The sequence below is a fragment of the uncultured Microbacterium sp. genome, from assembly GCF_964244775.1.
In the GTDB taxonomy this organism is placed as follows: Bacteria; Actinomycetota; Actinomycetes; order Actinomycetales; family Microbacteriaceae; genus Microbacterium.
Window position 1 is genome coordinate 151477 of the sequence record NZ_CAXTJR010000004.1, and the last position, 112155, is coordinate 263631.

The 112155-nt window shown below is 68.9% G+C and carries 109 protein-coding genes (2 of these 109 cut by a window edge); 52 read left to right on the forward strand and 57 right to left on the reverse strand.

Annotated features, from left to right (window positions below; all coding sequences use genetic code 11):
* From ACFE6Z_RS09310 to ACFE6Z_RS09340, 7 genes are all read left to right on the forward strand, one after another.
* A protein-coding gene (locus ACFE6Z_RS09310) for a flavin-containing monooxygenase (protein WP_375385457.1) crosses the window boundary here: on the forward strand, positions 1–1042 show its 3' portion. 380 nt of this gene lie to the left of the window's left edge; only the last 1042 of its 1422 coding nucleotides appear in the window; its start codon lies beyond the left edge, outside the window; it ends in the stop codon at positions 1040–1042.
* Positions 1043–1076: 34 nt separating this feature from the next.
* On the forward strand, positions 1077–2270 hold the full coding sequence (locus tag ACFE6Z_RS09315) for an ABC transporter substrate-binding protein (RefSeq protein ID WP_375385458.1): 1194 nt from the start codon (positions 1077–1079) through the stop codon (positions 2268–2270).
* Positions 2271–2344: 74 nt separating this feature from the next.
* Positions 2345–3202, forward strand: a complete 858-nt coding sequence (locus ACFE6Z_RS09320) for a branched-chain amino acid ABC transporter permease (RefSeq protein ID WP_375385459.1) — start codon at positions 2345–2347, stop codon at positions 3200–3202.
* The gene (locus tag ACFE6Z_RS09325) at positions 3189–4949 is read left to right on the forward strand and encodes an ATP-binding cassette domain-containing protein (RefSeq protein ID WP_375385460.1); all 1761 of its coding nucleotides are present in this window, start codon (positions 3189–3191) and stop codon (positions 4947–4949) included. Before ACFE6Z_RS09320 ends, ACFE6Z_RS09325 begins: the two co-directional genes overlap by 14 nt.
* The gene (locus ACFE6Z_RS09330) at positions 4949–5659 is read left to right on the forward strand and encodes an ABC transporter ATP-binding protein (RefSeq protein WP_375385461.1); all 711 of its coding nucleotides are present in this window, start codon (positions 4949–4951) and stop codon (positions 5657–5659) included. Before ACFE6Z_RS09325 ends, ACFE6Z_RS09330 begins: the two co-directional genes overlap by 1 nt.
* Positions 5660–5682: 23 nt before the next feature.
* Entirely contained in the window at positions 5683–6126 is a 444-nt protein-coding gene (locus tag ACFE6Z_RS09335) for a nuclear transport factor 2 family protein (protein WP_375385462.1), read from the forward strand.
* Positions 6119–7003 (forward strand): alpha/beta fold hydrolase, encoded by an 885-nt coding sequence (locus ACFE6Z_RS09340; RefSeq protein ID WP_375385463.1) that lies wholly within the window; start codon positions 6119–6121, stop codon positions 7001–7003. The genes ACFE6Z_RS09335 and ACFE6Z_RS09340 overlap by 8 nt, the downstream gene beginning before the upstream one ends.
* A 2-nt stretch (positions 7004–7005) precedes the next feature.
* Here the strand turns inward: ACFE6Z_RS09340 and ACFE6Z_RS09345 are convergent, their stop codons facing one another.
* Positions 7006–7956, reverse strand: a complete 951-nt coding sequence (locus tag ACFE6Z_RS09345) for a GlxA family transcriptional regulator (RefSeq protein ID WP_375385464.1) — start codon at positions 7954–7956, stop codon at positions 7006–7008.
* Between the two features lie 129 nt (positions 7957–8085).
* On the opposite strand from ACFE6Z_RS09345, the gene ACFE6Z_RS09350 reads away from it, so the two are divergent.
* The 4 genes from ACFE6Z_RS09350 to ACFE6Z_RS09365 all read left to right on the forward strand — a co-directional run bounded on the left by ACFE6Z_RS09350 (position 8086) and on the right by ACFE6Z_RS09365 (position 11297).
* Positions 8086–8742, forward strand: coding sequence for a DJ-1/PfpI family protein (locus ACFE6Z_RS09350; protein WP_375385465.1), 657 nt, complete (start codon positions 8086–8088; stop codon positions 8740–8742).
* A gap of 64 nt (positions 8743–8806) precedes the next feature.
* Complete coding sequence (locus ACFE6Z_RS09355) at positions 8807–9088, forward strand: hypothetical protein (protein ID WP_375385466.1); 282 nt, start codon at positions 8807–8809, stop codon at positions 9086–9088.
* A complete protein-coding gene (locus ACFE6Z_RS09360; protein WP_375385467.1) occupies positions 9085–9855 on the forward strand; it encodes a DJ-1/PfpI family protein in 771 nt (256 codons plus the stop codon). The genes ACFE6Z_RS09355 and ACFE6Z_RS09360 overlap by 4 nt, the downstream gene beginning before the upstream one ends.
* A complete protein-coding gene (locus tag ACFE6Z_RS09365) occupies positions 9852–11297 on the forward strand; it encodes an amidase (protein WP_375385468.1) in 1446 nt (481 codons plus the stop codon). The genes ACFE6Z_RS09360 and ACFE6Z_RS09365 overlap by 4 nt, the downstream gene beginning before the upstream one ends.
* 54 nt (positions 11298–11351) lie before the next feature.
* Here the strand turns inward: ACFE6Z_RS09365 and ACFE6Z_RS09370 are convergent, their stop codons facing one another.
* On the reverse strand, positions 11352–13646 hold the full coding sequence (locus ACFE6Z_RS09370) for a heavy metal translocating P-type ATPase (protein ID WP_375385469.1): 2295 nt from the start codon (positions 13644–13646) through the stop codon (positions 11352–11354).
* On the reverse strand, positions 13643–15700 hold the full coding sequence (locus ACFE6Z_RS09375) for a cytochrome c oxidase assembly protein (protein WP_375385470.1): 2058 nt from the start codon (positions 15698–15700) through the stop codon (positions 13643–13645). Before ACFE6Z_RS09375 ends, ACFE6Z_RS09370 begins: the two co-directional genes overlap by 4 nt.
* Before the next feature lie 158 nt (positions 15701–15858).
* Between ACFE6Z_RS09375 and ACFE6Z_RS09380 the strand changes: the two genes are divergently transcribed.
* Together ACFE6Z_RS09380 and ACFE6Z_RS09385 are read left to right on the forward strand one after the other, a co-directional pair.
* Positions 15859–16236, forward strand: a complete 378-nt coding sequence (locus ACFE6Z_RS09380; RefSeq protein WP_375385471.1) for a BlaI/MecI/CopY family transcriptional regulator — start codon at positions 15859–15861, stop codon at positions 16234–16236.
* A complete protein-coding gene (locus ACFE6Z_RS09385) occupies positions 16233–17045 on the forward strand; it encodes a M56 family metallopeptidase (protein ID WP_375385472.1) in 813 nt (270 codons plus the stop codon). Before ACFE6Z_RS09380 ends, ACFE6Z_RS09385 begins: the two co-directional genes overlap by 4 nt.
* A gap of 6 nt (positions 17046–17051) precedes the next feature.
* Here the strand turns inward: ACFE6Z_RS09385 and ACFE6Z_RS09390 are convergent, their stop codons facing one another.
* A complete protein-coding gene (locus ACFE6Z_RS09390; protein WP_375385473.1) occupies positions 17052–18410 on the reverse strand; it encodes a hypothetical protein in 1359 nt (452 codons plus the stop codon).
* Between the two features lie 138 nt (positions 18411–18548).
* Between ACFE6Z_RS09390 and ACFE6Z_RS09395 the strand changes: the two genes are divergently transcribed.
* Together ACFE6Z_RS09395 and ACFE6Z_RS09400 are read left to right on the forward strand one after the other, a co-directional pair.
* Positions 18549–19865, forward strand: coding sequence for a molybdopterin-dependent oxidoreductase (locus ACFE6Z_RS09395; protein ID WP_375385474.1), 1317 nt, complete (start codon positions 18549–18551; stop codon positions 19863–19865).
* Positions 19866–19900: 35 nt separating this feature from the next.
* Positions 19901–20353, forward strand: coding sequence for a hypothetical protein (locus ACFE6Z_RS09400; RefSeq protein ID WP_375385475.1), 453 nt, complete (start codon positions 19901–19903; stop codon positions 20351–20353).
* Here the strand turns inward: ACFE6Z_RS09400 and ACFE6Z_RS09405 are convergent.
* Genes ACFE6Z_RS09405 through ACFE6Z_RS09415 form a run of 3 tightly spaced genes read right to left on the reverse strand, consistent with a single transcriptional unit; the run spans position 20343 to position 22326 of the window.
* Entirely contained in the window at positions 20343–21029 is a 687-nt protein-coding gene (locus ACFE6Z_RS09405; RefSeq protein WP_375385476.1) for a methyltransferase domain-containing protein, read from the reverse strand. The genes ACFE6Z_RS09400 and ACFE6Z_RS09405 overlap by 11 nt on opposite strands.
* A complete protein-coding gene (locus ACFE6Z_RS09410; protein WP_375385477.1) occupies positions 21026–21670 on the reverse strand; it encodes a DUF2064 domain-containing protein in 645 nt (214 codons plus the stop codon). Before ACFE6Z_RS09410 ends, ACFE6Z_RS09405 begins: the two co-directional genes overlap by 4 nt.
* Complete coding sequence (locus ACFE6Z_RS09415; protein ID WP_375385478.1) at positions 21667–22326, reverse strand: glycosyltransferase family 2 protein; 660 nt, start codon at positions 22324–22326, stop codon at positions 21667–21669. The genes ACFE6Z_RS09410 and ACFE6Z_RS09415 overlap by 4 nt, the downstream gene beginning before the upstream one ends.
* Positions 22327–22438: 112 nt before the next feature.
* Between ACFE6Z_RS09415 and ACFE6Z_RS09420 the strand changes: the two genes are divergently transcribed.
* Complete coding sequence (locus tag ACFE6Z_RS09420) at positions 22439–23179, forward strand: response regulator transcription factor (RefSeq protein WP_375385479.1); 741 nt, start codon at positions 22439–22441, stop codon at positions 23177–23179.
* Complete coding sequence (locus ACFE6Z_RS09425) at positions 23166–24338, forward strand: sensor histidine kinase (RefSeq protein WP_375385480.1); 1173 nt, start codon at positions 23166–23168, stop codon at positions 24336–24338. Before ACFE6Z_RS09420 ends, ACFE6Z_RS09425 begins: the two co-directional genes overlap by 14 nt.
* Before the next feature lie 2 nt (positions 24339–24340).
* On the opposite strand, the gene ACFE6Z_RS09430 is transcribed toward ACFE6Z_RS09425, so the two are convergent.
* The 4 genes from ACFE6Z_RS09430 to ACFE6Z_RS09445 form a co-directional block, all read right to left on the reverse strand.
* The gene (locus ACFE6Z_RS09430) at positions 24341–25405 is read right to left on the reverse strand and encodes an NAD-dependent epimerase/dehydratase family protein (RefSeq protein ID WP_375385481.1); all 1065 of its coding nucleotides are present in this window, start codon (positions 25403–25405) and stop codon (positions 24341–24343) included.
* The gene (locus tag ACFE6Z_RS09435) at positions 25402–26217 is read right to left on the reverse strand and encodes an MTAP family purine nucleoside phosphorylase (protein ID WP_375385482.1); all 816 of its coding nucleotides are present in this window, start codon (positions 26215–26217) and stop codon (positions 25402–25404) included. Before ACFE6Z_RS09435 ends, ACFE6Z_RS09430 begins: the two co-directional genes overlap by 4 nt.
* A gap of 68 nt (positions 26218–26285) precedes the next feature.
* Positions 26286–26447, reverse strand: a complete 162-nt coding sequence (locus tag ACFE6Z_RS09440; protein ID WP_375385562.1) for a VIT1/CCC1 transporter family protein — start codon at positions 26445–26447, stop codon at positions 26286–26288.
* A 9-nt stretch (positions 26448–26456) separates the two neighbouring features.
* Positions 26457–27125, reverse strand: a complete 669-nt coding sequence (locus ACFE6Z_RS09445) for a DNA-binding response regulator (protein WP_375385483.1) — start codon at positions 27123–27125, stop codon at positions 26457–26459.
* A gap of 134 nt (positions 27126–27259) precedes the next feature.
* Here ACFE6Z_RS09445 and ACFE6Z_RS09450 point away from each other — a divergent pair, with 134 nt between their 5' ends.
* The 3 genes from ACFE6Z_RS09450 to ACFE6Z_RS09460 all read left to right on the forward strand — a co-directional run bounded on the left by ACFE6Z_RS09450 (position 27260) and on the right by ACFE6Z_RS09460 (position 28585).
* Entirely contained in the window at positions 27260–27547 is a 288-nt protein-coding gene (locus ACFE6Z_RS09450) for a GlsB/YeaQ/YmgE family stress response membrane protein (RefSeq protein ID WP_375385484.1), read from the forward strand.
* 126 nt (positions 27548–27673) lie between these two features.
* Positions 27674–28141 carry a MarR family winged helix-turn-helix transcriptional regulator gene (locus tag ACFE6Z_RS09455; protein ID WP_375385485.1) on the forward strand — a complete coding sequence of 156 codons (468 nt, stop codon included), beginning with the start codon at positions 27674–27676 and terminating at the stop codon, positions 28139–28141.
* Positions 28142–28162: 21 nt separating this feature from the next.
* Complete coding sequence (locus tag ACFE6Z_RS09460; RefSeq protein WP_375385486.1) at positions 28163–28585, forward strand: organic hydroperoxide resistance protein; 423 nt, start codon at positions 28163–28165, stop codon at positions 28583–28585.
* A 55-nt stretch (positions 28586–28640) separates the two neighbouring features.
* On the opposite strand, the gene ACFE6Z_RS09465 is transcribed toward ACFE6Z_RS09460, so the two are convergent.
* Positions 28641–29591 (reverse strand): manganese catalase family protein, encoded by a 951-nt coding sequence (locus ACFE6Z_RS09465; protein ID WP_375385487.1) that lies wholly within the window; start codon positions 29589–29591, stop codon positions 28641–28643.
* Between the two features lie 189 nt (positions 29592–29780).
* Here ACFE6Z_RS09465 and ACFE6Z_RS09470 point away from each other — a divergent pair, with 189 nt between their 5' ends.
* The 4 genes from ACFE6Z_RS09470 (at position 29781) to ACFE6Z_RS09485 (ending at position 34517) form a co-directional block, all read left to right on the forward strand.
* Positions 29781–29987 carry a three-helix bundle dimerization domain-containing protein gene (locus ACFE6Z_RS09470; protein ID WP_375385488.1) on the forward strand — a complete coding sequence of 69 codons (207 nt, stop codon included), beginning with the start codon at positions 29781–29783 and terminating at the stop codon, positions 29985–29987.
* A gap of 76 nt (positions 29988–30063) precedes the next feature.
* Positions 30064–31974, forward strand: a complete 1911-nt coding sequence (locus ACFE6Z_RS09475; protein WP_375385489.1) for a potassium transporter Kup — start codon at positions 30064–30066, stop codon at positions 31972–31974.
* Positions 31975–32068: 94 nt separating this feature from the next.
* Complete coding sequence (locus ACFE6Z_RS09480; protein ID WP_375385490.1) at positions 32069–33601, forward strand: DUF222 domain-containing protein; 1533 nt, start codon at positions 32069–32071, stop codon at positions 33599–33601.
* Positions 33602–33635: 34 nt separating this feature from the next.
* The gene (locus ACFE6Z_RS09485) at positions 33636–34517 is read left to right on the forward strand and encodes an LLM class flavin-dependent oxidoreductase (RefSeq protein WP_375385491.1); all 882 of its coding nucleotides are present in this window, start codon (positions 33636–33638) and stop codon (positions 34515–34517) included.
* 76 nt (positions 34518–34593) lie between these two features.
* On the opposite strand, the gene ACFE6Z_RS09490 is transcribed toward ACFE6Z_RS09485, so the two are convergent.
* Positions 34594–35301, reverse strand: a complete 708-nt coding sequence (locus ACFE6Z_RS09490; protein WP_375385492.1) for a YoaK family protein — start codon at positions 35299–35301, stop codon at positions 34594–34596.
* 186 nt (positions 35302–35487) lie between these two features.
* On the opposite strand from ACFE6Z_RS09490, the gene ACFE6Z_RS09495 reads away from it, so the two are divergent.
* Together ACFE6Z_RS09495 and ACFE6Z_RS09500 are read left to right on the forward strand one after the other, a co-directional pair.
* Positions 35488–36342 carry an SDR family oxidoreductase gene (locus tag ACFE6Z_RS09495; RefSeq protein WP_375385493.1) on the forward strand — a complete coding sequence of 285 codons (855 nt, stop codon included), beginning with the start codon at positions 35488–35490 and terminating at the stop codon, positions 36340–36342.
* Positions 36343–36350: 8 nt separating this feature from the next.
* Positions 36351–37262, forward strand: a complete 912-nt coding sequence (locus ACFE6Z_RS09500) for an arginase family protein (protein ID WP_375385494.1) — start codon at positions 36351–36353, stop codon at positions 37260–37262.
* Here the strand turns inward: ACFE6Z_RS09500 and ACFE6Z_RS09505 are convergent.
* On the reverse strand, positions 37257–38108 hold the full coding sequence (locus ACFE6Z_RS09505; RefSeq protein ID WP_375385495.1) for a sulfurtransferase: 852 nt from the start codon (positions 38106–38108) through the stop codon (positions 37257–37259). The two genes, ACFE6Z_RS09500 and ACFE6Z_RS09505, sit on opposite strands and share 6 nt — an antisense overlap.
* A 217-nt stretch (positions 38109–38325) precedes the next feature.
* Between ACFE6Z_RS09505 and ACFE6Z_RS09510 the strand changes: the two genes are divergently transcribed.
* Entirely contained in the window at positions 38326–38898 is a 573-nt protein-coding gene (locus ACFE6Z_RS09510; RefSeq protein ID WP_375385496.1) for a flavin reductase family protein, read from the forward strand.
* 61 nt (positions 38899–38959) lie between these two features.
* Here the strand turns inward: ACFE6Z_RS09510 and ACFE6Z_RS09515 are convergent, their stop codons facing one another.
* On the reverse strand, positions 38960–40240 hold the full coding sequence (locus ACFE6Z_RS09515; RefSeq protein ID WP_375385497.1) for an O-acetylhomoserine aminocarboxypropyltransferase/cysteine synthase family protein: 1281 nt from the start codon (positions 40238–40240) through the stop codon (positions 38960–38962).
* 140 nt (positions 40241–40380) lie between these two features.
* On the opposite strand from ACFE6Z_RS09515, the gene ACFE6Z_RS09520 reads away from it, so the two are divergent.
* Positions 40381–40734 carry a carboxymuconolactone decarboxylase family protein gene (locus tag ACFE6Z_RS09520; RefSeq protein WP_375385498.1) on the forward strand — a complete coding sequence of 118 codons (354 nt, stop codon included), beginning with the start codon at positions 40381–40383 and terminating at the stop codon, positions 40732–40734.
* A gap of 10 nt (positions 40735–40744) precedes the next feature.
* Complete coding sequence (locus ACFE6Z_RS09525; protein ID WP_375385499.1) at positions 40745–42061, forward strand: M20/M25/M40 family metallo-hydrolase; 1317 nt, start codon at positions 40745–40747, stop codon at positions 42059–42061.
* A 34-nt stretch (positions 42062–42095) separates the two neighbouring features.
* On the opposite strand, the gene ACFE6Z_RS09530 is transcribed toward ACFE6Z_RS09525, so the two are convergent.
* Both ACFE6Z_RS09530 and ACFE6Z_RS09535 read right to left on the reverse strand, forming a co-directional pair.
* Entirely contained in the window at positions 42096–42638 is a 543-nt protein-coding gene (locus tag ACFE6Z_RS09530) for a DUF4395 domain-containing protein (RefSeq protein ID WP_375385500.1), read from the reverse strand.
* The gene (locus tag ACFE6Z_RS09535) at positions 42625–43065 is read right to left on the reverse strand and encodes a TlpA family protein disulfide reductase (RefSeq protein ID WP_375385501.1); all 441 of its coding nucleotides are present in this window, start codon (positions 43063–43065) and stop codon (positions 42625–42627) included. Before ACFE6Z_RS09535 ends, ACFE6Z_RS09530 begins: the two co-directional genes overlap by 14 nt.
* A gap of 227 nt (positions 43066–43292) precedes the next feature.
* On the opposite strand from ACFE6Z_RS09535, the gene ACFE6Z_RS09540 reads away from it, so the two are divergent.
* The 5 genes from ACFE6Z_RS09540 to ACFE6Z_RS09560 all read left to right on the forward strand — a co-directional run bounded on the left by ACFE6Z_RS09540 (position 43293) and on the right by ACFE6Z_RS09560 (position 48080).
* Entirely contained in the window at positions 43293–44414 is a 1122-nt protein-coding gene (locus ACFE6Z_RS09540; protein ID WP_375385502.1) for an amino acid ABC transporter permease, read from the forward strand.
* Positions 44414–45202, forward strand: a complete 789-nt coding sequence (locus tag ACFE6Z_RS09545; protein WP_375385503.1) for an amino acid ABC transporter ATP-binding protein — start codon at positions 44414–44416, stop codon at positions 45200–45202. The genes ACFE6Z_RS09540 and ACFE6Z_RS09545 overlap by 1 nt, the downstream gene beginning before the upstream one ends.
* A 58-nt stretch (positions 45203–45260) precedes the next feature.
* A complete protein-coding gene (locus tag ACFE6Z_RS09550) occupies positions 45261–46259 on the forward strand; it encodes an ABC transporter substrate-binding protein (RefSeq protein ID WP_375385504.1) in 999 nt (332 codons plus the stop codon).
* 82 nt (positions 46260–46341) lie between these two features.
* Positions 46342–47499, forward strand: coding sequence for an LLM class flavin-dependent oxidoreductase (locus ACFE6Z_RS09555; protein WP_375385505.1), 1158 nt, complete (start codon positions 46342–46344; stop codon positions 47497–47499).
* Positions 47496–48080 (forward strand): GNAT family N-acetyltransferase, encoded by a 585-nt coding sequence (locus tag ACFE6Z_RS09560; protein ID WP_375385506.1) that lies wholly within the window; start codon positions 47496–47498, stop codon positions 48078–48080. The genes ACFE6Z_RS09555 and ACFE6Z_RS09560 overlap by 4 nt, the downstream gene beginning before the upstream one ends.
* 1 nt (position 48081) lies before the next feature.
* Here ACFE6Z_RS09560 and ACFE6Z_RS09565 read toward each other — a convergent pair whose 3' ends face one another.
* The 12 genes from ACFE6Z_RS09565 to ACFE6Z_RS09620 form a co-directional block, all read right to left on the reverse strand.
* Complete coding sequence (locus ACFE6Z_RS09565) at positions 48082–49179, reverse strand: FAD-dependent oxidoreductase (protein WP_375385507.1); 1098 nt, start codon at positions 49177–49179, stop codon at positions 48082–48084.
* Positions 49176–49682: a GNAT family N-acetyltransferase gene (locus ACFE6Z_RS09570; RefSeq protein ID WP_375385508.1), complete on the reverse strand. Its 507-nt coding sequence runs from the start codon at positions 49680–49682 to the stop codon at positions 49176–49178. Before ACFE6Z_RS09570 ends, ACFE6Z_RS09565 begins: the two co-directional genes overlap by 4 nt.
* Positions 49683–49706: 24 nt before the next feature.
* Positions 49707–51161 carry an MFS transporter gene (locus ACFE6Z_RS09575; protein WP_375385509.1) on the reverse strand — a complete coding sequence of 485 codons (1455 nt, stop codon included), beginning with the start codon at positions 51159–51161 and terminating at the stop codon, positions 49707–49709.
* A 1-nt stretch (position 51162) separates the two neighbouring features.
* Complete coding sequence (locus ACFE6Z_RS09580; protein WP_375385510.1) at positions 51163–52302, reverse strand: LLM class flavin-dependent oxidoreductase; 1140 nt, start codon at positions 52300–52302, stop codon at positions 51163–51165.
* Positions 52299–53186, reverse strand: a complete 888-nt coding sequence (locus tag ACFE6Z_RS09585) for a DUF1684 domain-containing protein (RefSeq protein WP_375385511.1) — start codon at positions 53184–53186, stop codon at positions 52299–52301. The genes ACFE6Z_RS09580 and ACFE6Z_RS09585 overlap by 4 nt, the downstream gene beginning before the upstream one ends.
* A 40-nt stretch (positions 53187–53226) precedes the next feature.
* Positions 53227–54603 (reverse strand): NtaA/DmoA family FMN-dependent monooxygenase, encoded by a 1377-nt coding sequence (locus tag ACFE6Z_RS09590; RefSeq protein WP_375385512.1) that lies wholly within the window; start codon positions 54601–54603, stop codon positions 53227–53229.
* Positions 54604–54621: 18 nt separating this feature from the next.
* The gene (locus tag ACFE6Z_RS09595; protein WP_375385513.1) at positions 54622–55830 is read right to left on the reverse strand and encodes an LLM class flavin-dependent oxidoreductase; all 1209 of its coding nucleotides are present in this window, start codon (positions 55828–55830) and stop codon (positions 54622–54624) included.
* A 143-nt stretch (positions 55831–55973) separates the two neighbouring features.
* Positions 55974–57029 (reverse strand): LLM class flavin-dependent oxidoreductase, encoded by a 1056-nt coding sequence (locus ACFE6Z_RS09600; RefSeq protein ID WP_375385514.1) that lies wholly within the window; start codon positions 57027–57029, stop codon positions 55974–55976.
* Between the two features lie 88 nt (positions 57030–57117).
* Positions 57118–58737 carry an ABC transporter substrate-binding protein gene (locus ACFE6Z_RS09605; protein WP_375385515.1) on the reverse strand — a complete coding sequence of 540 codons (1620 nt, stop codon included), beginning with the start codon at positions 58735–58737 and terminating at the stop codon, positions 57118–57120.
* A 49-nt stretch (positions 58738–58786) separates the two neighbouring features.
* Positions 58787–60523 carry a dipeptide ABC transporter ATP-binding protein gene (locus ACFE6Z_RS09610; RefSeq protein ID WP_375385516.1) on the reverse strand — a complete coding sequence of 579 codons (1737 nt, stop codon included), beginning with the start codon at positions 60521–60523 and terminating at the stop codon, positions 58787–58789.
* Positions 60520–61470 (reverse strand): ABC transporter permease, encoded by a 951-nt coding sequence (locus ACFE6Z_RS09615; RefSeq protein ID WP_375385517.1) that lies wholly within the window; start codon positions 61468–61470, stop codon positions 60520–60522. The genes ACFE6Z_RS09610 and ACFE6Z_RS09615 overlap by 4 nt, the downstream gene beginning before the upstream one ends.
* A complete protein-coding gene (locus tag ACFE6Z_RS09620; protein ID WP_375385518.1) occupies positions 61470–62540 on the reverse strand; it encodes an ABC transporter permease in 1071 nt (356 codons plus the stop codon). The genes ACFE6Z_RS09615 and ACFE6Z_RS09620 overlap by 1 nt, the downstream gene beginning before the upstream one ends.
* Before the next feature lie 271 nt (positions 62541–62811).
* Here ACFE6Z_RS09620 and ACFE6Z_RS09625 point away from each other — a divergent pair, with 271 nt between their 5' ends.
* Together ACFE6Z_RS09625 and ACFE6Z_RS09630 are read left to right on the forward strand one after the other, a co-directional pair.
* Entirely contained in the window at positions 62812–63543 is a 732-nt protein-coding gene (locus ACFE6Z_RS09625) for a GNAT family N-acetyltransferase (RefSeq protein WP_375385519.1), read from the forward strand.
* A 5-nt stretch (positions 63544–63548) separates the two neighbouring features.
* Positions 63549–65447, forward strand: coding sequence for an FAD/NAD(P)-binding protein (locus tag ACFE6Z_RS09630; protein ID WP_375385520.1), 1899 nt, complete (start codon positions 63549–63551; stop codon positions 65445–65447).
* A gap of 48 nt (positions 65448–65495) precedes the next feature.
* Here ACFE6Z_RS09630 and ACFE6Z_RS09635 read toward each other — a convergent pair whose 3' ends face one another.
* From ACFE6Z_RS09635 to ACFE6Z_RS09645, 3 genes are all read right to left on the reverse strand, one after another.
* A complete protein-coding gene (locus ACFE6Z_RS09635; RefSeq protein ID WP_375385521.1) occupies positions 65496–66155 on the reverse strand; it encodes a methionine ABC transporter permease in 660 nt (219 codons plus the stop codon).
* A complete protein-coding gene (locus tag ACFE6Z_RS09640) occupies positions 66148–67185 on the reverse strand; it encodes a methionine ABC transporter ATP-binding protein (protein ID WP_375385522.1) in 1038 nt (345 codons plus the stop codon). Before ACFE6Z_RS09640 ends, ACFE6Z_RS09635 begins: the two co-directional genes overlap by 8 nt.
* A gap of 69 nt (positions 67186–67254) precedes the next feature.
* Positions 67255–68148, reverse strand: coding sequence for a MetQ/NlpA family ABC transporter substrate-binding protein (locus ACFE6Z_RS09645; RefSeq protein ID WP_375385523.1), 894 nt, complete (start codon positions 68146–68148; stop codon positions 67255–67257).
* A 247-nt stretch (positions 68149–68395) separates the two neighbouring features.
* Here ACFE6Z_RS09645 and ACFE6Z_RS09650 point away from each other — a divergent pair, with 247 nt between their 5' ends.
* Entirely contained in the window at positions 68396–68908 is a 513-nt protein-coding gene (locus ACFE6Z_RS09650) for a hypothetical protein (RefSeq protein WP_375385524.1), read from the forward strand.
* On the opposite strand, the gene ACFE6Z_RS09655 is transcribed toward ACFE6Z_RS09650, so the two are convergent.
* The 5 genes from ACFE6Z_RS09655 to ACFE6Z_RS09675 form a co-directional block, all read right to left on the reverse strand.
* Complete coding sequence (locus tag ACFE6Z_RS09655) at positions 68889–69911, reverse strand: alpha/beta hydrolase (RefSeq protein ID WP_375385525.1); 1023 nt, start codon at positions 69909–69911, stop codon at positions 68889–68891. The genes ACFE6Z_RS09650 and ACFE6Z_RS09655 overlap by 20 nt on opposite strands.
* 105 nt (positions 69912–70016) lie before the next feature.
* Complete coding sequence (locus ACFE6Z_RS09660) at positions 70017–71390, reverse strand: FAD-dependent oxidoreductase (RefSeq protein ID WP_375385526.1); 1374 nt, start codon at positions 71388–71390, stop codon at positions 70017–70019.
* Positions 71391–71448: 58 nt separating this feature from the next.
* Positions 71449–72513 (reverse strand): polyprenyl synthetase family protein, encoded by a 1065-nt coding sequence (locus ACFE6Z_RS09665; RefSeq protein WP_375385527.1) that lies wholly within the window; start codon positions 72511–72513, stop codon positions 71449–71451.
* Position 72514: 1 nt separating this feature from the next.
* The gene (gene ubiE / locus ACFE6Z_RS09670; RefSeq protein ID WP_375385528.1) at positions 72515–73255 is read right to left on the reverse strand and encodes a bifunctional demethylmenaquinone methyltransferase/2-methoxy-6-polyprenyl-1,4-benzoquinol methylase UbiE; all 741 of its coding nucleotides are present in this window, start codon (positions 73253–73255) and stop codon (positions 72515–72517) included.
* A gap of 158 nt (positions 73256–73413) precedes the next feature.
* Positions 73414–73674: a hypothetical protein gene (locus ACFE6Z_RS09675; RefSeq protein WP_375385529.1), complete on the reverse strand. Its 261-nt coding sequence runs from the start codon at positions 73672–73674 to the stop codon at positions 73414–73416.
* A 23-nt stretch (positions 73675–73697) separates the two neighbouring features.
* Here ACFE6Z_RS09675 and ACFE6Z_RS09680 point away from each other — a divergent pair, with 23 nt between their 5' ends.
* Positions 73698–74993: an isochorismate synthase MenF gene (locus ACFE6Z_RS09680; RefSeq protein ID WP_375385530.1), complete on the forward strand. Its 1296-nt coding sequence runs from the start codon at positions 73698–73700 to the stop codon at positions 74991–74993.
* On the opposite strand, the gene ACFE6Z_RS09685 is transcribed toward ACFE6Z_RS09680, so the two are convergent.
* The 6 genes from ACFE6Z_RS09685 to ACFE6Z_RS09710 form a co-directional block, all read right to left on the reverse strand.
* The gene (locus ACFE6Z_RS09685; RefSeq protein ID WP_375385531.1) at positions 74959–75114 is read right to left on the reverse strand and encodes a hypothetical protein; all 156 of its coding nucleotides are present in this window, start codon (positions 75112–75114) and stop codon (positions 74959–74961) included. The two genes, ACFE6Z_RS09680 and ACFE6Z_RS09685, sit on opposite strands and share 35 nt — an antisense overlap.
* Positions 75115–75172: 58 nt before the next feature.
* Positions 75173–76081, reverse strand: a complete 909-nt coding sequence (locus ACFE6Z_RS09690) for a permease prefix domain 1-containing protein (protein ID WP_375385532.1) — start codon at positions 76079–76081, stop codon at positions 75173–75175.
* Entirely contained in the window at positions 76078–76449 is a 372-nt protein-coding gene (locus ACFE6Z_RS09695) for a PadR family transcriptional regulator (RefSeq protein WP_375385533.1), read from the reverse strand. The genes ACFE6Z_RS09690 and ACFE6Z_RS09695 overlap by 4 nt, the downstream gene beginning before the upstream one ends.
* A gap of 105 nt (positions 76450–76554) precedes the next feature.
* The gene (locus tag ACFE6Z_RS09700; protein WP_375385534.1) at positions 76555–77418 is read right to left on the reverse strand and encodes a polyphosphate kinase 2 family protein; all 864 of its coding nucleotides are present in this window, start codon (positions 77416–77418) and stop codon (positions 76555–76557) included.
* 26 nt (positions 77419–77444) lie between these two features.
* Positions 77445–79253, reverse strand: a complete 1809-nt coding sequence (gene menD / locus ACFE6Z_RS09705; RefSeq protein WP_375385563.1) for a 2-succinyl-5-enolpyruvyl-6-hydroxy-3-cyclohexene-1-carboxylic-acid synthase — start codon at positions 79251–79253, stop codon at positions 77445–77447.
* Between the two features lie 84 nt (positions 79254–79337).
* Positions 79338–79796, reverse strand: a complete 459-nt coding sequence (locus ACFE6Z_RS09710; RefSeq protein ID WP_375385535.1) for a PLDc N-terminal domain-containing protein — start codon at positions 79794–79796, stop codon at positions 79338–79340.
* A gap of 104 nt (positions 79797–79900) precedes the next feature.
* On the opposite strand from ACFE6Z_RS09710, the gene ACFE6Z_RS09715 reads away from it, so the two are divergent.
* Entirely contained in the window at positions 79901–80224 is a 324-nt protein-coding gene (locus ACFE6Z_RS09715) for a DUF4229 domain-containing protein (RefSeq protein WP_375385536.1), read from the forward strand.
* A 124-nt stretch (positions 80225–80348) separates the two neighbouring features.
* Here ACFE6Z_RS09715 and ACFE6Z_RS09720 read toward each other — a convergent pair whose 3' ends face one another.
* From ACFE6Z_RS09720 to ACFE6Z_RS09740, 5 genes are all read right to left on the reverse strand, one after another.
* Positions 80349–81332 carry a 1,4-dihydroxy-2-naphthoate polyprenyltransferase gene (locus tag ACFE6Z_RS09720; RefSeq protein WP_375385537.1) on the reverse strand — a complete coding sequence of 328 codons (984 nt, stop codon included), beginning with the start codon at positions 81330–81332 and terminating at the stop codon, positions 80349–80351.
* A gap of 82 nt (positions 81333–81414) precedes the next feature.
* Positions 81415–82569 (reverse strand): AMP-binding protein, encoded by a 1155-nt coding sequence (locus ACFE6Z_RS09725; RefSeq protein ID WP_375385538.1) that lies wholly within the window; start codon positions 82567–82569, stop codon positions 81415–81417.
* Positions 82570–82585: 16 nt separating this feature from the next.
* Positions 82586–83503 carry a 1,4-dihydroxy-2-naphthoyl-CoA synthase gene (locus tag ACFE6Z_RS09730; RefSeq protein ID WP_375385539.1) on the reverse strand — a complete coding sequence of 306 codons (918 nt, stop codon included), beginning with the start codon at positions 83501–83503 and terminating at the stop codon, positions 82586–82588.
* Between the two features lie 46 nt (positions 83504–83549).
* Complete coding sequence (locus ACFE6Z_RS09735) at positions 83550–84350, reverse strand: LLM class F420-dependent oxidoreductase (RefSeq protein WP_375385540.1); 801 nt, start codon at positions 84348–84350, stop codon at positions 83550–83552.
* Between the two features lie 28 nt (positions 84351–84378).
* Entirely contained in the window at positions 84379–85638 is a 1260-nt protein-coding gene (locus ACFE6Z_RS09740) for an MFS transporter (RefSeq protein ID WP_375385541.1), read from the reverse strand.
* A 65-nt stretch (positions 85639–85703) separates the two neighbouring features.
* Between ACFE6Z_RS09740 and ACFE6Z_RS09745 the strand changes: the two genes are divergently transcribed.
* Positions 85704–86279, forward strand: a complete 576-nt coding sequence (locus ACFE6Z_RS09745; RefSeq protein ID WP_375385542.1) for a TetR/AcrR family transcriptional regulator — start codon at positions 85704–85706, stop codon at positions 86277–86279.
* On the opposite strand, the gene ACFE6Z_RS09750 is transcribed toward ACFE6Z_RS09745, so the two are convergent.
* Entirely contained in the window at positions 86265–88745 is a 2481-nt protein-coding gene (locus ACFE6Z_RS09750; RefSeq protein WP_375385543.1) for a beta-glucosidase, read from the reverse strand. The two genes, ACFE6Z_RS09745 and ACFE6Z_RS09750, sit on opposite strands and share 15 nt — an antisense overlap.
* Positions 88746–88966: 221 nt before the next feature.
* Here ACFE6Z_RS09750 and ACFE6Z_RS09755 point away from each other — a divergent pair, with 221 nt between their 5' ends.
* Positions 88967–89980: a zinc-binding dehydrogenase gene (locus tag ACFE6Z_RS09755; RefSeq protein ID WP_375385544.1), complete on the forward strand. Its 1014-nt coding sequence runs from the start codon at positions 88967–88969 to the stop codon at positions 89978–89980.
* Positions 89977–90759 carry a FadR/GntR family transcriptional regulator gene (locus ACFE6Z_RS09760; protein WP_375385545.1) on the forward strand — a complete coding sequence of 261 codons (783 nt, stop codon included), beginning with the start codon at positions 89977–89979 and terminating at the stop codon, positions 90757–90759. The genes ACFE6Z_RS09755 and ACFE6Z_RS09760 overlap by 4 nt, the downstream gene beginning before the upstream one ends.
* A gap of 18 nt (positions 90760–90777) precedes the next feature.
* Here ACFE6Z_RS09760 and ACFE6Z_RS09765 read toward each other — a convergent pair whose 3' ends face one another.
* Entirely contained in the window at positions 90778–91956 is a 1179-nt protein-coding gene (locus ACFE6Z_RS09765) for a mandelate racemase/muconate lactonizing enzyme family protein (protein WP_375385546.1), read from the reverse strand.
* A gap of 131 nt (positions 91957–92087) precedes the next feature.
* Here ACFE6Z_RS09765 and ACFE6Z_RS09770 point away from each other — a divergent pair, with 131 nt between their 5' ends.
* The 7 genes from ACFE6Z_RS09770 (at position 92088) to ACFE6Z_RS09800 (ending at position 99313) form a co-directional block, all read left to right on the forward strand.
* On the forward strand, positions 92088–93362 hold the full coding sequence (locus ACFE6Z_RS09770; protein ID WP_375385547.1) for an ABC transporter substrate-binding protein: 1275 nt from the start codon (positions 92088–92090) through the stop codon (positions 93360–93362).
* 133 nt (positions 93363–93495) lie between these two features.
* Positions 93496–94371, forward strand: coding sequence for an alpha/beta fold hydrolase (locus tag ACFE6Z_RS09775; RefSeq protein ID WP_375385548.1), 876 nt, complete (start codon positions 93496–93498; stop codon positions 94369–94371).
* A gap of 197 nt (positions 94372–94568) precedes the next feature.
* A complete protein-coding gene (locus ACFE6Z_RS09780) occupies positions 94569–95540 on the forward strand; it encodes a carbohydrate ABC transporter permease (protein WP_375385549.1) in 972 nt (323 codons plus the stop codon).
* Positions 95540–96457 carry a carbohydrate ABC transporter permease gene (locus ACFE6Z_RS09785; RefSeq protein WP_375385550.1) on the forward strand — a complete coding sequence of 306 codons (918 nt, stop codon included), beginning with the start codon at positions 95540–95542 and terminating at the stop codon, positions 96455–96457. Before ACFE6Z_RS09780 ends, ACFE6Z_RS09785 begins: the two co-directional genes overlap by 1 nt.
* A 65-nt stretch (positions 96458–96522) precedes the next feature.
* On the forward strand, positions 96523–97707 hold the full coding sequence (locus ACFE6Z_RS09790) for a cellulase-like family protein (RefSeq protein WP_375385551.1): 1185 nt from the start codon (positions 96523–96525) through the stop codon (positions 97705–97707).
* Positions 97704–98366 (forward strand): bifunctional 4-hydroxy-2-oxoglutarate aldolase/2-dehydro-3-deoxy-phosphogluconate aldolase, encoded by a 663-nt coding sequence (locus ACFE6Z_RS09795; protein ID WP_375385552.1) that lies wholly within the window; start codon positions 97704–97706, stop codon positions 98364–98366. Before ACFE6Z_RS09790 ends, ACFE6Z_RS09795 begins: the two co-directional genes overlap by 4 nt.
* Positions 98363–99313 (forward strand): sugar kinase, encoded by a 951-nt coding sequence (locus ACFE6Z_RS09800; protein ID WP_375385553.1) that lies wholly within the window; start codon positions 98363–98365, stop codon positions 99311–99313. Before ACFE6Z_RS09795 ends, ACFE6Z_RS09800 begins: the two co-directional genes overlap by 4 nt.
* 2 nt (positions 99314–99315) lie before the next feature.
* Here ACFE6Z_RS09800 and ACFE6Z_RS09805 read toward each other — a convergent pair whose 3' ends face one another.
* The gene (locus ACFE6Z_RS09805; protein ID WP_375385554.1) at positions 99316–100305 is read right to left on the reverse strand and encodes a permease prefix domain 1-containing protein; all 990 of its coding nucleotides are present in this window, start codon (positions 100303–100305) and stop codon (positions 99316–99318) included.
* On the reverse strand, positions 100302–100640 hold the full coding sequence (locus ACFE6Z_RS09810) for a PadR family transcriptional regulator (protein WP_375385555.1): 339 nt from the start codon (positions 100638–100640) through the stop codon (positions 100302–100304). The genes ACFE6Z_RS09805 and ACFE6Z_RS09810 overlap by 4 nt, the downstream gene beginning before the upstream one ends.
* Positions 100641–100736: 96 nt before the next feature.
* Between ACFE6Z_RS09810 and ACFE6Z_RS09815 the strand changes: the two genes are divergently transcribed.
* Positions 100737–101744, forward strand: coding sequence for an o-succinylbenzoate synthase (locus tag ACFE6Z_RS09815; RefSeq protein ID WP_375385556.1), 1008 nt, complete (start codon positions 100737–100739; stop codon positions 101742–101744).
* A 13-nt stretch (positions 101745–101757) separates the two neighbouring features.
* On the opposite strand, the gene ACFE6Z_RS09820 is transcribed toward ACFE6Z_RS09815, so the two are convergent.
* A complete protein-coding gene (locus ACFE6Z_RS09820; RefSeq protein ID WP_375385557.1) occupies positions 101758–102378 on the reverse strand; it encodes a TetR/AcrR family transcriptional regulator in 621 nt (206 codons plus the stop codon).
* A 125-nt stretch (positions 102379–102503) separates the two neighbouring features.
* On the opposite strand from ACFE6Z_RS09820, the gene ACFE6Z_RS09825 reads away from it, so the two are divergent.
* Both ACFE6Z_RS09825 and ACFE6Z_RS09830 read left to right on the forward strand, forming a co-directional pair.
* The gene (locus ACFE6Z_RS09825; RefSeq protein ID WP_375385558.1) at positions 102504–105365 is read left to right on the forward strand and encodes an MMPL family transporter; all 2862 of its coding nucleotides are present in this window, start codon (positions 102504–102506) and stop codon (positions 105363–105365) included.
* Positions 105362–107368, forward strand: a complete 2007-nt coding sequence (locus tag ACFE6Z_RS09830) for a YhgE/Pip domain-containing protein (protein WP_375385559.1) — start codon at positions 105362–105364, stop codon at positions 107366–107368. The genes ACFE6Z_RS09825 and ACFE6Z_RS09830 overlap by 4 nt, the downstream gene beginning before the upstream one ends.
* Positions 107369–107556: 188 nt before the next feature.
* Here ACFE6Z_RS09830 and ccsB read toward each other — a convergent pair whose 3' ends face one another.
* The 4 genes from ccsB to ACFE6Z_RS09850 form a co-directional block, all read right to left on the reverse strand.
* Positions 107557–108654, reverse strand: a complete 1098-nt coding sequence (gene ccsB, locus ACFE6Z_RS09835) for a c-type cytochrome biogenesis protein CcsB (RefSeq protein ID WP_375385560.1) — start codon at positions 108652–108654, stop codon at positions 107557–107559.
* A gap of 312 nt (positions 108655–108966) precedes the next feature.
* Positions 108967–110706, reverse strand: coding sequence for a cytochrome c biogenesis protein ResB (locus ACFE6Z_RS09840; protein ID WP_375385012.1), 1740 nt, complete (start codon positions 110704–110706; stop codon positions 108967–108969).
* A complete protein-coding gene (locus ACFE6Z_RS09845; protein WP_375385013.1) occupies positions 110687–111529 on the reverse strand; it encodes a cytochrome c biogenesis CcdA family protein in 843 nt (280 codons plus the stop codon). Before ACFE6Z_RS09845 ends, ACFE6Z_RS09840 begins: the two co-directional genes overlap by 20 nt.
* A gap of 25 nt (positions 111530–111554) precedes the next feature.
* Positions 111555–112155 carry the 3' portion of a TlpA family protein disulfide reductase gene (locus ACFE6Z_RS09850; protein WP_375385014.1) on the reverse strand. The gene runs 17 nt beyond the window's last position, so the window shows 601 of its 618 coding nt (coding positions 18–618); its start codon lies beyond the right edge, outside the window — the gene reads right to left on this strand; its stop codon occupies positions 111555–111557.

Here is a 112155-nt window from a genome sequence, read left to right on the forward strand (position 1 = left end):
CGGCACATTCTGGCGCGTGACCCTGCGATCCGGAGAAGTGCGGGACTACCGCGGCGTGATCTACGCCGGCGGCCACGAGTGGTCGGCATTCGTGCCCGAGATCGCCGGCCTCGAGACCTTCACCGGTCGCGCCATCCACTCGCGCGACTACCGGTCGCTCGACGAGTTCCACGGCAAGCGCGTGCTCATCGTGGGAGCCGGCAACTCCGGAGTCGACATCGCCTCCGATGCCGCCGTTGCTGCCGACAAGGCGTTCCTGTCGACGCGGCGCGGCTACTGGGTGCTGCCGAAGAACTTCTTCGGCGTGCCGACGCCCGACTACATCGACGGCACCGAGCCGCTTCCCGACGTGTTCCCTTTCAACCAGGTGCACTCCGAGGATGACCGCATCGCGCTGCTGCTCACCCTGATCGGTGACATCACCCGGTACGGCCTGCCCGCGCCCGACCACGCCCTGACCGCGACGCATCCGATCGTCAGCAACACGGTGCTGCACTTCCTCGCGCACAACCGGCTCGCCTGGAAGCCCGACGTCGAATCGATCTCTGGAAACCAGGTCACCTTCCGCGACGGGTCGGTTGAGGAGATCGACGTGATCGTGCTCGCAACGGGCTACGACATCGAGATCCCGTTCCTCGCGGATGGTCTGGTCACGTACCACAACGGTCGCCCGCGCACCCACCTGTCGACGTTCCTGCCGGAGCTCGAGAACTTCTACACCGTCGGGATCATGCACACCACCGACAACGGCTACCAGAACTTCGACGAGTTCACCCAGCTGATCGTCGCCGACATCCGCGCCACCCTCTACGGCGAGAACGCGGAAGCCGTCGAGCGCCTCAAGCACGACTACCACCCGGATCTGGTGGGCGATCTGAAGCTCGTGAACACCCGCCGCAACGAGAACCAGTGGAACGCCGCCGAGATGCGCCGCGTGCTGCTGGAGATCGAGCGCGACTTCGGCATCCCGATCCCCCGGTGGACCGATCAGGAGTTCTACCGCGACCTGCGGGTCGCAGCATCATCCCCGACCCGGGGCTGATCCGCACCATCCCCTCACAGTCAAGGAGAGCACCATGCGCACGCACCACATGACACGCATCATCGCGGCAGCGGCCGCGGCAGCATCCCTCACGCTCCTGGTCGCGGGCTGCTCCGCTTCAGGCACGTCGGGCAGCGGAGATTCCACGGCGCCCATCGTCGTGTCGTCGTTGAACAGCCTGAGCGGACCCGTCGTCGTCGAAGACTCCGAGCTGGCCGCCAAGGCGTACTTCGACGAGTACAACGCCGCCGGCGGCTTCAACGGACGGACGATCGATTTCCAGGTCGTCGACGACAAGACCGACCCCGCAACCGCGTCGTCCGCGGCGCGAGACGCGGTGGAGAATCAGGGCGCGGTCGCCATCGTCGGAGGTTTCAGCAACGTCGACTGCGCGGTGAACGGCGCCTACTACGCCCAGTCCGGAATCGTGAACATTCCCGGGGCGGGAGCCGACGAGGTCTGCTTCACGAGCTCGCACATCGCGCCCACCAACCCCGGTCCCTTCAAGGGCGCGCGCCTGACCCTCGACCTCGCTGACGAGCTCGGACTGAAAAGCATCTGCGGCGTCCTCGGCGTCGGCGGCGGCGCCCAGGCTGCGTTCGAGAAGACGTTCGCGCAGTGGACAGCCGACACCGGTCACACGTTCACGAGCCTCGACTTCATCCCCTACGGCGCGCCCGACTTCACGCCGTACGTGATCAAGGCGAAAGAAGCGGGATGCGACACCTTCTTCTTCAACGGCCAGACACCCCTCGCGGTTTCCATCATGAACGCCGCGAAGGCGCAGAACGTCGACTTCACCTACCTGCTGTTCACCTCCTCCTACACGGATGACTTCGCCGCCGCGGCTCCCGACACCGGAAACGGCGTCTACATCGTCGCCGAGTACGCGCCCTACATCGACGTCGATGGCGACCGCACCGCCGAGTGGAAAAGGGTGATGACCACGCACAACGTTCCGCTGACGGGGTTCGCTCAGGCCGGCTACGTCGCAGCGCACTACTTCACCGAGATGCTCAAGACGATCGACGGCGACATCACCAAGGAGAGCGTCGCCAAGGCCTTCCTCGAGCAGAAGGACGGTATCGAGGACTCCATGGTGGGTTCGCCGTTCATCTTCGGCCCCGGTGACGCGCACAACTCGAACGACTCGGGGTGGGCTGTGAAGCTCGAGCCCGGCTCGCCCACATGGACCAACGTCTCCGAGGACTGGCTCCACCTCAAGTGAGCACACGACCGGGGGCGTATCCCGCCCCCGGTCGCCCGCTCCGCCACCACGCCCATCGAGCAGAGAGGAACGCGATGCTACAAGGAGCACTGGCCGGGCTCGCCATCGGCGGCGTCTACGCCGTGATCGCCGTGTGCCTGACTCTGATGGCTCGGCTGGTGCGAGTCATCAACTTCGCTCAGGCCGTCGTCGGAATGTTCGGCGCCTTCCTCGCGGCCGGGCTGGCTCGTCTGGGCATGCCCGACGTACCCGCCATCATCATCGGAATCGCCGTCGGCACCGCGCTTTCCGGGGTCATCGGCCTGGTCATCTCGACCTGGCTGCCCGAAGCGACCACGAGCGCCCGGTCGGCCGTGACGGTGGCTGCGCTCCTCACGTTGCTGACGCTGTCGTACATCATCTTCGGAACCGATCCCCTCTCGTTCACCGTGTTGGTGTCAGGACCCGCGTGCGAAGTCGGTGGGGTGATCATCGGCAACATCACGATCGTCATGATCGTGATGGCGGTGGGTGTGGCGGTGGCAGCCAAGCTGATTCTGGACCGGACCCGCATCGGCATTCGCCTGCGCGCCGTGGCCGATCGCCCCGTCACGGCCGAACTCGTCGGCATCCGCGTCGGACTGGTCACGCAGTCGGTGTGGCTGCTCAGCGGCCTCGTCGTGTCGATCGCCATCATGATCGTCGCTCCCGCGCAGACCAGCGACGCCTTCTCGCTCTCGATGCTCGTCATCAATGCCGCGGCTGCGGCGCTCCTGGGCGGATTCCGCCGGTTGGACGTCGCCCTTGCGAGTGGGCTGCTGCTCGGCATGCTGCAGGGCGCGATCGCCCAGTACGCCGATCTGTTCCTCCTGGGCGAATGGCTCCCGCTCGTGGTCATCGTGCTCCTCCTGCTGTGGAACCAGAGAAAGGTGGTGTGGGATGCTGCACGCTGAACCTCGGCGCCGTCCCCGGGCTCTGTCCGGCATTGCGATCGTGCTGATCGCCATCGCCGCGGGCTGGATCGTGAGCCTCGTGCTGCCGAACTACTTCGTGTTCCTCGGGATCACGGCAATCGTGAGCGCGATATCCCTGCTGGGCCTCGGAATCGTCACGGGCAGTGCGGGCATGATCGCGCTGTGCCAGCTGTCGTTCGCCGCAATGGGCGCATGGACCGTCACCGCACTCAACTCGATCGGCGCTCCCGGCGGCCTGTTCCTCTGGCTGGTGGCCGGCACGGTCGTAGCGGGTGCAGGTGGGCTGCTCATCGGCCTGCCCGCGCTTCGCCTCCGAGGAGTCAACCTGGCAGTCGTGACGCTGGGGTTCGCTGCGGCGGTCGACGTCACGATCGTCAAGTTCCAGTTTCCCGGGTCGAGCACGATGCTGCAGGTGCAGAGGCCGTCGCTCGTCCTGACCGATCGCAACTATCTGTTCTTCTGCCTGGTGGTCTTCCTCGTCCTCGCTGCCGTGATGCACGTACTCCAACGCGGAAAGACCGGAACCGGATGGCGCACGGTCGCCTTCTCCGAGCGCGCCGTCGCCGCTGCCGGCGCGAGCGTGGCGGGGCTCAAGCTGCTCGCCTTCGCCCTCAGCGCCGCCATCGGGGGGCTCAGCGGCGGGCTGCTCGTCGGTCAGATCGGCGGAGCGTACCCGGCGAGCTTCAGCACCATGCAGTCGCTCGCCTTCTATCTCCTCTCGATCATCGTCGGCACCCAGTTCGGCGAGATGGCGCTGTTGGCGGGCATCGTGATGGTCGCGATCCCCGAGCTTCTCAAGCGATTCGGGATCTCGCAGGACTGGGGGCTGGTCATCTTTGGTATCACCGGCATCCAGGCGCTCGCGACCAACTCGACGCTCGGCCAGCAGATCCGCGACGGAATCGCTCGACGTCGTCGTCGGCGATCCCTCACCCGGACTTCGGCCGCTGATCCGCAGCGCCCGGCACCCGCCGTCGATCCCGCGCCGCCCGCACAGCACAGCGATGTCGCGCTCGACGAACCGCTGCTCGAGGTGCGCGGGCTCACCGTCACCTACGGCACCGTCACGGCTCTCGATCATGTCGACCTCGATGTGCCTTCGGGACGGATCGTCGGACTGATCGGTCCGAACGGTGCGGGCAAGTCGACGCTCGTCGATGCCGTGTCGGGGTTCCTCGCGAACCACGAGGGGACGGTGCAGCTGGCCGGTCGATCCCTGGACGGAACCCCGCCGAACCGCCGAGCGCGCGGGGGACTGCGGCGCACCTTCCAGCAGGCGCGCGTGCCGTCGGACATGACGGTCGGAGGCTATGTCGCCTTCGTCGCCCGGTCGGGCAGCACGAGCGCCGAGATCGCCGATCTGCTGCGTGAGTTCGACTGCCCGCCGCCCGAGTCGCGGCTCGCCGATTCGGATGTGGGCACACGCCGCCTGATCGAGGTCGTCGCACACATCTCGTCGAAACCGCGCGTGCTCATGCTCGACGAACCGGCCGCCGGCTTCTCGCACGAAGAGCACGTGCGTTTCGGCGAGCGGCTGCGCCGCATCCCCGCTCGCTTCGGAGTGTCGATCCTCCTGATCGAACACGATCTCGACCTCGTGCGCTCGGTGTGCGACACGATCGTGGTGCTCGACTTCGGACGAGTGATCGCAGCCGGAGACCCCGAGAGCGTCCTCCGCAGCCAAGAGGTCCTCGAGGCGTACATGGGAGAGGTCCAGTCGCTGTGATGAACACTGTGACCAACGTCGGGACGGATCTCGTCCTCGCCGACATCCAGGTCGACCGTGGCATGGGACCAGTTGTCTCGGGAGTGTCGCTCTCCGTCACGGCCGGCTCGGTCACGGCGCTCGTCGGGCCCAACGGTGCGGGAAAGACGAGCCTGCTGGAGGCCGTCTCGGGAGTGGTGCCGGTTCATTCCGGATCGATCGTGCTGGACGGAGTCGACATCACCAAGATGTCGCGCCGCCGACGCGCCGCAGCCGGGCTCGTGCACGTCGAGCAGGGCCGAGCGGTGTTCCCCACCCTGACCGTGCGCGAGAACGTGGGGATCGCCGCGCGCTCCGCCGCCGACGTCGACAGCGCGCTCGCATCCTTCCCCGAACTGGCCAAGCGACTCAGCGTCCAGGCGGGCGTGCTGTCGGGCGGCGAACAGCAGATGGTGGTGCTCGCGCGAGCCCTCGCCGCCCGGCCCCGCGTGCTGCTGATCGACGAGATGTCACTGGGGCTCGCTCCCGTCGTGTTCCTGCGCCTGCTCCCGATCGTGCAGCAGGTCGCGCGCTCGGGCGTCGGGGTTCTCCTCGTCGAGCAGTTCGCCCAGCACGCCCTGGCCATATCCGACGACGCCGTCGTGATCTCCGGCGGCCAAGTCGGCTATCAAGGTGCCGCCGCCGCACTGCTCGATGACCCCGACCTGCTCGTGAAGGTCTACCTCGGCTGATCGCCCAACCCAAGGAGGAAAGAATGCCCCGAATCATCCCGCTGCCTGCGGGCTCCCTAGAGAACCGCAACTGGTCCAGCGAAGACCGCGCGACCGTCCAGGTCGTACTCGACGGCTACGACGCGCTCATCGGCGGTGCCGACGAATCGGAAGTCACCGCGCTGTACGCAGCCGACTACCGTGACCACGCCACCACCGTGCCGGGCGGAGATCTCGGTTCGCTGATCGCGATGGTCCAGCAGTCCACCGTCAACTCCCCCGGCACCGAGATCGAACTGCACCAGGTGCTGGTGGACGGCGATCGGGTCGTGGTCTACAGCTCGGGTCGCCGGGCGAGCACCGACGGATGGGACGGGATCATGGAGATCTTCCGCGTCGACAACGGTCTCATCGCCGAGCACTGGGAGACCATCGAGCCGGCCGGATTCTTCGATGCCCCCGCAGAAGGCGCACACACCGATGACTGACGAACGAGCGACCGACGAGCGAGCCACCGACGAGCGAGCCACCGTCCTCGCTGAGGACGGCACCCCGATCGTCGTGCACATCACAGGACCGGATGCCGGTGTGCCGGTCGTCCTGCTGCACGGGGTCGGCTCCAGCAGCGTCACCTACGACTGGTTGCTGCCCGACCTCGAGGGCCGCCGGGTGTACCGGGTCGACCACCGCGGACACGGAGACTCCGGACGCAAGGACGGCACCTACACGCTCCCCTTCTACTTCGATGATGCCGTGCGCGTTCTGGAGGAGCTGGTGGGTCGCCCGGCGGTGCTCGCCGGATTCTCGCTGGGCGGAATGGTCGCCTGGCGGATCGCGCAGCGGCGCCCGGATCTGGTCCGCGGGGTCTTCTTGGAGGATCCCATCGTCTTCATCGAGAAGACCTACCAAGGACCGCTGCCCGAGATTCTGCGCGGCACGATCGAGCAGGAGAAGAGCTGGGCGGCGCGTGGACTCACCCTCGACGAGGCCACCGAAGAACTCGGCCGCAATCCGGCCGGGCCAGACCTCACGATGGCAGACGTCCTTCAGCCTGACGGCCTTCGAGGTCTCGCCCTGTCGACGATCAAGCGCGACCGGGGAACGATGGAAGCTGCGATCGACTCGTCGATGTCGCAGGGAATCGACACGACGTCCCCTCTACTCGTGCCCGCCCTGGTGCTCGCCGCGGGAGACGAGGGGGGCGCTGCGTTCCCCACCGAGGATGCCGCCGTGATCGCCCGAAGCCACCCGGATATCGAATTGCACAAGGTCTACGATGCGGGCCACCAGGTGCACAACTCTTTCGCGGGTCGCGAGATCTATCACGACCTGCTGCTCGAGTTCATCCGCCGATTCGACGACTGAGATCAGGCCGCGGCATGCGTCCGGAAAGAGCGACGATACGTCTGCGGCGTCACACCGGTGGCGCGCTTGAACTGGATGCGGAAGTAGGCCGTCGAAGGAAACCCGGACTGACGGGCTACCCGATCGATCGGGTAGCCCGTCGTCTCGAGCAGCTCCTGCGCCCGACGCACCCGGGTCTCGGTCAGCCACCTCATCGGCGTCGTGCCGAAGTAGTCGTGGAACCGGCGGTTGAGCGTCCGCACGCTCACGGCCGCCCGATCGGCGATCTGGTCGAGAGTGATGTCGGTATGCGCGTTCTCTTCCATCCACGACACCAACTCGGACAGCGGTGTGGAGCTCTCGGCGACGGGTCGCGCCAGGATGTACTGCGCCTGGCCACCCTCGCGCTGCAGAGCGACCACTGCGGAGCGCGCCGCATCCGCCGCCACCGCGGCGCCGAAGTCCGACCGCACCATGTGCAGGCAGAGATCGATTCCTGCGCTGGCCCCGGCGGAGGTGAGGATCTGCCCGTTGTCGACGAAGAGGACGCTCGGATCGAGGTCGACCGCCGGGTAGCGGCGGCGGAAGATGTCGGTCGCGATCCAGTGGGTCGTCGCGCGCTGCCCGTCGAGAAGGCCGGCAGCGGCGAGAGTGAACGCCCCCACGCAGATCGACGCGATGCGGGTGCCGCTGGCCGCAGCATCCCGCAACGCAGTGAGCAGCCCCTCGGGAACGGGCGCTTCGGGGTCGGCCACGCCCGGCACGATGATCGTGTCGGCGAACGCCAGGTGATCGAGGCCCTTCGGCACGGTCAGCTGGATGCCGGCGGCCCCGATCGCGCCAGGGGTTCCGACCACGTCGACGCGATACGCCGGTCGACCATCGGGCAACCTCACCCGGCCGAAGATCTCCAGCGGGGTGGCAAGATCGAACAACAGCAAACCGGGGTAAGCAACGACAGCGACGTTGTGCATGCCTGAATACTAGGCCCTTTCAGCGTTTGGCAAAAATAGATCTTAGATCGTCTTTATTGCCACTTGTGTCAGCATCGCTGCAGGATGATGCTGAGGTTGACTCGTCAGTTATCGCCAATGGAGGCCCGCGTGAGGTACGCACAGATCGTTCTGTTCGATGGATTCGACCCGCTGGATGTCATTGCGCCGTTCGAGGTGCTGGCGGCGGCCGCGGATGAGGTCGGTTCAGATCTCGTCGTCGAACTGGTGTGCGCCGGCGAACCCCGCTCGTTCGTGAGCGGCGTGCGCGGCATCCCGCTTCCCGCCACATCCACCCTCGACCCGAACAAGCCGGGGTATGTCATCATCCCCGGAGCCGCCGGCCCCGTCGACGGTGACCCCGACGAGGTCGACACGATTCCGGTGGTGCTCGCCCGGGCGTCCGAAAGTGCCATCATCCCGCTCGTGCAGCAGGCACTCGACAACCCCGAGGTGGTCGTCGCCACCGTCTGCGGCGGGTCGCTCGTGCTCGGCATGGCCGGCATCATCGAAGGTCGCACGGCCGTGACCCACACCCTCGGCAATGACGTACTCGAAGCGGCCGGCGTCAACGTCGTACGCGGACGAGTCGTCGATGACGGAGACTTCGTCTCCGGCGGCGGAGTGACCTCGGGCCTGGACCTCGGTCTGCACCTGGCGACCCGAGAATTCGGCCCGAACGCGGCCTACGCCGTCGAGAAGCTCTTCGAGTACGAGCGTCGGGGCACCGCCTGGTACACCGACCGCCAGCTCGCCACCGCAGTCTGATCCCGTCCCTGACTCTGAGACCCCGAGGAGAATGATGTCTGTCATCGGAAACTGGAATACCCGAATGAAAACACCGATCGGCGGCGTCGATGCCGTCTTCACTTTCACCGAAGCGGATGGCGGCCTGCACGGCACCGCCGCGAGCAAGGGCGATGTCGCCGAGATGCGCGATCTCGTCGCCGCGGAGCAACCGGACGGCAGCGTCGTTCTCACCTGGACCCAGTCGGTCACCAAGCCGATGCGGCTCAACCTCGACTTCGAAGTCACCGTGGCAGGCGACTCGTTCAGCGGTTTCTCGAAGGCGGGCAAGCTTCCCAAGTCCGTCGTCACCGGGACACGCGCATGACCGGGGTGGATGGCGCCGGCACGGCGCCCGACGCCGGCACGGCGTCCGAAGAGATCAGCCTGGACATCGCCGGAGATTTCCCCCGCCTGAAGATCGCCATGATCGCCTATCCTGACCTGACCGTGCTCGACCTCGTCGGGCCGCAGGCGGTGTTCTCCACGACATCCGACACGTACATCGTGGCGCGCACGCTGGATCCGATCCTGGGCGAATCGGGTCTCTCGATCCTGCCCACGACCACCTACGACGAGGTGCCCGACGACCTGGACGTGCTCTTCGTGCCGGGCGGCCGCGGCGCATTGGAGGCCATGGAAGATCCCGAGTTGCTGCAGTTCCTGCGCGATAAGGCCGAGACCGCGAAGTGGGTCACGGCGGTCTGCTCCGGCTCTCTCGTGCTCGGCGCGGCAGGCCTGCTCAACGGCTACCGCGCGACCACCCACTGGGCCTCGCACGAAGCTCTCGCCCTGTTCGAGGGTGTGACTCCGGTGCAGGAGCGCGTGGTCGTCGACGGCAACCGCTTCTCGGGTGGCGGCGTGACCGCGGGCATCGATTTCGGGCTGACGCTCCTCGCGGCGCTGCGCGGGGCGGAGATCGCTCAGCTCAACCAGCTGCTCATGGAATACGACCCCCAGCCGCCATACAACGCAGGGTCGGCGAAGACCGCTCCCCCGGAGATCACGGCCCTCGCTCGGCAGCTGTTCGGCACCTACAACGCTGCCGTCGAAGCCGCCGCGCGCCGGTCGGCGGGCGCGTCGATCGCTGCATGAGACTCGACGAGTACTCCTCCTTCGACGCGGTGGGGCTCGCGGCCGCTATCAGATCGGGCGAGGTCGGCGACGAAGAGGTGCTGGATGCTGCGCTCGACGCCCTCGACGCGGTCCATCCCCTCCTCAACGTCGTCGCCCACGACCTCCGCGACACAGCGCGGGACGAGCTCAGATACCGCAACCCGGATGCGCCCTTCTCGGGAGTTCCGTTTCTGGTCAAAGACCTGAGCCTGGAGATGGCGGGCGCGCCCAATGAAGCCGGCAGCCGGCTGATGGTCGGAAACGTCTCGAAGCGCGACCACAACCTGATGAGTCGGTTCCGAACGAGCGGATTCCTGACCGTAGCGCGCACGACGACGGCGGAATTCGGTGCTCAGCTCAACTGCGAATCGGCGCTCACCGGCGTCACCCGCAATCCGTGGAGCCTCGACCACACGCCCGGAGGATCCAGCGGTGGATCGGCGGCGTCCGTGGCGGCGGGCGTCGTTGCGGTGGCGCACGCGAACGATGGCATCGGCTCCATCCGTGTGCCGGCGTCGAACTGCGGTCTTTTCGGTCTCAAACTCACGCGCCAACGCACCCCATCGGGGCCGGACGCGGGCGAGACCCAAGGCGGCCGGGGCAGCGAATTCGTCGTGTCGCGCACGGTGCGCGACTCGGCCGCGATCCTCGACAGCGTGCACGGACCCGATGTGGGCGCCCCGAACTGGGCTCCGCCGCCCCGACGCCCCTATGTCGACGAGTTGTCGAACCCGGTGAAGAAGCTGCGGATCGCCGTGATGACCCATACCTACAGCGGCGCAGAGGTGCACCCGGATTGTGTGGCGGCTGTGCGGGCGACGGCCGCCCTGTGCGCCGACCTCGGCCACGTGGTCGACGAGGCGGCGCCGGTCTTCGATTGGGACGCGTACCGTCGCGCGATCCGGATCGAGGCGTTCTCGAACTTCAGCGCGGGCATGCGCTATTTCGCAGGGGTCACGGGACGCGATCTCTCCTCCTCGCTCGAGCCGCTCAACGTTCTTGCGGTGCAGGAAGGGGCATCCCGAACCCTCGATGAGTATTTGTGGAGCATCGCGGCGTACGGCACGACGCAGCGCGCCATCGGAGCGTTCTTCGAAGACTGGGACGTGCTGCTGACGCCCGTGCTCAGCAGGCCCACCGCGAGGATCGGCGGCCTCGGCGTCGATCCGACCGACCTCGAGCAGTACTGGGACGAGTTCTCCGGCGACGCCTACTCGCCGTTCACCGGCGTCTTCAACATCACGGGCCACCCGGCGGCATCCCTGCCGCTGTACATCAACGATGAGGGACTGCCCATCGGCTCGCAGTTGGTCGGCCGGTTCGGCGACGAGAGCACACTGCTCAACCTCTCCGCGCAGCTGGAGCGCGCGCAACCCTGGATCGGCCTGCGGCCACCGGTGCACGTCGCGACACTGGGCTGAATCGCTACCCCGCAACCAGCGGCACAGGCAAGGACCCTGCCCGTCGTTCTCGCTTCAGCCGCCGGTCTGCTCCTGGTTGTCGTCGAGCTCTGAGCCCTCAGAAGACATGCGCGCGAAGTTGCGCAGGCGGAGACTGTTCCAGACGACGAATACCGATGACAGCGACATCGCAGCCGCCGCGATCAGGGGGTTGAGCAGACCAGCAGCGGCAAGCGGGATGGCGGCGATGTTGTAGCCGAAGGCCCAGATCAGGTTTCCACGGATGGTGCCCAATGTTCTCCGGGAGAGTCCGATGGCGTCGGGCACGACGGTGAGGTCGTCGCGGACGAGGATGATGTCGGCGGATTTGAGTGCAACATCGGTGCCGCTGACGATGGCCATCCCGAGGTCGGCACTGGCGAGGGCTGCGGCGTCGTTGATGCCGTCGCCGACCATCGCGACCCGATGGCCTGCCGCCTGAAGCTCGGTGATGACGTGCGCCTTTTCGACGGGGGTCACTTGTGAGCGCACTTCGTCGAGACCGACAGCGGCGGCAACGCGTTGTGCTTCTGTGTCGTCGTCGCCGGTGAGAAGGATGGTGCGCATGCCGAGACGCTTCAGGGCTGTGATCGCCCTGGCGGCGCTCGGGCGGACACGATCCTCGACGGCGAACACCGCGACGACCCTTCCGGTGTGGATGAGCACGATCGGTGACGCTCCCGTAGCCCGAGCCCTGTCGACCGCGGCCTGAAGATACGGGGAGGTGTCGACCGCGAGGTGGGTCGCAAGCCGTGGACCGCCGATGGCGACCTTCGCGCCCGCGATCACTCCTTCGACGCCGAGCCCCGGCAGCACCCGGAAGTCCCTCACCTCAGGGAGGTCGTGAACGACAGTCCGCACGTGCTCGACGATCGCGGTGGCGATGGGGTGGGGCGAGCCCGATTCGAGTGCACCGGAGGCGCGGAGGGCGTCGTGCAGATCGATGGCGTCTTCGATGGTCTGCTCGACGACGCGCATCGCTCCGTAGGTGAGGGTGCCGGTCTTGTCCAGCACGACGGTGTCGATGCGCCCGGACGCCTCCAATGCACCTTGGCCTTTGATGAGGATGCCGAGCTGCGCGCCGCGGCCGACACCGACCATGAGCGCGGTGGGTGTGGCCAGGCCCAGCGCACACGGGCAGGCGATGATGAGGACCGCGACCCCGATCGAGATCGCATGCGAAGGTGAAGCTCCGGCCACGAGCCACCCGGCCGTCACGGCGATGGCGAGCACGACGATGCTGGGAACGAACCACTGCACGACGCGGTCGACGAGCGACTGGATGCGTGCTTTGGATTCCTGTGCGCGCTCGGCGAGGGCTGCGAGCTGCGCCAGCTGGGTTCGGGTACCGGCCGCTGAGACGAGGATCACGAGGCGACCGTTCGTGCTGACGGTGCCGGCCATCACTGGCTTGCCGGGCCCGGTCTCACGCGGCACCGGCTCGCCGGTCATCGCGCTCGTGTCTACCGCTGCCCAGCCGTCGGTGACCTCGCCATCCACCGGCAGCGTCTCGCCGGGGAGGACGACGACGGTGTCTCCGATTCGCACTTCTTCGATGGGAACGACAACGTCGGCGGCTTCTCGCCGAACGCGGGCTGTCGAGGGTGCGAGAGCGGCGAGCGCGTCCAGGACGTCGCCTGCTTTGCGGCGGGAGCGGGCCTCGAAGTACCTGCCGGCGAGCTGGAAGGTGGTCATGCCTGCGGCGACGTCGAGGTAGATGGCGTTGGCGCCCGGAGGCGTCGGCCCATATCCGATCCAGTAGCCGGCGGCATCCGATCCGACGAGGACCGTCACCACCGCCCACCCGAAGGAGGCTGCGATGCCGAGGGAGACGAGGGTGTCCATGCTGACTGCGCCATAGCGGAGGTTGCGGATCGTGGCGCGGTGGAAAGGCCACGCGCACCACGTGACGATCGGCAGGGCCAGCGCAATGCAGAGAAGCTCCCAGTGCGGGAACCGCCAACCCGGGACGAGGGCGAGGATCAGCGTGATATCCATCAGCGGGATGGTGAGGAGTGCGGCGACGATCAGTCTGCGGCGGAGACTGGTGATGCGCGTCTCGTTGCTTCGCTTGGTCCATTCGTCGGCGGCGTCCACCCGCACTTCGGCGCCGTACCCGGCGCGACTCACGGCCTCGACTGCCTCGACTTCGCGTGATGGCTCGAGCCCTCTCACGACGGCGCGTTCGGTGGCGTAGTTCACGACCGCCTCCACCCCGTCGATTCGGTTCAGGGCGCGCTCCACCCGGCCGGCGCACGCCGCGCAGCTCATACCTGAGATGTTGAGCTCGATCGAGGGGGTCGAGGTCTGGGGTGGCGCGGTGGTGCTCATGGCGTGTCCTTCGAGGGTCCTGGGGTGAGGACGGGGCCGTTGCCGCGGGCTGATCGGTCGGCCAGGTCTTCCAGCATCCGGTTGTAGGCGTCGAACTCGTCGTCGACGCCGGAGTCGAGGTGGCGGTCTTTGCGTGTGGCTTCGCGCTGATCCTGTCGGGCCCATTGCACGCCGAGCGCGGTGACGACGATGAGAAGGGGCAGTTCGCCGCCCGCCCATGCGACACCTCCGCCGAGATACTGCTGGATCAACAGGTCGCCCATCCATGGGAAGTCGAGGGTGCGATAGAAGTTGTCGGCGATGGGCACGGTGGCGGTCATCAGGATGATGCCGAAGAACGCGTGGAAAGGCATCGCGGCGAGTACGAACCCGAGCTTGCCGATCGCCGGGAGCGGGCGAGGCGGGCGGTCGACGCCGATGACGAGACCATAGAAGAGGTATCCGATGACGAGGAAGTGGATGTTCATCGCCTGGTGCGCCCAGTGATACCGCATGATCGTCTCGAACAGCGGAGACAGGTACAAGGCGTAGTACGAGCCGATGTAGAGGATGAACACCAGGATCGGGTTGTAGATGAAGCGGGTCCCGGGCCACTGCAGCGCGGCGGTGATCCACTCGTGGGGCCCAGCCGCTTCCGCAAGCGAGTGCGGTCTCGTAGCCCGGAGCAGCAGGGTGATGACCCCACCGAGAACGAGCAGGACCGGGGCGAGCATGTTGAGGCTCATATGGACGATCATGTGCGTGCCGAATTGGGCGCCCGCGTACTGTCCGAGCGCCGAGCTGGTGGCGATGACGACCACCACCCACCCCAGCACCCATGCGACCGTTCGCCCCATCGGCCACGCATCGCCGCGCCGGCGCAGCCGGATCACCGCCGCCAGATAGACGCCCACGCCGAGTACCGACAGCACGAGGAAGAAGATGTTGGGCCGAAAGTGCGTGAGCATGGTCACCAGGGTGGGCGGGATGTTCGTGATGTCGTAGCCGAAGAAGACCTGCGAAATGCTCGTGTCGACGAAGTACTGCGGCGGCGGCACCCGGGTCATGGCCACGGAGAGACCGAGATACGCGGCCCCGAGCACACTCAGCACGCCGAAGGTCGCGACGATGCGGCGGTCTGTCCACGTGCGTCGCCGCATCCAGAACGCCGCGATCACGACGCCGCTCACGACGATCACTCCGCTCCGGGCCACGACGAGGGGAATGGTGGGGTTTCCTTCCACAGGCCCGGCAAGTTTGAACGCGGTGAGGATGACGTCGGATGCTGCGATCACCCCCCATGCAACGGCGATCAGCCATCCGGCTCGAGTCACCGCCTGAGGGCGCAGCAGTCGGCCTGTCGCGGCACGAGAAGCGAGCATGACGACGGAGCCGAAGAGGACGCCAGCCGCGAGGGTCTGGAAGATCGCGGCGTCGGACCCGAAGTCGTGGTCGGCGCCGACCTGCACCTGATGGACTACCACGGGAGCCAGGCTGGCCAGGGCCGCCAGCAGCGCGATGGGCAGTAGCGTCACCCACCGTTGCGTGAAGAGCGCGATCATCGATGCGACCGCGGTCAAGGAGAAGACGAAGATCCAGGCTTTCGGCACGTCGGCGGCCTCGACGAGATAGCCGAGCGCGCCAGGCTCGGCGAGGCGCACGATACTCAAACCATTCGCGTCGGCGGCGTCCACCGGCACGAGCATTGCCGCAGCCAGCATCCAGACCAGAAGCGAGTACCGCAGGACTCGCAGCTCGATTCCGGCGAACACCTCGAGAGGCTCTCTGCGCGGTGGCGCGAGAATGCCGATCGCGACGACGACAGACCCGATCGTGATCCATGATGCGGCGTCGGCGATCGCGCGCAGCGTCGTGGACAGCAGCGCCGTCGCCGAGCCGGGGTAGCCGCGCAGGAGCATCGAATATCCGGTGTCGCCGAGGAGGGCGGCGAAGACGACCGGGACACCGAATGCCAGGGTGATGACCAGCGTGGTGGTGATGACGATGGCGGTCGGCGATCGCCGGATACGGCGGTGTGTATAGGCCGCCAGCTCGGTGGCGGCGCTGGCTGTCACGTGCGAACGGCGTAGCCGGCTTCGGTCACGGCCATGCGCACCCTCCACTCCAGTCGCTGGTCGACTACCCCCGAGAATTCTACATGCTGTGGATTACTGTCGAGGTGGGCTGAATACCGCAACTCCGCGGTGAGTAGAATTGCGCAAGGAGGTCACCGATGAGCGGAACGCGAACCCGAGGGCGTGGAGAGCTGGAAGGCGAGGTCCTCTCGATCCTTCGACAGCACGCGGAGCCCGTCGGAGCTGCGGAGATCCAAGCCGCGTTCACAGAGCCGACGCCCGCGTATACGACCATCCTGACCGCGCTCGAGCGCCTGATCGACAAAGGTGAGGTCACCCGCCACGCCGAGTCTCCGCGGAAGGTGAGGTTCGCTGCCCGCTTGTCCGCAGCGGACAACGCGAGCGATTCGATGCACCGGGCGCTGGACGGCATCGATGACCGCCGTGCCGCGCTGCTGAAGTTCGCGGGAACCCTGGACGCGGACGATGTCGCGATGCTTCGATCCGCCTTGACGAAGAAGCGCCCCTCGTCATGATGGCGATCGGAGCCTGTTTCCTCGTCGCGATAGCGGCGTGGTGGGGTGGGCCCCGCGTGCTCACTGCGGGTCGGTGGCAGATCCGATTCCCTCGGTTGGCCCTGGCCGCCTGGCACACAGCGCTCGCTCTCGGCGTCCTCGCCGTGCTCACCTCGATCGGACTGGCGGTGGCTGCCACCCTGTCCGCCCCGCACGCGACCGACGCGGCGGTGGCCGTGGTGCAGACGATTGCGGGCTGGTGCGCCCTGGGTGTCCTGGGCGCGGGACTGGTCGTGATCGCGGTCGGCTCGGATGAGATCATCGGCGCGGGACGCCGCACCTTCGGAGACGTTCTGACTCTGCCGCACACCAGCGAACGCCTCGATCGGCACACAGTTCTGCTCACCTGTCGGAGCGATGAGGCATTCGCGTGCGCGATTCCGGGGCGCGACGCCGCGGTCGTCATCTCCACCGAACTGCGATCGATCCTCACCCCCGCTCAGCTGCGGGCCGTCGTCGCACACGAGCGAGCGCATCTGCGCGGTCGGCACTATCTCGCCCTTCGCCTGGCCGAGCTCAATCGCACGTGTCTCCCGTCCTCACGCGCAGGCAAGCAACTGCTTCGCGCCACCGCGCTCCTGGTCGAATTGATCGCCGACGATGAGGCCGCACGCCGCGCAGGCGCAGTGCATCTGGCGAACGCGCTCGTCCAGGTCGCCCGGCATTCGCAGGATGCCACGATGGAGTTGCGGGCGGAACGGCTCGCTGGGCGCCGATGGACTCCGGTTCGCAAGCTCAGCCCCGTCGACGCCGGCATCCTTCAGTCCTGAAACCCCTCACCACAGCGTGAGCAGGGCGTGTTGCACGACGAGTGCGAAGGCGAGTTGACCGGCGAACCCCCAGCGACGCCATTTTTCGGGCAGCAGGGCGGTGCCGAGCAGGAGCCACGGCACGAACGGCAGCCAGATGCGCTCGACCTCGGCCTTGCTCATGAGCGACGCGTCGGCCAGCACCAGGCTGAGCAGGGCAGACAGGGCGAGCGCGATCACCACGACGTCTGCGCGGGGTGCAGAGCGGATGCTGCGAACGCGGCTCACCGCGACGGCCAGCCCTGCCCCGAAGAGCGGTCCTGCACTCATTGCGACCGCGGCGAAGTTCGCCCAGATCCAGTATCCGGTCGGGCGCTGCGATGCCACTCCCTCCCAGTAGCGACTCACGAGCGCCGGGTAGGCCTGCCACCAGGCGAATCCACCCACAGCGAACGCGATCACGACCGCCGCCGCCCCGCCGACAGCCCACGGCAACGGGGTCCATCGACGCGCGAGCACGAGCACCGCGACCGCGAGCACGCCCAGCAGCGGCAGCCCGTACGACAGCATCACGCAGTACCCGAGAAGGAGACCTGCGGCCACCGCGTAACCCGCGACACGGGCCCGGCCCGAGCTGGTCGCCGCGCACGCCAGCACGCAGAGCCCCCAGGCGGCGAAGGCCTCGAACATCGCGTCTGCCGACACGGCCATCCAGATCGCCGCCGGACCGAGCGTGAAGAACGGCACCGCCCTGCGCGCCCCCGCCTCGGCACCGAGCCGCCGCATCGTGATCAAAACGGCGGCAGGCGTAGTCGCCGCGATGACTGCGACGACGAGACCCGCGGCCAGGCCACTGCCGAGCCCCAGGCGCACGAGCACCACGAAGAACAGGAGCGCGCCAGGCGGATGCCCCGCGATGTGGACGGGCCAGCTGTCCACCGCACCCTCGGGGATCCGGGTGACGTACTCGTGCAGCACCGCACCGAAATCGGTCACCGCCCGTGCCGTGCGCAGATACTCGTACTGCGTGTCGAGCGGCCCCGCCACCCCGGCGACCCCGTCGACGGCTGCCAGGCTCAGCATCCAGATCAGCGAACTGGCGAACGACCCGATCAGCAGCACGCGCCAGCGCACGCGCGCGGCGAGGTCGATCGCGTAGCGGGCAGCCAGGATCGCCAGTGCGATCGCGGGGATCGTGCCGGGCCCGACGCGGGGCAACCAGCTCGCGAGCAGCGGAGGGAAGTCCTGCACGTAGACGTTCAGGCCCGCGAGCATCGGGTACACCGTGGCCGCGACGATGAGCACCGCCGCGAGGGCGAGCCCGATCCACGGCACCGCGCCCGCCATCCGCGAACGAGCGTGCGAAGGCGCCAGCAGCTCGGTCATCACTTTTCGAGGCTAGGGACGGCGCCGCCGGAGAACGCGGGGAAGACCTTACGATCCTCGAACGTCGAAGCTCGAACGTCCTCGCTTCGTCACATCTGAGCGCCATCTGCGCGCGAGCACCGCCATAGAGTCGCCCCGATGAGGGGTGATCGGATGTACTTCTCCGCCAGGCTGCAGCGAATTCTGCACCAGGTGAGGCACTCGGTGGAGTCGCCCGCGCGCACTCCCCGCATGGCGGTGGTGATCGGGCGCCTGCTCGCGATCGCGTTCCTCGTGTGCTTCGCGACCGGGCTCTACAGCCACTTCCTGCAGGATCCCCTGCCGTGGATGGTGTTTCCGACGCGCCCCGTGTGGATCTACCAGCTCACGCAGGGCATCCACATCACCACGGGTATCGCCTGCCTCCCGCTGCTGTTCGGCAAGCTGTTCACGATCTTCCCGGAGCTGTTCCAGCATCCACCTATCCGATCGTTCCCCCACCTGCTCGAACGCGCGTCGATCGCGCTGTTCGTCGCGGCATCCCTTGTGCAGATCACGATCGGCCTGCTCAACACGTACCAGCTGTACGCACTGTTCGGCTTCGACTTCCGCCTCACGCACTTCGCGCTGTCGTGGGTCATCATCGGGTCGCTGGCGATCCATATCGGAATCAAGTTGCCGACGATCGCGAAGCACTGGCGCAAGCGCGACTCGGATGACGACACGCACGCTCTGATCGTCCAGAACGCCGATCCGGATGCTGAGCTCGACGTGCCGGACGAGCTTCAGCGCCTCACCGGGGAGAAGCCCGCGAGCGGGCTCGTGGGCAGGCTGTTCGCATGGATAGACCGCACTCCGGCCCCGCGCACCTCGGCGGGGGTGCGCGCGACCCGGCGAGGATTCCTCACGACCGTTGCGGTGGCCGCCGCGGTCGTGGTGGCCACGACCGCAGGGCAGTCGTTTGGGATCGTGGATACGCTCAACGTCTTCGCACCCCGCAAGCGCGGCGTCGGCCCGCAGTCGCTGCCGGTGAACCGCACCGCGCAGTCGGCCGGCGTGCTCGAGACGGCGATCGCGCCCGAGTGGACGCTGTCGGTCACCCACGGCGAGGTGCGCGAGGTCTTCTCCCGCTCACGGCTGCTCGCTCTGCCGCAGTTCGCGGTCGACCTGCCGATCGCGTGCGTCGAGGGCTGGAGCCAGGATGCGTCGTGGCGCGGACCGCGTCTGAGCGACCTGCTCGACGCGGTCGGCGCGGCGCCCGATGCCCATGTGCGGATCGTCAGCCTCCAGCAGGAGGGCAGCTACGGCGTCAGCGAGATGCAGCCGGAGTTCGTCCGCGACCCGTTGACCCTCGTCGCTCTCGAACTGTACGGCGAGCAGCTCGACATCGACCACGGCTACCCGGCGCGGATCATCGCTCCGGGGCGCCCCGGAGTGCTGCAGACCAAATGGCTCAGCCGGATCGAGGTGATCTGATGAGCGAGCGCCATCGCCGGCATTCTGGCCGGTGGGTGACCATCAGCGATACCCGCATCATCCTGATCGGCGCGGGGATCTTCCTCGGCGTCATCGGCGGGATCGTGCTGGCGAACGACATCCCTCCCGCGCAATATCCGGCGATCCTGCTGTGGCTGGTGGGCGCGCTCGTCGTCCACGACCTGCTGATCTCGGGGGCTGTGTTCGCCGTGGCACTCGCCGGGAGGCGAGCGACATCGCGGATGCCGCTGAAGGCGATCCTCATCGCCCAGAGTGCCCTCGCGATCGGTGCGATCACTGCGCTCCTGGTCGTGCCGGAGGTCATCGGGAAGGCAGCCGGCTCACCGGCCAATCCGAGCATCCTGCCTCTCGACTACGGGCTGAACCTGGCGATCCTTCTCGGCGCCCTCGTGATCGCCGCCGGGGCCGGCATCGCCCTGCACGTCGTGCTCGCACGCAGTCCGTCATCGAGCAACGTCAACTCCTGACGGGCACTTCCGCCCGCAGCCGCAGCACGACGAACCGGCGGTCACCTGCCGCCCAGGCATCGGCGAGCGCGAGCCCGCAGAAGGGCGCCTCGCGAACGACCGCGGCCGACCCTGCGCGTGCCCAGGGGAAAGGAGCACTCACGCGTCCGTCCTCGGCGACGGCGGTGTACATCGCGCAGTCGAACAGGTCGGGATCAGCATCCACTTCGACGACGAGCGAGCCGTGCGGAGCCAGCAGCTCACCGGAGCGCCGCAGCAGCGCACGGGGGTCGCCGCCGATCCCGATGTTCCCGTCCATCAGCAGGACGGTCGACCACTGGCCTTCGAGCGGAAGGCGGTCGAATACCGAGCGCTGCAGGATCGGTGTGCCGCCGGCGGCGGCGAGCGCGACGGCCTCGGCCGAGATGTCGATCCCGAGCGCCGGCATCGAGAGCTCCTCGGCGGCGCGGACCATCCGTCCCGGTCCGCAGCCGACATCGAGCACCGGTCCCTCCAGCCCCGCGAGCACGGCGATGTCGACGCTGTCGGCAGGAGCACGCCAGCTCGCCACATTCACCTCCACCGTGTTCTCGGCGGCGCCGACCTTGCGCAGCGCGAGGCGACCTCGCCCGGCGTCGCCCAGCAGCACGGCATAGGGTTCGTCGCCGCCGGCGCCGAAGGCGACGAGCGTGCTCACGAGACGACTTTCGACGATGCCGCAGACACCGCTCCGGCGAACCGCGACCACGGGATCTGCGCCGCGACGAACTCGGCATCGTCGGCCGTGTCCACATCCCGCAGGACGTCGAGCCTCTCGACGGTGAGCCCGGCACCGAGGAGCGCAGCAAGCTGGCGGTCACCGGTATCGGTGCGCGACATCGGGATGCCGCGCACGAGGTCGCCGCGGGGTTCACGCATCCCCAGGGCCCAGAACCCGCCGTCCTCCGACAGCCCGAGCACCGCGTCAGACCACGACGGCCAGCGCAGGTGCCACGATGTCACCTGGGGCGTATCCATCCCGATCAGCAATGTCGGCTCGTCGAGGACGTCGAACACCGCGGCGATCCGCTCATCCAGCGATCCGAGGGGCTGCGCGATCGTCTCGAAACCGGTGGAGCGAAACGATGCCGTCTGAAGCGCGGCGGTGCCGTCGCCCTCGGGGTCGCCATCGAAGAACAGGATCCGTCGATCGACCGCCGACGTCGCTGCCGTCTCGAGCGTGTCGGCGAGGCTCGCCGCCGCGATCTCCGCCGCCTCTTCGAGCGTGAAGGGCGGGTGCAGCCGGGTCTTGACCCTGCCGGGGATGCACGCCTTGGCGATGACGACCAGGGCAGTCATGCCGTCGCTCCCCGGAGGATGCGGCTCATGTCACGAATCGCCGTGATCGTTCCCCGAACCGTCCCCGTCACCTTGGAGCGCCCGATGCGCGGCGAGTAGGCGACATCCGCCTCGACGATGCGCCAGCCCGCGTCGGCCGCGCGCAGCACCATCTCCAGCGGGTAGCCACTGCGGCGATCCTGCAGCTGGAGCCCCGCGAGCGCCTCCGTGCGGGCCACTCGCATCGGCCCGATGTCGGTGATCCGGACGCCGGTGACGGCGTGGATGCGTTGGGCGAGGAACGCATTAGCCACCCGCGCGTGCAGGGGCCACGCGTGACGATGAGTCGGCACGCGCCGGCCGAGCACCAGGTCGGCGCCGGTCTCGAGCATCGCGACGAGGCGGGGAAGCTCGGACGGATCCAGCGACGCATCCGCATCGCAGATCGCGACGACCGGGGCCGTCGCCGCCGCCACGCCCGCAGCCACCGCGGCGCCGAAGCCCTTCATCGGCTCTGTGACGACGGTGGCACCGGCCGCGCGCGCGTACTCGGCCGAGCCGTCGGTAGAACCGTTGTCGACGACGATCGCACGGTAGTCCGGGGGAATGCGTGCCAGCACCCACGGCAGGGCGCCCACCTCGTTGAGGCAGGGGAGGACGAGATCGACGTCAGCCATGATCCCGACGCTAGGCTCGGCGGCTCCGCCGATCGCCTCCGAAGTCTTACGGAACGCGAACGACTGCCCACCGGACCGGCGCCCAAATCGCGGTGCGGCGTACTGTGAACGGGTGACTGAACCCGCGCGCGCTCTGGCGAACGAGGGCCTCGTCGACCGCCGGGTGCTCGTCGTCGATGACGACCCGACCGTCTCCGAAGTGGTCGCGGAGTATCTGCGCTCCGCCGGATTCGTTGTCGACCGCGTCTCTGACGGGTTCGCCGCCATCGAGGCCGAAGCGCGGATCTCGCCCGACCTGATCGTGCTGGACCGCATGCTTCCCGGAATCGACGGCATCGAGGCGTGCCGACGCATCCGCCTCACGAGCTCGACCCCCATCATCCTGCTCACCGCCCTCGACAGCGAGGAAGACCGCATCAGCGGGCTGGAGGCAGGCGCCGACGACTACCTCGGAAAGCCCTTCTCGCCACGAGAGCTCGTGCTGCGTGTGCAGTCGGTCCTTCGCCGCTCCCTCACCGAACTCACACCCGAGCCGGTCCTGGACCGCGGGCCGTTCCACGTCGACCCCGCTGCGCGGGTCGCGATGATGAACGGGCGCCTCCTCCCCCTCACCGTCCGCGAGTTCGACCTGCTGTCGTTCCTCGTCAAGCATCCTCGTCAGGCGTTCGGTCGCGAGGAACTGCTCTCGGCGGTATGGGGGTGGACGTACGGCGACCTGTCGACCGTGACCGTCCACGTACGACGCCTGCGCGAGAAGATCGAAGCGGATTCGGCGCACCCGTTGCTGCTGACCACCGTCTGGGGCATCGGATACCGCCTCGACATAGGAGAGGATTCCGATGAGCTGGCCTGATCTGCTGCAGGTCGCGGGTCTCTCGCTCGCGATCACCGTCGTCATCGGCGCGGCGGCCGTCCTGCTCCTGCGGGTGCTTCGCGGCTCATCGCTCATCGTCCAGGTGTGCGTGCTCGTGTTCGCGGCACTGCTGTCGGTCGTCCTCAGCATCGTCGGCGCGTCGTGGCTCATGTACATTTCGCCGCACGACCTGACCGTCGCCGTCAACGTCGCCTGCATTTCGGGAGTGGTCTCGCTGATACTTGTCGCCGGCCTGGGCGCGGTGGTGGTGCGGAACGCCCGTTCGCTGTCCACCGCAGCTCGACGGATCGGTGCGGGCGAGCGCGTGCATGCCGTGGGCCCTCAGGCCAGTGCGGAGTTCCGGACCCTCGCCCAGGAACTCGTCGCCACGAGTGCGAAGCTCGCGGAGTCGCGCGAGCGCGAGCACCGGATAGATGAATCTCGGCGAGAGCTCGTGGCATGGATCGCCCATGATCTGCGCACGCCGCTCGCCGGAATCATGTCGATGGCCGAAGCTCTCGAAGACGAGCTGGCCGCAGACCCGCAGCGGTATCACCGCCAGATGCGCGAGCAGGTCGCACGGCTGTCCGCGATGGTCGACGACCTCTTCGAGCTGTCGAAGATCGACTCGGGAACGCTTCGCCTGTCGCTTCAGGAAGTCTCCCTGTACGACGTGATCTCCGACACGGTCGCAGACCTGCGTTCCGTCTCTCACGGCCGACAGATCCGGATCGAAGCCGGTCTGGAGAGCGACGCGATCGTCCACGCCGATCCTCGTGAGCTGTCCCGGGCCGTATCGAACCTCCTCCTCAACGCGATTCAGCACACGCCTGCCGGCTCGCCCATCACGGTCGCGGCGACGGTGGTCGACGGACGCGCCTCCGTCACCGTGATAGACACCGGCGGCGGCATCGACGAAGACGACCTGCATCGCGTGTTCGAGCCGGGCTGGCGCGGCGCGTCTGCGCGGACACCGGCTCAGTCCGCGGGCTCGGCGCACACGCTGCGCTCCAGCGGAGCCGGATTGGGGCTGGCGATCGTCCGCGGCATCGCTGCTGCCCACGAAGGAGAAGTCACCGTCCGGAATGTGCCCGGCGGATGCCGCTTCGACCTGATCCTTCCGATCGCGACGCGCGGCCGCGAAGAGTCGTTCGCGTAGCCTCAGGCGCGCAGGGGCGCGGTTGCGAAATCGCGGATGCCGTCGGCCAGACTGATCGAGGGCGCCCAGTCGAGTTCGGCTATCGCCCGGGCGGACGATGCGGTGATGTGACGGACATCGCCGGCGCGATACTCGCCCGTGACGACGGGATCCGGTCCGCGGTGCGCACGGGCGAGCGCACGCGCGACATCCAGAATCGTCGACACCGTCCCTGATCCCACGTTGAAAGGTCTGGCCTGCCCGCCCCGACCGGAGGAGGACCACTCGACCGCAGCGAGATTCGCGGCAGCGATGTCGTCGACATGGACGAAATCGCGTCGTTGACCGCCGTCTTCGAAGACGCGTGGCGGTTCACCGCGTTCCAACGCCGATCTGAAGATCGCGGCGACCCCCGCGTAGGGCGTGTCGCGAGGCATCCCCGGTCCGTAGACGTTGTGGTAGCGCAGCAGAGCAGCAGTCCCGCCTGTCTCTCGAGCCCACACCTCAGTGAGGTGCTCGGTCGCCAGCTTCGTCACGGCATAGACGCTCCGGGGCTCGAGCGGTGAGTCTTCGACGGTGAGCGCCGGACGCAGCAGCTCGCGGGTCTCCGGGTCGCGAGGCTCGAACATCCCGGCGCGCAGGTCGGCCTCATCACGAGCGCCGGGACGCACGTCGCGGGCGCGACCCTCCGACCCCGAGCCGAGATAGCGGCCCTCGCCGTAGACGACCATCGACGATGCGACCACGAGCCGAGAGACACCGGCCCTGGTCATCGCGGCGAGAAGTTCGGCGGTGCCGAGCACGTTGGCGTGCACGTAGTCGGGAGCGTCGGCGAAGTCGAGCCCCATGCCCACCTTGGCCGCCTGATGGCTGACGGCGTCGACGCCGGAAAGACAGTCATCCAAGGCTCTGGGATTCGTGACGTCCGCCTGCACGAGCTCCACCCCCGCAGGCAGCGAGGGTGCATTGCGGTGCACGGCGGGTGAGAGCGCGTCGATGACCTGCACCCGCCACCCGCGGGCGATCGCTGCCGCGACGATGCGCGAGCCGATGAAGCCGGCCCCTCCGGTCACGAGCAGGCGGGTCATCGCACCTCGGCCCCGAGCACCTCAACTACGGCGGCCCGGTCGATCAGCTCCCGCGGCACGTAGTCTGCGGGCACTGCCTGCACGATCCGCTCGATCGCGGAGACGATGCGCGGACGAGCCTCCGCGAGCCGGGCGAAGACGATGTCGGCGGTCACCGCATCCTCCTGTCGTTCGCCGCTGTCGAGGTCGGTCACCACGCAGAGCGCCACCATGTCGATGCCGAGTTCGGCGGCGAGAGCGGCCTCCGGATAAAGGGTCATGTTGACCAGGTCGATGCCGGCGGCGCGGTTGAGCTGCGATTCTGCGCGGGTCGAGAACCGCGGCCCCTGGACGACCACGACCGTCGCCCCGTCGACCACATCGGGGCACGCGGCGACCGCGAGAGCGCGGAGACCGGAGCCGAACGGGTCGGAGAACGGCAAGTGCCTCACGACCGACCCGTCGAAATACGTATCCTCACGGCCATGGGTGCGATCAACGAGCTGGTCGGCCAGCGCGATCGTGCCGACGGGCAGAGCGGGGTTGAGCGAGCCGACCGCGGCGGTGGAGATGAGCGTCGTCACGCCGGAAGCGGCGAGAGCCCAGATCATCGCGCGTGCGGGGATCGCGTGCGGCGGTACCGAGTGATCGCTTCCGTGCCGCGGCAGGAACACGACCTTGCGGCCACCGAGCGATCCCTGCGTGAGCACCACCGAGGTTCCGAACGGAGTCGGCACGTGGATCTGTTCGGTGTCGGCGCCTTCGAAGAGCTGGTACAGCCCTGAGCCCCCGATCACCGCGATCGACGTGTGCACTGCATTCTGCGAATTCACATCTTCAGGCTGTCACCCGCCGGCGGTCTCACCGAGCAAGGGGGATTACAAAGCGATGACCGATGGCGCTAGACGATTCCGCTGGCGCCTAGAAGCGATCCGATACCGTAGGTGGCGGCGAGCGCGATCGCCCCGCCGATCACGACGCGGAGGATCGACGTGCGTTTCGAGCTGCCGCCGAGGTGCCCTGAGATCCAGCCGGTCAGCGCCAGAGCGATGAGAACCGCGATGAAGGTCGATCACGGCCCGCCGAGCCAGTGGTCGATCCGGTGAGTGTCCGGCGCGAATCCGTGACCGATCCCGTATAGCACCGCCTGCGTGCGGCTCGCGACGCCGATCTTCCGGTAGACGGATCGGATGTAGGACTTCACCGTGTTGGGACTGAGATACGTCAAGCGTGCCACTTCCGCGTTGCTTTTGCCCTGGGTGATGAGGGCCAGGATCTCGGACTCCCGATCGGTGATCCCCTCGCGCCTGCCTGGCCACTCCAGACCGGGTGCACTCGGTGCACGCCGACCCTGGTCACTGATGACCGTCTCGCCAGCATGGACGGCTTCGATGGCCGCGACCAGCTCCGGCGCGGTGAGAGTCTTGGACAGATACCCGTGCACCCCCTGACGACGAGCATGATCGATCAGGTCGGGGTGGAAGTTCCAGGTGTAGACCACGACTCGCCGAGCACGAGCATTCCTGACGAGAGCCGCGATCTCGACGTGGTCGGACTCCGGCTGCGCGAATGAGTCGTAGAGCGCGACGTCCACCCGGTCATCCATCGGCGTGTGGGCGTCGATCTCAGCGACGACGACACGATCGCGGTAGTCGTCGAACATGTGCGCCAGGCCGGTGAGCACGACGTCGTAGTCGTCGATCAACGCCACGGTGACAGGAGGTGGCGGGGAGGAGAGCATGCTCCAGCTTTACACCCCCAGGGGTGTATCGGCACCCCCTCAGGGGTGGTTGAGTCGGTCCGTTGCCTCAACCGAGCGGCGCTCAAGAATGCGTCGGTCGGCACCGTCGGTGACCCCAACCCAAGGAGAACACCATGCTCGGTCTCATCGTCAGCATCATCGTCATCGGCCTCATCGCCGGCTTCATCGCCCGCGCCGTCATCCCCGGCAAGCAGGACATGAGCGTTCTCATGACGATCGTCCTCGGCATCGTCGGCTCGTTCGTCGGTGGCTTCCTCGGCTACCTGCTCTTCCAGCATGACGCGATGGACGGCTTCTTCCAGCCTGCGGGAATCATCGGATCCGTCATCGGCGCGATCATCGTCCTGCTCGTCTACGGCTTCGTCCGCGGCCGCAACGGCGCCGCCCGACGTCGCTCCTGAAGTTCCCGTGGCAGGCCTGGGCCCGCCGGGCTCAGGCTGCCACCGAGAGGCGTGCGGAAAGGGCGATGCGCGGCGCCGGCTGCGCATTGCATTGTGCACAACTCAATTGTGTGCAATATTCGTGAGATGCAAACGGATGTGCTCGACGAGATGGTGTGCTTCTCGCTCTACGCCGCCTCTCGCGCGGTGTCGCAGGCGTACCGGGCGGTGCTCGCCGAGAGCGACCTCACCTACCCGCAGTTCCTCGTGTTGGTGTCACTGCATCGCTCCCCTGGTTCCACCGTCAGCGAGCTCGGCCAGGCGATGCATCTGGACTCGGGCACCCTGTCGCCGCTCCTCCAGCGCCTCGAGGCGCGAGGCCTACTTACGCGAGAACGCCACCGCGACGACGAGCGCGTCGTGAACGTCTTGATCACGGATGCCGGACACGGCGTCCTCGCGACGGCCAGAGGCGATGTCGACTGCCTCTCGGCCGAGTACGGGCTCGAACGCGGCGAGGTGGGCGAACTGCTTGCGAAGCTCCACCGCATCGCCGAGAACATGACACAGCTCACGGCTTCCCGCCGTCGCACCGACGAGCTCGTCGGCGCCTGAGAATCGATCCGAAAGGCAGCAATGAACACCCTCTACACCGCCGAAGCACTCTCCACCGGCGGCGGGCGCGACGGCCACGTCAAGAGCATCTCGGGTCAGGTCGATCTCGAGATGCGGCCCCCCAAGGAGATGGGCGGTTCGGGCGAAGGCGCGAACCCCGAAGAGCTGTTCGCCGCCGGCTACGCGGCGTGCTTCCACTCTGCGCTCCAGGGGATGGCCCGTGCCCGCAAGATCACCCTCACCGACTCGACCGTCGGAGCGCGCGTGCACATCGGCCCGAACGACGACGGCGGCTTCCAGCTCGCCGTCGACCTCGAAGTCGTCATCCCCGAGCTCGACCACGCGACCGCCCAAGAACTCGCGGATGCTGCGCACCAGGTCTGCCCGTACTCCAACGCCACGCGCGGCAACATCGTGGTGAACGTCACCGTCTCCGACGACTGACGCCCTCCGACGACTGACGCCGCGCTGACCACGGCCCCACGCCGTGCCGCGGCCCTCAGCCGAGGCGTCCGAAGGTGGCCTCGATGTCCGCCATCTCCATCGCCGCGGTGGCCTCGATGAGGGCCGTCAGCTCCTTGTCGGCACCCGGCGAGAACTCTTCGCGCCGCTCCGGGGCGATCTCGATGGGCACACCCTCGGGCGCCTGCTCGCTGGCATCGAGGTCGGTGCCGTCTCCCGAGGGCGACAGTCCCTGGAAGATCTTCCCAGCCTCGGACTGGTCGCCGAGGTCGAAGGAGAACTGCTTGCTCTGCAGGCCGAGGTCGACGAGGCGCTTGACCTCAGGGAACCGCTCGGCGTTGGTCTTCGGGATCGGCAGAGTGCCCTTCCAGTTCACCCCGAGCGTCTCGAGCGCCTTGGCGTATGCGTTCTCGTGTGCCTGGTCGCGCACGATGAGGTACGCGATCGTCGAGCGTGCCGTCTTGTTGTCGGTCATCTCGTAGAGGCGGCACTTCTGCAACCGGCCGGTCGACTCGAGCATCAGGTTGTACGGCAGGTCGAGGACGAGGTTGCCCGAGTTGTAGACGTAGCTGCCCGACCAGGGGTTGCCGGCCGCATCGACGGGCAGTGCTCCCTGCGCGCCGACGAGGTAGTGGTGGATGTTGCCGTGATCCAGCGCGATGCTCAAGGGGGTCGCTCCGTCGACGCCGGGCTTGTCGATGGGGTCGCCCTTGCGACCGTGGTAGTCCGGAGCGCCGTCGAGCAGGCGCGCGATGGTCGTGCCGATCAGCTCGACGTGGCTGATCTCCTCGGTGCCGATGCCCTGGATCAGGTCCTTGTAGGGCTTGGCCGCCGGACCACGGAAATTGATGCTCTGGAACAGGTACTGCATCATCGTGCGCATCTCGCCGAACTGCCCGCCGAGACCCTCCTGCAGCGCATTGGCGGCCGCGGGATCCGGCTCGTCCTGCTCGATGGGATTGATGAGACTCTGAAGGTGGAAGTACACGGTGCCTCCTCAGGCCGGGGATCCCAGCATGCGCGCGCGCCCGTTCGGCGTCACCGCCCTGGACTCGGCTCCGCGGGAGCCCTACCCTTTACGGGCGACCGACTAGGAGCCCGGCGCCCCGGTGCGCGCCGACTATGGTTTTCCCAGAGCGGACCCGACTGTCCGCGACGCTCGCCCCGGAGATGAAACATGACAACAACTGCGCCTGACGAGGCCGCGACCATCGACGAGATCGTCGAACGACTGAGCGCCCGGTTCCCCGAGGTTCCGCCCAGGGCGGTGCGGGATGTCGTCACGAAGGCGTACAACGAAGTCAGCGATGCGCACGTCCGCGACTTCATCGCCGTGCTCGTCGAGAAGCAGGCGAAGCAGACGCTGAGCACACTCAAGCGCTGACCCGGTCGCGGCGGGACACACCCTCCGCCTGCGGGCTGTGCGCGGGGCGCGGCATCCGCGGCGCCATACTGTGTGGGTGGCTGCTCCGGGAACGCGAAGGTTCGCCAAGACACTGCTGGTCGTCGGTGCGCTCGGAGTCGTGTTCGGCGACATCGGCACGAGTCCGATCTACACGATCCAGACCGTCTTCAACCCCGCTGACCCGCACCCGGTGCCGGTGTCTGCGGAGAACGTGTACGGGATCGCATCCCTCATCTTCTGGTCCGTCACCCTCATCGTGACGATCGCGTACGTCGCGCTGATCCTGCGCGCCGACAACGAGGGCGAAGGCGGCATCATGGCGCTGCTCACGCTCGTCGGGCAGAAGACCGTCGCCGGCAGTCGCCGGACCAAGACCATCCTGGTCGCACTCGGCATCTTCGGGGCATCCCTGTTCTTCGGCGACAGCATGATCACGCCGGCCATCTCGGTCCTCTCCGCGGTGGAGGGCCTCAGGGTCGCCGCTCCCCCGCTCGCCGACTTCGTCATCCCGATCACGATCGTGATCATCGTCATCCTGTTCTCTTTCCAGCGGTTCGGCACCGCCGCCGTGGCCAGGCTCTTCGGCCCTGTCATGGTCGCCTGGTTCGTCGCGATCGGGGCCCTCGGCATCCTCGGCATCACGCGTGAGCCCGAGATCCTCCTCGCTCTGTCGCCGACGTACGCGATCGCCTTCGCGGTCTCGAATCCGTCGGTCGCGTTCTTCGCGCTGGCTGCGGTGGTCCTGGCCATCACCGGTGCCGAGGCGCTGTTCGCCGACCTCGGCCACTTCGGCCGCGTGCCGATCGCCCGCGCCTGGCTGATCCTGGTGTTCCCGACGTGCGTGCTCAGCTATTTCGGGCAGGCCGCGCTGATCCTGAATGATCCCGAGGCCGTGCAGAGTCCGTTCTTCCTGCTCATCCCGGGACCCCTGCAGATCCCGATGGTGATCCTCGCCACCGCGGCGACGGTGATCGCTTCGCAGGCGGTGATCACCGGCGCGTTCTCGGTCGCCAGGCAGGCCGTGCAACTGGGCTACCTGCCGCGCCTGCGCATCGAGCACACCTCGGCGCGCACGATCGGTCAGATCTACGTGCCGCTCATCAACTGGATCCTGCTGATCGCCGTGATCGTGCTCGTGCTCTCGTTCCGCGAGTCGGCTGCCCTCGCCTACGCGTTCGGCACGGCGGTCACCGGCACGATCATCATCACCACGACGCTGTTCCTCTACTACGTGCGCGAATCGTGGCGCGCGCCGCTCTGGCTCGTGATCGCCGGCGGCGGGGCGCTGCTCACGGTGGAGGGCCTGTTCTTCGCCGCGAACCTCACCAAGATCACGCACGGCGCGTGGCTGCCGCTGGCGATCGCGGTGGTCACCTACATCATCCTGATGACGTGGTACCGGGGGCGGAAGCTCGTGACCGCCCGGCGTGAGAACCAAGAAGGCTCGCTCGCCGAGTTCCTCGATGCCCTTCACGACCGCACCCTTCCGGTCGTGCGCGTACCCGGCACCGCGGTGTACCTCAACCGCGGCACCCAGACCACGCCGCTGGCCATGCAGTCGACGGTTCGACACCTCGGCTCACTGCACGAGAAGGTCATCATCCTCTCGATCGAGACCGCGCAGACTCCCACCGTGCCGCCCGAGGAGCGGATCACCACTGATGCGCTGCACCACACCGACGACGGCATCATCCTCGTGCGCGCGAAGTTCGGCTACATGGAACGCCCTGATGTGCCCAAGACGCTCGGGATGCTCGACCCCGAGGGTCTCGAGATCCCGATCGAGCTCGACGATGCGTCGTACTTCCTCTCCACGATCGATCTGCACCGCGGCAAGGCGCCTGGGCTCGCCCGGTGGCGCAAGCCGCTGTTCATCGCCACGTCGCGCGGCGCGGCCGACGCCGCCCAGTACTTCGACCTCCCGCCGGACCGCACCATCCTGATGGGGTCGCGCGTCGAGATCTGATCGGCCGTTCCTCCCCAGGGCGATTCGCCGCGAATCGGTACACAGCGTGCCGTAGCTAGGTTTGAATGTCTGAGGCCCCCTGCATCATAGAGGTATGAACATCCTCACGGTGATGCGCGAGCGGATCGACGCGCTTGCGGCGTGGGATGAGCTGGACGTCGAGGCGGCATCGTTGCCCACGTGCGCGCTACGACTCAGCGACGAGTCGGTCGTGGGCGCACTGGGGATGGCTGCGGAGCTCGCGAATGACGCGGCCCGTCTGCAGGCCGTGCTCGCCGGCGTCGCCGCGCACCGCTCGCGACGCGACGACGGGCAGGTCGGGCTGGCGGGGGTCCACGGGCACGCGAGCCCGGCGTCGTTGATCCAGTCGATCACGGGCGGCACGAAGGCCGACGCGACGCGGCAGGTGCGCGTCGGGGTCTCGCTGCTGGAGGGCGTGGGCGAGGAGGTCGGCGCGTCGCGGCCGCCGGTCGATGGCACTGCGGCGGCGATCCCCGCGGCGCCGCCGTGGCACGAACCGTTGCGCGCGGCACTTCTCGCGGGCGTGCTCACGTCGGCGCAGCACGATGCGATCCGCGGCGGTCTCGGCGAGCCCGCCGTTGGCGATGTGGGCGATGCCGGCAGGGGCGAGACTGCCGGCGGCGAGACCTCAGTCGATCCCGCCGCAGTGCACGAAGCGTGGATGCTGGCGGCGAGAGGCCTCGTCACGGAGGCGTCCGGGATGCCGGTGGAAGAACTCGCGAAGCGGGCGCGGATCGTGCGCGACCTCCTCGACCCGACCGGCGCGGAGGCGCGGTTCGCGCGCCGGTACGAGAATCGGTCGTACCGACGGTGGACCGACGGTGACGGGCAGCGTCACGCGCACATCGTCTACGACGACGAGATGGGTCTGTGGGTGGATGCGATGCTCGACGCCGCGCTGCGCCCGCGCCGCGGCGGACCCCGGTTCGTGACGAGCGACGAGCGCGCTGCGGCCGAGAAGCTGCGCGACGACCCGCGGTCGAATGAGCAGCTCTCCTACGACCTGATCATGGACGTCCTTCGCGCGGGTTCCCTCGCGGCGGCGGCAGACGTGTTCGGTGCGCGGCAACCCGGCGTGCGTGTCCTCACGGTGCACGACCTCGCGGGCCCGCGCGACGCTTTCGGGCGACTTCTGGCCACCGGGCACGCCGAAGACGGAGGCGACGCCCTTGCCGGATCGGTCGTCGACCGCAACGTCTGCGTCGCGGGCACGGTGCACATCACCGCCGATCACCGCGGCAATCCACTCGATGCCGGGCGTGAGCATCGGAACTTCACTCCGCGGCAACGCCTCGCCCTCGTGGCGCGCGACGGCGGGTGTCGATGGCCCGGCTGCACCCGCCCCGCATCGTACTGCGAGGCGCACCACATCGATCCCTACGCCGCCGGCGGCAGAACAGACGTCGACAGAGGCCTCCTGCTCTGCCGGCACCACCACATGACGCTGCACAACCAGGGCTGGCGGATCAGTCGCGTCGGGCATGAGGAGTTCTTCCTGCACCCGCCCGGTCGAGGCGCCGCCGTCGCCATGCCGACGAAAGCCGCGTGGAAATGGGCGTGGGACCCGCCCCCGCCACTTCAGCGAGAGCACTGGCGCGCTGCGTGAGCATGGGTACCGCTCGGCCGCGTAGCGTGGCGGCATGAGACATGGAATCGTGATTCTGCCGCAGGAGGACTGGCCGGCCGCCGCCCGGCGGTGGCGCGGGGCCGAAGACTATGGATTCGACCACGCGTGGTCGTACGACCACCTGTCGTGGCGGAGTCTCGCCGATCAGAAGTGGCACGCGACGGTACCGACGATGACCGCCGCTGCCGTCGTCACCGAGCGGATCGGGCTCGGGTTCTTCGTGGCGAGCCCGAACTTCCGGCATCCCGTTCCCTTCGCCAAAGAGCTCGCGACGCTCGACGACATCTCAGGCGGGCGGCTCCTGGTCGGAGTGGGATCGGGCGGAACCGGGTTCGACGCCTTCGTGCTCGGGCAGCAGGAGTATTCGCCCCGCGAGCGCCACGCGCGGTTCGTGGAGTTCGTCGATGCTCTGGACGCGCTGCTCCGATTCGAGCAGCCGGGATCGGGGGGCATCTCGTTCTCGGGCGACTGGTACACCGCCCACCACGCCCGCATGGTCGGGGCGCCGACCCGACGGCCGCACATGCCGCTGCTCGTCGCGGGCAATGGGCCGAAGGCGATCCGGTACGCCGCCACCCGAGGACAGGGGTGGGTGACGACCGGCCCCGACGAGACCGACCGCGAAGCGTGGTGGGCGAAAGTGGGCGAGCTCGCCGGCCGTTTCGACGACGAGTACCGCGCATCGGGGAGGCAGGATGCTGTCGCCCGCGTTCTGTCGATCGACACCGAGTCGTTCTATTCGCTCCAGAGCGCGGCCGCCTACGACGACTCGGTGCAGCGCGCGGCATCGCTCGGGTTCACCGACGTGGTGGCGCATTGGCCGCGCGAGGACGGGCTGTACGCGGGCGACGAATCAGTACTCGACGAGGTCGCGGCCGCGTTCAGTCGCCGCTGATGTCACACACGGGAGCGGGGCGGTGTCTTCATGTCGACCGACCGGATCGTCGACCCCCGCTTCGCCCCGCAAAGCGCTAAGCGGAGTGTTCCAGTGGCGCTGCGTGCTTCACGTGCGCGGCGACGTGGCCAAGCAGCGCGGCGATGAGGGTGATGATCGCCGCGAGCGCGACCCCCCAGGCGATGTGCGCCATCAGCAGCAGGGCGCCCACGCCCGCGCCGGTCGCGATCAGGATGATCGCCGCTGCGCGGCGGAACCACGGCTGACCCTTCCCCCCCGCCAGTCGCGAATCGGCGGCGAAGCCCGTGATCGTGGAGGTCACCACCACGGTGGTGACATCTTTCACCGCGATGTGCCGGGCGGTGGCCGCCTGCAGACCCATGGCCGCGGCGAGGAAGACGGTGACCACGAGCTCCCACGGCTGCGGCGGCCTTCCGCCGAGGATGAACATCGTGATCGCGAGGCCCGTGAGCAGGATGCCGACGGCGGTGAAGAGCCACGTCGTCCGAGTGGTCCAGCCCGCATCGACAGGACGCAGGACCCGTCCCCCGATCGCGGCGCCCAGCATGAAGGCGAACAGGGCGAGCAGCGGGCCCACCCAGGGCAGGTCGTCCGCGCCGGCCAGCGCCATGCCGAGGATCACGACATTCCCGGTCATGTTGCCGGCGAACACCTTGTCGAGGCCCAGATAGCCGACCGCGTCGACGACACCGGTGGAGAAGGTCAGCGCCAGCATGAGGGCGAGGTGCAGGTTGTCGCGATTCGAGCGGAGTCGCTGCAGCATGGGAGTCCTGTCCTGTCGTGATGATTTGCCGACGCCGTCAGCACCGTGCTCGAGTCTAAGAACCCGCGGCGCCCGGGCCACAATCGCTCGCGGTGCAACGAAGCCGCAACGCCCGGACTGTCGTCGGTGCGGGCTAGACTCCGGCCGTCCCGTCGCATTCCGCCCACCGCTTCGAAGAGGGTTTCCATGAGCACTCCGCCACTCGCGATCACCGGGAGCACCGGCGTGCTCGGCTCGAAGGTCGCCGCACTGCTGTCGGCCGCCGGTGCGGCCCAGCGGCTGCTGGCCCGAAACCCCGAGCGGGCGCCGCACCTGGCCGGTGCGACCGCGGTCGCCTGCAGCTACGGCGACGCGGCGGCCGCAGCATCCGCTCTCGAGGGTATCGAGGTGCTGTTCATGGTCTCGGCCGCAGAAAGCGCCGACCGACTCGAGCAGCATTTCACCTTTGTGGATGCTGCGCGCGACGCCGGCGTGCAGCACATCGTCTACACCTCGTTCCAGCGCGCTGCGCCTGACTCGATCTTCACCCTCGCGCGCGACCACTACGCCACCGAGGAGCACATCAAGGCGTCGGGAATGCGCTGGACGATGCTGCGCGACAGCCTGTACCTCGACTTCCTTCCCGCTCTCGTCGGCGAGGATGGCGTGATCCGCGGCCCTGCGGGCACGGGTCGCGTGGCCGCGGTGGCGCGCGATGACATCGCGCGCGTCGCCGCGCGGGTGCTCCTCGATCCGGCCGCGCACGACGGCGCGACCTACACGCTCACGGGCTCGGAGGCATTGACGCTCGACGAGGTCGCGGGCGTGGTGGCCCGCGAGACGGGGCGACCGGTCACGTTCTACGACGAGACCATCGACGAGGCGTACGCGTCGCGAGCGAAGTGGAACGCACCGGACTGGCAGAACGACGCGTGGGTCAGCACCTATACGGCCATTGCGCGCGGCGAGTTCGCCGAGGTCACGACCGACATCTTCGACATCACCGGTGTGCCGCCGCTCACGCTCGCCGACTTCCTGCGGCGCACGCCCGCGACGGGGTAGCAGAGACCGTGATCGCGATCCTGTCGGCCCCCAGCAACCTCGGCCTGAGGCCGCCCGAGCCCGGCGGTGTGCCCGGCGCCGGCAAGGCACCGGAAGCCCTTCGCGACGCGGGCCTGTTCGATCGATGGAGCGCTCGGGATGCTCGGGACGCAGGTGTCGTGCTCGCCGGCCGCTACGTCGACGATGACCGGGCTCGCGCGCCCGGGATGGTGCGCAACGAGTCGGCGCTGGTCGAGCACGCGCGTCGCCTGGCCGAACGCCTCACCCGGATCCTCGATGCCGGTGACACGCCGCTGGTCCTCGGCGGAGACTGCAGCATCCTGGTGGGCATCGGAGTCGCTCTATCGGCCCGCGGCCGGGCGGGGCTGGTGCATGTCGACGGTCACACCGACTTCCGGCATCCCGGCAACAGCGACCAATGCGCGAGCGTGGCGGGCGAAGACCTGGCGGCCGCCGTCGGCCTGCACTGGCCGGCGATCTCCGACATCGATGGGCTGGGACCATACTTCGAGCCGCATCGCGCGGTGCACATCGGGCACCGCGACGACGATGAGGAGGCGGCCGAGGCGGCGCGCCTGTTGGGACTGGTCGTGCCGGCCCGAGAGGCGATCACGATCGGACCGGTGGAGGTCGCGGCCAGAGTGCGGGCCGTGGCGGGCGCGGGCTATTGGCTCCAGGTCGATCTCGACATCCTCGATCCGACCGTGCTGCCCGCCGTCGACAGTCCCGACCCCGGCGGCCTGGACGCCGACCAGCTCATCGCGCTGCTCGAGCGGCTCGCGCCAGCAGCGGTCGGAGCGTCGGTGACGATCCTCGATCCGGATCTGGACCCCGACGGACGCTACGCCCGCCTCGTCTCGGACATCGTGCTGGCCGGTCTCGCCCGGCTCGGGCAGGCTGTCGCCGGGTCAGACTCATGAGCCGCGGAGCGCGGCGGCGGGCCGGGAGCCGACCGCGACCGGACGACTCGACAGCAGCGCCCACTGACTCCAGGACCCTGTGAAGATCCGGCTCTCGATGCCGGCGGACGCAAGGGCGAGGGCGGAGTGGGCCGACGCGATTCCGGTGCCGCAGTAGAGCACGATGTCGGCGTCGGCGTCGATTCCGGCCGCTGCGACGGTCGCTCGGATCTCGTCCGGCGACTTGAGGACACCGGTGGGCGAGATGTGCGTGATGGTCGGCAGGTTGATCGCGCCGGGAATGTGCCCCGCGACCGGATCGCGCCCTGGCGCACGCCCCCGGTAGTGTTCGGGCGAACGCACGTCGATGAGGTACCCCTGCCGCGGGGCGCGGGCGGCGTCGTCGATGGACGCTATGCCGGGATCGAGCTCGGAGATCGTCGCGTTTCCCAGGGGCGGTGCCACATCACCGTGTTCGATCGGGAGGCCTTCGGCCACCCAGGCTCGCAGGCCACCGTCCAGCACCCGGACCTCGATTCCCTGCCTGCGCAGCAGCCACCACGCTCGCGCAGCCGGCACACCATCGTTGTCGTCGTAGGCCACGACGAGATCACCCTGGTCGATCCCCCAGCGCCTGACCGATCGCTCGAGCTGCGCGAAGGTGGGGGGCGGATAGCTGCCGAGTTCGGGGTGCCCGCGCCGCGCGAGCTCGCTCTCCAGATCGACGTAGACGGCCCCGGGCAGGTGCGCCGCGACGTACGCGAGGCGGCCCTCGGGAGCATCCAGCCGCCACCTCACGTCGAGCAGGCGCACGGCGCCCGCGCGCACGCGCTCCGCCAGATCGCCGGCGCTGATGAGGGGGGCCATACCTCGACTGTCGTTGATCTGCACAGCTCTGTCGCGTGTGGATGAAACATGGTGCAACCCGGCGAGACGCGCCGCAACATTTGCGAGGATCGATGGAGAAAGCGGATCGCTCCCGCCGATGAGGACGGCAGTCGTGTGTGAACTCACATGACGGACGTGGTCGCCGAGCCCCGCGCAGGGCAGCAAGCTGGAGAATGTATCGACTGACGGAGGAATCATGACGCACGGCACGACCTCGGACGCCCCCGCGGAGCATCCCGCGCCCGTATCCAGCCGTTCATTCGGGATCGTCTCGGCCGATGACTTCAAGAGCGCCTTCCGCGAGCACCCCGGCGGTGTGGCGCTCATCACCGCCGACGCGGGCGACGGGCCGGTGGCCCTGACCGCGACATCGGTGGCGTCGGTGAGCGTCGACCCGCCCCTCCTGGTGTTCTCGGTCTCGGCGCTCTCCTCGAGCGCACCCACCCTCTCGGCCGCCGAGACCGTCGTCGTCCACCTGCTGGAAGCCGACCACCTGCCGCTCGCCAGACTCGGCGCGACGAGTGGCATCGACCGCTTCGCGGACGAGGATGCCTGGACCCGGCTGGTCACCGGAGAGCCGGTGTTCCACGGCGTCCCGCGGTGGATCAGGGCGCGGGTCCTCAACCGTTTCGACGCGGGCGGATCGACGGTGTTCGTCGCGCATGCGATCCAGGTCAACGTGCCTGAGACGCACTCCGGCCGCGGACTCGTCTACGTGAATCGCCAGTGGCACCACCTCGGCGACCACTCCAGGATCGAACACTCCTGACGCAGACGCGCTCGGCGACGTGAGCCGGCGCGAGCCTACGGGCGATCCACCGCCCTGGCGTTCAGGCGTGCGCGAGGCGCAGCGCCTGATCGAGGTCGGCGATGATGTCGTCGACGGTCTCGAGCCCCACGGAGAGGCGGATCAGCCCCGGCGTGATCCCGAGAGCGAGGCGATCGGCCTCGGAGAGCCTGCCGTGGATCGTGCTGCCGGTGTGGATCGCGAGACTGCGCACATCGCCGATGTGGGTCATCTGGCTCACGAGCCGGAGCGAATCCAGCAGGGTGCGCGCAGCATCCCGTCCCCCGCGCGGCTCGAACGCGAGCACCGAACCGGAGCCCTTGGGCAGCAGACGCTGCGCGCGTTCATGCCATGGACTGCTCGGCAGGCCGGGGTAGTCGACGCTCACGACGTCGGGATGGGCCTCGAGCCATTCGGCGACGCGCTGCGCGTTGGCGACATGCCGCTCGAGGCGCAGCGAGAGCGTCTCGATGCCGGCCAGCAGCAGGAACGAACTCGTCGGCGGGACGGTCGGGCCGTAATCGTTGACCACAGTCAGGGCGAAGGGCAGGAACGCGCGCGTGCCGTACACCTCGACGAAGCTGCGCACGCCCGGGCGAGGTACGGCATGCAGCTGCGGGAACTTCTCAGGATGCGCCGCCCAGTCGAACCGCCCGGCGTCCACGACCGCTCCGCCGATGACCGAGCCGTGACCGGCGAGCCACTTCGAGGTCGAATGGATGACGATGTCGGCGCCCCACTCGATCGGCCGATTCAGATACGGCGTGGCGACGGTGTTGTCGACGACCAGGGGTACGCCGGCGGCGTGCGCGATCCGCGCCAGACGCTCGAGATCCGGGACGTCGTTCTTCGGGTTCGGAATCGTCTCGGTGTACACCGCTTTCGTGCGGGGCGTGAAGCTGCGCGCCCATTCGTCGTCATCGGCCTCGGCATCCACGAACGTGAACTGCAGTCCCTGACGCGCGAGGTTGTTGCGGAACAGCTGCTTCGTGCCCTCGTACAGGCTTGCGGTGGCGAGGATGTGGTCACCGGCGCTCGCCAGCGAGTACAGCGTCGAGAAGATGGCGGCCTGACCGCTGCCCGTGAGCAGGGCACCGGACCCGCCCTCGAGGTCGGCGATCCGGCGCTCCACGACGGCGTTCGTCGGGTTGCTGTGCCGCGAGTAGACCAGGCGGTCTCCGCCGCCCGCGAATCGCGCCTCGGCGTCGTCGAAGCTGTCGAAGACGTATCCCGCACTCTGGTAGATGGGGGTGATGCGCGTCCCCGCCTGCGCATCCACCACCGCACCCGCATGAATCTGTCGTGTCTCGAATCCCTGTGCCACGCGGCACCCCCTTCGTTCGCGCACGAGCATCCCACGACTGATGCCCGTGGTGAGGTTCGATGACGTCTCGCGTCATGAAGCACCCGCGCACCGCGCGAGTCCGGTTAGCGTGAGGAACACCCCATCCAGGAAAGAGCACGATGTCCGAATACTTCGACCGCGCGGCCGACAAGACCTACACGAAGGTCTACAAGAACGAGACCCCCGACATCCTCGCGGCGTTCGCCGCGTTCGATTCGGCGGTGTTCGCGCCCGAGGGACGCGCGATTCCGCTCAAGTACCGCGAACTGATCGCGCTCGCCGTCGGGATCACCACCCAGTGCGTGTACTGCATCGACGGGCACTCGCAGAACGCCGTCAAGGCCGGCGCGACCGAGGCGGAACTCGCGGAGGCCGCATGGGTCGCCACGGCGATCCGCGCCGGCGGGGGCTACGCGCACGGGCGACTCGCCTTCAAGCTCGCGGAAGACGCGCAGCCCGTGCACCAGCACTGACGCGCGCACGATGACGGCATCCTCCGCTCTCGAGGATGAGGCGCTCGAGTTCATCCGCGCACTCATCCGCATCGACAGCGTCAACACCGGAGACCCCGCGACGATCGGCGACGGTGAGACGCGCGCCGCTCGCTACGTCCAGGCACAGCTCGAGGAGGTCGGCTACGACGTGACGTTCGTCGAGCCGCGACCGGGCCGGGCGAGCATCGTCACCCGGCTCGCAGGCTCGGACCCGACCGCCGGCGCCCTCGTCGTGCACGCGCATCTGGACGTGGTTCCCGTGCAGGAGAAGGACTGGACGCACCCGCCGTTCGGCGCCGAGATCCACGATGGCGTGCTCTACGGCCGCGGCGCCGTCGACATGAAGAACTACGCCGGGGTGATCCTGGCCATCGCGCGCGCGTTCCGGCGCGACGGCGTGGTGCCCCGGCGCGACCTCGTCTTCGCGTTCTTCGCCGACGAGGAGACCGGCGGCGTCTGGGGCGCACGATGGCTCGTCGACAAGCAGCCCGAGCTGTTCGCCGGCGCGACCGAGGCGATCGGCGAGGTCGGCGGGTTCTCGATCCCGATCGATGACGATCGCCGCGCCTACCTGGTCGCGACGGCCGAGAAGGGCGTCACCTGGGCGACGATCACCGCACACGGGCATGCAGCGCATGGATCGCGCCCCACCCCCGACAACGCGGTGGTGCGGGTGGCCCGCGCGGTCGCCGCGCTGGGCGATCATCGGTTCCCCGTTGTCCGCACCGCGGCGCTGACCCGCTTCCTGGAAACCTTCGGAGCGGAGCGCGGGCTCGCCTTCACGGACGAGAGCCTCGACGACGATCTCGACAGCCTGGGTTTCGTGTCGTCGCTGATCGGCGCGAGCACCCGCAACACGATCTCACCGACGGTGCTGTCCGCCGGCGGCAAGACCAACGTGATCCCGGCCGAGGCATTCGCCCGGCTCGACATCCGCGTTCTGCCCGGAGAGGATGACGCGCTCCGCGCCGAACTGATCGAGATCGTCGGCGAAGACATCGAGATCGAATGGGGCCGCGAGATCAGAGCGATCGAATCCCCGCCGGACGCCCCGCTGCTAGATGTGCTGCAGGCCGCCATCTCACGCGAAGACCCGGATGGGATCGTCGTGCCCTACCTGCTGCCGGCGAGCACCGACAACAAGCATCTGGCCCGGATCGGCATCCGCGGGTACGGTTTCGTCCCGCTGCGGGTGCCCGCCGAGTTCGATGTGTTCGGCGAGTTCCACGCCGCCGACGAACGTATCCCGGTGCAGGCACTCGCGTTCTGCACTCGGGTGACCGAAACGATCCTCCGCGAAGCCTGATCCGCCGCACCGACCATTCGTCGTTCCGAGACGGTCAGGCCGGGCGGGCGCTCCGGCCGATGAGGCCCGCGCGCGCGAGCAGCAGGTACAGCTGGCAGCCCAGGCAGAGCCCGATCGAGGCGTTCAGGAACGCGGCGATGAATGCCGCGGCACCTGCGATCGGCAGCGCCAGCGGCACACCCAGCAGGTGCAGGACGAGTCCGAGGGTGACCACGAAGAGGCCGACGCCCTGTGCGAACCTCGGGGGACGCGGGTCTTCGAGCTCGGTGGGCGGCTTCAGGCGCGGGCGCACGAGAGTGCGGAACAGCCAGCCGTAGGGCTGCGTCGCGGGCGACAGCACCGCCCAGAGGAACAGCAGCGCGATGATCACGAACAGGATGAAGCCCGCGTCGCTCGCGCGCTGGGCGAGCGACGCGCTGGGCAGTGCCCAGCTGCCGCCGACGAGCGCGGTGGAGATGCCGATGGCAGAGAGGTAGGTGGCGATCAGCACCAGTACCGAGGTGATGCCGGCGGCGAACCGCGGACCTCGAGGGTCGATGCCCTTCCGGGTGGTGACGGGCGAGCTAGACGTGGACATCATGGCCTCCTGCGACGCGGGTGAGCTCGGCCTCGACGGCGGCGCGCGTGACGGTGCCGCCGAACCGCGTCCGGATGACGCCGTGCCGATCGAGGACGAGAGTGGTCGGTGTCTGCAGCACGTGGAAGCGGGTGGCCAGATCGGCGCGGTGGGTCAGATCCACATCGACGTGCACGACCCCGTCGTGGCTGTCGGCGATCGCCGCGAGAGTGCGACGGACACCCGGACAGCGTGCGCAGAACTCGGTGCTGAACTGCACCAGCGTCGCGCGATCGCCCCACGCGTCGGCGCCCACGACGGCGGGATCGACCGCGTCGGCGACGCGCACGTGGCGTGAGCGCCCATCGCGACGGCGCACGACGATCGCGAAGAGCACCGCCGCCAGCACCAGGGCGGCGAGCGCGAGCAGCGCGACGATCGGGCTCATGTCGGCACACGCTATCACCGGCCGGCACCGCGGGATCCGCCCGCGATGATCTGCGGACATGGGGCGTCACATGACGCCGCTGCGCAGCATCCTGCCGCCTTCGTGGCTCTGTTACGGCGTATCTCAGCGTGTTGCGGCGTATGAATCCGACGGGGGCGAGCGCCGCCCCCTCTCACCTACGTTGGCGTCCACGGCACATTCGGTGCCGTCCGAGCACGAGGAGCATCATGACCGACACTGTCGCGGCACCCGTCGGGAAGGCTCCTGCGCAACCGGGCGCCGACCCGACGCCGGAGACCACGAGCCCGCCCGCGAACGTGAACACGCGGCGCAAGGTCGACCTCGGCTCAGTGAAGGTCGTGCACACGCGCCACTGGTGGCGCTGGACCATCGCCGCGATCGTCATCTTCGTGCTGGCCCAGTTCGTCTGGAGCCTCTTCACGAACGACCACTACATGTGGGGCACGTTCGGTCAGTTCTTCTTCTCCGAACCCGTGCTGATCGGAATCGGCTACACGCTGTCGATCACCGCGATCTCCGCGATCATCGGCTTCGTGCTGGGCACGGTGCTCGCCCTCGGCCGGCTCTCCAAGTCGTCGCTGCTGAGTTCGGCCGCATGGGCCTACATCTGGTTCTTCCGCTCGGTGCCGCTCGTGGTGCAGATCATCGTCTGGTACAACCTGGGCTACCTCTACCCGACGCTCGGCCTCGGCACGCCCTTCACCACCGACTTCTGGATCGTCGAGTTCCCGACCGTGCAGCTGATCAGCGCGTTCGCCGCGGCCATCCTCGGGCTGGGCCTGCATCAGGCCGCCTACTCGGCCGAGATCATCCGCGGCGGACTCATCTCGGTCGACCAGGGGCAGCAGGAGGCCGCGGCCGCGCTCGGCATCCCCGCGAGCAAGCGCCTGTTCCGCATCATCCTCCCGCAGGCGATGCGCTCCATCATCCCGAACGCGACGAACGAGGTCATCGGCCTGGTCAAGGGCGCGTCCGTCGTGTTCGTGATCGCGATCCCCGAGCTGTTCTATGCCGTGCAGGTCATCTACAACCGCAACAGCCGCGTGATTCCGCTCCTGCTGGTCGCGGTCGTCTGGTACACGATCATCACGACGATCCTGAGCATCGCCCAGTACTACATCGAGCGCCACTACGCGCGGGGGTCGGTGCGCACGCTCCCGCCGACGCCGTTGCAGCGTGCACGCCACTGGATCGGCATCCAGTGGGCACGGCTCGGAGACGCGCCCGCGCCACCGCCACAGCCGCTGCAGGCAGGGGATGCTGTGGCCGAAACCGATCGCTCGACCGCCTCCGCAGCGGCCACTGCGAAGAACGAAGGGGGTCTGTGATGAGCACCATCGCACCCACCGCCACACGCGGTCTCGTCGAGATCCACAACGTCCACAAGAGCTACTCCGGAGTGGAGGTGCTTTCGGGCATCGATCTGACGATCAAGCCGGGCGAGGTCGTCACTCTGCTCGGCCCGAGTGGCTCGGGAAAGTCGACGCTGCTGCGCACGATCAACCACCTCGAGAGCGTGGACAGTGGGTCGGTGACCGTGGACGGCGAGCTCATCGGCTACGAACTGCGCGGCGAGAAGCTGTACGAGCTGCCCGAGCGCGAGATCCTCCAGCGCCGCACTCAGGTGGGAATCGTGTTCCAGAACTTCAACCTGTTCCCGCACCTGACGGCACTGGAGAACATCACCGAGGCGCCGATCGCCCTGAAGCGGCTGAGCAAAGAGGACGCGCGAGAACTCGCCCTGGGGCTCCTTGAGCGGGTGGGCCTCGCCGACAAGGCGGACGCATACCCGCGGCAGCTCTCCGGCGGACAGCAGCAGCGCGTCGCGATCGCCCGGACGCTGGCGCTCAAGCCCAAGGTGCTTCTGTTCGACGAGCCCACCAGTGCGCTGGACCCCGAGCTCGTCGGCGAGGTGCTCGATGTGATCCGCGACCTCGCCCAGCTCGGCACGACGCTGATCATCGTTACCCATGAGATCGGCTTCGCCCGCGAAGTGTCGGACCGCATCGTGTTGCTCGACCACGGACACCTGATCGAACAGGGCACACCCGACGAGGTTCTCAACAACCCCCAGCATCCGCGTACCCAGGAGTTCCTGGCCAAGGTTCTGGGCTGACCTGTAACACCCGAACGGCGGCTCGCCGCCGGATCCCTCACCAAGGAGAAACACAGAAATGGCACTCAGCAAGAAACAGGGCTGGACGATCGGCGGTGGCATCGTGGTCGCGGCCGCGATCGTCGTCGGAATCGTCGTCGCCGTGAACCTCAATCAGCCCGCGCAGGCGTCAGCGGAAGGATCGACGCCGGCCGCTTCGACGTCGGCCAACGTCGCCACCGATGACATCAAGTGGGTCAGCACGGATCCGATTCCCGAGGCGGTCGCAGCCCTCAAGGCAAGCGGATTCCAGCCCATCGAGCCGGGCAAGCTCACCGTCGCCCTGAGCGTCTACGCTCCGCCGCTCGGCTACATCCCGGAGGGCGAGACGAAGGCCGTGGGCAACGAGCCGAACCTCGGCGCACTCATCGCCGAGGCACTCGGCCTCGAGTACAACCCCGTCATCGTGGCCTGGGCGGACTGGCCGCTGGGCATCCAGTCGGGCAAGTACGACCTGATCACCGCGAACGTGACGGTGACGGACGAGCGCAAGGAGCTCTACGACTTCGCCAGCTACCGACAGGACGTGCTCGGCTTCTACGTGGCCAAGGACAGCAAGATCGACAAGATCGAGGAGGCCGCCGACATCTCGGGCCTGAAGATCATCGTGGGCTCGGGCACCAACCAGGAGCAGGTGCTGCTGCGCTGGAACGAAGAACTCGTGAAGGAAGGCAAGGCACCGGCCGAACTGCAGTATTTCGATGACCAGGCCGCAGGTCAGCTCGCGCTGCTCTCCGGTCGCGCCGACGCCGAGTTCGGACCGAACGCGGGATACGCCTGGGCGGCGCGCGAGACCGACGAGATCAAGCTCGTCGGGATCATCCCCGGCGGCTGGCCGCTCGACGCGGCGATCGCGGCCGCCACCAAGAAGGGCAACGGCCTCATCGAGCCCGTCGCCCTCGCGTTGAACGGGGTGATCGCCAACGGCACGTACGGTGAGGTTCTCAAGGCCTGGGGGCTCACCTCCGAAGGTGTCGAGAAGTCCGAGATCAACCCTCCCGGGCTCCCCAAGCAGTAACGGACCGTGGGGCTCGGACGCGGTACGCGCGTCCGAGCCCCACTCCGGCTTTACCCCCTCTTCCTGCAACGAAAGCGCCGCCATGACCTCCCGCGTTCCCCTCTCCGTGCTCGATCTGTCTCCGTTCGGTGCGGGAGCGACACCCGGCGATGGGCTGCGCGCGAGCATCGAACTCGCCCGCCGCGCTGAAGAGCTCGGCTACCGGCGCTTCTGGCTCGCCGAGCACCACCTCAATCCCGGTGTGGCCGGCGCCGCACCGCATGTGCTCCTCGCCTCCGTCGCGGCCGCCACCGACCGCATCAGGATCGGCACGGCGGCCACGATCATCGGCAACTACTCCGCCCTCCAGGTCGTCGAGGCAGCCGGTGTCGTCGCGGCCCTGCATCCCGGGCGCTTCGACCTGGGTATCGGTCGCTCCGGGTCATCCGCCCTCGGCGCACCGCCCGTCCGTAATCGCGAAGCCCGCGTGGTGGACGGACTCGTCCTCCCCGCGGCAGGCCCGTTCGCCTTCGGCGCCGACCGGTTCATCGCGCAAGCACGGCTCCTGGGCCGCACCGACGGCGATGCCGATCGGTTCGAACAGGATGTCCACGACATCCTCGACCTGATCCAGGGCACCTACGTCGCGGCGGAAGGCGTGCCCATCACCGCAACCCCGGCCGAAGGACAAGACATCCAGCTGTGGCTCCACGGCAGCACCGCCGGTCCCAGCGCCGAGCTGGCAGGCCGGCTCGGCCTCCCCTTCGGGGCGAGCTACCACGTCGCCCCCAGCTTCGTGCTCGACGCTGTGGCGGCGTATCGGGCGGCCTTCCGTCCTGGCGTCCTCGAAGAACCTCGGGTCATCGTCTCGGTCGACGCACTCGTGGCCGACTCGACGGCCGAGGCTGCACGGGTCGGCGGGGGCTATGCCGAGTGGGTGCACAGCATCCGGGCCGGCCAGGGCGCCATCCCCTATCCTCGCCCCGAGGACGCGCTGCGCGAGCCGTTCGACCCCGACATCATCGACGTCGTCGCCGACCGCCTCGACACCCGCTTCGTCGGCGACGCCGACACCGTCGCCGAGCAGCTCGACACGCTCCAGCGCGTCACCGGAGCCGACGAGTTGCTCGTGACGACCATCACTCACGACCCTCTCGACCGCGTCCGGTCGTTCGAGCTGCTGGCGGAGGTGTGGGGGCTCACCGAGGATCGTGACACCGCCACAGATCGGGTGCTGTCGGAACCGGGTGTGTTCAGATGACCACCGTGTCGACCGACCCGAGCGGGAACGCGGCAACGCGCAGCCTGCTGATCCGTCTCGCACGACCCGACGAATACGACGAGGTCGGCCGGCTGACCGAAACGTCATACCTCGCAAGCTACGACACGCTCACGCCCGAATACCGCCAGTCACTGCGGGATGCTGCGGCCCGCGCCGCACTGGGTGACATCTGGATCGCCTCCGACGAGGGCGGCAGCATCCTCGGCACCGTGTGGGTGGCGCGGACCGGCGAGCACCTCTCCGAGCTCGCGCAGGACGGCGAAGTGGATTTCCGCCAGCTCGCAGTGACGCCCGAGGCACGAGGACGCGGCGTCGGCGAAGCCCTCACCCGGCACATCCTCGCGCTCGCCCGCGACCGGGGCGCACACCGCGTCGTCATGAACAGCGGACCCGAGATGACGGGGGCCCATGCGCTCTACGCCAAGATCGGTTTCCGCCGCCTCACGGAGCGCGAAGGCCCGATCGAAGTGGAGGAGGGGCGCTGGATCGACCTGCTCGCTTTCGGGTACGACCTGTCACCGACCGACGCGGCAGCGCCTGCCGACGTGGTGGTCGGCTGAGTCAGTCCCGCCGCGCCAGGTCGGCGAGGACGCGCCCGATCACGGGGGTGAACTTGAACCCGTGGCCCGAGAAGCCGGCACCGATGACGATGGGCCCGATGCGCTCCAGGAAGAACCTCGAGTCGGGAGTCGAGGTGTAGGTGCACGTCGTCTCGGTGAAGGTATCGGGGTCGACGCCGGGGAGCCACTCTCGGGCGTAGCGGACGATGGCCGCGGTCAGCGTCGGATCCGGGACGTAGCTGCGCCGATCGGGGTGGATCTCGGGTCCTGCCGCATGCCAGCCCGCCTTGACGCCTTCGCCGGGAGACAGCATCCCGTACACGCCCGTGAGAAACCATGAGGTCGCCGGGTCGTCCACGGCCGGGCCGTGGTTGAAACCGGGCCAGTTGAGCGACTCGTCGCGTACGGCGAAGTGCGCGGGCTGCTCCTGCGTCACGCGCAGGCGCGGCAGCGAGGGCACGGCGAGTTGTGCGAGGAGAGACTCGCTCCAGGCGCCGGCCGCGACGACGACGCGCCGGGCGTGCAGCACGCGCGTCGCGGCGGCATCCTGCACCGTGAGCTGCACGCGATCGTCGTCGACGACCCGAAGGTCTTCGACCCGGGTGCGCCACGACACGGCCGCTCCTCGCGCCACGGCTCCGTCGAGCAGGGCGGTGACCGCGGCGGCGGGGTTCAGGCGCCCGGCATCGGGCGTGTACAGCACGTCGCCGTCAAATCGGAAGCCGGGCCAGCGACTGGTCGCCTCGCCCCGCGGAAGGAGGTCGGCGGCGAAGCCCCCCTCCCGGATGGCGTCGGCGACGGGCACGAGATCCCGCGCAGGACCGTGATTGACGATGCCGGTCGTGGTCAGCAGGGTCAGGCCCGACTCGGCCTCGAGCTCGCGCCAGAGTCCTCGCGCCTCTCTCAGCCAGGCCAGGTAGCCCGGCTCGTCGTACGAGACGTTGAAGTTGCGGGTCGTCCCGTGCGACGCGCCGTGCACGTGGCCGGGCTCGAACTGCTCGAAGACCTCGACCGACGCACCGGCTCGCGCGAGCTGCCAGGCAGCGGCGGCGCCCATCGCGCCCGCGCCGATGACCGCGACGTCCACCGATTCGGTCATGCGGGGCCCAGGGGCTTCTCGAAGCAGAGCGAGAAATCGAACGCGAGGTAGGGAGCGAAGATCGGGATGGGCGTGTAGCCGATCCGCTCGTAGAGCGTGACAGCATCCTGCTGCCGATCGCCGGTCTGCAGGATCAGGCGGTGCGCGCCGCGCTCGCGACCGATCCGCTCCAGCTCGCCCATCAGCGCGCGGCTGGCGCCGCGCCCCCGCGCCGATGTCTGCACGAACACGCGCTTGACCTCGAGCTCGTCGCCGAGAGCGCGCAGCGCCGCATGGCCGACCGCCTCGCCGGACGGATCGACCACGAGCACGGTCGCCACGATCGACTGTGGATCCACGGCGAAATCGCGGCCGAAGCGCTCGATCGTCTCAGCATCGAACGCGTCGAACCGATCGGCGTACCGCGCACCGAGTTCGTCGTCCATCGCCGCGCGCAGTTCGATCGCGCGCTGGTCATCCCACTCGACGTGCAGCAGAGACCAGGAGGTGTCCGGGTGAGTCACTCCGTCAGTCTCGTCGGTCGGCGCTCATGCGGGCGCGTCGACGGAAATCGCGGGTAACACGGGAGCGGGCCGGCGCAGCGACCGCCGCGTCGCAGCGACGATGGCGCCGGCGACCGCGACCACGCAGATGCCCACCGCTATCCGGAGGCCCTCCAGCGAGAGCGCTCCACCGGCACCCAGGATGACCCCGGTCGCGAGCGCGACGAAGAAGGTGGCCGACAGTCGCTGGGTCAGCTGCAGGAAGGATGCTGCGACCCCGTGCAGCGTCGGGGGCGCGAACCCGAGGGTGATGGCGCGCAGCGGCGGCTCGATCATCCCCCCGGTGAACCCCAGGGCGATCTGGAGGATGGCGGCGGCCACGAACAGCCCCCAGCCTTCCCACACGAACGTGAAACCGATGACCAGCAGCAGGCAGACCATCTCGACGCCGAGCCCGAGCGCGACGATCCTCGGCCCGAACCTGTCGAAGAACTTCGAGCTCGAGCGGGACGCGACCATCCGCGCGAGGGAACCCGGAACGAACGCCGCCGCGATGACGAGCGCAGGGATGCCGTGGCCCTGCAGGAAGTACACCGTCGTCACGGTGGAGAAGGCCACGAGGCTTCCGAACCAGAGGAGCGCGACGACATTCCCGGTGACGAACCCGTGGGAGCGCAGCAGCTGCGGTGCGAAGAGGGGCAGTCGCCCACGTCGCGCGTACGCCCGTTCCCAGCCGACGAGTGCGGCGATCAGGATCGCACTGCCGCCCACGACGGCCAGGATCGCCGGCAGCGGCATTCCCGGGTCGATCACGGGAAGCGTGACCATCACGACGATCGCGCCCAGCAGCGCGATGCCCGGGAGGTCGAGACCGGCGGTGCGGCCGGTGCTGCGGCCGGTGCTGCCCGCGCCGTGAGGCTCGTTCGGGAGCGACCGGACACCGAGCCAGATCGCCACGATCGCGAACGGCGCCGATGACAGCAGGACGAGCCGCCAGCCCAGTTCGACCGGCGCTAGCCAGAGCAGGAGACCGGCCAGCAGCGGGCCGATGATCGCCGCAAGCGCTCCCGCGGCGGTGTACGCCCCGAAGGCGCGGACACGCGCACTGCCGTGGAAGATGTCCTGGATGACGCCGAGCACCTGCGCGCTGATCACGCCGGCGCCGAGGCCCTGCAGCAGACGCCCTGCCACCAGGAGCGCGATCGACGGGGCGAACGCGGAGGCCACCGCGCCGAGGAGGAAGGTCACCATGCCGCCGACGAACAGGCCGCGCCTGCCGAACGCGTCGCCGAGCCGGCCGGCCGGCACGAGGCCGAGCCCGAACGTCAGCGAATAGGACGCGAGGAACCATTGCACGCCGGCGGTGGTGGCCCCCAGCGACTGCGACACGGAGGGAGCAGTGTAGGCGACGACCGTCGCGTCCAGCAGCGTCGCGAAGCCCGCGGCGAGGCAGGCGAACAGGGCCGCGCGCGACGTGCGGACGGCCTCGGGTGCACTCATCTCAGGCCGGCGCCGAGGCCAGCAACGGCTCGGCCCCGGACGGGCCCGGGAGCGCCGCATCGCCGTGCACATGGGAGGGCCGCGATCCATAGGGATCGGCATCCGTCCACAGCGTCGTCGGGAACTCGCGACGAAGAACCGGGATCACCTCGGTGGCGAACCGCTCGAGTATCTCGAGCTGCCGATCGAACGAGACCGTCGTGGGCAGGCTGATGGACTGCAGGTCATGGCCGAGCCTGGCGTGGAACGACCCGATCTTGTCGATGATCTGCTGGCTCGTGCCCACCAGCGCGGGGCCGTCGGCGATCGCGTGATCGATGTCGCGGAACGGCGTGTTGTTGCCCGGCACATTTGTCGCCGCCACGATCGCCTCGTACACCGGTCCGTATTCGCGCACGGCCTCCTGGCTCGTGTCGGCCAGGAACAGCGCGCCGGCTCCGGCTCCGACGTACGCACCCCGCTCGTCGTGCCCGTGCCGCGCGAATTCCGAGCGGTAGTGATCGACGAGCACACCGTAGTTCTGCAGCGGCTGGATCGCGTTCGCGCTGAACAGCGGATCGCCGAATCGCGCGGCGAGGGCAGCGGAGAACAGGGTCGTCGCCGAGCCGTGCCAGACCCGGAGGGGGCCGGCATACGGCCTCGGCAGGGTCGTGGTGGACCGCAACGGCCGAGTGAACTCCCCGCCAGGCCAGTCGAGGTCTTCTTCGCGCCAGAGCAGACGCAGCAGTTCGTACTTCTCGGCGAGCAGTTCCCATTGATCATCGATCTCGAGCCCGAAAAGCGGGAATTGAGCGACCTCGTTGCCCTTGCCGATCGTGATCTCGGCGCGCCCGCCGGAGAGCTGATCGATCGTCGCGTAGTCCTCGGCCACGCGCACGGGGTCAAGGACCGAGAGCACGGTCACACCGGAGTGCAGCCGCACCCTCGATGTCCGGGCCGCGATCGCTCCGAGGATCACGGTCGGCGACGACGAGAGGAAGCGTCCGGCGTGACGTTCGCCGACGCTGACCGCGTCGAAACCCAGCTCTTCGGCGCGCACCGCGGCGTGCAGCGTCTGGGCGAAGCGCTCAGCGGGAGAGACCTGCTCTCCGGTGATGGGGTTCGCGTAGAACGGGATGATGTCCAGCAGCTGGAACCTCACGCCGCGGCACCTTCGAGCACGATGCCGGCGTCGGTCACCACGCCGTGCACGCGCGACAGGGGCGTCTTCTCCCCCGCCTCGATGCCGATCGGCAGCCTGTTCTCGGCCGGCGGCAGTGGGCAGGTCGCGAAGTCGGTGTACGCGCACGGGAGGTTGACCGCGCGGTTGAAATCCAGCACCGTCTGCCCACCGGCATCCGGCGCGTCCACCGACAGCGTGCGATTGGCGGCGTAGGTGGTCAGTCCGCTGGTGGCGTCAGTGAAGAGCACCGTCAGCGTTCCCGGGGCATGGCCGGGGAAGGCGACGAGGCGGAACACCTCGCCGCGCAGCTCGAACTCGAGGTATCCCGGTGATTCGTAGACGTGCGTCAGCCCGTCGACGGCAGCCCCCACTTCGTACGGACGCGGCGCCGCATACGGGACGAAGGTCGCCGTCGCACGCCACCGCGGGTTGGGGACGTACGTCGGCGTGCCCTGATACGACGCGAGGAAAGCCGCGTCAGGTCGCCGGGGGCGAAGGATGTCGCGGCCGCCGCGACGGGCGACCTCGATCACCCCCCCGATCGAATCCGCGGCGTCGAACCCGACGGTCACGCCACCGCGTTCGGCGATGGGGCCGAACGCGTGGCGGCCCGTGATGGTCCGCCCGTCGATCGACAGCGCCTCGCCCGCTGCCAGATCGACGACCGGACCGTCATCGCCGGTGTGCCACGCCCCCGGCACACCGGCGATGACAGTCTCGTCGTGGCCGAGCCAGTAGAGCCCCGTCACGGCGAGGAACCCCTGCGGATCGGCGCGGCGCACCTCGTGGGTGCGGTGCCAATCCTCCCAATCGCGACCGTACTGCGCACGGTCCGATGTCGTGGTCGTCGTGGGGATGCTCATCATGGTGTCCTTCGGCCAGAGGGTTTCGGTGGAACGGGTCTCAGCGCGCGTCGGCGAGCGCCGCGCTCTCGTCGCGCTCGGGCACCCGCAGGCCGAGGTTGTCGCGCAGGGTGGTCCCCTCGTAATCGGCGCGCAGCGATCCGCGCTCCTGCAGCAGAGGCACCACCCGGTCGACGAACTCGTCGAGGCCGGAGGGCACGAGGTGCGAACCCACCACGACGCCGTCCGCCCCGTCATCCTGGACGAAGTCATCGAGCTGCTGCGCGACCTGCTCGGGAGTGCCGACATAGCCTGCTCGCCCGGCGATCTCGTGGGCGAGGCCGCGGAGGGTGAGCCCCTTCGCGTCGGCCAGTTCCCGCCATTTGCGCACCGTTTCGAAGCGGTCCTGGAAGAGGAACGCGCGTCCCTGGATGATCGGCGGAGCCTGCGGATCCGGGTCGATGTCGGGGAGCGGCCCGTCGGGATCGTACGAAGACAGGTCGAGGTTCCACACCTGCTCGAACGTCACCTGGATCGTGCGGTCGCTCAGCTGCTGCTCCTTGATGTGGCGCGCCTTCTCCTCGGCCTCGGCCGTGGTGTCGCCGAGCACGAAGCCGGTGGCGGGAATGATCTTGATGTCGTCGGGGTGACGGCCGAAGCGCGCCGCGCGCTCCTTGATGTCGGCGTAGAACGCCTTGCCCTCGGCGAGCGTCGAATAGGGCGAGAAGATCGCATCGGCGGACGACGCCGCGAAGTCGCGCCCCTGCGGCGAGACGCCGGCCTGCACGATCACCGGGCGGCCCTGCGGGCTGCGCGGAACCGTGAAGCGGCCCTCGATGTCGAACTGCGAGCCGTGGTGCGAGAAGGCGCCGGCGTCCGAATCACGGAGGAAGACGCCCGACTCCTTGTCGGCGACGATCGCATCCTGCGCCCACGAATCCCAGAGTTCCCGCACCGTCGCCACGGTCTCTTCGGCGCGGACGTATCGGTCGGCGTGCGGGAGGAATCCGCCCCGACGGAAGTTCGCACCGGTGAACGCGTCGAACGAGGTCACGACATTCCATCCGGCGCGGCCACCCGACAGGTGGTCGAGACTCGCGATCTGCCGTGCCAGCTCGTACGGCTCGTTGAACGTCGCGTTCAGCGTGCCGACCAGGCCGATGTGATCCGTGACGGCCGCGATGGCCGCCAGCACCGGGAGCGTGTCGGGACGACCGGCGATGTCGTGGTCGAAGATCTGCCCGGCTCGCGCGCGAAGCGCCAGGCCCTCCGCGAGGAAGAAGTAGTCGAAGCGACCGCGCTCGGCGGTCTGCGCGACGTGACGGAACGTCGAGAAGGCGATCTGGCTGCCCGCGTCGGGGTCTTCCCAGAGGGTCTGCTCATTCACGCCGCCGACGTAGGCGGCCAGGATGATCTGCTTGCGCGGTGTGCTGCTCATGGCGAATTCCTTGTCTGTTCAGGCCGCGGAGACGGCGTAGCGGCTGACGATGCCTTCGGGCAGCCCGAACAGACCCCGGAGGGTGTCGGACTCGTACTCGTCGTGGAAGAGTCCGCGGGCGCGCAGCTCTGCGGTCAGCTGCTCAGCGATGCGCGGAAGATCGTCGGTGATGACACCGGGGCGCAGACGGACGCCCGCGTAGCCCAGTTCACCCAACGAGGCGATCAGATCGGCGAGCTGGCTCGCAGATCCCGTGAACACGCGCGCGTCCGAGGTCAGCGGCCGGCCGAGGCCGTCGAGGCGCCGCAGTCGGTCGACGGCGAGCTCGCCCCCCGTCTCATCCAGGAGCACGACGAGATCGGCGAACACCTGCAGCGGCTCGCCCTCGCGCTCCTCCGCGCGCTCGATGGCACGCACTTCGTCGAGGATCGACCGGGCGTGCGCCTCGTCGGACGGTGTGACGAAGACGATGTCGGCCGACCGCGCGGCAAGGCGGTAGGGCACCTCCGCGTGGGCGAGCGCGGCGACGACCGGCTGCCCCTGGGGCGGCCGCGGCGTGATCGCCGGGCCACGAACGCTGAACCAGCGGCCTTCGAAGTCGACCTGGTGCACCTTGGCGGCGTCGAGGAAACGGTCGGTCGCGGCATCCCGGATCTCAGCGTCATCCTCCCAGCTGTCCCACAGGCGACGGACGACCTCGACGACATCCGCCGCTTCGTCGAACAGGTCGGTCGTCAGCTCCACGAACGCGGGGTCGTTCTGGTCGATCGAGGGCCCCGGGTGCGCCCGGCGACCCACGTGCGCCGCTTCGTCGGCGCGACCCGACACCTTGACCTGCCATCCGGCCCGGCCCTCGCTCGTGTAGTCGAGCGTCGCGATGCCCTTGGAGACGTGGAACGGCTCGGTGTGCGTCGCCGTCACGGTGGGGATCAGGCCGATCCGCGAGGTGACCGGGGAAACCCGTGAGGCGATGAGCAGCGCGTCGAGCCGGCCGCGCACCTCGTCGGTGCGCTCATCGGGTGCGAACCGGTCGGACGACTGGAGGGCGAACGAATCCTCGATCGTGACGAAGTCCAGGAGCCCCGCCTCGGCGGTCGCCACCTGCTGCACCCAGTACTCGGGCGTGAACAGGTCGCCCGGGCGCGACGTGGGTTCGCGCCACGCGGCGGGGTGCCAGCCGGCGCCCTCCAGGGCGACGCCGATGCGCAGCCGTGATGAAGAACTCATGAGTGCTCCTGCTTCTTTCGATCGGGATGGATGCTGCGGCCGTGAGGCCTCGTGGGTTCGAGCCTGACGCACGCCGCCCCGGGGGGCGGCCGAGTGCGTCAAGCGTGGTCATGCTTCGTTACACGCGGTAACGCGGGAAGAGCTCAGGCGACGGCGGTCGCCTCGAGCACGGCATCGCGCGCTGGGGTGCCCGCGGGCGACCAGCCCACCTGCGGCAGCACCGCGTATCGGATGTCCGAGAGGATCTGGCGGTAGTCGTCGAGGGCGAACGCGTACGGCAGCGCGATGCGCAGCTCGGTGAGTCCGTCGATCGCCGGATCGTCGCGGAGTCGCTCGATGATCTGCTCGGACGTTCCGAACAGGTCGCGCTGGAAGACGTGACCGAGGAATGTGCCCGCCGTGCGCTCGTCGCGCGCGGCGGCGTAGGCGGTGTAGTGCTCGCGCTGCGCCGCGGTCGCGCTGTCCAGCGGCAGGATGACGCGCTCGACGCCGACCGCGGGGCTTCCCGGCCCGGAGAACCGCTCGTGGTATTCGTCGATGTGCACCCTCTGCGCGATCTCGAAAGGGGCCTCGTTCTCGCTGGAGGTGACGTTTCCGAGCAGGAGCTTCAGACCTCGCTCGGCGGCCCAGCGCACCGAGCGGAGTGAGCCCCCGCCGAGCCAGACCCGCTCGCGCAGCGAGGGGATGTGCGGCTGCACGCGCGGGGTCTGCGGGCCGTATGGCGTGTAGATGTCTTCGTCGGCCAGTGGCCTGCCCTCGAGTGCCTCGAGGAATCTCGCGATCAGCACGTACGGGTCCAGGGCCGTGTCGCCGTCGGTGCGCCCGAGCGGACCGAGCAGGTCGCCGTGCGGTGCCGACGAGCTGACTCCGGCGTTCACCCGGCCGCCGGACAGCGCGTCCACCGTGGCGAAGTCCTCGGCGAGGCGGAACGGCGTCTCATAGCCGAGCGGGACGACGGCCGTCTCCAGGCGCAGCGTCCGAGTGCGCTGAGTCGCGGCGGCAAGGAAGGTGAGGGCGGATGAGACTCCGCGCTCGAGATGGCGCTGCCGGATGCCGGCGACCTGGAGTCCGAGCTCTTCGGCGTACTCGAACAGCCGCAGGGTCTCTTCGAGACCTGCCGCCGGGTCGTTCTCGGGAAAGCTGCCGGCGAGGGTGAAGCCTGCGGCGGTGATGGTGGCGTGGGCGTCGGATGTCGGCATCCTGGTCTCGCTCTCTGTCGTCGTGGGTTGAAGAGGAAGGTGTTGCGGGGGGCGGGCCGGTCAACGCGACCCGCCCCTCGCGTCGCGGTCAGCCGGCCTGGATCCAGGCGCCCACCAGCGGGTTCAGCCGCGAGTCGGCGCCCAGGCTGACGCCGTGCACGGTCGTCTGCGTGCCCAGGATCGAGGTCAGCTCGTGCACCGGGATCTGGTAGTACTGGCTCGCGATGCGCGCCTGAGCGTCGGCAAGGATCGCGTTGCGCGCGGTCGCGTCGCCGCTCGCGAGCTGCCCCTGCAGGAGGCTCTCGAGCTCGGGGTCTTTGATGCTGAGCGTGTTGGTCGCCGCGGAGAACTGCGTGCGCAGCACGTCGCCGTCCGCACGGGAGAGGTTGCCCCAGGCGACGTCGAAAGCACCGGCCTTCTGCTTGGCCAGGAAGTCGGGAACGGTGTTGGCCTGCAGGACGAGGCTGATCCCCACGGCCTTCAGCTGCTGCTGGATGAGCTCGAGCGATGTCTGGTTGGGTCCGAAGTTCGTGATCCACAGGAGCGTGAGCGACAAGGGCTGACCGTCCTTCGTGCGGGTGCCGTCGGCGCCCTTCGTCCAGCCCGCGCCGTCGAGCAGTTCGGCGGCGTGGTCGGGGTCGTAGGTGAAGTACGCGCTCTCGTCGGCGTATCCGGGCGTGTTCTTCGCGAGGGCGCTGGTGGCCACGTTGAAGTACTCGTTCAGCGCCGTGTCGCGCACGACCGTCGGGTCGATCGCCGCCGAGATGGCTTCGCGCACCGCGATGTCGGAGACGATCGGACTCGCCTGGTTGAACAACAGCCCGAAGCTGACGCCCGGGTTGGCACGCCAGACCAGCGGATACCCGCTCTGCTCGAGCGAAGCGACATCGGTCGGCGGCACGCTGCCGATCACGTCGACCTGATCGGAGGTGAGGCTGCCCGTGCGGACGCCGGCCTCGGGCACGATCTGGAAGGTGACCGAGTCGAGGTGGGCGCGACCGTCGTTGCCGAGTGCTGCCGGCGCCCAGGCATAGTCGTCGCGCGCTTTCAGCACGGTCTCGACGTCCTTCGTGTAGGTGTCCAGCGTGAAGGGTCCGGTGCCGACTAGCGCCTTGCCGTCCGCACGATCCGCGAAGGGCACCGCGAGGGTCGCGGCTCCTACGATGCCGAGGCCGACGGCGGCGGTCGAGTTGGGGAATGCGGCGTTGGGCTTGGTGAAGCGCACCTCGACCGTGTGATCGTCGTCGACGACCGTCTGGTCGTAGCCGACGAAACTGCTCACCGACTGGCTGAGCGCGCCGGCGGCCACGATGTCGTCGAACGTCGCCTTGACGTTGGCGGCGGTCAACGGCGTGCCGTCCGAAAAGGTCACGTCGTCGCGCAGCGTGAACGTGAAGACCGTCGCATCGTCGTTCACGGTGTAGGAGCTCGCCAGCCACGGGTCGAGCTCACCGGTCTCGGGGTTCTGGTAGAGCAGCGAGTCCACGAGCTGACGTGTGACGTACCACGTGTCGTTGCCCGCGCCGGTGCCCGAGGGGTTCAGCGAGATCGGATCGTTGGCGATCGCGAAGGTCAGGTCGCCGCCGTCGACCGGCGTGGCGTCCGGCGTGGCATCGCCGGCGGGCGAGCTGCCGCCCGCGCATGCGCTGAGCGTGAGCCCGGCGACCACGGCTATGGCCGCGAGGAAGGTGGTGCGTCTGGTGTTCATCGTGCTCCTTGGTGAGGGTTTCGAAACGGCGTGGGAAGGACGGATGCTGTCAGAGCGAGGTCGCGAGACGCCCGGGGATCGCGTCCAGCAGCGTGCGCGTGTACGCGGCGGTCGGGTTCTCGAACACGTCGGCGGCCGTGCCGAACTCGACGACCCGGCCCCTCTGCATGACGCCGACGGTGTGCGCGATCTGACGGACGACCGCGAGGTCGTGCGAGATGAACAGGTAGCTGACGCCGAGCTCGTGCTGGATCGAGGTCAGCAGCGTGAGGATCTGATGCTGGATCGACACGTCCAGCGCGGAGACCGGCTCATCGAGCACCAGCAGCTCGGGCGAGAGAGCGAGGGCACGGGCGATCGCGACCCGCTGGCGCTGTCCGCCCGAGAGCTCGGCCGGCTTGCGCTTCAGCACCGATGTCGGCAGCGCCACCACATCGACGAGCTCCTCGGCGCGGGCACGCCGGACCGCGGACGTCCCGAGCCGGTACGCCACGAGCGGGTCGGTGATGATCGCCTCGATGCTCAGCCGCGGGTTGAGCGCCGCATACGGGTTCTGCTGCACGAGCTGGATGCGGCGGCGCAGTTGGCGCAGACGCTCGCCGCCGAGACGGGTGACCTCCACTCCGTCCACGTGGATGCTCCCTGCCGTGGGTTCGACGAGGCGAAGCGCCAATCGCGCCGTCGTCGTCTTGCCCGAGCCGGATTCACCCACGAGCGCGAGCGTGCGGCCACGCTCGATCGCGAAGCTCACGTCGTCCACGGCCCGCAGCGTCTGCGCGCCACCCGGGACGGCGAATTCCTTCACGAGACCCTCGACGCGGATCACCGGCTCGGCCTCGGGGCCCGACGATGCGGGCGCCGGCTCCGCCGATACCGCTGCTGCCGAGACCGCTTCTGCCGATGCTGCGGCGAACGGGTCGCCCGGGCGCCCGCTGAGCGCGATCACCGGACGCGAGGTCGGCGCGACGCCGGCCACGGCTCCCCGGTGCGCGTTGAGGCTCGGCGCCGCGGCGATCAGCTGGCGGGTGTAGGCGTGCTGCGGGTTTCGCAGCACCTCGTCCGGTGTGCCCTGTTCAACGATCTCGCCCTGCGACATCACGATGATCCGGTCGGCACGGTCGCCGGCGACACCGAGGTCGTGGGTGATCAGCAGCAGGCTCGTGCCCCGTTCGCGCTTGAGTGTGTCGAGGTGATCGAGGATCTGTCGCTGCACGGTGACATCGAGCGCGCTGGTGGGCTCATCGGCGATGATCAGCGGAGGATCGGCGATGATGGCGATCGCGATCAGCACGCGCTGGCGCATCCCGCCCGAGAGCTCGTGCGGATACTGCTGCGCCCGCACGCCCGCATCGGGCAGCCCGGCGCGCTCGAGGGCGGCGATCGCGCGCTGCGCCGCGTTCCGACGATCGGCGAGCCCGTGGATGCGCAGCACCTCGGCCACCTGCACCCCGATTCGCGTGACGGGGTTCAGGCTGACACTGGGGTCCTGCGGCACGAAGCCGATCTCGCGCCCGCGGATCGAGCGGAGCACAGCCCCCGACGCGCGGACCAGGTCGGTCTCACCGAAGCGGATCGAGCCGGCGGGGATCGCGGCCGCTGCGGGCAGCAGCCGGATGATCGCGTGCACGGTCGTGGACTTGCCCGAGCCGGACTCACCCACGATCGCGACGGTCTCGCCCGCCGCGACGGTCAGGCTCGCCCCGCGCACAGCGTCGATCTCGCCGTACGGCGTGCGATAGGTGACGGACAGATCCGTGATGTCCAGCAGTGGTGCGTCCGCGGTCATCGCGCCGACCGCCCTTCCGAGCCGAGGCCGCGCGCCAGGCGATTGACCGCCAGAACGGTCAGCACGATCGTGAGACCGGGCAGCGTGGTGAGCCACCAGGCGCCCCGCAGGAAGTCGCGGCCACCCGAGACGAGCGCGCCCCACTCCGGCGCCGGCGGGGGTGCGCCGAATCCGAGGAAGCTGAGCGCCGAGACCGCGAGGATCGCCGTGCCGAACTCGAGGACTCCGAGCACGATCACCGGGCCGCTCGAATTCGGGAGCACATGGCGGAACAGGATGCGGCTCCACCGATTTCCCGACGCGCGAGCGGCTTCGATGTAGGCCGAGCTGCGCACCTTGATCACCTCGGAGCGCATGATCCGCGCGACCGACGCGACGCTAGCGATGCCGACGGCGATCGCCACGTTGATCGTGCCGAACCCGAGTGCGGTGATGATCGCGAGCGACAGCAGCAGGCTCGGGATCGACAGCAGCACGTCGGCGACGCGCATGACCACAGCATCCACTCGTCCGCCCGCGAAGCCGCTGATCAAGCCGAGAAGCGACCCGGCGATCAACCCGACGCCGACCGCGATCGCCGCAGCCGAGACGGTCAGCGAGGTACCGTGCACGACGCGCGTGTACAGGTCGCGGCCGATCTGGTCGGTGCCGAACCAGTGCTGAGCGGACGGGGCCTGGAGCTTGTCGGCGGGAACACCCGTGAGCGGGTCGCCCGGCGCGAGCAGATTCGGCCAGATGGCAGCGACCAGGACCAGCACGATCCACACCACGGCCACGACCGCGAGGGGGCTGCGCAGAAGCTGCCGCAGCGCGGGCGGCGTGCGAGGGGATCGTGTGCTCGTGGTGCGCTCGGCGACCGCGTCGTCGAAGCGGTCGGCCGCGGTCGACCCGAATCCGTCGTCGGGTCGCTGCGCGGTGCCGGGCAGCAGGGTGGTGGACTCGCTCATCAGCGCACCGTCTCCAGCTCTTCTTCCGACTCGAGCGAGACGTCATCGACGGGCGTCGCCTCCGTGAGGTCGGCGGCACCCGGCCGCAGCCGGCGGGAGGGGGCGCTGAGCTGGATGCGCGGGTCGAGCAGAGGATAGACGAGGTCGACCGCGAGGTTGGCCAGCACGAATGCGGACGCGGCGAACAGCACGACCCCCTGGACGACGGGGATGTCCTGCTGCTGCACGGCGGTCGCCGTCACGCGCCCGATCCCGGGGCGCGAGAACACCGTCTCGGTGACGACTGTCCCCGCGAGCAATTGGCCCACGATCAAACCGGTGATCGTGATCGCAGGCAGCGCGGCGTTGCGCAGAGCGTGGCGGAGATGGACGCGACGGCGATCGCCGCCCTTCGCCCACGCCGTGTCGATGTACGGCTCGCGGAGCGAGGTGGACAGGCTCTTGGAGAGCAACTGGGCGATCATCGCGCCGGTCGGGAGCGCCAGGGTGATGGCCGGCAGGACGAGCGCGGCGAACGACTTGTCGCCCATCGCCGGAAAGATCGGCACCTGGAACGAGAACCACTGGATCAGCATGAGACCGAACCAGAAGGACGGGATGGCGACGCCCAACGGGGGCAGGCCGAGCAGGAAGGCCGAGAGCGAGCGCCCGCGAACGAACGTCGCGATCACCGCGAGACCCCCGCCGAAGACGACCGCGATGACGAAGGCGAAGCCGGCCAGCTGCAGCGTGGGCGGGATGGCCTCGCCGATCACCTCGGTCACCGGACGCCCCGATGAGATCGAGACACCCAGGTGACCGGTCAGCACCCCGGCCAGCTGCACGAAGTACTGCACGAAGAGCGGGCGGTCGAGGCCGTACTTCACTCGCAGCGCGTCGAGCTGCTCGGGCGTGATGTCGCTGGCGTCACCACCTGCGAGCAGGGCCACCGGGTCGCTGGGCAGCGCGTACAGGACGATGAACGACACCGTGTAGGCGGCCCACAGCACGATCAGCGCCTGGCCGAGGCGCGAGGCGATATAGCGCGCCACGGGGGGTCGCACTGATCGCGCCGTCGAGGTGGCAGACATGCGTGTGCTCCTGTCGGGGGGTGGTCGCGGTGGAGATGCCGCAGCGCGACGCTCTCACCCGGTCGGCGATTGCACCGAGAAGGATCGTCATGCACCGACTCGACGCGTCACGAGACGACACAGTCGCATCGCCTCCACCCCTCGATCGGTTCACAATGCGCAACCTCGCGCCGAGGTGCCCCGCCGATCTCGTAGCGTGAACCGGGGACCGATCCACCGGTCTCCCTTCGCTCTCCACGTCTCATCGGTCGCGACCGATGGAAAGGCACCCATGGCGCGCTCCCCGCATGACGTACCCCGCGGCGTACCCCACGACGATGCGATCGTCCTCGACAACGCCGCATGGCACGCGCTGACCGGTCCGCATGCGTCGTTCGCGATCGGCGACGACATCGCGCGCCGTTACCCCGATGACGTCGCGCCGTTCGTGGCGGTCAAGTCATGGGACGACCCGCGCGTCTGGGACGCCCTCACCGGGATCGTGGCGCCGGGCGCCGAGATCGGCATCTCGGGCGCCGATCCCGAGTTCCCACCCGGCTGGGAGGTCATCGGGAAAGGCGAAGGCGTGCAACTCGTCGAAACCGATGCCCTCCGCACGCGACCCGATGACGAAGCCGTCGTCCTCGGCGCGCAGGACGTTCCCGAGATGCTGGCGATCGTCGAGCGCAATCAGCCCGGCCCCTTCCGGCCGCGGACCTACGAGCTCGGCCGGTACATCGGCATCCGCCGCGACGGTCGCCTCGTCGCGATGGCCGGCGAGCGTCTGCACCCCGAAGGGTGGACGGAGATCAGCGCGGTCGCCACCGATGCCGACCATCGCCGGCAGGGGCTCGCGTCGCGCCTCGTGTTGGACGTCGCCCACCACATCCGCGCGCGCGGCGACCGGGCGCTGCTGCACGCCGCAGCCACGAACACCGGCGCGATCGCCGCCTATGAACGGCTCGGCTTCGCGCTGCGGCGGCGCTCGACGTTCGCGGCGGTGCGCACCCCGAGCGCGCAGTAGGCGCCGTGTCACGCCTGCGGATCGTCGTGGTGGGGGCCGGCCCGCGCGCGGTGATGCTCCTGGAGCGCCTGTTCGCGCGGTCGACGCCGTGGCCGGACGACGTCCAGATCACGCTCGTCGATCCGCATCCGCCGGGCGCCGGGCGCATCTGGCGGCGTGACCAGTCGCCGCTGTTGAAGCTCAATTCGATGGCGCAGGACGTGACGGTCTTCACCGATGACTCGAACACGATCGAGGGCGATATCCGCCCGGGGCCGTCGCTCATCGACTGGGCAGAGCTCGTGCGCACCGGCGGCCTGCCCGACGTGCGCATCGACGATGCGAGGGTCGCCGCCGAGGTGCAGACGCTGCGGGGCAACAGCTTCCCGACCCGGCGCCTGCAGAGCTACTACCTGGACTGGTTCTGGCGCACGACTGTCGCGTCGGCGCCCGCCGGCACCACGGTGCGCTGGCTCGATGACACGGTCGCCGCCGTCCATCACGACGAGGACGGCTACGCGGTCGACCTCGCGTCTGGCGGCGGGCTCACCGCCGATCTGGTCGTGTACGCCGTCGGGCACAACGGACGCGAGCCCGACGGCGAGACGGCGGAACTGATCTCGACCGCCCGGCGCCTGGGGCTGGGCTACGTCGCTCCTGCCTTCACCTCGGATGCCGACTTGTCCGCGCTCGCGCCGGCCGAAGACGTCATCGTCCGGGGCCTCGGCCTCGCATCGGTCGACCTGGTCGTGCTCCTGGCCGAAGGAAGAGGCGGCCGCTTCGTGCCCGATGCCGACGGAACGCTCCGCTACGAACCGTCGGGTGACGAGCCGCGCCTGCATCTCGGATCACGGCGGGGCGTGCCCTACCGGTCGAAGGTGTCATCCACCCTGCAGGGCGACCCGCCCGCGCTCGAGGTGCTCACGAAGCACGCGATCGCCGCCCTGCTCGAGCGACCTGGTCCGATCGATTTCGACGCCGACATCTGGCCGCTCATCAGCCAGGAGCTGGCGTGGGGTCACTATCGCGAGCTCTTCACCGGGCATCCCGACCGCGTGAACGGCACATGGGAACAGTTCCGTGCGGTGCTGCGCGCGCACGCCGGCGACCCGGGTCTGCGCAGCATCGCGGAACCATGGGTGCCGGATCCACTCGACCGGTTCGACGTGCGGCATTTGGATCGCCCCCTCGAGGGCGAGACGTTCGAGTCGGATCACGATCTGCAGGAGCGGGTGCGGCGCCACATCGCCGAGGACCTCACCCTGCGCACCACTCAGGAGCGCAGCAGCGCGCAGGCGGTATTCCTGACGATCCTCTTCTCCTTCCTCGCCCTGAGCGACATCCCGACCGAACGCTGGAGCGCTCGGTCGCGGGCCGTGTCGCTGCCCGTGCGCTGGCACACGTTCTTCAGTTATGTCGCCAGCGGTCCGCCCGCGCACCGCCTCGATGAGCTCCTCGCGCTGTCGCGCGCCGGGGTCGTGCGGTTCCTCGGTCCTGAGGTCACGGTCGTGATCGATCCAGAGCGCGGGTTCGTGGCATCCAGTCCGCGTGCCCCCGGCGAGGTCGTCGCGCGGACGCTCGTGGACGCGTGGCTCCCCGGCTCGGGTGCGGCCGTCAGCGACAATCCGGCGCTTCGGCACCTCGCCCGCACCCACGGCAGGGAGCTGCAGGTCGCGGATGCCTCGTTCACGGGCTCGCTCGGACGCATCGATGTCGATGACGTCGGCCGAGTGCGTTCGAGCGACGGTCGGGTGCAGGAGACCCTGTTCGCGATCGGACCGTTCACATCGGCCACCGAAAGCGGTGCCTTCACGCGCCCCCGCGCCGATTCGCTCTCGCTGCGGCAGACCGACCGCGTGGCCGGAGCGATCGCACGCACTTTGCTCTCGATCGCCGCCACCCCGGTGCCGGCCGCCGCCGGCTGAACCGCTGCCGGCGAGCCCGCTGTCGGCTGATGCGCTGCCGGCGAGCGATCAGCGGCGCAGCACCCGGCGCGCGAGGGCGTTGCCGATGAACTGCACGCCCTGCACGATCACGATGATGATCAGCACCGCCGCCCACGTCACGACGGGGTTGAACTGCTTGAACCCGTAGACGATCGCGAACTCGCCGAGTCCTCCTGCGGCCACCGCGCCCGCGATCGCCGTCATGTCGACGAGCGCGACCACGATGAACGTGTAGCCGAGGATGAGCGGCCCGAGCGCCTCACGCGGAATGAGCCGGAAGAGGATGCGCGAGCGGCTCGCCCCCGCCGCGCGGGCGGCCTCGATGATGCCGGGACGCACGGTCAGCAGGTTCTGCTCGACGATCCTGCTGATCGCGAACATCGAAGCCAGGGTGATCGCGAAGATGCCGAACTCCGGACCGATTCCCGGGATGCCGATGCTGCGCGCGATGGGCTGGACGGCGGCGAGCAGGATCACGAACGGGATCGGGCGGAAGAAGTTGACGATCACGTTCAGCACGCCGAAGACCGCGCGGTGCGGGAAGAGGCTGCCTGGACGGGTCGCGTACAGCGCGAGCCCGAGCAGGAGCCCCGCGATCCCGCCGAAGACGAGCGCGAGCGAGACGACGTACAGGGTCTCGAACGTCGCCGACCACAGTTCGGGCAGCAGACCGATGAGCCTATCCACGAGCGTCCTCCTCGATGAGCGGGGCGAACGCGGATGCTGCGACGATCGCGCGCTCGACAGCATCCGCTTCACCATCCAGCGCGAGCGTCAGGTGACCGAACACGCGGCCGCGGATGTCGTTGATGCCCCCGTGGATCAGCTCGAAGCGGACGCCCTCCGCGGCGAGCGCCGCGAAGACGTCGGCCTGCGTGACGTCGCCGTCGCGGATCGTGAACGTCACGATGCGCCCGGGATGGCGCTCCCGGAGCGTCTGCAGCTGAGCGCCGACCGGCACGTCCTCGATGATGCTCGCCACGAACCGCTGGGTGGCCGCGTGCTGCGGTGCGGACAGCACGTCGAAGACAGCGCCGCTCTCGATGATGCCGCCGTCCTCCATCACGATGACGCGGTCGGCGAGGGTGCGGATCACATCCATCTCGTGCGTGATGACGAGGATCGTGATGCCGAGGTCACGATTGACCCTGCGCAGCAGCTCGAGCACTTCCTGCGTGGTGTCGGGATCGAGGGCGCTCGTGGCCTCATCGGCGAGCAGGATGCGGGGGCTGGTCGCGAGTGCGCGCGCGATGCCGACCCGCTGCTTCTGTCCGCCCGAGAGCTGTTCGGGGTAATTGCCGGCTTTGCCCGCGAGCCCGACGAAGTCGAGCAGCTCGGTCACGCGCGTCTTGATCTCGGCACGGGATCGGCCGGCGACCTCGAGGGGGTAGGCGACGTTGCCGGCGACGGTCCGCGATTCGAACAGGTTGAACTGCTGGAAGATCATGCCGATGTCGCCGCGCAGGGCGCGCAGCTCTTTCTCGCGGAGCTTGGTGATGTCGCGGCCGTCGATCTCGACCGAGCCCGACGTGGGCTCTTCGAGGGCGTTGACCAGCCGCAGCACCGTGCTCTTGCCCGCACCCGAGTACCCGATGATGCCGCAGATCTCGCCCGCAGCGATCTCGAGTGAGACGTCGTCGACCGCGACGACCGGCTCGGAGTCCTTGGTCGAGGCGGGATACCGCTTCGTGACGTCGGTGAGTCTGATGAGGGTCATGCGCAGCTCCTTGAGCGATGACATGCCGGTGCGGCCCGTCCGTGTCGGACGGGCCGCACCGGCGGGAACCTACTTCTTGGCCCGGATGTCGTTCTCGACGTCGGTGAGCGAGGCCACCAGGTCGCTGACCGGAGTCTGGACGGTGACGGCCGTTCCGCCCGACGCCTCCTGAAGCCCTGCGAGCACGTCCTTGTTCGTCTGGAAGATCTCGACCAGCTTCAAGTAGGTGGGGTTGTCCGCATCCGCCGCCTTCGCGGCGAAGATGTTGATGTACGGGAAGGCCTTCGGGTCGGACGGGTCGTCCTTGGCGATCGCGTCATCGAAGGTCAGCCCCGCGTCCTCGACGAAGTCGTTGTTGATGATCGCCGCGGCCACGTCCGGCAGCGACGTCGCGGTGAACGCGGCATCGAGCGCCTCGACCTTGACCTTGGAGTTCGGCTCGACATCGGCGACGGTCGAGAAGATCGATCCGCCGTCCTTCAGCTCGACCAGACCGGCGGACTGGAGCACGAGGAGCCCGCGCGCCTGATTGCTCTCGTCGTTGGGCACGGCGACCGTGGCGCCGGCCGGGATGTCGGCGACCGACTTGTACTGGGTCGAGTACAGGCCGAGCGGGTAGATCGCCGTCGAGCCGATCGGCTGCAGGTCGTCGTCGCTGTTCACGTTGTAGGTGGCGAGGTAGATGATGTGCTGGAACTGGTTCAGATCGAGCTCATCGGCCGACAGTGCGGGGTTGGGCTGCGTGTACTCGCTGAAGTCGACGAGCTCGATGTTGATGCCCTCCGCGGCCGCGGCCTCTTTGTAGGTGTCCCAGTAGGGGTCGCCGGCGCCGACGACGCCGATGCGGATCGGGTCGGAGCTCTCACCGGTCGAGCCAGGGCTGGACGAGCCGGCGCAGCCGGAGATGAGCAGGGCGAGGGGAAGTGCCAACGCGGCAACGGACAGGAATCTCTTGCGGGACATGGTGCTCCTTGTGGGTCGAGCACCGCGAGGCGGGATCGCCCCCACCAAAGCGGGTGCCGCGCACCCGCTTCGCCTCGTCGCGGTGCCCTTCGACCATAGGGAAGTCACGCATAGGATTCGAAACACGGCTGTAACACGACGACACCGGCCGCGGGGCACCGCCCCGCGGCCGGTCACAGCGGTATCACTGTGCGCCCCACGACGCCAGGCGGTGACGGCCGGGTCGGCCGAGTGCGAACATCGGAGGATGAGCCGTCGCGACCCCGCCGTTCTCCTCACCGCGACAGTGCTCGCGACGACGCTGGCGATCTCAGGATGCGCGGCCGACCCGACGGCGAGCCCGTCGGAGTCGGCGAGCCGCCCGGCGACAGCATCCGTGTCACCGAGCGCGTCGACTGCTCCCGGCGGTACCGCGGCCTCGACCGAACCCGCCGCCCCCGATGACGGCGTCGCTGACGAGGGCGCGTCGACCGAGCCCGATCTTCCGCCCACCGAGCCGGGGCCGGCGATCGGGGCCGACGGCACGGTGCAGAGCTACGACCCGGCCGCGGTCGCGTCGGTCTGCATCCCCCAGGTCCAGACCGTGTTCGCGGAAGGCTCGGTGGCGCCCGATGCGCTCCGGTCGTGGCGCATCGACGCGGCCGACGTCGCCGTCGAATGGAACCTCACGACGCCCGACACGGATCTCGCCGTGATCTGCGTGATCACCGGGGCGTTCGCGGCACCCGAGTTCGTCTACGTCACCCTCGGGGATCTGTAGCGCCGAACAGCACGGGATGCCGGGGGTCGAGGCATCCGATGATCCACCTCTCCAGCGCCGCGTACGCGTGCGCACGCGGATCGGCGGCCGAGAGGAACACGTCGTGGATGGCGCCGTCGATGCGCGCGATCGTCACGAGCGAGCCGATGCGCGTGGCGGCCCGGGCGATGTCGTCGACGACGAGCACCGAATCGGACGACGTGAGCGCGTCCGACCACGCGAACGGAGACGCGAACCGTTTCGACAGCAGCACGAGGGCGGGGGCGCCGACCTCGACACCGGTCGCGATCGTGCGGTGCCCCTGGATGACCGCGTTGAGCCAGCCCGGGTGGGTCGGAAAGCCGCGCTCCGGCCGCCAGAGCGAGAGGTCGAGCGAGGCGGGCAGACTGCCGAGTTCGGTCTGCGCGCGCGTGTAGAAGCCGAGGTCGACCGCGGGGTGCGTACCCAGCGGATCGAGCCTCGCGCGCACGCCCACCAGCGGGGCAAGTGCCTGGCGCCCCACGGCGCCCACCTGCAGCTCGAGCCACGGGCTGTTCAGCACGACCGCCGAAGCCGCCTCGGGGTGCCGCGCCGCCCACAGCGTGAGCGTCAGGCCTCCGGTCGAATGACCCAGCAGCACCAGGCGGCGGGCGGCGGCATCCTTCCCCCGGGCCATCGCCTCGCGTGCCGCGGCGATGTCTTCGTCGTATGTCTGGAGCGACTCGGTGTAGCCGGGCGTCTGGCCCTCGCGCAGCGATCGGCCGTACTTGCGCAGGTCGAGCGCGTAGAACCGCGCGCCCAGCCGGTTCCAGAACCGCGCCAGTTCGGTCTGGAAGAAGAAGTCCGACCAGCCGTGCACGTAGAGCACATCGACGTCGGCGAGCGGCCCGGTCACGCGGGAGAGCTGATTCGGGATGCTGCGCACGAGCGTCGCGACGACTGGCCCCTCCTCGTCGTGGCCGAGGGGCAGCGTGAGCTGCTCGAAGCCTTTGCCAAGGATGTCGGGCACCCACGAGTCGCTCATCCGGTCAGCCTAGGCCCGGCCCCCGCAATGCACCCTCGACCGTCGCAATGCACCCTCGCCGAGGGTGCATTGCGGGAACCGAGGGTGCATTGCGGGAACGAGGGGCTACTCGCCGCGCGAGACCTGGATCATCTCGTCGCGCGGGACGACCTTGATGCGGGCCCGCCCGTGCGGGGCACCCAGGGCGACCTCGTGCTCGTCGAGGCGGTGCCAGCCCTCGAGGTCGGTCCACCTGACCCCGCGCTCGGCCAGCAGCGCCGGGATCGCCTCATCGGACGGATCGGCCGGCTGCCACCATGACGCCTGGTCGTTGATGAGGTGGCGGACGGTCTCCATCGCGTCGGACTTCGTGTGGCCGATGAGGCCCACCGGCCCGCGCTTGATCCAGCCCGTGGCGTACACGCCGGGCACGCGTTCGTTGGAATCCTTGTGCACCGCCTGGCCCTCGTGGTTCGGGATGACTCCGTGGCGCTTGTCGAACGGAACGCCGGGCAGCGGCGAGCCGAAATACCCGACGGCGCGGTACAGCGCCTGGATCGGCACTTCGCGCAGCTCGCCGGTACCGACGACGCCGCCCTCGGCGTCCGGACGCGTGCGCTCGTACACGAGCGCCGCCACGCGCCCCTCGGCGTCCGTCTTGACCTCGACGGGCTTGGCCCAGAAGTGCAGGTGCAAGCGACGGGATGCTGTGCCCCCGGCGTTGTTGACCGATGCGCGCGTGCGCCACGACTGCAGGACGCGATCGATCACCATGACCTGCTTGTTGCTGGCGATCGCGGCGCGCGAGGCGTCGTCGTAGTCGAAGTCCTCGTCGTAGACGACCATGTCGACGTCGCGCAGCTCGCCGAGTTCCCGCAGTTCGAGCGGAGTGAACTTGACCTGCGCCGGCCCGCGGCGGCCGAACACGTGCACATCGGTCACCGCCGAGGCGGCCAGGCCCGCGTGCACGTTCTCGGGGATCTCGGTGGGCAGCAGATCTTCCGCGTGCTTGGCGAGCATGCGCGAGACATCGAGTGCGACGTTGCCGACCCCCACGACGGCGACGGATGCTGCATCCAACGGCCATTCGCGCGGCACATCGGGGTGGCCGTCGAACCAGCTCACGAAGTCGGCGGCGCCGTACGAGCCGTCCGCATCGATGCCGGGGATGTCGAGGGCGGCGTCGCGGATCGCCCCGGTCGCGAAGATCACGGCGTGGTAGTGCTGCTTGAGGTCGTCGAGGGTGATGTCCTGGCCGAAGCGGACGTTGCCGAAGATGCGGATGTCGCCGCGGTCGAGCACATCACGCAGGGCCGTGATGATGCCCTTGATGCGCGGGTGGTCGGGAGCGACGCCGTACCGGACGAGTCCATAGGGGGCCGGGAGCTGCTCGAAGAGGTCGATCGATACGTCGAACTTGCGCTCCGCCTTGAGCAGGATGTCGGCCGCATAGATTCCGGCGGGTCCTGCGCCGACGATGGCCAGCCTGAGCTTGGTCATGGGGGTCTCCTTGAGTGGTACGGGTGCGACGCTTCGACGGGCTCAGCGACCGACGCTGTCAGCTGGAGCGGTCGGCCACGGCCTGGGCGAACCGCGTGAGTGCTTCGCGCACCGGCCCGTCGGGCAGCGGCTCGAGCGCGTCGACCGCGTCGCGCGACCACGTGTTGGCGAGCGCGCGCGTCGCCTCGGTCGCCTCGTGCTCGCGCAGTTCGGTGAGGTCGGCGTCCAGCAGTGCGGGATCGCCGCCGTCCGCGATCGCCGCGACTCCGGTGTCGATGCGCTCGCGCAGGGCGAGAGATCCGGCATCGGTGCGCTGCCCCAGCAGCAGGTAGGGCATCGTCGGCACACCCGCACGCAGGTCGGTGCCAGGTACTTTGCCGGTCTCGTCGGGGTCGGCCGACAGGTCGATGACGTCGTCCAGCAATTGGAAGGCGACGCCCGCCTTCTCGCCGAACTGCGAAAGGGCGTGCTCGAACTCCGCGGGCCCGTCCGAGAAGATCACTCCGGCCTGCGCGGCGGCGGCGATCAGCGACCCGGTCTTGTCGGCGAGGACCCGCAGATAGAAGTCGACCGGGTCGTCACCTTCCTGCGGACCGAGGGTCTCGTGCATCTGTCCGAGCACGAGTCGCTCGAACGTGTCGGCCTGCAGGTGGATCGCCCGCTCGCCGAGCTTGGCCATGATCTGACTCGCGCGCGAGAAGAGCAGGTCGCCGGTGAGGATCGCGAGATTGTTGCCCCACACCGTCTGGGCGCTGGGTACTCCGCGGCGCTTCTCAGCAGCATCCATCACGTCATCGTGATAGAGCGAACCCAGGTGGGTGATCTCGAGCGCGGTCGCCACCTGGATCACCTCGGGCGTGACCCCGCTGCCCAGCTGCGCCGTCAGGATCGCCAGCAGCGGGCGCAGGCGCTTGCCACCCGCCTCGTACAGGTAGCGGCTCGCCGCATCGACCAGGCGGTCGGTGATCGTCAGTTCGAAGGCGAGGTTGCGGTCGACCTGCGCGAGTCCGTCATCGACGCGTGCCATCAGCCGTCGCGATCTCGGTCCCGCGAAGATGCGTTCGCTGAGGCCCAGCTTGCCCGCGAATTGCGAGCCCGGCACTGAGGGACTCGAGGACACCATCTCAGCCTACCGTCGGCTTGGTGGCGCGGTGCAGGGCGACGATGCCGAACGAGAGGTTGCGGTGGGCAACATCGGTCCAGCCGGCCTCGCGGATCCACGCCGCCAGCGTGCGCTGGTCGGGCCAGTCCTTGATCGACTCGTTCAGGTAGTCGTAGGCGTCGGCGTTCGAGCTCACGGTCTTCGCGACGATCGGCAGCACGCGGTCGTTGTAGAAGCGGTAGAGACCGTTGAAGGTGCGCGAAGGCGGCTGCGAGAACTCGCAGATCACGAGTCGTCCACCGGGCCTGGTGACGCGCAGCAGCTCACCGAGGGCCTTCTTCGGGTCGTTCACGTTGCGAAGGCCGAACGACATCGTGACGGTGTCGAACTCGGCGTCGCCGAACGGCAGCGCCGTCGCGTCCGCTTCGACGAAAGACAGGTTCGGGATGCCGCCTCCCGGCGCCCCTGACCCGTGCCGGCGCTCCCCCTCGGCGATCATGCCGGGCGAGAAGTCGGCGGCCACGACCTCGGCGCCGCTGCGGGCGAGAGCCACCGAACTGGCCCCGGTGCCGGCGGCCAGGTCGAGGATGCGCTGCCCGCGCCTGGGCGCGACCGCACGCGTGGTCGCCGCGCGCCACAGCTGGTCGTTTCCGAGGCTCAGCACCGTATTGGTCCGGTCGTAGCCGGCGGCGACCTCGTCGAACATCCCGCTGACGCGCGCGGGGTCTTTGCCGAGGTCGGCGCGATGGGGCTCGGAAGTCACCCGTCAAGTCTAGGCGGGTGGGCTCCGCCCCGCGGCTGAGCGTCGGGCCAGCTCCGCCTTGCGGCTGAGCGTCAGGTCCGGCGCTTCCGCTGCGGCAGGTCAGTCCGGCACACTCACCCTTTGATCACCCTCGACGATCAAAGGGTGAGTGCACTGGATCACTCGAGGTCGAGCCCGGCGAGGACGCCGAGCCAGGCATCCCCTGTCACCTCGTCGAACGGCGCTTCGCGCGCGGTGACGCTGCGCTTCAGCTCGATCGCGAGCGATTCGAGCCGAGTCACCAGGTCGAGCGGATAGCCGTACTGCACCCGGTGCTCGGCCCACTCGTCCTCATCGTCGATCCAGATGCCGCGCTCGGCGGCAGGAGAGGGAGCCGGGCGCGGGTCGGGTGCGGGGCTCTGCGTCGGGGCTTCGGTCACCTTCGCGAGTCTAAGGTTGAAGGGTGAACGGCACTGCGCGGCTTGTCGTCGAGACCCGTGAGATCGAGCCGATCGACGACCTGCTGGAGTACGCCGACCCGGCTCAGCCGCTGGCCTGGCTCCGACGCGGCGAAGGCATGGTGGCGCTCGCGGGCTCGGTCGCGGTCGGGATGCTGAGCATCGACCCCTCGATGCCCGGGCAGCCATCAGGTTCACGTGCGACACGCCTCGCGCAGGCCTGGCGCGAGCTCGCCGCATCCGCCCAGATCGATGATCCGGTCGGCGTGGCGGGCACCGGACTCGTCGGCTTCGGCGCCCTCGCGTTCGACGACTCATCGGTTTCCGCGAGCTCGATCATCGTCCCGTCGGCGATCGTCGGCCGTCGAGGCGGTCGGTCGTGGCTCACGCGGATCCGCTCGCCGTTCGACCTGCCGGAGCCTTCGTTCGCGCCGACGCCGTACGGGCCGTACTGGTCGGGCACTCTCGGCCCCGGCTCGCTCGGGCCCGAGGGATACCAGGACGCGGTCCGCGGGGCGCTGACGGCGATCGAGGCGGGCGAGGTGAGCAAGGTCGTGCTTGCGCGCGACCTGGTCGGCACGATTCCGGCCGGCTCCGATCTTCGTCGGCTGGCCAGGGCGCTCTCGTCCGAGTACCCCGACACCTGGACGTATGCCGTCGACGGCATCATCGGCGCGAGCCCCGAGACGCTCGCCACCGTCGCTGCCGGGACGGTCACTGCGCGGGTGCTCGCCGGTACCGCCTCGCGCGGGGGCGACGCGGACGCGGATGCCGCAGCATCCGTCCGCCTCGCCACGAGCGCGAAAGACCTCGACGAGCACCGCTACGCGGTCCACAGCGTCTTGGAGTCACTCCGGCCGCACACGACCGCGCTGGCCGCGAGCGAACAGCCCTTCATGCTGAAGCTGCCGAACGTGTGGCACCTCGCCACTGACGTGGAGGGCGACCTCCGCGATGCGGCGTCGTCGCTGGACATGGTGGCCGCGCTGCACCCGACCGCCGCGGTGGCGGGAACCCCGACGGATGCTGCGCTCGCCCTCATCCGCACGCTCGAGCCCTTCGACCGGGGCAGGTACGCCGGCCCCGTCGGCTGGGTCGACGCCCGCGGCGACGGTGAGTGGGCGATCGCGCTGCGCTGCGCGCAGTTCGGCGCCGCCCCTGCCCAGCGCCCCGCGGAGTACCGCGACGCGATCCCGCTCGTCGCGCACGCCGGCGCAGGGATCGTCGCCGGCAGCGTCCCCGAATCCGAGCTCGTCGAGACGCGGGTCAAGTTCCGGCCGATCGTCGACGCGCTGGCCTGATGCCGGGCGCGACGGTGAAGCTCAGTCCGTCCAGGGCGCGCACGTCCGGCCGGCGCCCGCGGCCGCGGTAGGTCTTGACGAGTCCGTCGGCGACGATCGCCGCGGGTGTGGTTTCAGGCATGGCGAAGCATCCCTTCCGTTGATCGAGGTGGGTGGAGGCCGGCTGCGGTGCGACCGGGTCAGTTGCCCTTGCGGGGTGCGAAGAGCATGCGTGCGAGCACGAGCATCATCACCGCGAAACCCCCCGCGAAGGCCAGCGGTGCCCACCACCACCCCACGGTGAAGACGAGCAGGGCGATGATGCCGAAGGTGACCAGCCAGATGACGACCGTGTAGATACCGAACCTGGCCGCTGTCTCGGGCTCCTGCTCGAACCGGTTGCCGACACGCGCGGCCTCGTTCTGCGCGTGCCGCACCCACGCCTTGTGACGATTGGTCTGGCTCGCGCCCAGGAATGCGAACAGGATGATCGCGGCGATGACACCCAGCGCGGCGAACACGATCGCCCACACCGGCAGGGCTCCGACCGCGACGATGAACCCGAAGCTCAGCCCGTACGCGGCCAGGAACGTCGCCAGTGCGTAGCCGGCCGCGCGGGCCTGTGGCATGGGGTGATTGGTGGTCGTCTCCTGCGCGAGCGAGTCGCCGACCACGAGCCCGAGGCCCGTGGAAGCGAGGCCGAAGAACGCGATGACGGGGCCGATGACGACGGGGAGGGCGCCGGTGGCTCCCAGGACGCCGAGCGCGATGCCGACCACTGCCACCAGCGCCCAGACGACGACCCGGACCACGAAGCCCGCCTTGAGCTTGACGTGATGGCGCAGCTGGAGCGCGGCGTAGCCGTCGGTCGCGGGCGTGGACGGGATGCCGGTGGCCGCGGCATCCGTCTCTCCCAGCAGTTCCCGGATGTCGCCGAGCTCGGCGATCGCCTCGCGGGCGGCGTCGCGGGGCAGGCTGCCGGATGCCTCGAGCTCGGCGACGCGTGCGACCAGATTGGCGCGCATCTCCTCCTTGAGGTCCTGCGCGTCGGGAGTCATCTCGACGCCCGCGAAGACCTCGTCGAGCAGTCGGTGGATGTCGGTGTTCATTTCAGGTCCTTCGCAGCGGTGGTGCTGGACGCGACGTCCAGGAGGGAGTCGATGACGCGGCGGGTGGCGACCCACGCCTTCACGTTGCTGCCGAACACTGCGCGGCCGGCGTCGGTGATGCGGTAGTACTTGCGCCGGCCGCCCTGGGTCTCATCGCCCCAGTACGACTCGACGAGTCCGTCCTTCTCGAGCCGGCGGTAGGTGGCATAGAGGGTTGCTTCCTTGATCTCGTGCTCGCCGCCGGTCGCCTCACGGATCGCCTTGTAGATCTCGAAGCCGTAGCTGTCGCCGCGGCGCAGCACGCCGAGCACGATCGTGTCGGTGTGCCCGCGCAGCAGATCGGCCGCGAAGGCATCGTCCTGTGTCATGACGAGTACTGTATCACATCAAGTACTAAATGACAGAGAAGGGATGCCCGGTCCCTGAGCTCGTCGAAGGGTCGACGCTTCGACAAGCTCAGCGACCGCAGCGGCTCAGCTCGCGGCGAGCCGCGCCTTCTCAGCCTCGACGTCGAACGTCGCGGTCGGCCACTGCGGATCGATCCGCTCCAGCGTCTCGCGCAGCAGCGCCTGCACGGCGAGCCGCGCGTACCACTTGCGATCGGCCGGAACGACGTGCCACGGAGCGTGATCGGTGGACGTGCGCTCGAACGCGATCTGGTACGCATCCATGTACTGCGGCCAGAGCGCCCGCTCGTCGACGTCTCCGGGGTTGTACTTCCAGTGCTTGTCGGGGCGATCGAGGCGTTCCATCAGCCGCTCGCGCTGCTCGTCGGGAGAGATGTGCAGCATGACTTTGACGACGCGGGTTCCGGCATCCGTCACTCGCTTCTCGAACTCGTTGATCGCGTCGTACCGTCGCTCGATCTCATCGGCAGGGGCGAGCGATCGCACGCGCCCGATCAGGACGTCCTCGTAGTGCGAGCGGTCGAAGACGCCGATCATGCCGGGGGTGGGCACGCGCTGCTGGATCCGCCAGAGGAAGTCGTGGGCGAGCTCCTCCTTCGTCGGCTTCTTGAACGCGGCGAGCATGACGCCCTGCGGATCGACCGAGCCGACGACGTGGCGGATGATGCCGCCCTTGCCCGCAGAGTCCATGGCCTGAAGGACGAGCAGGACGGATGCGGAGGCGGGCTCCACACGGCTCTGGGCGAACAGGCGCTCCTGCAGCGGGTCGAGCTCATCGACGCCGGCCGCGAGATCGTCCTGGGCGTCGGCCTTGCTGCCGGAGTAGCCCGGCGTCGAGTGCGGATCCACGTCGGCGAGGCGGAATCCCTCGCCCACACGCAGGACGTCGAGGGCAGCGGCTGCCCAGTGGTGGTTGCTCTTGGCGGTCATGCAGACATCATGACGGATGCTGCGACTCAGCGGGCGAGGGGGACTTCGATGATCTGCCGGGCGGTGACGGGGGCGGTGAGCGCCTGGTCGAGGGCCGAACGGGTCGTCACGCGGTGGTACTCCCACCCGTAGGCGGCGGCCAGCTGCTCGATCTGCACCGACTGCGGCGTGTAGAGCACTCGATCCATGGCGTCGGGCGAGGCGACCGCCGGGACCTCCAGACCGTCGAAGATCGTGCCGCCTCCGTCGTTGCCGACGATCACCTGGATGCGCGGCTCGCGCTCTCCCGGGGGCAGGAGGAGGGCGCCGACGTCGTGGAGCAGGGCGAGGTCGCCGAGCACCACGCGCGTCACACCGGCCCGTGCGCTCGCCTGACTGGCGACGGCCACCCCGATCGCCGTCGCGATCGTGCCGTCGATGCCGGCGAGGCCGCGGTTCGCGTGCACTGGCACCTTCTTGCCCCCCACAACGCCGTCGGCGACGCGCACGAGTCGCGACGACCCCCAGACGAGCCGGTCGTGCGGCCATGTCGCCCGCCAGACCGCGTCGACCAGGTTCGCCCGATCGATCGGGGCGCGGAGCACCTCGAGTTCGGCAGCGACCGCACCGAGCCGTTCGGCGGGCACGGCCGACGCGAGTGCGTCTGCGTCGGGCGCAGGTGGGGTCAGATCCACGGATGCTGCGCGCGACGCCCGCTGCCACTCCCCGAGCCACTCGCGGTCGACCTCGCCGCCGGCGACCGCGACGGTGTCGAGCGGAACCGTCACACCGTTGAGGTTCAGAGGCTCTCCTGGGCCCCGCACCGCAAGCACCTCGACGTCGGGGTCAGACAGCAGCGCTGCCGTCTCACGACTGAGGGTCGGGTGCCCGAGCACGATCGCACGCTCGATGCGGCCGCCGAGCTGAGGCTCGCGCAGCAGCGCCCTGTAGCCGTGGACCAGATTGCGGCCGTACCGCGCCCCGCTCACGACTTCGGCGATGAGCGGCCAGCCGCCCGCGTGCGCGAGGGATTCGGCGTCCGGTCCGGCGTCGGCCCCTGCGATCACGACCGTGCGCGGACCGCGGACGATCACATACGGGTCGTCGTCGGGCTCGGCGGGATGATCGGCCTCGCCGATGCCTCCGCCGCCCTGGTAGAGGGCGCCCGACGGCTCGAACTCGGCGGTCTCGGGCTCGGGCGCGACGTCGGGATCGGCCTCCGATGTCGCGGCCAACTCGGTCGCCGGCACACCGATCCAGGGGGGCAGTTCGCCCGCGAGCGGCTCACGGAACGGCACGTTCAGATGCACCGGCCCTGGCGCCCGGGTGCCGACGCCCAGCGCAGCGGCGATCGCCTCTTCGGCGACGTCGCGGAGCATCGCGCTCTGCTCCCCGCTGCCGTCGGCATCGGTCTCCTCCGGCACCGGCAGGTCGGTGTCGAAGCGGGTGCTGGGCGCGAACATGCCGGGCTGGCGCGTGGTCTGGTTCGCGCCGACGCCACGCAGCTCGGGCGGGCGGTCTGCGGTCAGCAGCACCAGGGGGATGCCGGAGTGGTGCGCTTCGAGCGCCGCGGGGAGCAGGTTCGCGGATGCCGTGCCCGACGTGCAGACCACGACCGCCGGCATCCGGGATTCGCGTCCGATGCCGAGCGCAGTGAAACCGGCGACGCGCTCGTCGATGCGGACGTGGAGCCGCACGGCGCCACGGCGCTCGAGTTCGGCCGCGACCAGGGCGAGCGCCTGCGAGCGCGAGCCCGGGCTGAGCACGATGTGGCGGACGCCGAGTTCGACGAGGCTGCACAGGAGCGCCGCGGCAGCGTCGGTCGCCGGAGCGGAGCTGGTGCGCGTCTCGATCACCGCCGCACGGGCGTCGGCCGACTCGCCGTCGGATCCGGGCTGATCGGGTTCGTGCTGATCAGACTCGGGCGATTGCTCCACGACTCAGCTGACGGCGCCGCGCTGACCGCGGCCGTCGTCATCGCCGTCCGCGGGCAGCTGGGCGTCGTGAGGGGGCGCCGGCGCGTCGGGCGAGGCGGCGACAGCCGGCGGCTCGCCGCTGATCGGCGGCGTCCAGCGCGGATCGGCGTCTTCGGCATCCAGTTGGGCGAGCTCTTCTTCGAGCCTGCGGATCCGCTCGTCCTGGTCGCTCAGTACGCCGATCTTGCCGAGGAATTCGGGGTCGTCATCGGGGGCACGGCGGGCGGCGATGGTCGAGGCCCTGACGCGGCCGACGACCAGCCAGAGAATGCCGCCGAGAACCGGGAGCAGCAGCACGATCAGGATCCAGATGGGCTTGCTGACGCCTCGATGGCGCGTCGGAGGCTGCACAGCACAGTCGACGATGGTGAAGACCCAGAAGGCGGTCAGCACCAGCGCCAGGATCAGCAGCACTCTCGGCACACCCCCATCCTAAGCGCGCATGCCCGGCGGGGCCCGGTCGATGCCGAACTGTGAGCGAGCCCTCAGGCGGGGCACGCCCGGATGCCCCGCCGTAGGATGAGGGGGTGAAGCTTCCTCCGGTGCTGGTCTACTCGGTGCTGCGGCTCCTGGCGTTCCTGGTGCCGTTCGGCATCCTGATGCTGTTCCCGCTCTTCCAGCAGTTCTATTGGCTCGCGGCCATCTTCGCCGCCCTGATCGGGCTGAGCCTGTCGATGCTTTTCCTGCGTCGACCGCTCTCCGAGATCTCGACTCGGGTGGAGCAGCGCCGCGCGAGCGCGAAGCGCTCGGCCCCGAACGACGAGGACATCGAGGATGCTGCGGCCGCCGCCGCTGCCGGCACGACAACGACCTCGGCCTCATCGAGGCCCGAGGGTTCCGACCTGCGCTGAGCCCGAGCATCCCCGTCCCTACTGCGCGATACACCACATCTGCGTCGAGACATCGCGCGCCGCCTGATTTATCGACGCGAATGTGGTTTCTCGCGCGGGAGGGGTAGCCGGAGAGGTAGCCGGATCAGCCGAGGAACGCCCAGAAGAGGAACGCGCCGTAGGCGACCGATGTGACCGAGGTCAGCGCTAGCGCCACGACCAGCTCGGAGGGCAGCCGGTAGGTCCATACGATCAGGATCGCGGGGAGCGCTGCCAGCAGCGCGAGCAGGGCGAGCCATGCGATCGGGTAGAACAGCGCGAGGAAGATCGCGATCGCGAACGGCACCAGCACGAAGACCGTGAACAGGATGCGGGTGGCGCGGCGCCCGATCAGCACCGTCAGGGTGCGCTTCCCCGATGCGCGGTCCTGGTCGATGTCGCGGAGATTGTTGGCCAGGAGCACCGCGCACGCGAGAAGCCCGGCGGCAACCGCGCCGAACCAGGCCTCCTGCGGAATCGCCTGCACCTGCACCCACGTCGTGCCGACGGTCGCGACCAGGCCGAAGAACACGAAGACGAACAGTTCGCCGAGCCCGGCGTAGCCGTACGGGCGCTTGCCGCCGGTGTAGAACCACGCGGCGACGATGCACGCTGCTCCGACGGCGACCAGCCACCACTGCTGCGTGCGGATCGTCAGCGCGAGACCGGCGATCGCAGCGATCGCGAAGAAGATCAGGGCGACGCTGAGCACGGCACGCGGCGCAGCCTTGCGCGCGGCCGTGAGACGGGCGGGGCCGACGCGGTTGTCGTCGGTGCCGCGGATGCCGTCGCTGTAGTCGTTCGCGTAGTTCACACCGATCTGCAGGCTCACCGCCACGGCCAGACACAGCAGGGCGAGCACCCAGTGCAGCTGATTGTCGACGAGGTGGGCTGCGCCTGTGCCGATCAGGATGGGCGTGATCGCCAGCGGCAGGGTGCGCAGTCTCGCCGCGCCGATCCAGTCCGACGCGGTCGCTTTCGGCACCGTCGCGCGAGGGTCGCGCGGCTGATGGGCACGCTGCGGATTTCCGCGCGGGGGCTGTCGCTTCGTGCCTGCGGACTTGCGCTTCTTGCTCGGGGTTCCTGCCACGAGGTGAAATCCTAGGCCTCCCGGCGATGTCGGTCGCGCAGGCCCCGTTCGACAACGGCCTCGGAGCGAGACGAAACGCGCGCTAGTGCAGGGCTGAGACGAGGCGGCGGATGCTGTCGCGATCGGGCTTGCCCGACGGCAGCAGCGCCAGTTCGTCCACCAGCACGAGCCGCACGGGCCGCGCGTGCGGCCCGATCTGCTCCGCCACGGCCGTCCTTGCCTCCTCGAGCTGGACCGATTCGCTGCGACGGAGGACCTCGCCGCGCGAGGCCACGACGACGGATGCCTCGCCCCACTTCTCGTCCGGGATCCCCACGACGACCGCGTCCTCCAGCCCGGGCACGGCCCGGACGATCCGCTCCACGCGATCCAGCGAGATGTTCAGGCCTCCCGACACGATGACGTTGTCGATCCGCCCGTGCACGCGCAGCACGCCGTCCTCCACCAGGCCGGCGTCGCCGGTGCGATACCAGCGAGTGCCGTCGGGGTCGCGCAGGAAGACAGCATCCGTCGTCGCCCTGTCGCCGAGATAGCCGTCCGCGAGCGTCGGCGAGCTCAGCTGCACCTCGCCCGCGACGATCCGCACCGTGACTCCCCGCAGCGCCCGGCCGTCGTACACGCAGCCGCCGCTCGTCTCGGTCGACCCGTACGTGCGCACGACGCGGGCGCCGGCGGCCCGCGCACGCTCGAGGGTCGCTGCGGGCAGCGCCTGGCCGCCGACGAGGATCGTCTGGAACGATCTCAGGGCCGTCGCGACGGAGTGGTCGTGCTCACCGGCATCGAGGAGTCTCGTCAGCTGCGCGGGCACCAGCGAGGTGTAGGTCGGGATGCGGTGGCCGCCGTCGCTGGAGGCCATCATGAGCGCGGCCGACGCGAAAGCGTGGGGGCTGAACGTACCGCTCAGCACCGCCGGCTCGCGGCCCGACACGATCGCCCGCACGAGCACCTGAAGACCGGCGACATAGCTCGCCGGGAGAGCGAGCAGCCACGCGCCCTCGCCGATGCGATCGGCGGTGGCCATCGCGCTCGCCGTGAGCGCGCTGCGGCTGAGCACGACGCTCTTGGGGATGCCGGTCGACCCCGAGGTGGTGACCACGACCGCGGTGCCGGCGTCGATCTCGACGGGCGGGGATCCGGTCATCCCGATGCCGAGGGCGGGCCCTGCGCCGTGCAGGGCGCCACGGAGGGCCCGCAGGATGTCGCGCGGATCGTCGCCGGCGACGTGCTCGAGTCTCATCGGGCCGTAGGGTCGGTCAGAAGTGCCACGGGTAGGGCGACCAGTCGGGGTCGCGCTTCTCGAGGAACGCGTCGCGGCCTTCGACGGCCTCGTCGGTGCCGTACGCGAGCCGCGTGGCCTCGCCCGCGAAGACCTGCTGGCCGACCATCCCGTCGTCGACCGCGTTGAACGCGAATTTCAGCATCCGGATCGCCGTCGGCGACTTCGTCAGGATCGTGCGTGCCATCGAGATCGCCTCGCGCTCGAGGTCGGCGTGCGGCACGACGCGGTTGACCGCTCCCATCTCGTACGCGCGCTCAGCCGAATACTCCTCGGCGAGGAAGAACACCTCACGCGCGAACTTCTGACCGATCTGCCGGGCGAAGTATGCCGAGCCGTATCCGGCATCGAAAGACCCCACGTCTGCGTCGGTCTGCTTGAACCGCCCGTGCTCGGCAGACGCGATCGACAGGTCGCACACGACGTGCAGCGAGTGCCCGCCGCCGGCAGCCCAGCCGGGGATCACGGCGATCACCACCTTGGACATGAAGCGGATGAGCCGCTGCACCTCGAGGATGTGCAGGCGACCGGTAGCCGGTCCCTGACCGGTAGCCGGTCCCTGACCGTTAGCCGGTCCCTGACTCTCGTACTTGTAGCCGTCGCGCCCGCGGATGCGCTGGTCACCGCCGGAGCAGAACGCCCATCCGCCGTCCTTGGCGCTCGGACCGTTGCCGGTGAGGAGCACGACGCCGATGCGCGGGTTCTGCCTGGCGTCATCGAGCGCGCTGTACAGCTCATCGACGGTGTGGGGGCGGAACGCGTTGCGCACCTCGGGGCGATCGAACGCGATCCGCGCGATGCGCCCGTCGTTCGAGAGGTGCGACGTGATGTCGGTGAACCCCGCACTGCCGGGCGCTTCGGTCCACTCCGCGGGGTCGAACAGCTCCGAAACCATCCTCCCACCCTAGAGCCGAGGCATCCGCTCTATGCGGCGGTTGTGTTCACAGCCCGTTCTTCGCGTCCCGCCACGCCAGCCATGAGGCGATGAGGTCGTAGTCCCAGTCGGGCCCCTGGAAGCCGAGGGTGAACAGGCGCGTGCCGGCGTCGAACAGCGCATCGGCCGCCGCCCGGTCACGCCGCTCGAGCTCGTTCGAGACGATCAGGTTCGACGTGTCGTTTCCGTCCTTCTCGCCCCACGCGTCGATCACCGAGACCTTGTGGGCGATCTCGTCGGCGTCGACGAAGCTGTGCCAGATGTCGGCGTGCGCGGCGACGATGCGCAGGGTCTTCTGCTCGCCCTTGCCGCCGATGAGGACGGGGATGCCGCGGGTCGGCGCCGGGTTCAGCTGCGACCACCGCGCCTCGACGCGATCGAGCCCGGCGGCCAGGTCGTTCAGCCGCGTTCCGGGCGTGCCGAACTCGTAGCCGTACTCGTCGTAGTCGCGCTCGAACCAGCCGGCACCGGTGCCGAAGAGGAAGCGGCCCGTGTCGCCGCCCTTCGCACTGATGTGATCGATCGTGCGTGCCATGTCGGCCTGCAGATCGGCGTTGCGATAGCTGTTGCAGTTGACCAGCGCGCCGAACTCGACGCGCTCGGTCTGCTCGGCCCAGGCGGCCAGCATCGTCCACGACTCGAAGTGCAGGCCATCGGGTTCGCCCGAGAGCGGGAAGAAGTGATCCCAGTTGAAGAGGATGTCGACGCCCAGGTCTTCGAGCCGGGTCACCGCGTCGCGGATCGCGGAGTAGGGGGCGTGCTGGGGCTTGAGCTGCACGCCGAAGCGCACGGGGGTTTCGGTCAGCATGCGGCCAGCCTATTGCCGGCGCGTGCGGTCAGCGCCGGGTGCTCACCGACGCCCGTGCGACCAGCACGTCGTCGTCGCCTTCGCGCCGGTCGTCGTCGGGTGCATCTTCGGTCGCGGCGGGGGCCCGCCGCGTCGCGCCGGCGGCGAAGACGGCGACGACCAGCAGTGCCACGACGGCGTACATGGCCGAGCGCAGCCCGAACTCCTCGCCGAGGAAGCCCAGCAGCGGTGGACCCACGAGGAACGCGATGTACCCGCTGGTGGCGACCGCGCTCACCCGCTCGGCCGCTCGATCCGGATCGTCTCCCGCGGCGGAGATGGCGACCGGGAACCCGAGCGAGGCGCCGAGACCCCACAGAGCGGCGGCGATCCCCGCCACGATGGCGTTGGGAGCGAGGATGACCGTGAGGATGCCGGCGATGGCGAGCAGGGCGCTCGTCTGCAGCACGGCGGCGCGACCGAACCGTTCCACGATCGGACCGCCGGCGAACCGGCCGATCGTCATCATCACAGCGAATCCGGCGAACACCATCGACCCGAGCGCGGGCGACACCCCATGCCCGTCGACCATCAGCAGCGGCAGCCAGTCGTTGGCGGATCCCTCGGCGAACGCGATCGCCAGCATCACCAGAGCGATCATGATCACGCGACGGTCGCGCCACACGCTGGGTCGTCGCACGCGCGGTGCGGCCGCGTGCCGCGGAGTGCGTGCCCGCACTCCGGTGCCGGCGGCGATCCCGGGGGTGGCCCACACCATGGTCATGCCGATCACGACGACGGCGGCAATCAGGTGCCAGAACACCGGGAAGTCGATCGCGCTGAGCGCGATGCCCACCGCCGCTCCGATCACGGTGCCGAGGCTGAACGTGCCGTGCAGCACGGGCATCAGGGGCTTGCCCATGGCCGTCTCGATCGCCGCACCCTCGACATTGATGGCGATCTCGCCCATGCCCATGCCCAGCCCGAACAGCATCAGTCCGGTGAACACTCCCGGGCTCGATGTTGCGGCCGCCGAGATTCCGATCACGCCGACGCCGACGCCCATGATCGAGGGACCCACCGCGATGATCGGTCTGGTGCTGAAGTGACGCACGAGCGCTCCCGAGCTCAGCACCCCGAGCATCGAGCCCACCGACAGCCCGAAGAGCACGATGCCCATCTCGGCCGTCGATGCATGGAGAGCGTCTCGCACCGCCGGAGTCCGCGTGATCCAGGAGGCGAGTCCGAGTCCGTTGACTAGCATGATCGCGAACAGCGACAGCCGTCGACGCCGGAGAGATAGCTTCATGTGTACGATCGTACACATAATCAGAGGCGGAGAGGGCCGATCCTGATGAATCGCGAGGAAATCTGATGGCCGCATCCGACCCCGACGGCGCGGGGACGCGTCGCAACGATCCAGACCGGCGAGATCGCATCATCGACGCGTGCCTGGACGTGCTGGCAGACGTGGGTGTGGCGGGCACCTCGCACCGGCGCGTGGCCGCCGCGGCGGGGGTTCCGCTCGGGTCGATGACCTACCACTTCAGCGGCATGGACGAGCTCTTGCGGGAGGCGTTCGCGCGTATGTCGCTCGAGTCGAGCGCGCGCCTGCGGGCGCGGATGGCCGGCGCGACCGATCGGGACTCGGCGAAACGGGCGGTGATCGAGCACATCCAGACCGACATATTCGCCAGCACACGTGAGCTCGTGCTCACCCACGAGCTGTATACGCTCGCGGCGCGAGACCCGTCGTACAAAGACATCACGCACGCATGGATGGACCGCACCCGGCGGCTTCTCGAGCAGCAGTTCGATCCGACGACCGCGCGACTGCTCGACGCGCTCGTCGAAGGGCTGACGATCCATCGAGCCATCGACACCCAGCCCCAGGATCCAGGCCTGGTACGTCTCGGCGTCGAGCGCATCACCGCGTCATCGAAGCTCTGACCCCTCCAACGCCACAGTCACCGGGTCGCCGAGCGCGGCGCTCGACGTGCCGATCAGCAGCTCGTAAGCGCCCGGTTCGATGACCCATTCATCGGCCCAGTGCGCGAACGCACGGGTCGGGATGCGTACTTCGACGTTCACGGTCGCTCCGGCATCCGCGCGCACCGCGGCGAATCCCACCAACCAGAGGGCCGGCCGTTCCACCGCCGATTCCGGGCGGCGGGCATAGATCTGCACCACCTGCTTGCCGGCGCGGTCTCCGACGTTGCGGACAGAAACCCCGGCCACGACCTCGTCTCCCGCGACCGACACCGCGCCCGCCGCCACTGCCCACTCGGTGTAGCCCAGACCGTGTCCGAAGGGATAGGCGGGAGTGCGTCCGGCCTTGATCCATGCCTTGTAACCGATATGGATGCCCTCGTCGTAGGGCACCACGCCATCGACCGGGGTGACGTTCGTCACGGGCACGTCGGCGAGAGACACCGGCCAGGTCGACGGGAGGCGTCCGCCCGGCTCGGCGATCCCGAGCAGCACGTCGGCGACGGCATTGCCGTACTCCTGCCCCCCGAACCAGGTCAGCAGCACCGCGGCGACGTCGTCTCGCCAGGGCATCTCGACCGGTGCGCCGGCGTTCACCACGACGACCGTTCGGGGATTGGCAGCGACGACGGCGCGCACGAGATCGTCCTGGCGACCCGGCAGGCGCAGGTTGCTGCGGTCCCAGCCCTCGGCCTCGTCGCGCTCGGTGGTGCCGACGACGACGACCGCGACATCCGCGTCCCGCGCCACTTCGACCGCCTGATCGATGAGCTGCTGCTCGGCGTCGTAGGTGAGCACTTCGGCGTCGACGCCGAAATGCACGTACACCGAGCCGGGCACGTCGTCGACGTTCGCGGTGGGCGAGAACACATAGCGCAGGGCGATCGGCACGCCCGCCCGCACCCGCACGGGAGCGGACGTGGACGGGGGGAAGAAGAAGTTCTGGATCATGTCGTCGTCTTCGAGGGTCGCCTCGAAGACGAGCTGCCCGTCGACGTGCAGCGAGCCCGTGCCGGGAGCGGCGAATCCCAACCGCACGATTCCATCGGCGGTCGGCACGTAGTGGGTCTCGAACGTCAACGACGCCCGGCGCGCGGCGAGCGGATGAACGGCGTAGTCGAGGATCATCCCACCGAATCGATCTTCGGCATACAGCTCGGCACCATCGGCATCGAGGTAGGTCACCAACGCGCCGGGCTCCCCGGTGACCGGATGCGTCAGCTGCTCTCGGGTGAACGGCGCCAGCCCTTTGGCGGGTGCGGCGCCGAGCGCGTAGACGACATCGGCGTCGGGGAGCGACGCGCGCAACCCGGCGAGCGGGCTCGATATGGAGGTGGGCATGACGGTCGCGCTGCCGCCACCCTGGATACGGGCGACATCCGCGTTCTGCCCGATCACCGCCACTCGACGGAGCGCCTCGGCGGAAAGGGGGAGGATGCCGGCATTGCGCACCAGCACGCTCCCCTCCGCCTCGGCGCGGCGCGCGAACGCCACACCGTCGATGGAGTGCGTGATCGGCAGGGGGTCGAACCCCTCGAGCGCACCGACCCTGGCGGCCAGGCGCAGCAGACGCCGCACCTTGCGGTCGATGGAGGCCTCATCCACGTCGCCGGCGCGCACCGCGGCCAGCAGTGAGTCTCCCCACGCACCGACAGGCCCCGGCATCGCGAGATCCTGTGGCTGGCGAGCGCTCTCGATGCTGCGCACGGCCGTCCAGTCGCTCACGACCACCCCGTCGAAGCCCCACTCGGTGTTCAGCGGTGTGGTCAGCAGCGCATTCTCTGTCGCGGTGGTGCCGTTGATCGAGTTGTAGGCGCTCATCACCGCCCACGCCTTGGCATCGGTGAGGGGTCGCTCGAACGCCAGCAGATACAGCTCCCGCAGCGCCGTGTCGCTCACCCGCACGTCGGCGTTGAAGCGGTCGGTCTCGAAGTCGTTGGCGACGTAGTGCTTGGGTGTCGCGGCGACGCCCTGCTCCTGCATCCCCTCGACATATGCGTTGGCGAGGTCGGCGGTGAGTCGCGGGTCTTCGCTGAACGCCTCGAAGTGTCGCCCGCCCAGCGGTGAGCGGTGCAGGTTGATGGCGGGGCCGAGCACGACATCCACCTTCTTGCGACGCGCCTCGGCCGCGGCCACGGCGCCGTACTCGCGCGCGAGCGCGACATCCCAGCTCGACGACAGGGCGGTCGCCGAGGGAAGACTCAACGAGGGGTCACGTTCGTCCCACAGCGCCCCCCGCACGCCACTCGGCCCATCGGAGAGCACCATCGCGCGCAGCCCGATCGAGGGGATGGCCGCCGTCCCCCACGCACTGCCCCCGGTGACGAGCGTGACTTTCTCTTCAAGAGTGAGTCGCGTCACGAGGTCGTCGTCGGGATGCCGGTCGGCGGCGCTGGTCTGATTCGACATGCTGATCTGATCCGACATGGGAATGCTCCTGTTCCGCCCGGCACCTTCGCGCAGGATGTCGCCACTCTAATAGAATTGGTAAGACCGGTAAAGCCAAATCCGGATCGGTCGAGAATCTGCTAGAAATTGGTATGACCAGTGGCGCAGAGGCGGCGCGTCGCAGACACATGATCGGGGACCCGATGCGCACGATGCGAGCAGCGCGATGGCGCGGGCGTCGGCAGATCACGCTCGAAGACGTGGCCATACCGGAGCTGCAGCCCAACGAGGCGCTCGTCGCCGTCGAGTGGGTGGGGCTGTGCGGCAGCGACGCCGAAGAGTACCTCGAAGGACCCGTCGTGATCACTCCGCCGGTGACCCTCGGCCACGAGATCGTCGGAGTGGTCGCCACGGCCGCCGCCGATGGGTCCGGGCCACCCGTCGGCGTCCCGGTGGTCGTGGATGTCGTCACCGGCTGCGGACACTGCTACTGGTGCCAGCGACACGAAGAGGGTCTGTGCCCCGATCTCTCGGTCACCGGCCAGCACGTCGACGGAGGTCTTGCCGAATTCGTCGTCGCGCGCGCCGAGCGCCTCGTTCCGATTCCCGATGGCCTCGACATCCGCGCCGCCGCGCTCGCCGAGCCGCTTTCGGTCGCCGTGCGCGCCGTACGCAAAGTCGGGGCGATGCAGGGCACCGGCGTGGTCGTCATCGGCGGCGGCACGGTCGGGATGCTCACCGCCCAGGTCGCGCGCAGTGCCGGGGCATCGCCGGTCACGATCGTCGAACCCGACCCCGCCCGCCGCGCGTTGGCCGGTCGCTGGGGGATCGCGTCGGTATGGGCGGAGGACGCACCCGGCCGGGCGGCTCAGCTCGCACCGATGTTTCCCCCGCGGGGTGTGGATGTCGTGTTCGAGTGCTCGGGACGCCCCGGGATGTCGGCCGAGGCAATCGAGCTGGTGCGCCGAGGTGGCACCACGCTGCTGCTCGGGGTGCTGCCTGCGCGTGAACCCATCGACACGATCGACATCGTTCTCGGCGAGAAGACGGTGCGCGGTTCGGCCGCCCACATGTGGGACGATGACGTCGCCGTAGCGGTATCGCTGCTCGCCGCCGGTGCGGTCGACGTCGAACCGATGATCACCCACAGTTATCCCCTCGACGACGTCGCCGACGCGTTCGACACACTCGTGACACCCGGGCGGGGCGCCATGAAGATCCTCGTCGGGGTTGCCGCGGCGACCGCTCGAGCGGCGAGTAAGGAGTCCGGATGAGTGCTGGTAGCGGCATCCCTCTCAGTCGCGAGCAGTTGCTGGAGAGCCTGACGAACACACTGCTCGGCGGAGACTTCAAGCCCGGCGAGCGGCTGCCGTCCGAGCGCGCGCTCTCGGAGCTGTACTCGGTGTCGCGCCCGGTCGTGCGCGAAGCGATGCAGCGGCTGCGTGAACGGGGACTCATCCATGTCGCACCCGGCAGCGGCGCGTACCTGAAGGAATCGAGCGCTCTGGACTGGGCGCGCTCGCTCGATGCCGTCGGCCGGCACCGGGCGGCCACGACCCGTCAGCTTGTCGAGGCCCGCGTCATGCTCGAAGACCAGGCTGCTCTGCTCGCTGCCGAGCGGGCGACGCCCGAGGATTTGAAGAACCTCGAACGTGCGCTGGCCGCCTTCGATGCGGCCGGCAACGTCATCGACCGCGCGCGGTGCGACATCGCGTTCCACGCCCTCATCGCGAAGGCGTCGCACAACCCGGTGATCGAGATGATGTTCGGGGCGATCGCGCCGCTGGTGTTCGAGGTCATGCTGCGCAGCCTCGATGACCCGGTGGTGATGAGCACCGGAGCGCCACTGCACGTGCTCGCGCTGGACGCGATCCGGGAGGGCGACGGTGCCCGGGCGTCCGAGATCATGCACCAGCACATCAACCTCGCCGCGACGATGTTCGGACCCGACTTCGATGCGCAGATCGACTCGATCGGGCGGCACAAGTCCGATTCGCTGTTCGGCAAGGATGTCGCGCTGGAAGACGTGATCGCCGCCGCGCTGGCCGAGTGAGGATCCGAGGCGCTTCGGCTAGTGCGAAACCAAGTCGGTGAGCAGGGTCGACCGGGTCTCGGTGCCTTCGCGGGTCTCGAGCCCCTCGACGAGCCGGATGCCGAGCCCGGGCTCGGTCGGTGCCGAGATCGTTCCTCCGGTGACGACCGCGCCGCCTTCGACGAGGCTCGAGTACCAGCCGAGGTAGCCAGCGCGCACGGTCTCCTGAATGAGCGTGTTCGGAGCCGCCGTCGCCAGGTGCACGCACGCTGCCAGCGCGACGGGTCCGGTGCAGTCGTGAGGTGCGATCGGGATGCCGTGGGCACCGGCGAGCGCCGCGACCTTGGATGCGATGGTCAGCCCACCCGCCCACGTCGTATCGACGGTCACGACGCCCAGCGACTCTTGGCTGAGGAGCGACTGGAAGCCGGCGAGTCCTGATACCGTCTCGCCCGCGGCGATGCGCAACGGAGTGTCGCGGGCGATCCGGGCGAGACCCCCGGGGATGTCGCTTCGCACCGGATCTTCGATCCACATCGGCCGGAATTCTTCGAGCGCGGCCACGATCTTGCGGGCACTGGGTACGTCCCAGAGTGCGTGGAGTTCGATCATGATCTCCATGTCCGAGCCGACGGCGTCGCGGATCTGGCCGACTCGGCTGAGACCCCAGGCGAGATCCTCACTGGAGATGTAGTGCCCGTCCGACGCTTCGGCGAACGAGTCGAAGGGCCAGATCTTCATGCCCCGCACGCCCTGGTCGAGCAACTCTCGTGCCAATTCGCCCGGACGGTTGATCGCGGCGTACAGGTCTTCGTAGCGGCCCTCGGCGAGCCCCCAGTTGGCCACGGCCTGGCCGCGCGCACTGTTCACATAGCGCTCGCCGGCGCAGGTGTTGTAGATCGGGATGCTCTGATGGGTCTGCCCGCCGAGCAGGTTGTACACCGGCTGACCGGAGGCTTTGCCGAGGATGTCCCAGAGGGCGAGGTCGATCGCGGAGCGCGCTCGCGTCTCGACTCCCGATCCGATGTACCCGGTGTAGCCGGCGAGCCGTTTGGCGTGGCGTTCGATCTGTAGCGGATCCTGCCCGAGCAGGGCGTGAGCGGCGACGGAGTGGATGTGCGCTTCGACGGCCTCCGCGCCGTAGAAGGTCTCACCCAGGCCGGTGATGCCCTCATCGGTGTGCACTCGCACGTAGGTGAGGTTGGGGAACGAGTCCACTCTCAGTGTCTCGATCTCGGTTATCTGCATCTGTCCACCTCGACTATTGGCCTGACCGGTATTACCACTGTATGGTAGACCGCACAGCAACTCAATCTGTACCTACCTGACCGCACCACAAAGGAGTGAATGTGTTTCACACGCGTAAAAGGGCTTTCCTCGCGATCGGCGCCGCGGCCGCGACATTTGCCGTGCTGTTGACCTCTGGTTGTTCCGGATCTTCGAACGGCGGCAGCAGCGGCGGCGACATCACGCTCAAGCTTTCGACTTTCGGCAACTTCGGCTATACGGACGAGCTGCTCGCCGAGTACGAGAAGAGCCACCCCGGCATCAAAGTCGAGCAGAGCATCTCGGCCTCGAGTGAGGATTCGCGCACAAATGTGTTCACGAAGCTCGCAGCCGGGTCGGGGCTCGCCGACATCGAGGCCATCGAGGGCGGCTGGACCCTCGAGCTGGGGCAGTATGCCGACAAGTTCGTTCCCGTCGAAGACGACGAGTATGGAGACTGGATCGATTTCCAGACCGCCCAGGTGAAGACCAAGGACGGCGGTCTCTGGGCTTATGGCGTGGCGACCGGGCCCGAGGCGATCTGCTACCGCGCCGACATGTTCGAGGCGGCCGGACTGCCGAGCGATCCGGAGGGCGTCGCCAAGCTTCTCGGCACCAGCTGGGACGACTACTTCGCCGCGGGTAAGAAATACGTGGCGGGAGGCGGGCCGGGCAAGTTCTTCGATTCCGCGATCACCGTCTTCGAAGCACAGATGCTGCAGCTGCCCAACCCCTTCGAGGAGGACGACGGCACGATCATCGCCACCGGGCCGCAGATCGAAGACATTTTCCGCAGCACCCTCGAAGCGGCGCCGGCACTGTCGGCTGCGGCCGCTCCCTACACGGACGACTGGGCTGCGGCGACGGCGAACGGGGGCTTTGCGACCTTGGCATGCCCGAGCTGGATGCTGGGCCTGATCGAGGGCAACTCGCCGAAGGTCACGGGCTGGAACGTCGCCAACACCTTCCCCGGCGGCGGCGGGAACACCGGCGGATCCTTCCTCGCGGTGCCGACGCAGTCGCAGCACCCGAAGGAAGCGTCGGAGCTCGCATCCTGGCTGACTTCGCCCGAGGTCCAGGTCAAGGCATTCGAGACGGCGGGCCCCTTCCCCAGCCGGGTCAAGGCGTTCGATCTTCCCGAGCTGACTAGCTACGTCAATCCGTTCTTCAACAATGCCCCCGTCGGACAGATCTTCTCCGACCAGTCCAAGGCGGACACCGTGATCGCCTTCAAGGGCGTGAATTTCGCGAAGCTCGCCCTGCTCGCTTCCGATGCGGTCGCCCGCGTCGACAGCGGAACTCAGTCGATCGACGACGCGTGGAACCAGTACGTGTCCGAAGTGGATGCTGTCAAGTAGGACCGGAGGCGGACTCGGCGGAAGACGACTTCATGAAGCCTGATTTCACGCTTCATCGCTGCGGATCCACACTGGGAGCGGCAACTGCTCCCGGTGTGGAACCAGCGGCGGCTGAGCCGGATTGCGCCGCCTCATGAGCCAGCAGTCACCCGCGCCGTCAGATCGGTTCGCGGCGATCGATTCGTTCGCCGGTCAGGTCCTGCCCCACAGCGTGGCAAGTCGTGCGTTGCCCGTCTCGGTCGGGGTGCTGACAGGCCTGCACTCCCCCGCGCGCGGGCGGTCACGTGGTCTGGTCGTCATCATCCCGGGCTTCACCGGAGCCAAAGAGGATTACGCCGACCTGCTCCCGTTGCTGGCAGAGCAGGGTTGGGATGCCTGGGCCTACAGTCAGCGCGGTCAGGCGGACTCCGCGGGGCCTCGGGGCATCGGTGCATATCGACTTGAGGACTTCGCCGGTGATGCGACAGAGGTCGTCCGGCTCCTCGGCGACGGCCAGAAGGTGCACCTCGTCGGTCACAGCTTCGGGGGCCTCGTGGCTCGGGCCGTGGCCATCGAGGCGCCGGAACTGTTTCGCAGCCTCACCCTGCTGTGTTCGGGACCACGGGGCTGGGGAGATCGAGCTCCGGAGATGCAGCAGGCGATCTCGGCCGGTGGATCGCTGGGACTGTGGAACTTCGACAATCCAGAGGCGGTGGGCCGGCCGGACGACGAACTGACCCTCAGCCAAGTGCGGTACCGGGAGCGAGCGTCGCGCACCTCGGACGACAACATCTCCTCGGTGGCCGCAATCCTGCGCGATGAGATCGACCGCACCGACGATCTGCTGAGGACGGGACTGGCGGTTCATGTCCTCCATGGCGAGCTGGATGACGGATGGCCCATCGAGTGGCAACGACAGATGGCCCGGCGACTCGGCGCCCACTACGGTGTCATTCCCGGCCTCGGTCACACACCCCAGGAGGAAGACCCCGAGGCGACGGCCCATGCGCTCCTGGAGTTCTGGACGTGATTTTGCTATTGGCCTTACCGGTATGACCAGTGTAGGGTGAGCAATGGAACGACGCAGTTCGGTCTTCCGCGACCGCACCCACGAAGGAGTGACAGTGTCTCGCACCCGAGCCCGCGCCGAGACAGGCGCGAAGTAGGACGACCGGGGTGGGTGAACTTCTCCCCCCGCCCCGCACCCCTCGACGAAAGGATTTCCACGTGTCAGCGTCGACAACCGTGAGACCGAAGACCCAGCGGGGCGGTAGCAGTGGCCCGCCGCAAAAGCGCGGCAGTCGTTTCGCACGATGGGACCTGAAGTACAGTCCGTACGTCTACATCCTGCCGTTCTTCGTGCTGTTCGCGATCGTGGGCGTCTTCCCGCTGGGCTACACCGCGTGGGTCTCGCTCAATGACTGGAGCCTGATCGGCGGGCAGGGCGACTTCGTCGGCATCGACAACTTCACCAGCATCCTGGGAGAGAAGGAATTCTGGGTCGCGCTTCGCAACACGATCAGCATCTTCCTCATCCAGGTCATCCCGCAGCTCATCTTTGGGCTCATCATCGCTGCGGCCCTGGATCGCAACCTGCGCAATGCCACGTTCTGGCGCATGGGCGTCCTGCTGCCGTACATCGTCATGCCGGTCGCGGTCGCGCTCATCTTCGGAAGCCTCTTTGCAGATCGCTACGGCCTGGTCAACACCACGCTGGAGAGCATCGGGTTGCCGGCGATCGGCTGGCACACCGACATCATTCCGAGCCACATCGCCATCGCGACGATGGTCGACTTCCGCTGGACGGGCTACACGTCGCTCATTCTGCTCGCGGGAATGCAGGCGATTCCCCGCGACTATTACGAGGCCGCCACGATCGACGGCGCCGGCGCCGCGCGTCAGTTCTTCTCGATCACGATCCCGCAACTTCGATCGACGCTGATCTTCGTCGTCATCACCGCTACCATCGGCGGTCTGCAGATCTTCGACGAACCTCGGCTGTTCGATCAGGCCGGAACGGGGGGCCCAGACAACCAGTGGCTGACTCTCACCCTGTACCTCTACAAACTCGGCTGGACCGACCTCGACTTCGGCAAGGCGGCGGCAGTGGCGTGGCTGCTCTTCTTGCTCATCATCATCGTCGCCGTGGTCAACCTGGTCATCAGCAGCAGAGTCTCCAAGTCAGAAGGGCGCAAGTGATGACTACTCTCGACAATCACGCACTTCCCGTCGCCGTCGATCCCGCCGCCGCAGGTCGGCAGACAACGCCTCGTACGCCGCGTCGAGGCAAGCGCATGGGGCGTCCGAGCTTTCTGGTCTACGGATTTCTCGCCGCGGTCATCCTTGGCGGCGCTTTCCCGTTCTACTGGTCGCTGCTGATCGGCAGCGGCGACTCGTCGACCCTCCGCGATACCAACCGATCCTGGATTCCGGGCGGGAACTTCCTCGCCAACGTCGGTTCGGTGGTGGGTAATCCGAGCATCAACTTCTGGGGTGCTCTCGCCAACAGCATCATCGTCTCGACGGTCGTCGCCCTCTCGGTGGTGTTCTTCTCCACGCTCGCCGGGTTCGCGTTCGCCAAGCTGCACTTCAAGGGCAGCAAATGGCTGCTCGTGCTGGTGGTCGCGACCACCGCGGTCCCCACCCAGCTGGGCGTCGTGCCGCTGTTCATCGTGATGTCGAAGCTCGGCTGGACCGGCCAGCTCGGGGCCGTCATCATCCCGAACCTGGTCACGGCTTTCGGGGTGTTCTGGATGACCCAGTACATCAGGCAGGTGCTGCCCGACGAGATCGTGGAGTCGACGCGAATCGACGGAGCCAACAGCTTCGTGGCGTTCTGGTTGATCGTGCTGCCGATCGCGCGACCCGCGGCATCCATGCTGTTCCTGTTCACCTTCATCGCCACCTGGACCGACTTCTTCTGGCCCTACATCGTGCTGGATGCCCGTAACCCGACGCTTCCGGTTTCACTGCGTCTGCTTCAGGCGAACTACTTCGTCGACTACTCGATCGTGCTCGCCGGGGCTCTGCTGGCCACACTGCCGCTCCTGTTCTTGTTCGGTGTCGCAGGAAAGCAGCTCGTCTCCGGTGTCATGGCCGGTGCCGTCAAGGGCTGATCGAGCCGCAGCGTTTGGCTGAACCGCCCGCCGTCCAGAGCCGGAAAACCGGCAGAGAGAGCACCATGCGCCCTTCGTTCGACCGTCCCTATGCCATCACGATGTGGGACTTCTCGTGGCTCGAGCGGCGCTGGCCCGGCGCCGGGTACGAGGACTGGGATCAGGCGCTCGGCGAGCTGGTCGAGCGCGGCTATGACGCTGTCCGAATCGACGCGTACCCGCATCTGGTGTCTGCAGACCCGACCAAGCTGTGGCAGCTGAACGTGCTGTGGAACCAGCAGAGCTGGGGCGCCCAGTCGCCGATCACGGTGCAGGTGCTTCCGGCGCTCATCGATTTCCTGCGCGCGGCGAAGCGTCACGGGGTCGGGGTCGCGCTGTCGACGTGGTTCCGCGAAGACGTCGACAACACCCGGATGTCGATCCGCGTGCCCGAAGACCTCGGGCGGATCTGGGCCGACACGTTGAAGCACATCGACGACGCGGGGCTCCTCGACACGATCCTGTACGTCGACCTGTGCAATGAATTCCCGCTGCCGATCTGGTCGCCGTGGCTGTACAGCGACGAACTGCTGCGCAACGCGTGGCGTGAGCTTCCAGCATCCACGACCGTTGCCGAGATCACCCCGGGCATCGCCGACCGGTCGACGCCTCGGGTGATCGAGTGGATGCGGCGCTCGATCAACGTCGTGCGGGCCGCGTATCCCGACATCGACTACACCTACTCGATGTCGGATCAGTTGCCTACGTGGAAGGACCAGGACGTCACGATGCTCGACGTCCTCGAGCCGCACGTGTGGCTCGCAAGCAACGAGTACACCGACTACTACGACGTCGTGGGATACGACTACGAGCGGTTCGACTCGGCGGGGTACGACAATGTAGTCCGCCGCGGGCGCGCGGAGTACGAGCAGAACCGCGAGAAGTACGACGCGCAGCTCTTCCGCATGATCGACACGGTCGTCGAGTGGTCGCGCGTCAGTGGTCGTGGCCTGTACATCACCGAGTGCTGGTCGCTCGTGGACTACAAGGACTGGCCAGGCCTGGAGTGGGACTGGATCCTCGACATCAATGCGCGTGCCGTGGAGTACGCCGCGGCGACGGGCAGATTCGTCGGCATCGCGACCAGCAACTTCTGCGGCCCGCAATTCGTCGGAATGTGGCGCGAGGTGCAGTGGCACCAGCGACTCACCAGCATCATCAAGAACGCGCCCATCGACGACGACCTTCGCATCGGACGGGGCGGACGATGACCGTCGCTCCTCCGGGTGCGCGGCAGGCGCTTCCCGACGCCGTCGCCGCGCGCCCGGTTGTGGCGGTGCTTCGCGCCACCGACGCCTCGCTGTACGGCCCGGTGGTCGACGCGCTCTTCGACGAGGGCGTCCCGCTCATCGAGTTGACCATGAGCACGCCGGGTGCGATCGACGAGCTGACCCGACTGCGCGAGTCGGCTCCGTCTCCGGCGCAGCTCGGAATGGGCACCGTGCTCACCGTCGACGATGCGCGCGCGGCGATCGACGCGGGCGCCGGGTTCCTGGTCACGCCGACCACGAACGTCGAGGTCATCTCGTACGCCGTTACCCGCGGCATCCCGATCTTTCCGGGGGGACTGACCCCGACCGAGCTCGAGCGCGGGTGGAGTCTGGGTGCGCCGGCGGTGAAGCTCTTTCCGGCCTCGACGGTCGGGCCCGAGTACATCGCGCACCTGCGGGGGCCGTTCCCGGGTATCCTCGTGATCCCTTCGGGCGGCATCGGCATCGAGGATGCCGCCGCCTGGCTGCACGCCGGAGCCAGTGCCGTGAGCATAGGCGGTCCGCTGCTGGGCGATGCGCTGTCCGGCGGCGATCTCGCGGCGCTGCGCGGGCGGGCGCGGCGGCTCCGGGATGTCGTGGACGAGGCGCTCGCGCGATGAGCGAGGTCGTCACCTTCGGCGAGACGATGGCGCTGTTCTCGCCGCGTGCGCCGGGTGCCGTGCGTCCGGGTGGCGACTGGCGCATCGGGATCGGCGGTGCCGAGAGCAATGTCGCCATCGGATTGGCTCGACTCGGCACTTCGGTGACGTGGATCGGCCGCGTCGGCGACGACGCCCTCGGCGGTCTCGTGACTCGGGAGATCCGCGCCGAGGGTGTGGATGCTGTCGGCGTCGTCGACGCGGTCGCGCCGACCGGGCTGATGATCAAGGAGCGCCCCGGCCGAGGCCGCAGCCGCGTGCGGTACTACCGCGCGGCGAGTGCCGGGTCTCGCCTGTCGCCCGCGGATGTGCCGGATGACGTCGCTCGCTCTGCCCGGCTCGTGCACGTCACCGGCATCACTCCGGCACTCTCGGAGTCGGCGGCCGAGACCGCGCGGCACGCTCTCCGGATCGCCCGCGAGGCCGGCGTCACGACGTCGTTCGATCTGAACTACCGCTCGGCATTGTGGTCGCGGGATGCCGCGGCGGCCGCCTTCCGCGGCATCCTCCCCCTCGTCGACATCGTGTTCGCCGGAGACGACGAAGCGGCGATCGTCGTCGGCGAGGGCGAGCCCGAGCAACTCGCCGAGCGGCTGGCTCAGCTCGGCCCGCGCGCAGCGGTGATCAAGCTCGGCGAGCACGGTGCGTTCGCGCGCGTGGACGGGCAGGAGCTGCGGCAGGCCGCGTTCCCCGTGGACGTCGTCGACACCGTCGGCGCGGGAGACGCATTCGTGGCCGGATTTCTCAGCGAGCATCTGCTCGGCGGGTCGCCGGCCGCGGCCCTGCGGGTGGGGGCGCTCGCCGGCGCATTCGCGTGCGAGTCGCCGGGCGACTGGGAAGGGCTTCCCACGCGCGGCGACCTCGACGAAGACGGGTCGACCTCCTCCGCCGATCCGGTGCAGCGCTGATCTCAGCGCCGGGTGCGCACCGTCTTGATGAAGCCGTCCGCGGCGTCCCACAGGGCGGCGCCCACCGCGACGCACCCGACCACGATGTTCACGACCTGGGCGACCTCATCGGCGTCCGGCGCGGCGACGAACTCGAGGAAACCCGGGTTCAGTAGCGTGTCGTTGGCCACGGCCCAGACGAGCGCCGCGCCGAAGGCCAGGGCGAGCACGGCGTTCGCGATAGCGAGCCCGAACGTCCAGTGCCCGACGCGGAACCGCACGACCGCGAGCGCCGCGACACCGACCAGGATCACGAGCACCGCCGGGATCCACAGCGACCACAGCGCGGGGTCGATCACGGGCACACCGACCCCGTCGACGAACACGAATCCGATGAACTGATCCCACAGGATCGCGGCGATCACGAGCCCGACATAGACGAGCGAGGCCGCGAGGTCGAACACCCCGAAGCCCTTCGGGCGGATCTCGGGCAACCGCTCGAGCGACCACTGCCCCATGTGCCCGGTCGTGAGGGCCTCGTCGATCTCGCGTCGCGTGCGGTCGGGGCTGCGCTCGAGGAGTGCGAAGACCAGGGTCGGCCAGAAGAGCAGGTGCAGCGATATCGTGAGGATCGACACCACCACCGCTCCGATCAGCTCGCCGATCGAGGCGGCGCTGAGCAGCTGGCCGACCCCGACCCCGAGCACCGCCAGGGGCAGCACGACGGCGAAGAGCATCTTCACGAGGCGCATCCACTCGAAGTAATAGCGCGGGCCGATCAGGAACGCCGGCCGGTCGGCGTAGTCGGCGGCCAGGCGATCGGGGTCGCCCATTCCGGTGAGCACGTCCCGTTCGGCAGCGTCCTGACCCTCGCCGGCTTCGACGCGTGCGTCGATCGCGTCGGCGATGGATGCCTCGAACTCGGCCCGCAGGTCGCTCCGGCTCTTCTCGGGCAGACTGCGGGTCGCTGCGTGGATGTAGCGCTCGGTGAACGTGGTGGTCGAGGTGTTCATCGTTTCTCCAGGGGAAGGGAGTCGATCGCCGTGGCGATCGACTGGAATTCGGCGGTCAGGGCGACGGCGAGCCGCAGGCCCGCGTCGCTCGTGCGGTAGAACTTGCGCGGCCTCGCCTCGTCGGTGTTCCACTCGCTCGTGAGGTGCCCCTGCTTCTCGAGCCTGCGCAGGAGCGGGTAGAGGGTGTTCGCATCGGTGTCGAAGCCGCGCGCCTGCAGCTCTTCGAGCAGCCCGTAGCCGTATCCGGGGTGCACGAGCATCCGCAGGCACGCGAGCACCACCGTGCCGCGCCGCAGTTCCTGCAGATGCGTCTCGAGTGCTTCGGTCTCGCTCATACATCACACTGTACTGTGTGTCACACACTATAGTCAATCACACCCCTTCCACCGACTCGGTCGTGAAACCGCAGGCGGGCGAGGCATGATGGACCGGTGAGCATCGACGCCGCGGCATCCCTCCCATCCCTGGACGAACTGCTCGCGACGGCTCACGTCGTACGGCTGCCGATGGCCACCCGGTTCCGGGGGCTCGATCACCGCGAGGCGATGCTGTTCGAGGGCCCGCACGGCTGGACCGAGTTCTCGCCGTTCCTCGAGTACCCGGATGCCGAAGCCGCCGTCTGGCTCGCCGCCGCGATCGACTTCGGCTGGAGCCCGGCTCCCGGTGCGCTGCGCGCGTCGATCCCGGTCAATGCCACGGTCCCCGCGGTGGAGGCCGCATCCGTCGCCGAGATCCTCGCCCGCTTCGACGGGTGCCGCACGGCCAAGATCAAGGTCGCAGAGCCCGGCCAGCGGCTGGCCGACGACATCGCGCGCGTGCGCGCCGCCCGCGAGGTGCTGGGCGCCCTGGGCCGCATCCGCATCGATGCCAACGGCGGGTGGAACATCGACGAGGCCGAGCACGCGATCCACGCGCTGTCGGAGTTCGACCTCGAATACGTCGAGCAGCCCTGCGCGACGGTCGACGAACTGGCCGAGCTGCGCAAGCGGGTCAAATACATGGGCATTCCGATCGCCGCCGACGAGAGCGTGCGCAAGGCCGACGACCCCCTCGCGGTCGCGCGGGCAGGAGCCGCCGACCTCCTCGTGATCAAGGCGCAGCCGCTCGGCGGAGTGCGCCGCGCGCTCGAGATCGTCGCCGCCGCAGGGCTCCCCGCCGTCGTCTCCAGCGCCCTGGACACTTCGGTGGGCCTGTCGATGGGCGCAGCCCTCGCCGCCGCCCTTCCCGCGCTCGACTACGACTGCGGGCTGGGCACAGCATCCCTCTTCACGACAGACATCGCCTCACCCGGACTCTCTCCCGCGGGCGGACGCATCACCGTCGAGCGCGTGACACCGGATGCCGGTTCGCTTGCCGCCCTGGCGGCCGAGCCGGACCGACGTCAATGGTGGCTGGACCGCCTCACCCGCTCACACGCCCTGCTGCGCCCGGCCCACTGACCGGGAGACCGGGTCAGCCGACGAGCATCACGGCGAGCGCGCGCATCCGGTCATTGACCGCCGCGCACAGCGCGTCGTTGTCGAGCCCCATCATCACGGCCCGCTGCGACGCGGATTCCCACGTCATCAGGAAGAGCCTCGCCAGTTCGTCGGCGGGCATCCGTGGTGCGAGCCCGCTGCTGTGGGCGACATCGTCGACGATCCCCGCGACGCGGGCGGTCATCGCGTCCTCCCAGGCGAGGTACGACGCCGACAGGGTCGCGTCGCGCAGCGAATGATTGCGGATCTCGCTGAACAGCAGCACCCCCAGGCGGTCGTCCGTGTCGATGTCCAGGAGTCGTCCGACGATCTCAGAGGGATGGGTGGGTCGATCGGGGGATGCCTCGAGCTCGCGTACGCGAGCCGTCACCGCGGCGAGCTTCTCGTTCGAGACTCGGGTCGCCAACTCGAAGAACAGCTCGTCCTTCGACTCGAAATTGGAGTAGAAGGCGCCGCGGGTGAAGCCGGCGCGCTCGCAGATCGCCTCGACGGATGCGGCGTCCAGCCCCTCTTCCGCGAACATCTCGGCCGCCGCATCCAGCAGGCGCCGGCGCGTGCGCTCGCGACGCGCCGTCGCCTGGATCGCCTCGCTCACGTCGTCTCCCGTCTCGGATTCATCCTCACACGCGACTCCCAGACTGTAGCCGGGATCGGACTCTACGATACAACTATGTATCGGATACATCGGTGTATCCAAACTCCCCCACCCTCGGAGGCACCGTGTCCACTCTGCTCTACAGCCTGGGCCGCTGGGCGTATCGCCGCCCGTGGCGCGTCATCTCGACATGGGTGCTCCTGCTCATCCTCGCGGGAAGCGGGGCGGTGCTCTTCAGCTCCGGCACCGACAACACGTTCTCGATCCCGGGGACCGAGTCCAGCGCCGGCATCGAGCAGCTGAACCGCACGTTTCCGCAGGCGAGCGGCACGAGCGCGCAGATCGTCGTGGTCGCAGGCCGGGGCTCGGTGACGGACGACGCCTACAAGCCCGAGATCGAAGATGCGGTCGCCGCGCTCGGCAGGCTCGATCAGATGAGCGCGGTCACCGATCCGTTCGGCGAGAACATCCACGGTCTCGTCTCCGACGACGGCAGCGCGGCGATCGTGCGCCTGCAGTTCGCCGGCCAGACCTCCGACATCACCGCGGCGACCAAGGCCGATCTCGGCTCCGTCGTCGACGGCTTGACGTCAAGCCTGCCCGCGGGCGCGAAGGTCGCGCTGGGCGGCGACCTGTACTCGCAGTCGGTGCCGGCGATCAGCATTACCGAGGCGATCGGTCTGCTCATCGCGCTGATGGTGCTCATCGTGACGTTCCGCTCGTTCGTCGTCGCCGGTCTCCCGCTCGTGACCGCGATCCTCGGGGTGGGGCTCTCGATGGCCCTGATCCTGTTCGCGACGGCGTTCGCCACGATCTCGTCCACCACGCCGCTGCTCGCCCTCATGCTCGGACTCGCGGTCGGCATCGACTACTCGCTGTTCATCATCGCCCGCCATCAGGACCAAGTGCGGTCGGGGGTCGATCCGGAGGAATCCGCCGCCAGGGCGACCGGCACCGCGGGGTCGGCCGTCGTGTTCGCGGGGCTCACCGTGCTCATCGCCCTCATCGGGCTGTCGTTCGCCGGCATACCGTTCCTGACGACGATGGGCATCGCCGCGGCTGCGGCGGTGCTCATCGCCGTGCTCGTCGCGGTCACCCTGACCCCGGCGTTCCTCGGGCTCGTGAAGGACCGGGTGCGCGGGTGGGCGCCCCGCCGCCCGCGTGCGGCTCGAGCTGCCGGTAGGGCTGCGAGGAAGGATGCCGGCACCACCCGCGCACCGAAGGAGCGCGTGCCGTTCTCGCGACGCTGGGTGCGCGGTGTGACCAGGCATCCGGTCGTCACGACGGTGTCGGTCGTCGTCGGGCTCGGCATCGTCGCGATCCCCGCGCTGAGCCTGAGCCTCGCCCTCCCCAACGCCGGCATGCTGCCCGAAGACACCCAGGCGCGCCAGAGCTACGACCTGGTCACCGAGCACTTCGGGCCCGGATTCAACGGCCCGCTGATCCTCACCGGTACGATCGTCACGAGCACCGACCCCGTTGGCCTCATGAACGACCTGGCCGACGAGATCGCGAAGGTGCCGGGCGTCGACACGATCGCCCTCGCGACGCCGAATCAGAAGGCCGACACCGGGATCATCCAGGTGATCCCCACGACCGCGCCCGACTCGGCGGCAACGGCCCAGCTCGTGCGAGATCTCCGGGCCCAGCACGATCGGCTTCTCGACGTGTACGGCGTCGATCTGAAGGTCACCGGATTCACCGCCGTGGCGATCGACATCTCCGACAAGCTCGCCGCCGCGCTGATCCCGTTCGCGATCTTCGTGGTAGGGCTCTCGCTCGTGCTGCTGACGATGGTCTTCCGCTCGGTCTGGGTGCCCATCAAGGCGACCCTCGGCTACCTGCTCTCGGTCTGCGCGGCCTTCGGCGTGGTCTCCGCCGTCTTCTCGTGGGGCTGGTTCGCCGGACCGCTGAACGTGTCGTTCGTCGGCCCGATCATCAGCTTCATGCCGATCATCCTGATGGGCGTGCTGTTCGGGCTCGCAATGGACTACGAAGTGTTCCTGGTCTCGCGCATGCGCGAGGACTACGTGCACCGCCGGCGTGACCACCCCGAAGAGTCCGACCGCACCTCGGCTCTGGGCGCGATCGAGTCGGGGTTCATCGGGTCGTCGCGCGTCGTCACGGCCGCCGCCGTCATCATGTTCGCGATCTTCGCCTCGTTCGTGCCGCACGGCGATCAGAGCATCAAGCCGATCGCGCTGGGCCTGGCCGTCGGCGTGTTCGTCGACGCGTTCATCGTGCGGATGACACTCGTCCCGGCCGTGATGAAGCTGCTCGGCGCACGCGCCTGGTGGATACCGCGCTGGCTCGACCGCGTGCTCCCCCACTTCGACGTCGAGGGTTCGGCCGTCGAACGTGAGCTGGCGATGGCCGACTGGCCCGAGCCGGGCACGACCGCCGCGGTCGTCGCCGCAGACCTCGCGCTGAGCGAGGGCGACGCGGCGCTCTATCGGGACGTCGACCTCCGCGTCGAGCCCGGCGGCACGCTCATCGTGAGCTCCGCCGATCCACGCCGCACCCGCGCGCTCCTCCTGACGATCGCAGGCCGCGTCGCCCCGACCGACGGACACCTCAAGGTCGCGGGGCACCTCCTCCCCGGGCGTTCCGCATGGATCCGCGCGCACGTCGGCGTGGCCCTCCTCGAAGAGGGAGCCGACCCGGTCATCGCCCTGCGCAGGGCGCTGTCGGGCCGCGCGAGGATCGTGGTCATCGATGGCTTGGATGCCTCAGCATCCGGTGCCGTCCGCGATCAGGTGGCTGCGACGCTTCGGGATGCTGCGCCCGGCGGCCTCCTCGACGCCGAGCCGGTGACGATCATCGCGTCGGCGGTCGACGCCGCAGCGGCGCGATCGCTGCTGGCCGAAGCCGGGCGCGTCGATGCTCCGGTGCTGGCCGTGGCGGCAGCATCCCTCCGCCGCTCGCCTGCGGACGCGTCTCTCCCTTCTTCTCCTTCGACTTCTTCGCACTCCGAGGTGACCGCATGACCCTTTCGATCGAACGCGCCCGGTCCCGGCGGCCGGTGACCTGGCTCACCCTCGTGGGGGTGCTGCTGCTTCCCGTCATCGTCGGCGGCATCCTCGTCGCGGCGCTGTACAACCCGGTCGAGCGACTGGGCACGATGAACGCGGCGATCGTGAACGAAGACGTGGCGGTGACCGTGAACGGACAGCTCGCCCCTCTCGGCCGACAGCTGACCGCAGGCCTCGTCGAGGGGAGCAATGCGGCGCCGAGCAACCTCACGTGGACCATCTCGAATGCCGAAGACGCCGCTGCGGGCCTTGCCGACGGCACGTACAACTCGGTCATCACGATCCCCGAAGGCTTCTCGGCCGCCGCGACCTCGGTCGCGAACGGCGCGGACGCCACCCAGGCGACGATCTCGATCCAGAGCGCACCCGACGCGCGCGTCGTGGATGACGCGATCACCGCGCAGATCGCGACGACAGCGGCGAGCGTGTTCGGCGAAGAGCTTTCCAAGACGTACCTGCAAAACGTGTTCGTCGGTTTCTCGACGCTGTCCACCCAGCTCGGCCAGGCCGCCGACGGCGCGACTCAGCTCGCGACCGGCGCCCAGTCGGCGGCCTCCGGGGCGGCGCAGCTGCCCAGCGGAGCCACCCAGCTCGCCACCGGCGCGACGGCGCTCGGCGACGGCGCCACCGCACTCGCGACCGGCGCCGATCAGCTTGCGTCGGGGCTCGACACCCTGACGACCGGGGTCGGTGCGTCCGCCTCCGGTGCGTCCGCACTCGCGAGCGGCCTCAGTTCCGGTGCCGACACGGTGCAGTACGGGTCGGAGACCGTCCAGCTCGAGCAGGCCGCGCAGGCCACCGCGGGCTCCGTGGCGCAGGCGGCCGCTGCCTCAGCGACCGTGGCGACGTCGCTCGGCACCCTCTCTACGCAGTGCACGGCGTCCGGCGCCTCGCAGTCGTTCTGCGATTCGCTCACTGCCACCGCCGTGACTGCCGGCTCGGCCGCCAAGGCCGCTGGAACCGCCAACGGCTACGCGCCGGCGGTGGCCTCCGGCATCCCGCTGCTGGCCGCAGGAGCGGCACAGGGCATGCGCGATGCTGCATCGGGTGCCCAGCAGCTCGCATCCGGCCTGACGCAGATCCAGGGCGGCGCGGGCCAGTCCGCCGACGGAGCCCGCCGCCTGGCATCCGGCGGCTCGCAGCTCTCGTCGGGGGCCTCGCAGCTCTCGACCGGCGCAGGCCAGCTGGCGACGGGCGCGCAATCGCTCTCGGACGGCGTTGCGCAACTCGCGACGAGCACGTCTACGCTCGCCGACGGACTGCACACGGCCGCGACATCGGTGCCGTCGTACACCGACGCCCAGGCGAAGAACCTCGCGGCCGTCGTGGCCGATCCGGTCGCCGCGAAGGGTATCGGCGCGAACCTCTTCGGAGCGTCCGCGATCCCGCTGCTGGCGATGCTGGCGCTGTGGTTCGGCGGTTTCGGCTCGTTCATCGCGCTGCAGGCCGTCTCACGGCGTGCCCTGACTTCGCGCCGACCCTCCGCCTTCCTTGCGCTGCGCTCTCTCGCGCCGGCCGCCGCCATCAGCATCGTCCAGGGCCTCATGGTGGCGGGCGTCGTGCAGCTCGCCGCCTCGTACGACTGGGGGACGTGGGCGGTCTTCGCCGCGATCTGCGCGGTCGCGGGCGTCGCCTTCGCCGCGGTCAACCAGGCACTGGTGGCAGTCTTCGGCGGCGCAGGACGCTGGATCTCGGGCCTGATCGGTGTGCTGTCGCTCGCGACCGGCGTCGTCTCGACCGTTCCGGGAGTGCTCTCAGCCCTCGCAGGTCTGCTCCCCACCTCGCCCGCCTACAACGGGATGCTCGCCGCGCTCACCTCGACCGGAGGCGTCGGCGCGGCGATCGTGGGGATGGTGGTCTGGGCCGTCCTCGCCTTCGTGGCGAGCACGCTGGCGGTGGCCCGGCGACGGACGGTTTCGGCGCGGACGCTGCTGTCAGCATCCCCCCTTCCCGCCTGAGGCCTGCGCGCCCGCCGCCGGCCGGTCACGGTGATCGAGTAGCGAGCTTGCGAGCGTATCGAGATCCCTCGGATCGACGTAGTACGCGGGTCATGATCTCGATACGGCGCTGGGCGCCTACTCGATCACCGCGGGGGTGGCGCTGGCGCGCCTACTCGATCACCGCCAGGTGCGCAGCGGGCGGATGCTCAGCTCAGGCCGGAATAGACGTGCAGGCCCTTGAAGAACATGTTCACGATCGTGAAGTTGAACATGACCGCCGAGAAGCCGATGATCGACAGCCATGCCGACCGGGTACCGCGCCAGCCGCGGGTCGCGCGTGCGTGGATGTAGCCGGCGTAGAGCACCCAGATCACGAAGGTCCAAACTTCCTTCGTGTCGAAGCCCCAGTAGCGGCCCCACGCGTCGTTGGCCCAGATCGAGCCGGCGATGAGCGTGAAGGTCCAGAAGATGAACCCGAGGATCGCGAAGCGGTAGGCGAGCGACTCGAGCGCGCCTGCCGAGGGCAGCGCGCGAAGGAACCGCGGGCCGGTCTTCTTGACGGCGGCTCCCTGGGTCGACGCCGAGACGGATGCTGCCGCCACCACGCGCGCCTCGCGACGGGCCTGCAGCAGCTGGATGACCGAGAGCGCGAACGCGAGAGCGAATAGCGCCGTCCCGAGTGAGGCGACGAACACGTGGATGACGAGCCAGACCGACTTGAGCGGATCAGCCAGTGGCACGACAACCACATACAACCCGCCGAGTAACGTCCCGCCGAGGAGAAGCACGACCAACGCGGTGATGAACGAGCCGAGGAACCGCAGGTCGTAGCGCAACAGCACGACGAGATACACACCGACGATCAGCATGGTTCCGGTGAGCGAGAACTCGTACATGTTCGACCACGGCACGCGCCCGGCCGCGATGCCGCGCGTCACGTCGCCCGCGACGTGGAACAGGAACGCCATGACGGTCAGCGCTGTGCCGATGCGCGCCCACAGCAGCCGGCGACGCCGGTTCGGGGGTGCGTTCAGGGCCTCATCGGCGGCGCGCTCTTCGGCGTGCATCTCATCGACGGCACCGGAACCCGCTGCGGTGCCCCCCGCGCCGACCGCGGCGCCGACGGTCTCGCGCACGCGCACGCGTGCAACATCCGCACGTTCGCCCTGCGCGTCGACGGCGAGCGCCGAGCGGGTGGCGAGGTCGACGGCGTAGGCGATGAACGCGAGCGCGTAGATCGCGATCGCCGTCCAGACCAGCAGCACCGACACCGAGTCGAGCGTGAGGACATCGGTTTCGGGCATGCGCCCAGTCTACGCGGGGCGGGGATGCTGGGTCCCAGCCGATTCTCGCCCGCAGTGCACCCTCGAACGTCGCAATGCACCCTCGAACGTCGCAATGCACCCTCGAACGTCGTAATGCACCCTCGAGCTTCGCGATGCACCCTCGAGCTTCGCGATGCACCCTCGGCGAGGGTGCACTCCGGGAACCGAGGGTGCACTACGGGAACCGAGGGTGCACTACGGGAACCGAGGGTGCACTACGGGAACCGAGGGTGCACTACTGGAACCGAGGGTGCACTACTGGAACCGAGGGTGCATTGCGGGACGAGCGGGTCAGCGCCGGGCGCGCAGCGCCGCCTCGAGCGCGTCGCCGTGCCGCTGGGCCACCTGTTCGACGGCAGCGCCCAGGTTCGGATCCTCACCGCGGGCAAGGCCGGCGTATTCGATCCGGACCGTGCTGCCCTCGCGCGTCGCCTTGACCCACATGCGCCGCCGCGGCACGAAGAGGGCGGCCATCAGGCCGAGCAGCGCCAGTACGGCGAACGCGAGCACCCACGGAGCCGCAATATCCCGGTGCACCGACAGCGACACGAATCGCTTGACCGAGCCGTCGTATCCCTCCGCTCCGGCAGGCGACTCGTTCTCGAACGTGATCGTCCCGTAGCCGTTCGGCAGGTCGGCCGTCTCGCCCGGCGCGAGCTGGATCGAATCGACGCCGGTCGTGCCGCCGGTCAGCTGAGTCATGCCGGTCGGATCCAGCGTGTAGACCGACCGCGGTGTGCCGTCGTTGATGCCGAGGTCGCCCGAGTACACGTTGAGCGTCACCACAGGGTTGATCAGCGCGGGATACCGCGACGTGAAGGCGCCGGTGGCGAGCTCCGCCTCGGTCGGGTAGAAGAAGCCGACCAGGCCGAGCTGCTCGGGGAGCCCGTCGGTGACCTTGATCACGCCGACGGAGGTCATGTTGCGGTCCTGCGGGAGGAAGGGCACCGACTCGGCGTAGATCACGTCGCCCGCGGCGTTGCGGATCGTGATCGTCGGCGCGTAGCCGTTGCCCATCAGATATACGCGGTCGCCGGCGATGTCGAGCGGATGATTGACCCGCACCTCGCCGGTCTGCGCGGGCTGTCCCGACAGCTGCGTGGTGAGATGCGCGACGAAGTCGCCCGCCTGCCCTTCGCCGTTCGTGCCGGCCGGCTGATAGCTGATCGAGAACTGGTCGAGCGTCAGCCCATAGGGCGTGAGCTGCTCCGGATCGACGAACCGCCCAGGGTTGAACGACGTGTAGTCGAGCATCGTGTTGACGAAGGTGCGGCCCTCGATGATCACGCCCTGGCCCGTGTACGTGAAGCCGCCGCCGATCGCGACGGCCAGGAGCACGCCGATGAGGGCGGCGTGGAAGACGAGGTTGCCGGTCTCGCGGATATAGCCGCGCTCGGCCGAGACCGAGAGCACGCCGCGCGAGTCGTAGCGCTCGACGCGGTAGCCGGCTCGCTTCAGCTGTGCCTCGGCCAGGCCGATCGCCTCGTCGGCGGTGGCTGCAGCATCCTGACCCGGCACGATCTCGACGAGCGATTCGGCGTGGTCCTCGAGCCGGCCCAGGCGCGCGGGCGTCCGCGGCGGGCGCGCGCGCAGCGCCTTCCAGTGGTGCTGGGTGCGCGGGATCACGCAGCCGATCAGAGAGATGAACAGCAGGATGTAGATCGCCGAGAACCAGGCGGACGAATAGACATCGAACAGCTGGAGCTTGTCGAGGACCGGCGCGAGATCCGGGTTGCTGGCGAAGTACTGCGTGACGCCGTTGGGGTCTGCGGTGCGCTGCGGCACGATCGACCCGGGCACCGCGGCGATCGCGAGCAGGAGCAGCAGCACCAGGGCGGTGCGCATGCTGGTGAGCTGACGCCACCCCCACCGTACCCACCCGACGAAGCCGAGCTTGGGCGAGACGATGTCGTCGGATGCCGGGGCGTCGATCGCGACGCCGTCGACGTGGTCGGAGGGCCGGAGCGGTTCGCTGCCGTCGTCGGCCTCAGAGGCGCCCCGTGCATCGGCGTCAGAGCGGGAGTGGGACACTGCCGACCACCCCCTGCAGCTGCGCCATCATCGTGCTCCAGACGCCGGTCACCATCAGCACGCCGAGGCCCGCCAGCAGCGCTCCGCCGATGAGGTTCACCACGCGGATGTGGTGGCGCAGGAACGTCACCGACCGCGACGCCCAGCCGAAGCCCAGCGTCAGGAGGATGAACGGGATGCCGAGCCCGAGCGAGTACGCGAGTCCGAGGAGAGCCGCCCTGCCGGGATCGCCGAGGTTCCATGAGACGGAGATGATCGCGCCGAGGGTGGGGCCGATGCACGGCGTCCAGCCGATACCGAGCGCGAGGCCGAGCAGCGGCGCGCCGATGAGCCCGACGTTCGAGCGCACCTGCGGGTGGACGGTGCGCTGGGCGAGGCCGAACACCCCGATGAAGACCAGGCCGAGCAGGATCACGACGACGCCGAGCACACGGGTGATGACGTCGGCGTACTGGAGGAAGAAGCGCCCCAGCGTCCCCCCCAGGATCGTCACGGCCATGAACACGACGGTGAACCCCGCGATGAACAGCAGCACCCCGAGCAGGGGCCGGGCACGGCCGGGCTCCAGCGCCACGTCGACGTGCGGAGAATCGGTCGAGGTGAGGACGGATGCCGCCCGGGGGTCCGCATCCCGGCCCAATGCCCGCATCCCGCGATCGGCGATCGCCCGGGGCCGCGGCGCAACGGCTCCGCCGATGAAGCCGAGGTAACCCGGCACCAGCGGGAGGACGCACGGCGACAGGAACGACAGCAGCCCGGCGGCGAGCGCGAGCGGCACGGCCACCCAGAGGGCTCCGCCTGCGACGATCGCGTCGAGGTTCACGGCGTTGCTCCCGTCGCGCCCGCGCTCACGGCGCGTCCAGGGCGTCTTGCACGAGCGTCTGCAGGATCGAGGCATCGTCCAGCTGACCGATCACCCGCGCGGCGACCCTGCCCTGCTTGTCGATCACGAGCGTGGTGGGGGTCGCATTGAGCGAGGTCGCGTCGGCGAAGGCGAGCTTGATCGCCCCGTCGGTGGCGGCGATGAGGCTCGGGTAGGTGATTCCGTAGTCGCTCGCGAACGCGGCAGCCGTCTCGGGCGCGTCGCTCGTGTTGACGCCGAGGAACGACACGGGTTTACCCGCGAACGAGGCGTACGCCTTCTCGAGCTGCGGCGCCTCGGCGCGGCACGGCCCGCACGCGGCGTACCAGAAGTTCACCACCAGCACATCGCCGACGTAGTCCGAGCTCGCCGCCGTCGCGCCGGTCTCGGTGGCCCCCTGGAAGACGACCGGCTCACCGCGGTCGGCCGCGGCGATCTCTTTGACCTGGAACCCGTTCGCAGCGATGAATCCCTTGTTGTCGCCCGCCCGGTACTGCTCGGCGAGCGGGTCGTTCGAGCAGGCCGACAGGCCGACGGCGAGTCCGATCGCCAGGATCGCGGATGCTGCGCGCCAGGCGCCTTTCGCC

Bases quoted from the DNA above. Each gene is read 5' to 3' on its own strand.
- ACFE6Z_RS09355 (WP_375385466.1), top strand. From the start codon at position 8,807: ATGAAAACACCGATCGGCGGCGTCGATGCCGTCTTCACTTTCACCGAA.
- ACFE6Z_RS09510 (WP_375385496.1), top strand. From the start codon at position 38,326: ATGACGCACGGCACGACCTCGGACGCCCCCGCGGAGCATCCCGCGCCC.
- ACFE6Z_RS09470 (WP_375385488.1), top strand. From the start codon at position 29,781: ATGACAACAACTGCGCCTGACGAGGCCGCGACCATCGACGAGATCGTC.
- ACFE6Z_RS09655 (WP_375385525.1), bottom strand. From the start codon at position 69,911: ATGAGCGACTCGTGGGTGCCCGACATCCTTGGCAAAGGCTTCGAGCAG.
- ACFE6Z_RS09790 (WP_375385551.1), top strand. From the start codon at position 96,523: ATGCGCCCTTCGTTCGACCGTCCCTATGCCATCACGATGTGGGACTTC.
- ACFE6Z_RS09795 (WP_375385552.1), top strand. From the start codon at position 97,704: ATGACCGTCGCTCCTCCGGGTGCGCGGCAGGCGCTTCCCGACGCCGTC.
- ACFE6Z_RS09320 (WP_375385459.1), top strand. From the start codon at position 2,345: ATGCTACAAGGAGCACTGGCCGGGCTCGCCATCGGCGGCGTCTACGCC.
- ACFE6Z_RS09695 (WP_375385533.1), bottom strand. From the start codon at position 76,449: ATGACACAGGACGATGCCTTCGCGGCCGATCTGCTGCGCGGGCACACC.
- ACFE6Z_RS09430 (WP_375385481.1), bottom strand. From the start codon at position 25,405: ATGACCCGCCTGCTCGTGACCGGAGGGGCCGGCTTCATCGGCTCGCGC.
- ACFE6Z_RS09800 (WP_375385553.1), top strand. From the start codon at position 98,363: ATGAGCGAGGTCGTCACCTTCGGCGAGACGATGGCGCTGTTCTCGCCG.
- ACFE6Z_RS09505 (WP_375385495.1), bottom strand. From the start codon at position 38,108: ATGGCCCCCCTCATCAGCGCCGGCGATCTGGCGGAGCGCGTGCGCGCG.
- ACFE6Z_RS09640 (WP_375385522.1), bottom strand. From the start codon at position 67,185: ATGACCCTCATCAGACTCACCGACGTCACGAAGCGGTATCCCGCCTCG.
- ACFE6Z_RS09605 (WP_375385515.1), bottom strand. From the start codon at position 58,737: ATGAACACCAGACGCACCACCTTCCTCGCGGCCATAGCCGTGGTCGCC.
- ACFE6Z_RS09380 (WP_375385471.1), top strand. From the start codon at position 15,859: ATGAGCGGAACGCGAACCCGAGGGCGTGGAGAGCTGGAAGGCGAGGTC.
- ACFE6Z_RS09425 (WP_375385480.1), top strand. From the start codon at position 23,166: ATGAGCTGGCCTGATCTGCTGCAGGTCGCGGGTCTCTCGCTCGCGATC.
- ACFE6Z_RS09805 (WP_375385554.1), bottom strand. From the start codon at position 100,305: ATGAACACCTCGACCACCACGTTCACCGAGCGCTACATCCACGCAGCG.
- ACFE6Z_RS09480 (WP_375385490.1), top strand. From the start codon at position 32,069: ATGAACATCCTCACGGTGATGCGCGAGCGGATCGACGCGCTTGCGGCG.
- ACFE6Z_RS09410 (WP_375385477.1), bottom strand. From the start codon at position 21,670: ATGACTGCCCTGGTCGTCATCGCCAAGGCGTGCATCCCCGGCAGGGTC.
- ACFE6Z_RS09370 (WP_375385469.1), bottom strand. From the start codon at position 13,646: ATGAGCACCACCGCGCCACCCCAGACCTCGACCCCCTCGATCGAGCTC.
- ACFE6Z_RS09525 (WP_375385499.1), top strand. From the start codon at position 40,745: ATGACGGCATCCTCCGCTCTCGAGGATGAGGCGCTCGAGTTCATCCGC.
- ACFE6Z_RS09785 (WP_375385550.1), top strand. From the start codon at position 95,540: ATGACTACTCTCGACAATCACGCACTTCCCGTCGCCGTCGATCCCGCC.
- ACFE6Z_RS09565 (WP_375385507.1), bottom strand. From the start codon at position 49,179: ATGACCGAATCGGTGGACGTCGCGGTCATCGGCGCGGGCGCGATGGGC.
- ACFE6Z_RS09545 (WP_375385503.1), top strand. From the start codon at position 44,414: ATGAGCACCATCGCACCCACCGCCACACGCGGTCTCGTCGAGATCCAC.
- ccsB (WP_375385560.1), bottom strand. From the start codon at position 108,654: ATGCCCGAAACCGATGTCCTCACGCTCGACTCGGTGTCGGTGCTGCTG.
- ACFE6Z_RS09450 (WP_375385484.1), top strand. From the start codon at position 27,260: ATGCTCGGTCTCATCGTCAGCATCATCGTCATCGGCCTCATCGCCGGC.
- ACFE6Z_RS09650 (WP_375385524.1), top strand. From the start codon at position 68,396: ATGAGCCGTCGCGACCCCGCCGTTCTCCTCACCGCGACAGTGCTCGCG.
- ACFE6Z_RS09345 (WP_375385464.1), bottom strand. From the start codon at position 7,956: ATGCACAACGTCGCTGTCGTTGCTTACCCCGGTTTGCTGTTGTTCGAT.
- ACFE6Z_RS09590 (WP_375385512.1), bottom strand. From the start codon at position 54,603: ATGAGCAGCACACCGCGCAAGCAGATCATCCTGGCCGCCTACGTCGGC.
- ACFE6Z_RS09560 (WP_375385506.1), top strand. From the start codon at position 47,496: ATGACCACCGTGTCGACCGACCCGAGCGGGAACGCGGCAACGCGCAGC.
- ACFE6Z_RS09365 (WP_375385468.1), top strand. From the start codon at position 9,852: ATGAGACTCGACGAGTACTCCTCCTTCGACGCGGTGGGGCTCGCGGCC.
- ACFE6Z_RS09485 (WP_375385491.1), top strand. From the start codon at position 33,636: ATGAGACATGGAATCGTGATTCTGCCGCAGGAGGACTGGCCGGCCGCC.
- ACFE6Z_RS09775 (WP_375385548.1), top strand. From the start codon at position 93,496: ATGAGCCAGCAGTCACCCGCGCCGTCAGATCGGTTCGCGGCGATCGAT.
- ACFE6Z_RS09620 (WP_375385518.1), bottom strand. From the start codon at position 62,540: ATGTCTGCCACCTCGACGGCGCGATCAGTGCGACCCCCCGTGGCGCGC.
- ACFE6Z_RS09330 (WP_375385461.1), top strand. From the start codon at position 4,949: ATGAACACTGTGACCAACGTCGGGACGGATCTCGTCCTCGCCGACATC.
- ACFE6Z_RS09530 (WP_375385500.1), bottom strand. From the start codon at position 42,638: ATGTCCACGTCTAGCTCGCCCGTCACCACCCGGAAGGGCATCGACCCT.
- ACFE6Z_RS09610 (WP_375385516.1), bottom strand. From the start codon at position 60,523: ATGACCGCGGACGCACCACTGCTGGACATCACGGATCTGTCCGTCACC.
- ACFE6Z_RS09750 (WP_375385543.1), bottom strand. From the start codon at position 88,745: ATGTCGGATCAGATCAGCATGTCGAATCAGACCAGCGCCGCCGACCGG.
- ACFE6Z_RS09700 (WP_375385534.1), bottom strand. From the start codon at position 77,418: ATGACCGCCAAGAGCAACCACCACTGGGCAGCCGCTGCCCTCGACGTC.
- ACFE6Z_RS09555 (WP_375385505.1), top strand. From the start codon at position 46,342: ATGACCTCCCGCGTTCCCCTCTCCGTGCTCGATCTGTCTCCGTTCGGT.
- ACFE6Z_RS09315 (WP_375385458.1), top strand. From the start codon at position 1,077: ATGCGCACGCACCACATGACACGCATCATCGCGGCAGCGGCCGCGGCA.
- ACFE6Z_RS09625 (WP_375385519.1), top strand. From the start codon at position 62,812: ATGGCGCGCTCCCCGCATGACGTACCCCGCGGCGTACCCCACGACGAT.
- ACFE6Z_RS09360 (WP_375385467.1), top strand. From the start codon at position 9,085: ATGACCGGGGTGGATGGCGCCGGCACGGCGCCCGACGCCGGCACGGCG.
- ACFE6Z_RS09600 (WP_375385514.1), bottom strand. From the start codon at position 57,029: ATGCCGACATCCGACGCCCACGCCACCATCACCGCCGCAGGCTTCACC.
- ACFE6Z_RS09585 (WP_375385511.1), bottom strand. From the start codon at position 53,186: ATGAGCATCCCCACGACGACCACGACATCGGACCGTGCGCAGTACGGT.
- ACFE6Z_RS09760 (WP_375385545.1), top strand. From the start codon at position 89,977: ATGAGTGCTGGTAGCGGCATCCCTCTCAGTCGCGAGCAGTTGCTGGAG.
- ACFE6Z_RS09385 (WP_375385472.1), top strand. From the start codon at position 16,233: ATGATGGCGATCGGAGCCTGTTTCCTCGTCGCGATAGCGGCGTGGTGG.
- ACFE6Z_RS09495 (WP_375385493.1), top strand. From the start codon at position 35,488: ATGAGCACTCCGCCACTCGCGATCACCGGGAGCACCGGCGTGCTCGGC.
- ACFE6Z_RS09395 (WP_375385474.1), top strand. From the start codon at position 18,549: ATGAGGGGTGATCGGATGTACTTCTCCGCCAGGCTGCAGCGAATTCTG.
- ACFE6Z_RS09415 (WP_375385478.1), bottom strand. From the start codon at position 22,326: ATGGCTGACGTCGATCTCGTCCTCCCCTGCCTCAACGAGGTGGGCGCC.
- ACFE6Z_RS09725 (WP_375385538.1), bottom strand. From the start codon at position 82,569: ATGAGACTCGAGCACGTCGCCGGCGACGATCCGCGCGACATCCTGCGG.
- ACFE6Z_RS09540 (WP_375385502.1), top strand. From the start codon at position 43,293: ATGACCGACACTGTCGCGGCACCCGTCGGGAAGGCTCCTGCGCAACCG.
- ACFE6Z_RS09520 (WP_375385498.1), top strand. From the start codon at position 40,381: ATGTCCGAATACTTCGACCGCGCGGCCGACAAGACCTACACGAAGGTC.
- ACFE6Z_RS09445 (WP_375385483.1), bottom strand. From the start codon at position 27,125: ATGCTCTCCTCCCCGCCACCTCCTGTCACCGTGGCGTTGATCGACGAC.
- ACFE6Z_RS09490 (WP_375385492.1), bottom strand. From the start codon at position 35,301: ATGCTGCAGCGACTCCGCTCGAATCGCGACAACCTGCACCTCGCCCTC.
- ACFE6Z_RS09685 (WP_375385531.1), bottom strand. From the start codon at position 75,114: ATGCCTGAAACCACACCCGCGGCGATCGTCGCCGACGGACTCGTCAAG.
- ACFE6Z_RS09335 (WP_375385462.1), top strand. From the start codon at position 5,683: ATGCCCCGAATCATCCCGCTGCCTGCGGGCTCCCTAGAGAACCGCAAC.
- ACFE6Z_RS09745 (WP_375385542.1), top strand. From the start codon at position 85,704: ATGGCCGCATCCGACCCCGACGGCGCGGGGACGCGTCGCAACGATCCA.
- ACFE6Z_RS09535 (WP_375385501.1), bottom strand. From the start codon at position 43,065: ATGAGCCCGATCGTCGCGCTGCTCGCGCTCGCCGCCCTGGTGCTGGCG.
- ACFE6Z_RS09830 (WP_375385559.1), top strand. From the start codon at position 105,362: ATGACCCTTTCGATCGAACGCGCCCGGTCCCGGCGGCCGGTGACCTGG.
- ACFE6Z_RS09595 (WP_375385513.1), bottom strand. From the start codon at position 55,830: ATGAGTTCTTCATCACGGCTGCGCATCGGCGTCGCCCTGGAGGGCGCC.
- ACFE6Z_RS09615 (WP_375385517.1), bottom strand. From the start codon at position 61,470: ATGAGCGAGTCCACCACCCTGCTGCCCGGCACCGCGCAGCGACCCGAC.
- ACFE6Z_RS09325 (WP_375385460.1), top strand. From the start codon at position 3,189: ATGCTGCACGCTGAACCTCGGCGCCGTCCCCGGGCTCTGTCCGGCATT.
- ACFE6Z_RS09660 (WP_375385526.1), bottom strand. From the start codon at position 71,390: ATGACCAAGCTCAGGCTGGCCATCGTCGGCGCAGGACCCGCCGGAATC.
- ACFE6Z_RS09735 (WP_375385540.1), bottom strand. From the start codon at position 84,350: ATGCTGACCGAAACCCCCGTGCGCTTCGGCGTGCAGCTCAAGCCCCAG.
- ACFE6Z_RS09340 (WP_375385463.1), top strand. From the start codon at position 6,119: ATGACTGACGAACGAGCGACCGACGAGCGAGCCACCGACGAGCGAGCC.
- ACFE6Z_RS09810 (WP_375385555.1), bottom strand. From the start codon at position 100,640: ATGAGCGAGACCGAAGCACTCGAGACGCATCTGCAGGAACTGCGGCGC.
- ACFE6Z_RS09390 (WP_375385473.1), bottom strand. From the start codon at position 18,410: ATGACCGAGCTGCTGGCGCCTTCGCACGCTCGTTCGCGGATGGCGGGC.
- ACFE6Z_RS09645 (WP_375385523.1), bottom strand. From the start codon at position 68,148: ATGTCCCGCAAGAGATTCCTGTCCGTTGCCGCGTTGGCACTTCCCCTC.
- ACFE6Z_RS09460 (WP_375385486.1), top strand. From the start codon at position 28,163: ATGAACACCCTCTACACCGCCGAAGCACTCTCCACCGGCGGCGGGCGC.
- ACFE6Z_RS09730 (WP_375385539.1), bottom strand. From the start codon at position 83,503: ATGGTTTCGGAGCTGTTCGACCCCGCGGAGTGGACCGAAGCGCCCGGC.
- ACFE6Z_RS09740 (WP_375385541.1), bottom strand. From the start codon at position 85,638: ATGAAGCTATCTCTCCGGCGTCGACGGCTGTCGCTGTTCGCGATCATG.
- ACFE6Z_RS09575 (WP_375385509.1), bottom strand. From the start codon at position 51,161: ATGAGTGCACCCGAGGCCGTCCGCACGTCGCGCGCGGCCCTGTTCGCC.
- ACFE6Z_RS09550 (WP_375385504.1), top strand. From the start codon at position 45,261: ATGGCACTCAGCAAGAAACAGGGCTGGACGATCGGCGGTGGCATCGTG.
- ACFE6Z_RS09665 (WP_375385527.1), bottom strand. From the start codon at position 72,513: ATGGTGTCCTCGAGTCCCTCAGTGCCGGGCTCGCAATTCGCGGGCAAG.
- ACFE6Z_RS09455 (WP_375385485.1), top strand. From the start codon at position 27,674: ATGCAAACGGATGTGCTCGACGAGATGGTGTGCTTCTCGCTCTACGCC.
- ACFE6Z_RS09690 (WP_375385532.1), bottom strand. From the start codon at position 76,081: ATGAACACCGACATCCACCGACTGCTCGACGAGGTCTTCGCGGGCGTC.